Raw genomic sequence first — 115,343 nt, forward strand, 5'->3', positions numbered from 1 at the left:
CCAGCCGCCAGCAGTATGACCCCGTCCATGCGGCTCAGATTGTTATCGCGGAGTAAGAGGCCACATAAAACGGTGACCAGCAGCATCAGCGGAAATTCCCGGCGTAGCAATTCTGAATGAACCGTTAAAGGGCGAATCAGCGTTGCGCTGCCGAGAATCAACAGAATATTCGCAATATTGGAGCCGAGTACGTTGCCGACGGCCATATCGACCTGATGGTTCAGTGCGGCGGTGACAGAGACGATCAGTTCGGGTAATGAAGTACCGAAGCCAACAATGGTGAGACCAATGATGAAGGGGGGTAAACCCAGCGCCCGCGCCAGGATCGCGGCACCATACACCAAACGATCGGCACCATATACCAGCAGCGCCAAGCCAACGATCAACAGTACGGTCGCAAAAAGCATGCAGCGTCCTTTATTAAGGTATAATCACAGGTTTATGGGGAGATAAACCCGTATTTCTGGACGAATTTCGCACAAAAAATGTTTTCTATATACTAAGGCTAATTCTGACTGGGTAAGGCGGAAAAGTAAAACCTATGGCGGTTTTGTTCAGCCATTTTGGACAAGAACTTACGGTAAGTTTTTGTAAAACTCGGGCTTTGCCTGATATCAACCATTAGGATTTAGGCATGAAGGCCTATTATCGTGATTGGCTTAACCTTGGCTGTTGTAGGTAACATGCTGAACGGTAAGGAATATGAGATAATGAGTCATAAGGATACTAATCTGGTTGAGATCCGTGGCCTGAGTTTTCAGCGCGGAGAGCGGCAGATTTTTACAGATATCACGTTGAATGTTCCCAAGGGGAAAGTTACCGCCATCATGGGGCCATCCGGCATTGGTAAAACGACATTGTTACGCCTGATTGGTGGGCAACTTCAGCCTAATAGCGGGGAGATCTGGTTTGATGGCGATAATGTCCCCGCGTTGTCACGTAGCGCGTTGTACAGCGCTCGCAAGAAGATGAGCATGTTGTTTCAGTCCGGCGCGTTATTTACCGACCTCAATGTGTTTGATAATGTCGCCTGGCCGTTACGTGAGCACAGCCGATTGCCGGAAGCGCTGTTGCGCAGCACGGTGATGATGAAGCTGGAAGCGGTTGGATTACGTGGGGCTGCTGACCTGATGCCAGCCGAACTTTCAGGTGGAATGGCGCGGCGTGCGGCGCTGGCGCGGGCGATCGCGCTCGATCCACAACTGATCATGTTTGATGAACCGTTTGTCGGACAGGATCCGATAACGTTGGGGACGTTGGTCAAGCTGATTGATGAATTGAATCATGCATTAGGCGTGACCTGTATTGTCGTGTCGCACGATGTCCCGGAAGTCATGAGCATTGCGGACTACGCCTATATCATTGCCGATCGACAGATTATTGCAGATGGAACGCCGGAGCAGTTGAAAATGAATGATGATCCTCGCGTGCGTCAGTTTTTGGATGGTATTGCCGATGGGCCTGTTCCGTTCCGTTTTCCGGCAGAGGATTATAAAACTGCGCTGTTAGGTTCAGGGGGTTAACGCACTCATGTTATTACGGGCGTTGGCGTCGTTAGGACGTCAGGGAATTGCCACCTGTGCCTCGTTTGGCCGTGCCGGACTGATGCTGTTTAATGCGTTGGTGGGCAAGCCTGAATTTAGGAAACAGTGGCCGCTGCTGGTCAAACAGCTTTATAGCGTCGGTGTGCAGTCGCTATTAATCATCATGGTTTCCGGTCTGTTCATCGGCATGGTATTGGGCCTGCAAGGCTATCTTGTGCTCACCACCTATAGTGCAGAAGCCAGCCTGGGCATGATGGTGGCGCTTTCGCTGCTGCGTGAGCTTGGGCCGGTGGTCACGGCATTGTTATTTGCCGGGCGTGCCGGATCGGCGCTTACCGCAGAAATTGGTCTGATGAAGGCGACGGAGCAGTTGTCTAGCATGGAAATGATGGCGGTTGATCCTCTACGTCGCGTTGTTGCCCCCCGCTTTTGGGCCGGACTGATCAGTATGCCGCTTCTGGCAGTGATTTTTGTCTCGGTAGGTATTTGGGGAGGATCGCTGGTTGGCGTGGACTGGAAAGGTATCGATAGCGGTTTCTTCTGGTCAGCCATGCAAGGCGCGGTCGAATGGCGGCAGGACATACTAAACTGTGTGATTAAAAGTATCGTCTTCGCGATTACCGTGACCTGGATTGCTCTGTTTAACGGCTATGATGCGATTCCGACTTCAGAAGGGATCAGTCGGGCGACGACCCGTACCGTTGTGCATTCGTCACTTGCGGTATTGGGATTGGATTTTGTGCTGACAGCACTGATGTTTGGGAACTGATTCAATGCAAACGAAGAAAAATGAAATTTGGGTTGGCGCGTTCATGCTGATTGCGCTGTGTGCCATCCTTTTTTTGTCCCTGAAAGTCGCCGATCTCAAATCAATCGGTAGCGAACCTTCCTACCGTTTATTTGCCACGTTTGACAATATTGGCGGGCTGAAAGCTCGCTCACCCGTTCGGGTTGGTGGTGTTGTGATTGGGCGTGTCGCGGATATTTCTCTGGATGAGAAAACGTATTTACCACGTGTCGCAATGGATATTGAGCAGCGTTATAACCATATTCCAGATACCAGTTCTTTGGCTATTCGTACTTCCGGTCTGCTGGGGGAACAATATCTGTCGCTGAATATTGGTTTCGAAGATGAAGAAATGGGAACGTCAATACTGAAAGATGGCGGTGTGATTCAGGATACCAAGTCAGCCATGGTATTAGAGGATCTCATCGGGCAATTCCTATATAAGAGCGGTGGCGATAGCGGGGATAATGCCGGTCAGACAGGCTCAGGGCCAGCCAATGACACGGCGGCAACGCCAGAACCTCAGAACCAGCCTGATACTCCACATCCATAAGAGGATAGCTGCATGTTTAAACGTTTACTGATGGTAGCTTTACTGGTGGTGGCACCATTAGCCAACGCTGCGGATCAAACGAATCCTTATCGCTTGATGAATGAAGCGGCAGAAAAAACTTTTAGTCGATTGAAAGCCGAGCAGCCTCAGATCAAACAAAATCCGGATTATTTGCGCAACATTGTGCGTGAAGAATTGCTGCCTTATGTGCAAATTCGTTATGCCGGTGCGCTCGTGTTGGGTCGGTACTACAAAGAAGCAACGCCCGATCAGAGAAGTGCTTACTTTAAGGCGTTTGAAAATTATCTGGCGCAGGCATATGGGCAAGCGCTGGCTCTGTATCATGGTCAGACCTACCAGATTGGGCCAGAACAACCGCTGGGGAATGCGGATATTATCTCTATTCGCGTTTCCATCATTGATAATGGCGGACGCCCACCGGTACGGCTGGACTTTCAATGGCGCAAGAATAGCCAAACGGGTAACTGGCAAGCTTATGACATGATCGCCGAAGGCGTTAGCATGATTACGACCAAACAAAATGAATGGGCTGCTACACTGCGTCAGAAAGGCGTGGATGGCTTAACCCAGCAGTTGGAAGCGGCGGCGAGGCAGCCGATTACGCTGGATAAGCAACGTTAATCCAGGCGGAAAAATGGCAAACGCATTGAACTGGGTGTCACAAGAATCGACACTGATATTAGTGGGCGATCTGGATCGTGAAACGCTTTTGCCGCTCTGGGAGCAGCGTGAGACATTGCTGGCGGGTAAAACAGCGTTAGATGTTTCCGGATTAAAGCGTGTTGATTCTGCGGGGCTCGCTTTACTGATGCATTTTTATCATCAGCAATCCCAGCAGGCACGAAGCTTAAAAATTATTGGGGTTAGCGATCGGTTAAATACGCTGATTGCATTGTATAACCTGAATGAAATCATCCCTGTATCTCAGGCGTCTTAGTTTGTCTCGGTGTGTGTGATAGAAATCCCCTTTTTGGCATGATGCATAAGGGGATTTCTTTGTTTAAGATAGCGCCGTATTCATCTAAGATACCACCCTGTTTATCATCCCCCCTGACATAGAAATCGAGAGCGATGGAAAATAATGAAATTAAAGAAGTGCTGATGACATCATTGGCACTCGAGGAAGCCCATGTTTCCGGTGATGGTAGCCACTTTCAGGTTATCGTTGTCGGTGAGCTTTTCGCTGGCATGAGCCGGGTGAAAAAACAGCAAACGGTCTATGCTCCGCTGATGGAGTACATCGCGGATAACCGTATTCATGCGGTGTCGATCAAGGCGTATACGCCGGAAGAGTGGCAGCGCGATCGCAAGCTTAACGGGTTCTAAAAAGCTGAGTCGCTTTTAAGCTTGTGATCAAGTAACACATTGTTGAATTAACACGTTGAGAAACAGTGACTATGGATAAATTTCGTGTGCAGGGGCCAACCCGGCTAACGGGTGACGTAACCATTTCCGGTGCCAAGAATGCCGCATTGCCTATTCTGTTTGCTGCCTTGCTTGCTGAAGAACCGGTAGAAATCCAGAATGTGCCGAAATTGCGGGACATTGATACCACAATGAAGTTGTTAACCCAGTTGGGTGCCCGTGTTGAACGCAATGGTTCAGTACATGTTGATGCCAGCGATGTGAATGTTTTTTGTGCGCCTTACGATCTGGTGAAAACCATGCGCGCCTCTATTTGGGCATTAGGACCGCTGGTGGCTCGTTTTGGGCAAGGTCAGGTCTCACTGCCTGGTGGCTGTGCTATTGGAGCCCGTCCGGTGGATTTGCACATCAATGGCCTTGAGCAGTTGGGTGCGGAAATTACACTGGAAGAAGGCTACGTCAAGGCATCCGTCAATGGTCGCCTGAAAGGTGCTCATATCGTGATGGATAAAGTCAGCGTGGGTGCCACTGTAACCATCATGAGTGCAGCCACGCTCGCCGAAGGCACGACCACGATTGAGAATGCCGCGCGGGAACCGGAAATTGTTGATACAGCCAATTTCCTGAATACGTTGGGTGCCAAAATCAGCGGCGCAGGTAGTGATAGAATCACTATCGAAGGTGTTGCTCGTTTGGGCGGCGGCGTTTACCGCGTTCTGCCAGACCGCATTGAAACCGGTACTTTCCTGGTTGCTGCGGCTATTTCTGGTGGCAAAGTGGTTTGTCACCAAACCCGCCCTGATACGCTGGATGCGGTGTTGGCTAAATTGCGCGAAGCTGGCGCCGATATCGAAGTTGGTGAGGACTGGATCAGCTTGGATATGCATGGCAAACGGCCCAAAGCGGTCACCGTTCGTACCGCGCCACATCCGGGATTTCCTACCGATATGCAGGCTCAGTTCAGCTTACTGAATCTGGTGGCAGAAGGGACGGGCATCATTACTGAAACCATTTTCGAAAATCGCTTTATGCATGTGCCCGAGCTTATTCGTATGGGCGCGCAGGCTGAGATTGAAAGTAATACCGTGATTTGTCACGGTGTAGAAAAACTGTCTGGCGCGCAGGTTATGGCAACGGATTTACGTGCTTCCGCGAGTCTGGTGTTGGCGGGATGTGTTGCTGAAGGCGTAACAATCGTTGACCGTATTTATCATATCGATCGCGGTTATGATCGTATTGAAGACAAACTACGTGCGTTAGGGGCGAACATCGAGCGTGTAAAAGAACACGATTAAGCGAGAAGGGGAACTGCCGGAATCAGGTGCGAAGGCAGTTCCCCCAACGAGAAGGTTCAGTTGATCGGAAATTCCTGAATCGTCATGTCTAATTTGATTTCTTGATTACCGCGTTTGATCACGACAGGGACGACTGTGCCTGGCCGTATTTCGGCGATTTGATCCATGGTTTCGATGACCGAGCGTGTCGGCTTATTATTCACGCTGACCAGGATGTCTTTCACCTGAATTCCTGCTTTATCTGCTGGTCCTCCGGCGTCGATCGTGCTGACCAGAATGCCATTCGGGCGTCCTTGGCGGCTACCGTTTTCGATACTTTCTATATCTTCTATCTGTATGCCATTAATGCCGATATAACCGCGAATAACGCGACCATCGCGGATCAGTTTTCCCATGACTTTGGTTGCCAATGCGACGGGAATGGCAAATCCAATCCCTTCCGGCACCTCGCCATCGGCGCCTTTGTCAAAGGAGAGCGTATTGATGCCAACCAGTTCTCCTAGCGTATTGACCAACGCGCCACCGGAGTTGCCATGGTTGATGGAAGCGTCCGTTTGCAAAAGATTTTGCCGACCGTTTTGTCTGTTATCCTGACCGACGGCGCTCAGCCCGACGCGCCCTGTCGCACTGATGATCCCCTGAGTAATCGTTTGTCCCAAATTGTAAGGGTTACCGATAGCCATCACGACATCACCGATATGAGCGGTACGATGGGTATTAATCGGTATCACGGGCAAATTGACCCCATTGATTTGCAGCACAGCCAGATCGGTCAGGCTATCCGAGCCAACGACCATGGCTTCATAGAGCCTGCCGTCCTGAAGTGCGACCAGAATTTGCTGTGTGTTGTTGATAACGTGCTTGTTGGTGAGGATATAGCCTTTGTCGCTCATAATCACGCCGGAACCCAGCGTGCGAATATTGAGTTCTGCGGTTTGCTCTGGATTTGGTGCTCTATCATAGACATTCACCACAGCCGGTGCCGCGCGACGAACACCATCGTAATAGCTGACGGGTGTATCGGTAACGGGATTATCATCGACTTTCTGCCATGAGGCGGGGCGCAGCGTAGGAACAGCGGCGAGCAGGATGCCTGCGGCGATCAGACCAAGCAGAGTGGAGCGCAATAACTTAGCAAGCATAACTGTGTTTTACTGTGTGAAAAGAAGATAGTGCCGAGGATAGCATGAGATAATCAGACACAGCAGCGTGCTGTGTCTGATTTTTCAGGCGGAATAGGGAATTGGCGTTCATCAACAAAAGGTGATGATGATGCCATCGCCCGCCGTCATTAGCGCAGAAGCAAATAAATCGTTTCGTCGCCACGCACGATATTGAGTGCCAGTACTGGTGGTTTAGCTTCCAGTAATTTACGCAATTGAGTGATGTTTTCCACTCGCTCACGGTTAACACCCATGATGATATCGCCTTTTTGTAAACCGACCTGAGCGGCTGGTGTATCTTTGGCAACATTATCAATCTGTACGCCTTTGCTGCCGTCCTTCAGTTGACCGTTGGTCAGCGATGCTCCCTGTAGCGCTGGAGATAGGGTTTCGGCGCTGGTGGTTGAGGTTGCGCTATTGTCCAGTACGACGGAAACCTCTTGCTGTTTTCCATCACGCAGTAAACCCACCTTCACCGTTTTACCTGGCGCGGTGGTGCCGATTTTAGCGCGAAGCTCAGCAAAACTGCCGATGGGTTTACCATCAAGCGTCGTCAGCACGTCACCAGCTTTGATGCCAGCTTTAGCCGCGGCCGATTTTGGCAACACTTCACTGACGAACGCGCCGCGTTGTGCATCAACCTTGAAGGCTTTGGCCATTTCGGACGTCATTTCGCTGCCTTTGATACCCAGAACGCCGCGTTTGACCTCACCAAATTCAACCAGTTGTTGGGATAAGTTCTGCGCCATGTTGCTAGGAATGGCAAATCCGATACCAATGTTTCCGCCGCCAGGTGCGAGGATGGCGGTGTTAATACCAATCAATTCGCCATTAAGGTTAACTAGTGCGCCACCGGAGTTGCCGCGGTTAATGGACGCATCGGTCTGAATAAAGTTCTCCAGACCTTCGAGATTTAACCCGCTACGACCCAGCGCGGAGATGATGCCGGACGTCGCCGTTTGTCCAAGTCCGAACGGATTCCCTACTGCCACGGCAAAATCACCCACGCGGAGTTGGTCAGAATCGGCCATTTTGACGGCAACCAGATTTTTGGCGTCCACCAACTGAAGCAGAGCAATATCGGTTTGTTCGTCACGGCCTATCAGTTTGGCTTCATACTCACGTCCATCATTTAACTGTACGCGAATCTTATCGGCATTATTGATGACGTGATTATTCGTCAGCACATAACTTTTGGCCGCATCGATAATCACACCTGAACCCAGCCCTTCAAAAGGGCGCGAACTTTGTTTATCGGTTGGGAAATTAGGGCCAAAGAAGAATTTAAATTCTTCTGGTACACGCTGACGTTGTACCTGTGTGCCTTCTACATGCACACTGACGACCGCCGGCAAAACTTTTTCAAGCATTGGTGCCAGACTTGGCGTCTGTTGTCCTTGAACCACGGCCGGTAACGCAGCGTTCGCTACGGGGATCGTGGACAGGGTTAGACCTACGCTCATTGCCAGTGCACTAAATAATAAAGATTTTTTCTTCATTGTTGATTAACTCTCTCACGACCAGCGGATGAATAAAATGATGATATATAAACTTAAACATGTGGTGAAGAGTCTGACTGACGTTTGGTGTGTAAAGTTCACTGATGTTTCGTCAGTAGATTGTAACTATAGTCTACGACCGAGATTTAATCGGGGGATGACGGCAAAAGGAATGCGTGAAGTTTGGGGAAACTTCACGCGATATCGCTGCTGTTGTGGCTATTTGCGGACGGGGCGTTCGCCTCGCAATAACCCTGATGCGCCATCTGAATAGTCACGTGGTGGCATATCCACCGGAACCTGATCGTTATCGGCTTCTGCTTCCGTCAGACGGTATTTGAACGGATTATCCTGACCGGGAATATCGGGCAGCAGACTGTTGGAACTCTTAGCCATATGCTGGTAAAGCTGACGATAATCATGCGCCATGTTATCCAGCAACTCTGCACTGCGGGCAAAATGCCCCACCAACTCCTGGCGGTATTCTTCCAGCTCGGTTTTACTTTTCTCTAGTTCGTTCTGCAATACCTGTTGTTGCCGCAGCTTACGGTTGCCAAAACGCATGGCCACAGCACCAATAATGACACCGGCAACTAAACCAATCAGCGCATACTCCCAGGTCATAATGACTCCTATTTTGATGTCGTTGTCCACGTAGGGTTTTTCACTTAATAATAGCCACTATAACCGCTAATCTTGTCTGAGTGGAATCCTGAAGCACAATGACTTAGGGTTATGTTGATGAGTCTCCGGCATCAAGGTGGTTAACTGCGACGATTGCGGCACAAATCGACGGTAACTCGCGACAAAATACAACTAACTTTTTTCTCAGGGATAGTGGCCATTATGCAGCAAACAACCCCTTTAGCATTGTATCAGCAGGCACTGTCTGCTGGAGAATACCAGCCTGATGAGGTACAGCACCAGACGGTCATACGGTTGGATGACATGTATCGGGCGCTATGTGAGCAGGGCGCTCATCGTGGAACGGAAGCATCCAGCAACGTGGGGAAATGGCGTAGCTGGTTAGGGTTGCATGATAAACAAGCGACTGAGCCGGTTAAAGGGCTGTATATGTGGGGCGGGGTTGGGCGAGGTAAAACCTGGCTAATGGACTTGTTTTTTCACAGTTTGCCGATGAAACGCAAGATGCGCCTGCATTTTCATCGCTTTATGTTGCGAGTGCATGAGGAACTGAATCAACTTCAGGGGCAGGAAAACCCGCTGGAGAAAGTGGCCGACGGCTTCAAAGCGGAAACGGATGTATTATGTTTCGATGAGTTTTTCGTTTCTGATATTACCGATGCCATGTTATTGGCTGAGTTGTTGCGAGCCCTGTTTGCACGAGGCATCGCCTTGGTGGCAACGTCGAACATTCCACCTGACGACCTCTATCGGAATGGGTTACAACGCGCTCGTTTTCTTCCCGCCATTGAACTGATTAAGCGGTATTGCGATGTACGTAATGTTGATGCGGGTATTGATTACCGCTTGAGAACGTTAACACAGGCTCATCTTTATCTGACACCGCTTGACGCTCAGACCGAAGAAACCATGCAGCGGATGTTTACTCGTTTATCTGGCAAAACGTGGTTAAGCCCCGGGCCAACGCTGGATATCAATCATCATCCTATGGCGACGCTGGGTGAAAGCGATGGGGTACTGGCTATCGATTTTGATACGCTGTGCATTCATGCCCGCAGTCAGAATGACTACATTGCGCTTTCGCGCCTTTATCATACGGTGCTGCTGCACAACGTGACGATTATGGGAAAAAATGAGGAAAATACGGCGCGTCGCTTTCTGGCGTTAGTAGATGAGTTTTATGAGCGGAGAATCAAACTCATCATTTCCGCCCAGGTTTCCATGTTTGAAATTTATCAGGGAGAACATCTGAAATTTGAGTATCAACGGTGTTTATCTCGGTTACAGGAAATGCAAAGCGAAGCGTATCTGCGTCAGCCGCATTTGTCGTAGTTGAGCGGTGGTTTTTCGCGATTAACCCACGAAAAAGGTCGATCTTTGAATGCGACTTCTCTATAATCCTGCGACCCCACGTTACAACAAAGTTTTTTTCCCAAAAACTTTATAGTGCCGGCAATGGCTATTCGAAGGGGTAGGTTTGCTGGACTTGATGGTCGTGTGAGCCTCAACTGTTTTCGAGCGTTTAGGTGAACACCTGCGTGTAACTAATTATTGGGTAAGCTTTTAATGAAAACTTTCACAGCTAAACCAGAGACCGTAAAACGCGACTGGTACGTTGTTGATGCAGACGGAAAAACGTTAGGCCGTCTTGCTACTGAACTGGCTCGTCGTCTGCGCGGCAAGCATAAAGCGGAATACACCCCGCACGTTGATACCGGTGATTACATCATCGTTCTGAACGCAGATAAAGTTGCTGTAACTGGCAACAAGCGTTCTGACAAGATTTATTACCATCACTCCGGTCACATCGGTGGTATCAAACAAGCGACCTTTGAAGAGATGATTGCCCGCCGTCCTGAGCGTGTGATTGAAATCGCGGTTAAAGGCATGCTGCCGAAGGGCCCGCTGGGTCGTGCTATGTTCCGTAAACTGAAAGTTTACGCGGGCACCGAGCACAATCACGCGGCACAGCAACCGCAAGTTCTGGACATTTAATCGGGATTATAGGCAATGGCTGAAAATCAATACTACGGCACTGGTCGCCGCAAAAGCTCCGCCGCTCGCGTGTTCATCAAACCGGGCAACGGTAACATCGTTATCAACCAGCGTAGTCTGGAACAGTACTTCGGTCGCGAAACTGCCCGCATGGTAGTTCGCCAACCGCTGGAACTGGTCGACATGGTTGAGAAACTGGATCTGTACATCACCGTTAAAGGTGGTGGTATCTCTGGTCAGGCTGGTGCGATCCGTCACGGTATCACCCGCGCTCTGATGGAGTATGATGAGTCTCTGCGTAGCGAACTGCGTAAAGCTGGCTTCGTTACTCGTGATGCTCGTCAGGTTGAACGTAAGAAAGTCGGTCTGCGTAAAGCACGTCGTCGTCCTCAGTTCTCCAAGCGTTAATTTCTTGCTGCTTTGCAGCGAAATCAATGCGAAAAACCCGGTGCTGGTCACCGGGTTTTTTATGATGGTTGTCCTGCTCGTCACATCGTGACATTGAAAATCGTTGCCGATGATTATTCATGGTTGACCGTTTGTTTGCCATCCTTCGGATAGTAACAACGTGAATTCATAAAAAAATGGCTTTGATTTTTAGTCTCTTAACGATGGGATTGCGCTTATATCCCCACAGAACGAACAAAATCTGATAAACTATTCGCCGATTTTATGCCTGTTTACCCGCCAGACTTTTTTTGGAAAAGTTGATTTTGCCCGGTGTTTTTTTCAACGCTAAGTGGCAGGGTGATAGCAGATCGGTTATTCGTCGCATTTTCTCGATAAACTTGGAGGTTTTCATGGCTGTCGCTGCCAACAAACGTTCGGTAATGACGCTGTTTTCTGGCTCGTCCGACATTTTTAGCCATCAGGTTCGCATTGTATTGGCCGAAAAAGGTGTGAGTGTCGAGATTGAGCAGGTAGACATGGATAATCTGCCGCAGGATCTGATTGACCTCAATCCTTATGGATCAGTACCGACGCTGGTTGATCGGGAACTGACGCTCTATGAGTCACGTATTATCATGGAATACCTGGATGAACGTTTTCCTCATCCACCACTGATGCCTGTGTACCCGGTTGCGCGTGGTAACAGCCGCCTGATGATGCATCGCATAGAGAATGATTGGTATTCCTTACTGAAAAAAATCACACAAGGCAGCGCACAGGAAGCCGATGCCGCGCGTAAACAGCTTCGTGAAGAGCTGCTGGCTGTCGCCCCCGTTTTCAATGAAGCGCCTTATTTCATGAGTGAAGAATTCAGTCTGGTTGACTGTTATTTGGCTCCGTTGTTATGGCGTTTACCTCAGTTAGGCATTGAATTGAGTGGATCTGGTGCGAAAGAATTGAAAGGCTACATGACTCGCGTATTTGAACGTGATGCCTTCCTTGCTTCTCTGACGGAAGCAGAACGTGAAATGCGTTTGCAGACCAGAGGCTAAATGAATGGCGTTGTCTCAACTGTCTCCGCGTCGTCCGTATTTGCTACGGGCTTTTTACGACTGGTTATTAGATAACCAGTTGACGCCTCATCTGGTTGTCGATGTCAATCTTCCTGATGTGATGGTGCCGATGGAGTTTGCTCGTGATGGGCAAATCGTGCTGAATATTGCGCCTCGTGCCGTTGGTGGCCTGGAGTTGGCGGATGACAGCGTTCGTTTTAACGCGCGTTTTGGCGGTGTGCCTCGTCAGGTTTATGTGCCGATGGCTGCTGTGTTGGCTATTTATGCCCGTGAAAATGGGGCTGGTACGATGTTTGAACCCGAGCCGGCTTATGAAGCAACAAGTGGGTTTGATGATTCTCAGGATGAAACGGCCAGTTCCGGTAACGTGATGTCGATTGTGGATAACAAGCCTGATGTCGATATAACGGATGGTGATGATCGCCCTGATGATGAACCACCACAGCCTCCAAAAGGCGGACGACCCTCTCTGAGGGTGGTTAAATAATTCATTTCCTCCGGGGCATCGTGATGATGCCCTTTTATACCCGTCATACTTCAAGTTGCCTGTGCGTTGGCTACGTTCAGTCACCCGAATCACTTACTCAAGTAAGCTCATCGGGATTCCTTCTCTTGCCGCCTTCCTGAAACTTGAATTATTTAGGGTATAGTTTGCCGCGTAAAACCGAGCCACGTAAAAACACATTCTATGTGCAAACGGCAGCCTTATGGCTGTCGGTAGCATGATGATACAAGAGTACCGGATGCATCAGGAGCCCGTGAAGCGAGAGGAGGCCATCACAAGGGCAGATCCATCGCCCTTGTGATAGTCGGTAAAGCATCTAAACGTTTAAGAAATTTAGAATACCGTCAGCAGCTTTGCGTCCTTCAGCAATGGCGGTCACGACCAGATCGGAACCGCGCACGGCATCGCCACCCGCAAAGATTTTTGGATTGCTGGTCTGGAAAGCATTTTGATTGCCTTCTGGCGCAATAATACGTCCCTGTGTATCCAGCTCAACGCTGTGCTCTGCTAACCACTCCATTTTGTGAGGGCGGAAACCAAATGCCATGATGACGGCATCCGCTTCCAGTACGTGCTCCGACCCTTCGACTATTTCAGGTCGGCGACGGCCATTGGCATCCGGTGCGCCTAATTCCGTACGGGCCATTCTGACACCACAGACTTTACCCGCGCCATTAATTTCAACGCTCAGTGGTTGCAGATTAAATTTGAATTCCACGCCTTCTTCGCGTGAATTTTTCACTTCACGCTTGGAGCCGGGCATATTCTCTTCATCACGGCGATAAGCGCAGGTGACATGCGCCGCGCCCTGGCGAATTGAGGTTCGTACGCAATCCATCGCGGTATCGCCGCCGCCCAGAACGACCACGCGTTTGCCTTGCATGGTGATGTAAGGTTCTTCTGCTGAAGCTTCAAAACCCATTAACTGTTTGGTGTTGGCAATCAGGAATGGCAACGCATCGTAAACGCCGTGTGCATCCTCATTTTCTAACCCACCGCGCATAGATTGGTAGGTTCCTACACCAAGGAACACCGAATCAAAGTCGTCCAGCAACGCTTTCATCTGGATATCTTTACCTACCTCGGTGTTTAGCCGGAATTCGATACCCATGCCGCTGAAAATTTCCCTACGTTTAACCATGACGTCTTTTTCAAGCTTGAACGCGGGGATACCAAAGGTCAGCAGACCGCCGATCTCCGGATGGCGATCAAATACCACTGCCTGTACGCCATTGCGTGCCAGCACGTCGGCACAGGCGAGGCCAGCAGGGCCTGCACCGATGATGGCGACGCGTTTGCCGGTTGGCTGTACGTGAGAGACATCAGGCTTCCAGCCCATTTCAATCGCTTTATCATTGATATAGCGCTCGATATTACCGATGGTGACGGCACCAAATTCATCATTCAGCGTACAAGATCCTTCACACAGACGATCCTGTGGACAAACGCGGCCACACACTTCTGGCAGGCTGTTAGTCTGGTGTGATAACTCAGCCGCTTCGATAATTCGGCCTTCGTTAGCCAGCTTCAGCCAGTTAGGAATGTAGTTATGAACCGGGCACTTCCATTCGCAATAAGGGTTACCACAAGACAGGCAGCGATCTGCCTGCGCTTTGGACTGACTTTCTGAGAACGGCTCGTAAATTTCAACAAATTCAATTTTACGAATCTTTAGCGGCTTTTTGGGCGGATCAACGCGCTGTAAGTCGATAAATTGGTAAACATTCTGACTCATGATAAACCTCTTACTGCGCCTGAACCCGCAGCTCAGCTGCGGAACGACTACGGTGGCCCAACAATGCCTTCACATCACTCGACTTCGGTTTCACCAAGGCAAATTTCGGTGCCCATGTTGGCCAATTTGCGAGGATCTCTTCGCCACGTTGTGAACCGGTGTGTTGAACATGCTCAGTAATCAGGCCGCGCAAATGCTCTTCATGGATGGCCAACTGTTCTACGTCCAGCACTTCCACCAGCTCTGGGTTGACGCGTTTACGGAATTCGCCGTCTTCGTCTAAGACGTAAGCGAAACCACCGGTCATGCCTGCGCCAAAGTTCACGCCGGTACGACCCAATACGCAGACGATACCACCGGTCATGTATTCACAACCGTTATCGCCGATGCCTTCAACAACGGTGATGGTGCCGGAGTTGCGCACGGCAAAACGTTCGCCCGCACGACCTGCTGCAAATAACTTACCGCCTGTCGCACCGTAGAGGCAGGTATTACCGATGATGCTGGCTTCGTGACTACGGAAGGCAGAACCAACCGGTGGACGTACAGAAATGCTGCCGCCAGCCATCCCTTTACCGACGTAGTCATTGGCGTCGCCAGTGAGTGTGAGTTCCACACCGCCCGCATTCCAGACACCGAAGCTTTGTCCGGCAGTACCAGAGAAGTAGGCTTTAATCGGATCGCTTGCCTGACCCTGATCGCCATGCTGCGCAGCGATCACGCCGGAGAGCGTTGCACCCACGGAGCGGTCGGTATTGCGAATATCAAAGTAAAGCGATTTACTCTGTTTCGCTTCCACATAGGGTTGAGCCTGTGCCAGAAGTTCTTTATTCAGTAGACCCTTGTCGAATGATGGATTGCTTTCCGTACAATACAGCGCTTTGCCCGGCTGCGGTTGCGCGGTATACAGCAACGGAGACAGATCCAGTTTGTTCTGTTTCGCAGTAAAACCGTCGAGCTCAACCAGCAGGTCGGTACGGCCAATCAAATCAACCAGTCGACTAACGCCCAGTTCGGCCATCAGCAGGCGAGTTTCGTGCGCGATGAATTGAAAGTAATTCGTTACGCGATCGGGCAGGCCATGGTAATGATCGCGGCGAAGTTTCTCATCTTGTGTCGCCACACCGGTCGCGCAGTTATTCAGGTGACAAATACGCAGATATTTACACCCTAACGCGACCATAGGGCCGGTGCCGAAACCGAAACTTTCCGCCCCAAGAATCGCCGCTTTCACGATATCCAGACCGGTTTTCAGACCACCGTCCACCTGTAGGCGGATTTTATGGCGCAGACCGTTGGCAACCAATGCCTGCTGTGTTTCAACCAGCCCCAATTCCCACGGACAACCTGCATATTTTACGGAGGTTAGCGGGCTGGCGCCTGTCCCACCGTCATAGCCAGCAATGGTGATCAAATCGGCATAGGCTTTGGCAACCCCTGTTGCAATCGTGCCAACGCCCGGTTCAGAAACCAGTTTTACCGAAATCATGGCTTTCGGATTGACTTGCTTCAGATCGAAAATCAACTGTGCCAGATCTTCGATAGAGTAAATATCGTGGTGTGGCGGCGGCGAAATGAGGGTGACACCGGGGACTGAATAACGCAAACGGGCAATGTACGGCGTGACTTTATCTCCCGGTAACTGGCCGCCTTCTCCCGGTTTAGCGCCCTGAGCGACTTTAATCTGGATCACATCAGCGTTCACTAAATAGGCGGGCGTGACGCCAAAGCGACCAGAAGCCACCTGTTTGATACGGGAAACTTTGTTGGTGCCGTAACGCGTTGGGTCTTCGCCGCCTTCACCGGAGTTAGAGAAACCGCCGAGTCCGTTCATCGCCTCTGCCAATGATTCATGCGCTTCAGGACTGAGCGCGCCAATCGACATCGCTGCGGTATCAAAGCGTTTGAACATCTCCGTTGCGGGTTCAACCTCATCAATGGCTATAGCTGTGCCTTGCTGTGGTTTCAGCGCCAGCAAATCACGCAGGGTGGCGGCCGGTCGTTCATTCACCAGCTTCGCATACCGTTCGTAATCGCTGTATTCGCCGCTTTTAACGGCAGTTTGTAGCGTGGTAACGACATCCGGGTTGTAGGCATGGTATTCGCCGCCGTGTACAAACTTCAGCAGGCCGCCTTGTTCCAGCGTCTTGCGTTTTAGCCAGGCACGTTTAGAGAGATTCAGCAGGTCCTGTTCGAAATCGCCGAAGTTGGCCCCGCCAATACGGCTGACGACACCCTGAAAACATTGGGTAGACACGTCGTTGTGTAATCCCACGGCTTCAAACAATTTGGAACAGCGATAAGAGGCCACGGTAGAAATGCCCATCTTGGACATGATCTTGTACAGCCCTTTATTGATGCCGTTACGATAGTTCAACATCACGACGCGATATTGTTTGTCGATCGTATGGCTATCCACCATCCGAGCCAGGGTTTCATAGGCGAGGTAAGGATAAATAGCGGTAGCGCCAAAGCCCAATAATACGGCGAAGTGGTGTGGATCGCGGGCACTAGCGGTTTCGACAATAATGTTAGCGTCACAGCGCAGGCTTTTCTCGACCAAACGGCGCTGAATCGCACCTACCGCCATTGGCGCAGGTACGGGAAGGCGTTGTGCCGAAATCCCACGGTCAGACAGAACCAGCAAGACGGCACCATCGCGGACGTGGTTCTCGGCTGCGTCACACAGTTTCTCGATCGTCTCTTGCAGCGTCTGTTTTTCTGGTTCGAACGTCAGATCCAACACATCGGCGCGATAATGCTGTTGATCTTGTGAGAGCAACTGTTTGAAGTCGGAATAAAGCAGGATGGGTGACTTAAAGCTCAAGCGGTGGGCTTGCCCTTCTGCTTCACAAAACACATTCATTTCACGGCCAATGCAGGTTGCCAATGACATGACATGCGCTTCACGCAGTGGATCGATCGGCGGGTTCGTCACCTGAGCAAACTGTTGGCGGAAATAGTCATAGATAATGCGTGGGCGGCTGGACAGCACGGCAAATGGCGTGTCATCTCCCATAGAGCCGGTGGCTTCCTGACCATTTTCCCCCAGTACGCGAATGACTTGATCCAACTCTTCACTGCTGTAGCCAAACTGTTTCTGATAGGTTTCCAGTAGGGCATCATCAAATTCACGGCTACCGACCTGATCGTCTGGCAAATCTTCAAATGGAACCAGACGCTTAACGTTTTTCTCCATCCACTCTTTATACGGATGACGGCTTTTTAGATCGTCATCGGTTTCGGCAGAATGCAGAATACGCCCGATACGGGTATCGATCACCATGAGCTCACCAGGCCCGACCCGTCCTTTTTCAATGACTTCGTCCGGTTGGTAATCCCATATACCGACTTCAGACGCACAGGTGATCAGTTTGTCTTTGGTGATGACATAACGTGCCGGGCGCAGACCATTACGATCCAGGTTACAAGCCGCATAGCGGCCATCGGACATGACAATCCCCGCTGGGCCATCCCAGGGTTCCATATGCATGGAGTTGAAATCGAAGAACGCACGTAGTTCAGGGTCCATATCCGGGTTGTTCTGCCAGGCTGGCGGAACCAGCAGGCGCATAGCACGGATGATATCCATCCCGCCGCTGAGAAACAGTTCCAGCATGTTATCCAGCGAACTGGAGTCGGAGCCGGTTTCGTTAACGAAAGGGGCGGCATCCCGTAGGTCAGGGATAAGCGGGGTTTTGAATTTGTAAGCACGTGCCCGAGCCCATTGACGGTTCCCGGCAATGGTATTGATTTCACCGTTATGCGCCAGATAGCGGAATGGTTGCGCTAATGGCCAACGTGGCACGGTGTTGGTAGAGAAACGTTGGTGGAACAGACAAATGGACGATTCAAGACGTAGATCGGCCAGATCGAGATAGAATTTTGGTAGATCCGCCGGCATACAGAGGCCTTTATAGATCGTGACCAGATTGGAAAAGCTACAAACGTAAAACTCTTTGTCTTCGATACGTTTTTCGATTCGCCGACGCGCCATGAACAAACGTCGTTCCATATCGCTCTGTAACCAGCCAGCCGGGGCATTAACAAATATTTGCTCAATGCGCGGCATTGACGACAGTGCAATCTCGCCCAATACATCAGGATTGGTTGGCACTTCGCGCCAGCCAAGTACCGAAAGCGTTTCATTTTGCAATTCTTCTTCTACAATCCGACGGGTGGCGCGCGCCTGATCTTCGTCCTGATTGAGAAACATCATACCAACGGCATAATTTTTGGCTAAACGCCAGCCGCGCTCTTCTGCGACCAGACGAAAGAAACGATCGGGTTTTTGAAGTAATAAGCCACAGCCGTCGCCGGTCTTGCCGTCAGCAAGGATCGCGCCACGGTGTTGCATTCTGGCCAGTGCGTGGATGGCCGTACGCACGACCTTGTGACTCGGCTCACCTTCTATATGGGCGATTAATCCGAAACCACAGTTATCTCTCTCTTGGGATGCATCGTACAACATAATTAGTGAACCTCCCCAGGCTCTGTGTGACTCTCACAACCTACTGCGAGAAAGCACCTTGGCGTCGAGCGACTATTAACCCTGCCGCTCTCTTCTTCGGCCTCTCGTGACGGTCTCACAAGTGGTAAATGACTTGTTTTTAGAGGGAGTCTTCATTTACTGCATAAATATGACGAGTCGTGAACCCGTCAGGAAAGCTTCCAGCGGATTTCCAAATTAGCGAGAAAGCCCGTTCAGGTCAAATACCAATGCAAAATGTGCCAGTAAGGGATAATTTTTATTTATGGTTATGAAAATAAATGATTTTTATCGAAAAAATGCGTTTATTAGGCCGAACAACACCCGATCGAAGTGTGAGCTGTATCACTATGCTAAAGCATGCGTAACCCTTGTCCGTGCTGCATTATCTCTACGTATTAGCATATTGTGCTGTATATGAATACTTTTAGATTTAATGAAACTCTTTTTAAGAGTTACTTAATCTTCTTGTCAGATGAGCATACAGAATCAGAAAGATCACTGTGCTTTAAGGTGAGTTTATTTTCACTGGAAATGAATAAAAATTCATTTTATTGGGGTGTGCGTGATTGATCGCGGTCATCGCGAGCGGGACGAGATAAGGATAGTCTGCATTTCCTCAAGGGAGCAGTTTAGAATATGCAATTGCAAAAATTAATCAATATGTTTGGTGTAAATCTTCAGCGCCGCTATGGCGAGAAGATCCATAAGTTGACTTTACACGGTGGTTTTAATTGCCCGAACCGGGACGGTACGCTGGGGCGAGGGGGCTGTACATTTTGTCATGTTGCCTCTTTTGCCGATGAAGGCATGCAACAGCGCAGTATCGCCGCGCAATTGGAGGTACAGGCGGAGAGGGTTAATCGAGCGAAACGCTATCTGGCTTATTTTCAGGCCTACACCAGTACTTATGCTGAAGTGCAGGTGCTGGAGAGGATGTATCAGGAAGCATTAAAGCAAGCCGAAATGGTTGGACTGTGTGTAGGAACCCGCCCTGATTGTGTACCGGATGCGGTGCTGGATTTGTTGTCTGGTTACCATCAACAGGGCTATGAGGTCTGGTTGGAACTGGGATTGCAGAGTGCCAGTGATAAAACATTGCATCGCATTAATCGCGGCCATGATTTTGCGTGTTATCAACAGACGGTACGGCGTGCTCATGAGCGAGGGCTCAATGTTTGCTGTCACTTGATTGTGGGCCTTCCGGGGGAAGATGCCGCGCGTTGTCTATTGACGCTGGAACAGGTTATTGAGACTGGCGTTGAAGGGATTAAGTTACACCCTTTGCATATTGTGGAAGGCAGCATTATGGCCAAAGCCTGGCGGGCAGGGCGGTTACCCGTGCTGGAGTTGGCGCAATATGTCGAGATAGCCGGAGAGATGATTCGTCATACCCCGCCAGACATTATCTATCATCGTATTTCGGCCAGCGCCCGGCGTCCGACGTTACTCGCGCCGCTTTGGTGTGAAAATCACTGGACTGGCATGGTCGAACTGGATCGCTATCTGCAAGTCCATGGAGTTCAAGGCTCGGCATTAGGTCGCCCCTATCGGTACATTGATGTATCGCGGAAAACAACGAGTTGAATCTTCGGCGTATCGCCAATTTACGATATGATTTGATGGTCGTCACTAAGGGAAAACGCTATGAAGCAAATCCGCCTGTTGGCTCAGTACTATGTTGATTTGATGGTAAAACTGGGGCTTGTCCGCTTTTCTCTGCTGTTGGCCTCGGTATTGGTACTGCTGGCCATGGTGGTGCAGATGGCTGTTACGCTATTGCTCAGTGGGGCGGTGGAAAGCATTGACGTTGTCCGCTCGGTTTTTTTTGGGCTGCTGATTACGCCATGGGCGGTTTACTTTCTTTCTGTGGTGGTGGAGCAGTTGGAGGAATCGCGTCAGCGGTTGTCAAAGCTGGTGGCCAAGTTGGAAGAGATGCGTCACCGGGATTTAGAGCTGAATGCACAATTGCAGGACAATATTGTGCAGCTCAATCAGGAAATTGCCGATCGTATCAAGGCTGAAGAGGCGCGTTTGCTGGTCGTGAGTCGCCTGAAAGAGGAAATGGCGCGTCGTGAACAGGCGCAGATTGAGCTGGAACAGCAATCGGCTCTGTTGCGATCTTTTCTGGATGCTTCACCAGACCTGGTTTATTACCGTAATGAAGATAAAGAGTTCTCTGGCTGCAACCGCGCCATGGAGCTATTGGTCGGGAAAAGCCAGAAACAGTTAGTTGGGTTAACGCCGCAGGATGTTTACTCTCCCGATATTGCCGAGAAGGTGATGGAAACGGACGAAAAAGTGTTCCGTCACAACGTTTCCCTGACGTATGAACAATGGCTGGTGTATCCCGATGGCCGTAAAGCCTGTTTTGAGCTGCGCAAAGTCCCTTTTTACGATCGTATGGGGAAACGTCACGGGCTAATGGGGTTCGGACGAGACATAACGGAGCGTAAGCGCTATCAGGACGCGTTAGAAAATGCCAGTAGGGAGAAGACAACGTTTATCTCTACGATCAGCCATGAGCTCCGTACGCCGCTAAATGGCATCGTCGGATTAAGCCGCATCCTGTTGGATACCCAGCTTGATCCAGAGCAGCAGAAATACCTGAAAACCATTCATGTCAGCGCGATTACGCTAGGCAACATTTTTAACGATGTGATTGAGATGGATAAACAGGAACGGCGCAAAGTTCAGTTGGATAATCAACCAATAGATTTCACGGGTTTCCTGGTCGATCTGGAAAATTTGGGGGGATTACTTGCCCAGCCTAAAGGACTGAAGCTGAGAATGGATCTGCATTTGCCGCTGCCGCCGAAAGTGATTACTGACGGTACGCGTTTGCGGCAGATCCTCTGGAATCTGCTCAGTAATGCGGTGAAATTTACACCGCAGGGTGAAATTGTTGTGCGGGTATGGCATGAACAAGGTAATCGTCTGCGTTTTGATGTTGAAGATTCCGGCATGGGTATCCCGGCAGATGAATTGGAAAAAATCTTTGCCATGTACTATCAGGTAAAAGACCAGCATGGTGGTAAACCCGCGACGGGGACGGGAATTGGCTTATCCGTTTCCAAACGGTTAGCCCAGAATATGGGCGGTGATATCCAGGTGACGAGTACACAAGGCCAGGGCTCTTGCTTCACGCTGACCGTGATCGCTCCGCGTGTCGATGAAAATGGCAATAAAGCAGACGATGATGATATGCCGTTACCGGCACTGAATGTTTTACTGGTTGAAGACATTGAATTAAATGTGGTGGTGGCGCGTTCAGTACTGGAAAAATTGGGTAATAGCGTGGAAGTTGCCATGACCGGGCAAGAAGCGCTGGATATGTTTGATCCCGATGAGTTTGATCTTGTGTTACTGGACATTCAGCTGCCCGATATGACGGGGCTTGATGTTGCTCGCCAGCTACGTCAGCACTATGTTGATCGAAGCCTGCCGCCATTAGTCGCGTTAACGGCCAACGTGCTGAAGGATAAAAAAGAGTATCTGGATGCTGGAATGGATGATGTGCTGAGTAAGCCTTTGTCAGTTCCTGCATTGACCGCCGTCATTAAGCAATATTGGGACTATCAGACAACACCGTCTGATGAATCCGTTGCTCAGGAGGAGGAGGGCCGCATGGTGAATGAAGATTTGTTGGATATTGCGATGCTGGAGCAGTATCTCGATTTGGTGGGGCCGAAATTGATTCACCAAAGCCTGGATATGTTTGAACAAATGATGCCTGGTTATCTGGCAATCCTTGATTCCAATATGACAGCCCGTGACCAGAAAGGTATTACGGAAGAAGGTCACAAAATTAAAGGTGCCGCAGGTTCCGTCGGGCTGCGTCATCTTCAGCAGATTGCGCAACAAATTCAAACGCCAACGCTGCCAGCATGGTGGGATAACGTGCAGGAATGGATCGAGGAACTTAAACACGACTGGCGTCATGATGTTCAGGTTTTGCGTGATTGGGTGGCTAAGGTTGAAAAGGATACCAAGGACGTTTCTTAATACCGCTAGTGGTCGCTTGAAAGGGGTCGTTCGGTGATATACCGCGTAAAAAAAATGACCCCGACCGAGGCCGGGGTGCGCGAATTATGCGCCAACACCAGGGAAACCATGCACCTGCATTTTAGATGTCAGGGGACGTGAGCTCGCAAGTGCGGATATTACTGCTTTAGCTAAGCGCTATAGCCCTAACTAAAGTACATCTTCATCAAGCAACAAAATAGCAAATGTGGAAATCTTTGTTACATGAATCATTAAAATGTGTGATGTAGATTAGTGTTTGTCAATTAAAAAATCAATTAGTTGATGTAATGAAATGAGGGAAAAGATGATGAAACGAGTCGGCATCGTCCTGAGTGGATGTGGTGTTTTTGATGGTTCTGAGATTCACGAAGCGGTACTGACGCTACTGGCGGTGGATCGTGCTGGTGCAGAAGCCGTTTGCTTTGCGCCAGATAAACCACAGTTTCATGTGGTTAATCATCTTACTGGTGACGTAACCAATGAGAATCGCAACGTTTTAACCGAATCGGCACGTATTGTCAGAGGGAAAATACAGCCCCTTTCAACGGCTGATGCGCAGCAACTTGACGCATTGATCGTGCCTGGAGGTTTCGGCGCGGCTAAAAACCTGAGTGACTTTGCTACGCAAGGAGCAGCCTGTCAGGTTGATGAATCTTTAAAATTACTCACCCAGGAAATTTATAAGCAAAATAAACCAATTGGTTTTATTTGCATCGCGCCAGCCCTGCTCCCCGTGTTGTTGGGCGAACCTGTTCGTCTCACAATTGGTAACGATATTGATACGGCGGAAATGATAGAAGAAATGGGCGGAGAGCACATAGTTTGCCCGGTGGATGACATCGTGGTTGATGCTGAGCACAAAATAGTGACCACCCCTGCTTATATGCTCGCCAATTCCATCAGCGAAGCGGCGAAAGGCATCGATAAACTGGTATCTCGCGTGTTGGGCTTTACCGAATGACAGGTAAACGACGCAAGAAGGGATTCTTGACGCGTCTTGGTTATTGGTTTTTTCGTGGGCTTTTGGTCATCTCTGGAATATGGATGGCCGGTATTTTACTGTTTTCATTTTTACCGGTTCCATTTTCGGCAGTCATGGTCGATCGCCAACTCAGTGCATGGTTTGGTGGCGATTTTCGTTACGTTGCCCATTCAGACTGGGTCTCCATGGATGAAATTGCGCCAGTGATGGCATTGGCTGTGATTGCCGCGGAAGATCAAAAGTTCCCACAGCACTGGGGGTTTGATTTGGATGCCATTAACTCCGCGTTAAAACATAATGAGAGGAATACTCGTCGGATTCGCGGGGCATCGACGCTCTCGCAACAAATGGTGAAAAACTTGTTCCTATGGGATGGTCGCAGCTGGTTACGTAAAGGTCTTGAGGCTGGGCTCACCGTCGGTGTGGAGCTGGTTTGGACTAAACAGCGGATTTTAACGGTCTATCTGAATATCGCTGAGTTTGGACCTGGCCTCTTTGGCGTGGAAGCAGCCGCGAAGCACTATTTTAATAAGTCAGCCAGTCGATTAACGGCACATGAGGCCGCATTGCTCGCCGCGGTATTGCCGAATCCGATTCGTTTTCGGGTGAACGCGCCCTCCGGTTATGTGATTCAGCGGCAGCAATGGATCCTGCGGCAAATGCGCCAAATCGGCGGGGAGCCATTTTTACGTGCGAATGCGTTGCTAAATTAGGATTGTTTAATACCCATCATTTCACTCAACACCTATTGGGTCTGGTTTTATGCGTGTTGTCTCCATCTGTCTGTAACGTGATAGGCCTTCTGGCGAAGAGGATGCTATGCGGTTGAGTCATTTATTATTTTTTGTCGTGTTGCTATGGGGAAACACTCCCGCCGTTAATGCGGTAACTGAAGCCCCCCATTTCTATGCCTTTCTGCCATCTTCCCCGCTTTCTTCCACTAAACAACAGTTGCAGACGCGTGTGGAGAAACCTCAGACTCGTCTGGCTTATCGCCAATTGTTGTCTCGAGCCGATCGCGTATTGAATATCCCTAATCCGACAGTGATCGAAAAGAAATCAATGCCGCCAAGTGGTTCCCGGCATGATTATTTGAGCCTCAGCGCTTACTGGTGGCCCGATCCCAGTAAAGCTGATGGTTTGCCTTGGGTTCGACGTGATGGCGATGTTAACCCGGCTAGTAAGGATGAGCAGAGTGATGGTATCCGGTTGGCAACGTTTACCTCTCAAGTTCAAGTATTGGTGCTGGCATGGTATTTTTCAGATAATCAGGCCTATGCCGATAAGGCGATTTCAATGGTCCGTACCTGGTTTCTCGATCCTGCCACTCGAATGAACCCTAATCTGAATTATGCGCAAGGTGTGCCTGGCATTGCGTCAGGAAGAGGGGCTGGCGTGCTGGATGGCCGCTATTTTGCTACCCGCCTTGTTGATTCACTGATTATGTTGCGTAGCGCATCGGGTTGGACTCAACGCGATGAACAGCGTATGCAGCTATGGATGACTGATTATCTGCATTGGTTGCAATTTAGTGAGTTAGGGAAAAAAGAGGCGGCGGCGAAAAACAACCATGGTAGTTGGTATACGGTACAAGTTGCGGGTGTTGCCTGGTATCTGGGTAAAAACGATGTAGTGAAGTCTATGTCTGAATTACTGAAGCAAAAATTGGATCATCAATTGATGCCTGATGGTTCACAACCGGAAGAGCTGGCGAGGACTCGCTCCTTTCACTATAGCTACTTTAATCTTCAGGCGGTCACCTATATGGCCATATTGGCTTCTCGGGTAGATGAGAATCTTTGGCAATATCGAACAGCACGAGGTAGTAGCCTGCTGAAAGCGTTAGATTTCATGGCCCCTTACCTGGATGAGAATAAACCTTGGCCGCATAAGACGATGGATCGACAGAGTAGCCGTTTGATACCACTGCTGTTGCAGATGGAACGTGAGTTGAAAACGACACGATACCTTGCCCAAATGAAGCAGGCCGGATTTGGTGCGTTGTTGTCGGGAGAGAATGATGGCAGTCAGGAAAATGAAAGGGGGATTATCAGCGCGGAAACGCGTCGCGCTATCTGGTTATTGTCGTCGGCTGGATAATGAATTCTCAATGAGGTACGCGTCCCTGTCTATTATGACAGGGACGGCACAAGGTCATGTGTAAAAAAGGTTATTGCAGGTAGGTGAAAGCGGTTGTGACGTGTTTCACCCCGCTGATTTTGCTGGCAGTCTCTGCGGCTGATCTCCCTTCACGCTGCGTCACGAGACCCAGCAGAAAGACTTCGCCGTTCTCGGTGGTGACTTTCACATTGGACGATTTAACGGTATCGCTTGCCAGAAGTTGGGAACGAACCTTGGTTGTGATCCAGGTATCCATCGATGCCGTTCCCATCGAAACTGGCGTACCTTGACGAATCTCGTTATAGACTTCGGTCGCACCATCTACGCCAAGCGCAATTTGCTTAGCTCGATTAGCTAGCTCTGTATTGGGCGCTTGTCCTGTCAGCAGCACTTTCCCCTGATAAGCAGTTGCAATAATACGCGCATCCTTTTTCAACTGTTCATCTTTGCCGATTGCATTCGCTACGCGAACTTCCAATGTACCATCGTCAACCTGAGTGCCGACGGTTCGCGGATCGGTTACCGTTTTTGTCGCGACGGCACTACCGACCGCAACAACCCCGATACAGCCTTGTAGCAACAGGGCGATAGACAGCACGGCAAATGCAAAACTTATCCTCATGTAGTGCTCCTTAATCAATCGTTCTGGTGTGGAAAAAGCGTGTTATCAATCAAATCGCACAGACAGTTAACGGTCAACATGTGCATTTCCTGAATGCGGGCGCTGCGGTGAGAAGGAATGCGTATTTCCACATCCTGCGGGCCAAGTAACCCCGCGAGCTCCCCGCCATCGTAACCGGTGAGTGCGATAATCGTCATGTCTCTGGTTACCGCCGCTTCTACGGCTTTGACGATGTCTCGGCTATTCCCTCGAGTCGATATTGCCAGTAATACATCGCCAGTTTGTCCTAGCGCTCGAACTTGTTTAGCGTAGACCTCCTCATGTAGCCGATCGTTAGCTATTGCAGTTAAGACCACATTATCTGCGTTAAGTGCAATGGCCGGTAAACTGGGGCGCTCGGCTTCAAAGCGGTTGATCATGCTGGCAGCAAAATGCTGTGAATTAGCGGCTGATGTCCCGTTACCGCAGCACAGGATTTTGTTGCCATTCAGCAGGCATTGCACCAGTGCGGTAGCGCCACGAGAAATAGCATCTGGCAAGGCTTCTGCCGCAGCAATCTGAGTTTGAATGCTCTCGGTAAAACAAACTTTTATTCTATCCAGCACGTTGAATTAACCTACTCTAATTAAAATCCATGAATGAAGAATCCATACCACTCTTGTTCATCGTTTACGGATACCTGGTTGAGCAAAGTGTCGATACCCATTTTTGTATCACCTTCGATCTTTGCTTCAATGCTCGTCATTGATGAAAGGTTTTGCGCGGCTTACCCTTGCGCGTTAAAAGCGTTAGGGAGCCAGACAAATTGATCGCCAGTCATTGCCAGCACATCAAAACGACAGTCTACCGTATCAAAACTGGCATTCTGTCGAGCGAGCCAGACCGAAGCGGCATGGAGCAACCGTTGCTGTTTACGGCGAGTGACACTGGCTGCGGCGCCCCCAAAGTCGGCATTGCATCGGTATCGCACTTCCACAAACACCCAGGTTTGCTGGTCGCGCATGATTAAATCGATTTCACCGCCGCGAAACGTAGCATTTGCTGCGATGAAGTGTAAACCGGCGCGTTCAAGATAGCGCCGGGCCAGTTGTTCATAGTGGGCACCTGCCGCTCTGCGGTTCAGGATGCTGGCACCAGTTGTCCCTGACGATATTGCAGCCAGGTCAGTTGACGATTAATCGCGCAATCCTGAGTTGAGCTTAGCAACCCGGTGGCCCCGGCAATCTGATGCCCTGGGATCTGGCGCATTTCACCAAAGTGGCTGGCAAGGGTCCAGGCATCCATTCCCATGGCGTAGAGACGAACGAGCGAGTAGTCATTTCTAAACTGGCTGCTAACCTGCTGCATGAGTGCGGGATTGGCTCCGGTCAACAGTGGGATATCGCTGAACTGTAGCCCTTCCATTTCAAGCCGGAAATCGGGGCCGCTACCAGCCTGAAAACTACGGGAACTGGCATATAACGCTGGTCGTGAACGAGATGTTGTGCGCATGTCGATCATGGGCTTGATGAGTGAAAGCTCATCGGGTGTCGCGATGATATAGACCGCATCAATATTGCCGCTGATGGATGAGCTCACCGTTGGTTGTACTTGTGCCGGAATGGTTAAACCCGCAACGGTTGTACTCGGTTGTGCCTGCGTTGGCATTGCATTGACCGGTTGACCGCTGAGACTTAACCCTGCTCCGCTATTTATCGCCTGCTTGAGTTCAGACGTGCTACCAAAACGTTGCTGCAACAGGCCACCGCCACCTTGTTGTGTCCATGCCTGGGCAAACGCATTGACGATACGATCGCCTAGATTACCGCGTGGCACCAAGAGCAACGGCTGTTGTTTACCCTGTTGATGAATGAATTTCGCTGCGTCTCGAGCCTCATCTTCAGGCGATAATGCGAAATAGCAAATGTTCGGGCTATTTTGTACTTGTTCTGGCTGGTTAAGCGCCAGAATATTGATTGAAGACTGGCTATTAGATAGTTGATCTACTTCATTTTTCAGTAGCGGTCCAATGATGAGTGAAGCGCCATCCTGCTGCGCCTGAGTCAGGATATTTGCTAAAGGCTGTGAAGAAGTGTCATAGACTTTTACCGGTAGCGTGCTCGCCAGATTAGTCGGTGTCATCGGTTCGACCGATGCTGGGTTGGCGGCTGATGCGATGTCTGAACTGTACTCTGGTTGTGAGGATGCCGCTGGACTATCCGTCGTTGTGGCGTCCTGACTAACGGTTCCTGCCTGAGCCTCAGTAGAAGGTTGGACGGCGGATGCTGAGGTGGTCAGCGTTGCTTGCCCACTTTTAGCGGCATTGAAGCCTTGTTGAATGGCGTTGGCAAACACCTGGGCCTGACCGTTCAACGGCAGGAGCAGCGCAATGCTATTAACCGCGGTTTGCTGGAAATTCAGAACCTGATTTAACTGTGCTGGTAATGTTTTCGTGGCAGGATGATGCGGATAGCGAGTTTGCCAATCTTGAATCGCGGCTTTGAGCTGGTCAGGTGACTGACGGCTATTTTGATAGGTATTCAGTAATTCCACCCAGCCTGCCAGCGTATTTTCATTGGCATTAATCAGTAATGCACCCGATTCTTGCTGATTTATTTGCGTCAGTGCCAGCCAGGTTTGATCGAGATTTGACTGGTGTTCCTGACCTTGCAGTAACGGTTCCTGAGCGATATAAGCACGTAGCAATGTGATGGATGGGCGAGCCTGATTAGCATTGATTTGCGCCTGATAATAGCGTTGCTTCTGTTGTTCACTAAGCGCGTTAATATCCAACTGACCTAATGCCGTATTGGTTGCATCGACATGATTCTGGGCGGCAGACAGTTCGGCACTGAGTAGTTGCCGTTCTTGTGTTTGGGCATCGCTCAATTTTTCAGGTAACGAGCTAAACTGCTGGCTAGCCTGTGGCACTTTGCCTTCCTGCATCAAAGAACGAATCGCAAGTAATTGCCAGTCAGCCTTGTTATTATCGCTGCTCTGCTGCATCTGTTGCAGGTAATAATCAGATGACGCATCAGCCTTGCCCTGAACTTCGGATGACGGACTTTGCGGAGCCTGACTTGGACAGCCTGCGAGAAACAGTGCCGCTAACAAAACAGGGATAATACGCCCTGTCTGGGTACGGACGAAATGAAAGGGAAGCATACTGTATCCAGTGATTTTTTTTAAAGATGCTCAATATTAAATCGGCAACTCGGATGAAACAATGAATCAAGACCAACAAGCAGACATTTCTGCATCGACCCTCTACATTGTCCCTACGCCGATCGGTAATCTGGGTGATATTACTCAGCGTGCGCTAGCAGTGCTACAACGTGTTGATTTGATTGCCGCTGAGGATACTCGACATACCGGACTGCTGTTACAACATTTTGCCATTAATGCGCGACTGTTCGCATTACACGATCACAATGAACAACAGAAAGCAGACACATTGCTTACTAAATTGCAGTCTGGACAAAGTATCGCGTTGGTTTCTGATGCGGGTACGCCACTGATTAACGATCCTGGCTACCATCTGGTAAGGCGTTGCCGCGAAGCGGGAATACGTGTGGTGCCGCTACCGGGAGCCTGTGCAGCCATTACGGCATTGTCAGCGGCGGGGCTTCCTTCAGATCGTTTTTGCTATGAGGGTTTTCTGCCCGCAAAGACTAAAGCGCGAAAAGATGTGTTACGCGAGCTGATGGAAGAGTCTAGAACCCTGATTTTCTACGAATCTACACATCGGTTGATTGATAGCTTACAGGATATGGTCGACGTGATGGGACCAGAACGCTACGTGGTATTGGCACGTGAAATCACGAAAACCTGGGAGTCTATCCAAGGTGCCCCCGTAGGCGAGTTGCTGGCTTGGGTAAAGGAAGATGACAATCGTCGTAAGGGCGAAATGGTGCTGATTGTCGAGGGGTATCACGCAGATGAGAATGCCTTACCGGCTGCCGCATTACATACGCTATCTTTGCTGCAAACCGAGTTGCCATTGAAAAAGGCGGCGGCGTTGGCGGCGGAGATTCACGGAGTGAAAAAAAATGCGCTTTATCGCTATGCGCTAGAACAAGACAGCATTGGTGATGAATCTGAGGATGACAAGTAGGGCAAATTGCCCTATTATCCGCGCCGGAGTTGACCAGACAGTCGCCGCTTCACTGCCGTCCCTTTCGGGGGAGACAGGTGGAGGGGAGGAAAGTCCGGGCTCCATAGGGCAGGGTGCCAGGTAACGCCTGGGAGGCGCAAGCCTACGACTAGTGCAACAGAGAGCAAACCGCCGATGGCCCACGTAAGTGGGATCAGGTAAGGGTGAAAGGGTGCGGTAAGAGCGCACCGCGCGGCTGGCAACAGTTCGTGGCACGGTAAACTCCACCCGGAGCAAGGCCAAATAGGGGTTCACATGGTACGGCCCGTACTGAACCCGGGTAGGCTGCTTGAGCCAGTGAGCGATTGCTGGCCTAGATGAATGACTGTCCACGACAGAACCCGGCTTAACGGTCAACTCCCTTTATTATGAAACCCCGCTTAGGCGGGGTTTTTGCGTATCATTACCCCTTCAAATTTATTGAATCTCTTCATCACAGATCTCTGACTTTTTCTACGACACAAAACGAGTAAAGTAGCGCTATAACGTGCTACGGCATAATGCCAACTTTTCTTTGAGGATATTCTTATGAACAACACTTCCCGGATGCCCGCACTGTTCCTCGGCCATGGTAGCCCGATGAACGTGTTGGAGAACAACCCTTATACACAAGCATGGCAAACGTTGGGTGAGTCTTTGCCACGACCCAAAGCTATTGTTGCCGTGTCAGCGCATTGGTACACCCGTGGTACTGCGGTGACAGCCATGGAAAAACCGCGAACTATCCATGATTTCGGCGGTTTCCCACAGGCGTTGTTTGATACCGAGTATCCGGCCCCTGGTTCACCCGCGCTTGCCGAGAAAATTCAGCAGGTGCTGGCGCCTTACCCTGTTACTGCCGATCACGACCAATGGGGGTTGGATCATGGCTCCTGGGGGGTGCTGATAAAGATGTATCCCAGCGCGGATATTCCGGTGGTTCAACTCAGTGTGGATGGAACCCAGCCTGCGGCATACCACTACGAGCTTGGACGTAAATTGGCGGTGTTGCGGGATGAAGGGATGATGATTGTTGCCAGTGGTAATGTGGTACATAACCTACGTATGGTGAAATGGGATGGCAACGCTGAGCCTTATCCGTGGGCGACCTCATTCAATCAATTTGTACGTGATAATCTGGCGTTCCACGGGGACGATCATCCTCTGGTGAATTTTATGCAGCATCCTGGGGCGGCATTATCGAACCCGACGCCGGACCATTATTTGCCACTGTTGTATATTCTGGGCAGTTGGGATGGTGAAGAGGCGATTAGCATTCCGGTTGATGGTATCGAAATGGGCTCATTGAGCATGTTGTCGGTGCAGGTGGGATAAAATTGACCCTGAGAGGGGATCTAGCAAGGTCCCCTTTCAGACAAATGGCAGCGTAGCGGTTCGTCATAGCGAACCTAAGCCTATCACGCTTGCGAAGGTAATAATCTTTCCTATATCAATATGTTACCTGAATAAAAATGCCTGCCTACGCGGAAATGACGGTGATAGTGGGAAAGTTTGCCATCAAATACGTGCGTTTACTTTTTCTTTTGCTCATCTTTGATGAAGACCAGCATTTTGTTTGCACCGCTTTTTAATTTTTCATTCGCCTGAGGATTATCCAGCACTTTTTTCGCCCATTCTGCGGATTGTGCATAATCTCTTGGAAGTTCGGTATGTTTCGCAAGAACAACGGATAGCAGGAGTTGTGCGGGTGCGAAGCCCGATTTTGCCGATTTTGTCAGATAAGTTAAACCGGATTCAGGAGCGTAATTGTCGCCATTGCGTTGATTTAAATAGGCTTTGGCAAGTAAGAATTGGGCGGAAGCATCGTTAGCGTCGGCCTCGACTTTTAACCGTTCAATCCCTTCAGAGCGATAAAGTGGCCAGCTGCTACGAAGAAGTTTTCGCGTAAGCTGTTTCTGTGCTTCTGCATCACCCTGTTCAGCTTTGGCTCTTAGCGTTTTTAACTCGGCTTCTTCATCCGTGATTTCTTGCGTCAGAGAGGTTTTGGGGGATTTATCTGATACCGGTTCTGCTGCATATAAATGGGTAGCGGAACAAAAAAGTAGTGCTGTTAACAATGCTTTTTTCATCATGTCCTTTTACTCGTCCTTCCAATTTAAAATAAGCCGACTCTTTTATCGGGAGCTAATTTTATTAGCGCGTTAGATAAAGGCAATTGATTTTTATATGAAAGGATGTACAGGAGAATCCGCAGGTAGCACCGAATACTGCCCGCGGATTGCGTTTAATCAAGAATAATATGGGGATAGAAACGCGAGAGATCCTGAGTGATCAGGGCGCGATCTTCTCGCAGGCCGATACCGCAAGGCTGATCGTTAACCAACCAGCTACCAATCAGCGTATAGCTGTCACCAAATTTCGGTAGGGGATGATACTGCTGGATGATCATGCCTTCTTCACCATACGGGCCGTCGGCTGATGCAATCTCTTTGCCGTTCTCGATGATTTGGATGTTTGCCCCTTCACGTGAAAACAGCGGCTTGATGACGTAGTTTTCCATTGCAGGGTGGTTGTCTTCGGCAAAATAGGCAGGAAGCAGGTTAGGGTGATTGGGGAACATTTCCCACAACATAGGCAGTAACGCTTTATTGGAGATAATGCTCTTCCAGGCAGGTTCTAACCAGCGGACACCGGCATCTTCCAACTTAGTGGAAAAGATTTCACGCAGCATGAATTCCCATGGGTACAGCTTGAACAGGTTACTGATAACCTGATTTTCCAGGTCGGTGAATTGACCTTTTTCCCCAAGGCCAATCTCTTCCATGTATAGAAATTCACTGGGTAGTCCGGCTTCCAGCGCACAATCCTGGAGGTATTGCACCGTACCGCGATCTTCTTCCGTATCCTGACAGCAGGCAAAATGTACCAAGCCAAAGCCATGGTTCAGTTTCAGATCTTCGAAACGTTCGATCAGCTTTTCCTGAATGCTGTTGTACTGATCGGCTGTTTGCGGCAATAACCTTGATTTAATTTGATCTTCCAGCCACAGCCATTGGAAAAACGCGGATTCATACAGCGATGTCGGCGTATCAGCATTATTTTCCAGAAGCTTGGCGGGTGTCTGACCGTCGTAAGCGAGATCGAGACGAGAATAAAGTGATGGTTGATTCGTGCGCCATGATGTCCTGACAAAATCCCATGTGTGCTTGGGGATGCGAAATTTAGTCAGCAACGACTCACTGTTGACTACTTTATCCACGACCTGCAAGCTCATCTGATGCAATTCGGCAGTTGTATCTTCCAGTTCTTCGATTTGGGCGAGTGTGAACTGGTAATACGCTTCTTCACTCCAGTAGGGCTCGCCGTACATGGTATGGAAGCGAAAACCGAACTCAGTCGCCTTTTCTCGCCAGTCAGGACGTTCTTGAATAGCTATCCGTTTCATCAAATACGTCCTCAGCCACCCATGCTACGGGAAGAGCTGGAACTTGAACTGGCGCTGCTGCGTTGCATGCTGGTCTGTTTAGCGACGGTTTCGCCGAACCCACCGCGTGTCACGGTTGACGTCGTGGCTGGTTTCGGCGCCAATGCGGTTCTCGGAACATTGATAGAACGCCCTGTGGTTGCATTACCGTAGTTCTTACCGGTAGCGTCCACAAATTTGCCGTTTGCCGGGCTGGTCGGTGATTTTGAGGTAAACAGCGGTTGCTGAGCAAAACCTGCACCGCCGCTCATCATGCGGCCCATCATATAGCCAGCCATCAGTGGCATCCAGGAACTACCGCTCTGTTGTGGTTCTGCGGCCATCCCAGCCTGTGCTGGTGCCTGGCTCTGTATGCACTGTGCTTCGCCAAATTCTGCTACGCAATCTTCTTTTGTCGCGTATTTTGGTGCTGTCTTTTCTGCTTCTTTCAACGCATTGTTGTAGGCGGTGGTGCACTGTGCGCTCATCGATGGGTTGGCGGCTGAACAATCGTCCGCATTCTGGTAGAGAGAGACGGTTTCATCCGTTTGTTCACAACCAGCCAATACAAAGACGGCGCTGACGGCTAATGCAACGGGTGCCAGGCGATAGGTTCTCCATCCCTTACGGAAAGTTTCCTGATTAATATCTTTGGTACGTTTCATCGTGTTAATCCCAGATAAAAAGGCATCATGCCTAATCGCTAACGAGTGGGCTAAGAATAGGGGAAGGTTGATGGAATTTAAAGCGCCAATAAGGCTAACTTAACGGCTCTTTACGTTGCTATACATTCAGTTGTGCTGTGTTTCGCTTTATTGGCTTTACGATAAAGGGGAACGCGATGTTCCCCTATTCTTTCAGCCAGAACGACGTATTAACGCTGAGCCGCTGCCGCCGTATTGGCGAGTGGCGCACCGCTCTCGTTGTCTGATACCAACGGGGTTGTGGACACCATTTGACCCAACGCGGCATTCAATGTTTGCAGATCGCTTTCATTGAGTGTACCCAGTGCCGATTTAATGTTTAGCTGATTGATCAAATAATCATAACGTGCGCTGGAAAGTTGCTGTTTGGCATTGTACAACGTGGTCGTCGCATCCAATACGTCAACGATGGTACGGGTTCCTACCTGATAGCCAGCTTCCATGGCATCTAATGAACTTTGCGCAGAGACTTCGGCCTGTTTGTAGGCGTTGATGCTGCTAATCGAGGCAGAAATGTTATTAAACGATGAGCGTACGGTCTGAATCACGGCGCGGTGCGCACTCTCCAGCAATTCACTGGCACTGACAAAACTGTGTTGAGCCTGTTTTACCTGAGAATTAGTCGCCCCACCGCTATAAAGCGGTAAAGTGAAATTGATACCAACTTTGTTTTGGCCTGCGTCACTGTCTCTGAGCTGGCTGTTGTTGTGTGTTTGAGAACCTGAATAGCGGGTATCGCTCACGCCTGTTGATGCAGTCAGATCCAATGTAGGCATGTAACCAGTTTGTGCTGAACGGATTTGCTCGCGAGCCAGATCCTGACTCAAACGTGCGGATAACAAGCTAAGATTACGGTTCTCTGCTTCTTTCAGCAGATTGTTAACCACTTCCGGCTTTTGAGTCGAAAAGCGCGTAATGTTCAGTCCGGCTAACTGTGGGTAGAAATTTCCGGTTACCTGACGCAGTGATTCCAGCGCATTATCTAACGTATTTCGTGCCAAAACTTCATTCGCCAGCACGCTGTCGTATTGTGCTCGAGCGTTTTGTACGTCAGTAATGGCGACCAGGCCGACGTTGAAACGTTGTGTGGTTTGATCTAACTGGCGGTAGATCGCCTGTTTCTGCGCATTAATGTATGACAGCGAGTCAATGGCGCGCAGAACGTTAAAATAAGCGGTCGCCGTGTTCAGAATCAGATTTTGCTGAGCGGTTTGATAGGTGACATCCTCAATGCCCGCTTGTTTTTCCTGCAAGGTCAATGCACGCCATTTAGACATATCAAATAGCGTTTGGGTCAACTGTAGCGAAGCGCTTTTAACATCGCTGTTGACGCCTTTGTTGTCACGATAACCATTGTTATACGTATAATCAGCACCTAATCCCAATTGTGGCAATAGCGGACTACGCGCTTCATTGATTTTTTCAAAGGCAGCATCACGAACGGCTGCGGCACTACGTAAATCTGGATTGGTGTTTTTGGCTTGCTGATAAACCTGTAACAGATTTTCTGCCTGGCCCATGACACTAAAGCCGCCCAGGCTCAGACCGATAAGAAGAGGGAGCAATTTCTTCATTTGCATTCCTTGTTGTGCAGCAATGTCACTATGGTAGCGCTACATATAGACCAATAATTGTCGATTCTATCAGAATCTGCCAATAGGATAAGGTAGCTGAACGTGCCATCTTTATGATGGTCGTTGTCCGAACCGGCTGATGTGATTGGTGCTTTGAGCCAGAGCGGTACGGAATTTGTCTGTTTTACAGGATAATGCGGCCGATCTGGTTCGCCGTTATCATCAGCCTTGGTGGAAATAAAGGCTGAGTGTACATAAATCTACCATAAACGGGTCTGTCAAAAACAACGATGAGTATAATGATAGGAGTTTGCGCCATACAATACCGGATTCCATCGATATTCGTTACAGGAGTTTAGCTATGGGGTCTTCCGTATCAGGACCAGTGACTTTCACGAAAGATGATGTAGAAATTATTACACGTGAAAAATTATATGACGGCTTTTTTTCATTGGAGCGCTATCGTTTTCGTCACCGCCTGTTTAATGGCGAGATGAGCGGTGAAATCAGCCGTGAAATATTTGAACGAGGTCATGCCGTTGTCCTGTTACCCTATGATCCTGTGCGGGATGAAGTGGTTTTGATTGAACAGATTCGTATCGCCGCCTACGACACTAGCGCGTCTCCTTGGCTGTTTGAGCTGGTAGCAGGCATGATCGAACCGGGCGAAAGTCTGGAAGAGGTCGCCCGGCGTGAAGCACTTGAGGAAGCGGGATTAACGGTGGGGCATTGCCAGCCGATAATCAGCTATTTGGCGAGCCCTGGTGGGACAAGTGAACGCTTGGCTGTGATGGTCGGCGAAGTAGATACCCGGACGGCAAAGGGTATTCATGGTCTGGCAGAAGAGAACGAAGATATTCGCGTACATGTCGTGAGTCGCGAGCAAAGCTATCAGTGGGTAGAAGATGGGATTATTGATAACGCGGCGTCTGTCATTGCCCTGCAATGGTTAGCGTTGCACTATGAGAAACTGAGAGACGCATGGGTAGGTTGAGTTTATGAAGCGTTATACTCCGGATTTCCCGGCAATGATGAGGCTGTGCGAAACGAATTTCATGCAATTGCGGCGTTTGCTGCCTCGTGTTGACGAAGTCGGTGAAATGGCGGTTTATCACGTAAATCATGCGGTTTATCGTTTAACCATCCTTGAATCTACCCGCTACACCTCATTGGTTGAGATCAAGCAAACCGCACCTGCGGTAAGCTATTGGAGTCTGCCAATGATGACGGTCAGGCTATATCATGATGCTCTGGTTGCGGAAGTGTGTGCCAGTCAGCAGATCTTCCGTTTCAAAGCGCGTTATGATTATCCGAATAATAAGTTACATCAACGTGACGAAAAGCATCAGATTAATCAGTTTCTTGCTGATTGGCTAAAATATTGTTTGGCGTATGGTTCGATGTCGATTCCGGTTTGTTAGACAGAATTAAGTAACCAAGGACACCATTTGGAAAGCCTGTTGACACTTCCTGTGGCGAATGGCGCCAGAATCAGGATTTTACAAATAACGGATACCCACCTTTTTGCCGGCGAGCATGAAACGTTGCTAGGTGTTAACACCTATCGTAGTTATCACGCGGTGTTGAATGCAATACAGGCTCAGCAAAAAGCGTTTGATTTGATCGTTGCGACCGGTGATTTGGCTCAGGATCATTCTCTGACGGCCTATCATCATTTCTCGCGTGGTATCCGGCAATTATCTGCACCTTGCGTATGGTTGCCGGGCAACCATGATTTCCAGCCTGCGATGGTCGATGCGTTGGCTGAAGCGGGCATTGCGCCTTCCAAACATGTGTTGGTGGGTGATACGTGGCAAATCATCCTGCTGGATAGTCAGGTTTTTGGTGTGCCGCATGGCGAATTAAGCGATTATCAACTTGAGTGGCTTGAACGCTGCCTGAAAAGCCAACCTCATCGTTTTACGTTGCTTTTATTGCATCATCATCCGTCACCGTCTGGCTGTACCTGGCTTGATCAGCATAGCCTGCGTAATGCGCACAACCTGGCGGCGGTGTTGAACCGTTATCCTCAGGTGAATACGGTGTTGTGCGGGCATATCCATCAGGAAATGGATTTTGACTGGCATGGTCGCCGTCTGCTGGCAACGCCGTCAACCTGCGTACAATTTAAACCGCACTGTACTAATTTCACCATTGATGATGTTGCGCCAGGCTGGCGTTATCTGGACTTATTGCCTGACGGTCGCCTTGAAACCGAAGTGTGCCGCTTGTCGGGGAGTGAATTCCTGCCGGATATGGATTCGGATGGTTATTAATGCCAACCTTACTTTATCTCCATGGCTTCAATAGTACTCCTCATTCGGCAAAAGCAACCGCGCTGAAGCATTGGCTGGCAGCGCAGCATCCTGAAATTGATATGCTGATCCCTCAACTGCCGCCTTATCCGGCACAAGCCGCTGAAATGATGGAAGCGATTGTGATGGCTCGGGCAGGGCGTCCGCTCGGTATTGTTGGTTCTTCTCTCGGTGGTTATTATGCGACCTGGCTATCTCAATGTTTTACCATACCTGCCGTCGTGGTGAATCCGGCGGTCAGGCCGTTTGAGTTGTTGCTCGACCATCTGGGGGAATATCAGAATCCCTACACGGGCGAACAATATGTGCTAGAGTCACGCCACGTTTACGATTTGAAAGTGATGCAAATTGAGCCGCTGGAATCGCCTGATTTGCTCTGGCTGCTGCTCCAGACGGGAGATGAGGTGTTGGACTATCGTCAGGCCGTTACCTATTACACAGCCTGTCGTCAAACGGTGGAATCGGGTGGCAACCACGCTTTTGTCGGATTTGAGCATTTTTTTGCACCTATAGTCAGTTTTCTGGGCCTCACGACAGACTGAACGCCGCTTATTTCATTGAAAACAATCCCTTTAAAATAAAGAACGCATTCGAAACATGACTCAATCAAGCTATAACGCTGATGCGATTGAAGTACTCAGCGGACTGGAACCGGTGCGCCGTCGTCCGGGAATGTATACCGATACCACGCGCCCTAATCATTTGGGGCAAGAGGTCATCGATAACAGTGTCGATGAGGCATTGGCGGGACATGCACGCCGTATCGATGTGATTTTACACGATGATCAATCATTGGAAGTGATTGATGATGGTCGTGGTATGCCCGTGGATATCCACCCTGAAGAAGGTGTGCCGGCCGTTGAGTTAATTCTATGCCGGCTACATGCTGGCGGTAAGTTCTCCAACAAAAACTATCAGTTCTCTGGCGGCTTGCATGGCGTGGGGATCTCTGTGGTTAACGCCTTATCTTCTCGCGTCGAAGTGACGGTTCGCCGTGACGGACAAGTCTACGATATGGCGTTTGAAAACGGAGACAAGGTACAGGAATTGACGGTCACGGGAACCTGTGGTCGTCGGAATACCGGTACGCGGGTGCATTTTTGGCCGGACGCGACATTTTTTGATAGCCCGCGCTTTTCCGTTACCCGGTTAACTCATCTACTCAAAGCCAAAGCCGTCTTGTGTCCTGGTGTAGAGATCGTGTTCAAGGACAAGGTTAACGGTACGGAACAGCGCTGGTGCTATCTGGATGGCCTGAATGACTATCTGTGTGAAGCGGTAAATGGTCTGACGACGCTGCCGGAAAAACCGTTTCTTGGTGCGATCTCTGGCGAGACAGAAGCTGTGGACTGGGCGCTGTTGTGGCTACCGGAAGGGGGAGAATTACTGACGGAAAGCTACGTTAACCTGATTCCAACGCCGATGGGCGGGACGCACGTTAATGGGCTACGTCAGGGGTTGCTCGATGCCATGCGTGAATTTTGTGAATTCCGCAATATTTTGCCGCGTGGTGTGAAACTGAGCGCCGACGATATCTGGGAGCGCTGCGCTTACGTGTTATCGGTAAAAATGCAGGATCCGCAGTTCGCCGGTCAAACGAAGGAACGCCTCTCCTCGCGACAATGTGCGGCGTTTGTGTCTGGCGTCGTGAAAGATGCATTCAGCCTGTGGCTGAATCAGAACGTACAAGCCGCAGAGCAACTCGCCGAGCTGGCCATTGCCAGCGCTCAGCGTCGTATGCGCGCCGCCAAGAAAGTCGTGCGCAAAAAGCTGACTAGCGGCCCGGCGTTGCCTGGCAAATTGGCGGATTGCACTTCGCAAGATTTAAATCGTACAGAATTATTCCTGGTGGAAGGGGATTCAGCAGGGGGATCGGCGAAACAAGCGCGGGAGCGTGAGTTTCAGGCGATCATGCCGCTTAAGGGTAAGATCCTGAATACCTGGGAAGTCTCTTCAGACGAAGTGCTGGCGTCGCAGGAGGTTCATGATATCTCCGTGGCGATCGGTATCGATCCTGACAGCGACGATCTCAGCCAACTGCGCTACGGTAAGATCTGCATTCTGGCGGATGCGGATTCTGATGGTTTACATATCGCGACATTGCTGTGTGCATTGTTTGTCCGTCATTTCCGTGCGGTAGTGAAAGGCGGACATGTCTATGTGGCGATGCCGCCACTGTACCGTATTGATCTGGGTAAAGAAGTTTATTACGCGCTGGATGAAGAAGAAAAAGCGGGTGTGCTGGAGCAACTTAAGCGCAAGAAAGGCAAACCTAATGTACAGCGTTTTAAAGGGTTGGGTGAGATGAACCCATTACAGCTACGCGAAACCACGCTGGATCCGAATACACGTCGCTTGGTGCAGTTGACGATTAATGATGATGATATCGATCAGACGATGGCAATGATGGATATGTTGTTAGCGAAAAAACGCTCGGAAGATCGTCGTAACTGGTTACAAGAAAAGGGCGACAGAGCGGAAATTGAAGTCTAACCCGAGTGACTGAGTATAAAAACGGCCGCGATGTCATATGATGCGGCCGTTTTTATTGTGCTATTAGCAGGCGTTTACACGTGGTGGATCAGAGCACTATCTTTCGTAACGCCCTGTTCTCTGTGACATCGTATCGTCAGATAAGGTACTATTCTCGCCGAATATACCGCCGTATAACGTGTCGGGAAGCGTAGTTATCGCGCCGCGATGTGAGGAAAATGAGATAAATGAGTGAGATGACTCATGACGGTGCAGAGAGCCTTGCGCTGCATACCTTTACTGAAAATGCGTATTTAAATTATTCCATGTACGTCATCATGGACAGGGCATTGCCGTTTATCGGCGATGGTCTGAAACCCGTACAGCGCCGTATCGTGTACGCCATGTCGGAACTGGGCCTGAACGCCAGTGCTAAGTTTAAAAAATCCGCCCGTACCGTGGGTGACGTACTGGGGAAATACCATCCGCACGGCGACAGCGCCTGCTATGAAGCGATGGTGTTAATGGCTCAGCCATTTTCATATCGTTATCCGCTGGTGGATGGTCAAGGAAACTGGGGTGCGCCGGACGATCCGAAATCGTTCGCGGCCATGCGTTATACTGAATCGCGTCTCTCCAAATACGCTGAAGTGCTGCTTGGGGAATTGGGGCAGGGAACGGTTGACTATGTGCCGAATTTTGACGGCACAATGCAAGAGCCGAAAATGTTGCCTGCTCGCCTGCCAAATATTTTGCTGAATGGGACGACCGGGATCGCTGTCGGTATGGCGACCGATATTCCGCCGCATAATATCCGTGAAGTCGCCGCCGCTGCGGTGGCGCTGATTGATAAACCGAGCGCCTCTCTGGACGATCTGTTAGCGCATGTTCAGGGACCGGATTTTCCAACGGAAGCCGAGATCATTACGCCGCGTGATGAATTGCGCAAAATTTATCAGAATGGACGCGGTTCGGTGCGGATGCGTGCTATCTGGAAAAAAGAAGACGGTGAGGTGGTGATTACGGCACTGCCTCATCAGGTTTCCGGGGCCAAAGTGCTGGAACAGATAGCCAGCCAGATGCGTGCCAAGAAACTGCCAATGGTTGAAGACTTGCGTGATGAGTCCGATCACGAGAACCCAACCCGTCTGGTGCTGGTTCCTCGCTCAAATCGTATCGATCTTGAACAGGTCATGAATCACCTGTTCGCGACCACCGATCTGGAAAAAAGCTATCGTATCAATATGAATATGATCGGTCTGGATGGGCGTCCTGGTGTGAAAGGGCTGGTCGATATCCTGAGTGAGTGGCTGGTATTCCGCCGTGACACGGTTCGCCGCCGCCTGAACTATCGTCTGGAAAAAGTGCTCAAGCGCCTGCATATTCTCGAGGGCTTGCTGGTCGCGTTTCTGAATATTGATGAAGTGATCCATATTATCCGTACCGAGGATGAACCGAAACCGGTACTGATGCGGCAGTTCAGCCTGAGTGAAACGCAGGCCGAAGCCATTTTGGAGCTGAAATTACGTCATTTAGCCAAACTGGAGGAGATGAAAATCCGGGGCGAGCAGGATGATTTGGCGAAAGAGCGCGATCAGCTCCAGGCGCTGTTGGCGTCAGAACGCAAACTCAGTAACCTGTTGAAAAAAGAAATTCAGGCTGATGCTCAGGCGTATGGCGACGATCGTCGTTCACCATTGCATGAGCGCAGCGAAGCGAAGGCCATGAGCGAACACGATTTTGTGCCTTCCGAACCGGTTACGATTGTTCTGTCGGAAATGGGATGGGTGCGTAGCGCCAAAGGGCATGATATTGATCCTGCCGGATTGAGTTATAAAGCGGGCGATAGCTTCAGGGCAGCGGCCAAAGGGAAAACGAACCAGCCGGTTGTCTTTATCGATTCAACCGGACGTAGCTATGCGTTGGATCCTCTTACCCTCCCGTCTGCGCGTGGTCAGGGCGAACCGTTAACGGGTAAATTGACGCCGCCGCCGGGCGCGACGATTGAGCAGGTGCTGATGGCGGCCGACGAGCAGCCGCTGTTGATGGCATCGGATGCTGGATACGGGTTTGTTTGTACGTTTAACGATTTGGTCGCGCGTAACCGCGCGGGTAAAGCAATTATCACTCTACCTGATAATGCAAAAGCCTTGACGCCAATCGAAATAACCGACAATGACAGCATGCTGATGGCGATTACGGCCGCTGGCAGAATGCTGTTATTCCCTGTCTCTGATTTACCACAATTGTCGAAAGGCAAAGGTAATAAGATCGTATCCATTTCGTCTGCTGATTTTTCCAGTGGTAAAGATCGTCTGTCCTGGCTGTTGTTGTTGCCGCCTCAGGCATCGGTAACGTTGTTCTTTGGTAAGCGCAAGTTGGTCCTTCGTCCCAATGAACTACAGAAATACCAGTCTGAGCGAGGCCGCAAGGGGACTCTGCTGCGTGGTTTGCAGCGTATCGATCGTATTGATGTGGATGCGCCGAAGTCGGTGAGCCGTGGTGATAGCGAAGAATAAGTCATCAATGTCGGGACGGAATCATGCGCTGCGCATCTTCGTCCCGGCCAGTTTGATCCTTCCAGACATGATCTGATTACCAGAGTGCCACTCTGTTGTAAAAGGAATCACCGTGTTTTTTATAGCGAAATCGCTATACTAGCGGCGGCTGTTGGCTAATGAGGTTGTTATGTTATTCATTCTTCGTTTCATTATTGTGATCGTCTTTTCGATCCTGATTTGCATCTTTGGCTCTATCTACTGCCTGTTCAGCCCGAAAAATCCAAGTCATGTGTCGACGTTTGGCCGTGCTTTTGGCCGGCTGTCAGTGGTATTTGGTTTAAAAGTTGAGCTACGTATACCGCAAGAGGCCGCGCATTACGGCAACTGTATCTATATCGCTAATCATCAAAACAATTACGATATGGTGACCGCATCGAATGCGGTTCAGCCACGCACGGTAACGGTCGGGAAAAAAAGCCTGTTGTGGATCCCGTTTTTCGGTCCGCTTTACTGGTTGACCGGTAACTTGCTGATCGACAGAGAAAACCGGGCTAAAGCGCATGGCACTATCGCTCAGGTTGTGAAGCATATTAAAGAACGCAATATTTCTATCTGGATGTTTCCGGAAGGCACACGTAGCCGTGGGCGTGGTTTATTGCCGTTTAAAACCGGCGCGTTCCATGCTGCGATTAGTGCGGAAGTTCCGATCGTGCCGATTTGTGTTTCAACCACCAGCAACAAGGTGAAATTGAACCGCTGGAACAACGGCCACGTTATTGTGGAAATGCTGCCGCCTGTTGATACACGTGCTTATAACAAAGAACAGGTCCGTGAACTGGCGGCGCATTGTCATGAACTCATGGCTGCCAAACTGGCGCAGTTGGATGCGGAAGTTGCGGCTCGTGAAGCTACAGAGAAAAAATAATCTTTATACCCAAAATATTCGAGTTGTGTGATGAAACGTGGCGTTTTGAACAAGTCTATGCGTTGACGCTTTAGGGCAAGGTCCATGATGAGCCGGGTAGCCAACACACAAGCGATTTGAATATGACGGGTATATTCGAATTAACGTGAATTAAAACTCAGTCGTTATTGCTTCCGTACGTTGATACGGAAGCTAAACTTTGCAAACGGTTAACAGATTTACGGGGTAATTATGTCACTCAGCCGACGTCAGTTTATTCAGGCATCGGGTCTTGCGTTGTGTGCGGGTATGACGCCAGCGATGGCGAAAGTGAAGGAAACCCCCGGCGCATTACCTATTCCGCCGTTACTGGAGTCGCGTCGGGGGCAGCCTCTGTTTCTGACGATGCAACGAACACACTGGGCCTTTGCTGGCGATCGTAAAACCTCAGTCTGGGGAATTAATGGTCGGTATCTGGGGCCAACCGTGCGCGTATTTGACGGGGATGACGTCAAGCTGATTTATAGTAATCGGCTGAATGAACCTGTGGCGATGACAATTGGCGGTTTACAAGTGCCCGGTTCTCTAATGGGGGGCGCTGCACGCATTATTTCGCCGGGGATGGATTGGTCACCCGTCCTGCCGATTCGACAACCCTCTGCTACTTGCTGGTATCACGCTAATACGCCTAATCGCATGGCGCCCCATATCTATAATGGATTGGTGGGGCTGTGGCTGGTTGAAGACAGTATCAACAAATCGCTTCCGCTTCCTAATCATTATGGCGTTGATGACTTTCCGCTGATTATTCAGGACAAGCGTCTGGATAATTTTGGTGTGCCGATCTATAGCCCTCCGGCAAACGGCGGATTTGTGGGAGACACGCTGTTAGTGAATGGCGTTCAGAATCCCTTTGTGGAAGTTTCGCGTGGCTGGGTGCGTTTGAGATTATTGAACGCATCGAATGCCCGTCGTTATGTGATCCGCCTGAGTGATGGACGCCCGATGCATGTTATCGCCAGCGATCAAGGGCTTTTACCTGCGCCGATGGCCATTAATCAGATCTCGCTTGCGCCAGGTGAGCGTCGGGAGATTTTGGTTAATATGTCGGAAGGGGGAGAAGTGACACTGACGGCGGGTGAATCAGCGGGGATCATGGATCGTCTTCGCGGTCTGTTTGAACCCTCCAGTATTCTGATTTCGACGCAGATTTTAACGCTAAAACCAACCGGGCTATTACCATTGGTCACGGATAATCTGCCGATGCGATTACTGGCCGATAACATTATTGAAGGCAGCATTAGTCGTACACGTGAATTTCGTCTAGGTGACAGCTTACCGGGCATTAATGGCGCGATGTGGGATATGACCCGGATGGATGTGCAAACGCAGTTTGGTCGTTGTGAGCGCTGGGTAATTCATGCCGACACGCCACAGTCGTTCCATATTCAGGGTGTGAAATTCCTGGTGCGTAGCATGAATGGTGGTGCGGTTCCTGTCGAGGATAGTGGCTGGAAGGATACGGTCTGGGTTGATAACGACGTTGAGCTGCTGGTTTATTTCATGCAACCCTCATCATCGGCCTTCCCATTTTTGTATTACAGCCAGACGTTGGAAATGGCCGATCGTGGCTCGGCCGGGCAGCTTATCGTACAGCCATCGATTTGATAGTCCACCCGTTTTAACTTCAGTGATCTATACATAGGCTGCGTTCTTATGCAGCCCTCTCCCTTTTTCTTTTGTATTCGTACATCTTCATCGCGTTACGAGCTGACAATCGGCGTCGCCAAAATAACGCGTTGGGATCGTTTATTTGATCCCCGATCCTGGTGTTGGCACAACTGAATGTATTGTACGAAAATCAAACGAATGAGGCAAGTCCAATTTAACTCCTTTATGATACCAATCTAAGTCCTGGCGATTATTGTTCTACACGCTCATTTGTGCCAACACTTGTGGTTAACAATTGCGTATGCTGAAAGTGGTATAGAAACAATAAAAGGCTGCACGATGCAGAAACTACTTCTTTGGCTACGGGATAAGTTGGGAGAACCCTCATCAACACCCCGTTATATGCAGCTTGCTTTACTTCTTGAAACGGGCATTGCGTGACGTAAGGCGCTGTCCGGGCAGTTTTTACCAGCTGAAAGATTGATTGCACAACAGCTTGGTTTATCTCGCGTGACGATTTCGCGTTCGATGTCATTGCTGGAAAAAAAAGGGCTGATTGTTCGTCAGCAAGGCGTCGGTACTCGAATCAGCCAGCACTTGGATGATTGGTCAGATCCCGATGAAGCAGGGTTTATCCCATTGATCCTGCGGCAGGAGGAAACAACAGGCGAACGTTGGCTGGAACGAGAGCGAAAGAAATTGCCTGAATCAATCGCCACTGAGATGTCTTTGCCGAAAGACACGCTTGTCACCCGGTTGCGGCGTGTGCACTTAATGAACGGGGACCCGGTATCGTTTGAAATAGAATGGATCCCGCTGACCTTACTGCCGGAGCCAGAGCAACTGGATCACTCACTCTATCAATACTGGGCAACCCGGAATATCTATCCGGAAAAAAAACGCTATCGTTTAAAAGCGTTGGCTTGTCCGGCAGAGGTTGCCGAACATTTGCACATTCCACCAGATACGCCTGTTTTGTTAACTCGTCAGCATACTTATGACTTACATGGCGATCTGTTGGAGTACGGTGAAATGTATTGCCGCAGTGATGTCTATGAGTTTCAAGTGACAGAACGATTAGCGTCTGTGGAGTAAACTGGCAAACGGGGTCGTTTGCCAGTGAGACAGGAAAATTAATCGTTTCTGGGGAGGTCCGGATCGGGGCCAAGACGTTTACCGCTATCGAGCGTCGCGATCTCTCCCAGTTCATCCTTATCCAATCTAAAATCGAAGACGTCAAAGTTTTCCCGGATGCGTGAAGGCGTCACGGATTTTGGAATGACGACTAGCCCATTGTCCAGGTGCCAGCGGATAACAATTTGCGCGGGCGTTTTATCGTACTTGGTTGCCAATTTACGAATAATGGGTTGATCGAAGATGCCCTCACCGCCTTGCGCCAGCGGGCTCCAGGATTCGGTTTGAATATGGTGGTTAACGTTCCAGACATGGAGTTGACGCTGTTGTAACAAGGGGTGTAATTCAACCTGGTTAATGACAGGAAGAACACCAGTCTCATCTTTCAGGCGCTGTAAATGATGCGGATGGAAGTTACTGACGCCAATACTTTTAACCAGCCCTTGTTCCTGTAGCTTGATTAATCCGCGCCAGGCGTCCACATAGGTGTCCTGGTGTGGTAGCGGCCAGTGGATTAGATACAAATCCACGTAATCCAATTGCAGTTTGCGCAGGCTCTCTTCCAGCGCTTTCTGCGGGTCTTTTTGATCGCTATTCCAGAGTTTAGTCGTAATGAACAATGCATCACGCGGAAGATCTGCATCTTGCAATGCTTGACCGACGCCTTCTTCGTTCTTGTAAATTGCGGCGGTATCAATGGCGCGATAACCGGTGTTTAAGGCTTCAGTAACGGCCGCGACGGTTTCTTCATTGCTTGCCCGCCATACACCGAGGCCCAACTGGGGCATGATATTACCATCAGCCAGTTTAATCTTGGGTTGCGTCATGTCATTCTCCTTTTTCAACCGTTAATCAGTATAATATTTGGGGTTTAACGGGAGTTGGCGGCCCGTTGCTGCGACCATCAAAATCCGATGCGGTATCGTCTTCTCGCAACAATTGTCTTTTTACGGCAATTGTCTGCTTGCAACGATGTCCTCCCGCAACAATCATCTTCTCGCAACAACAGGCATGTCGTTTCATTCTAGTCGAAAAATTCGCCAAAGGTTCTACACTGTTTTTGAAAGTGCATTAGCGTGCCGCTTCGTAAATCCTCTGGCTATCACTCAAGGTAATATCCTGATGTTCTCCCAAAGCGGTCATGCCATGTTCCTTCAACTTGGCAACCATGGCTGGGATTGTGCTACCGTCCAATTGGTAGTCGGACATATGGGTAGGCACTCCCATTTTTTCGAAGAAATCACGCGTCGCGGCGATGGCATGATCAATGCGCTGATCGTCGCTACCATCCCGTAAATTCCAGATGCGTTCTGCATACTGCAATAATTTCGCGCGTTTTTGTGATTTTTTCGCCGTCAGCATGGCAGGCAGGACAATCGCCAGCGTTTGAGCATGGTCGAGACCGTGCATCGCGGTCAGTTCATGGCCTAGCATATGCGTTGCCCAATCCTGCGGCACGCCTGCGCCAATCAGGCCATTCAGCGCCATCGTCGCACTCCACATGACATTCGCTCGAACGTTATAGTTTTGTGGTTCGGATAATGCACGCGGGCCTTCTTCAATCAGCGTCAGTAATAAACCTTCAGCAAAGCGATCCTGTACTTTGGCGTCGACTGGATAAGTCAGGTATTGCTCAATGGTATGAACGAAAGCGTCCACGACGCCATTGGCGATTTGTCGTGCCGGTAGCGTATAGGTGACCACGGGGTCGAGTACTGCAAACAGAGGTTGAACATGCGGAGAGAAGAAGTGCTGCTTGTCGCCAGTGCTGTGGCGTGTAATCACGGCACCGCTATTGGATTCGGAACCTGTCGCTGGCAGCGTTAATACGGCACCCATCGCAATGCCGTTATCGATGTGGGCCCCTGTGGTTTCCAGAATATGCCACGGATCTTGCGCCGCTTTATAGCCAGCAGCGGCGGCGATAAATTTGGTGCCATCGACGACCGAACCTCCTCCTACCGCCAGCAGAAAATCAATGTTTTCCGCACGAACCATATCAACGGCTTTCATAAGGGTTTCGTACGTCGGGTTCGGTTCAATACCCGAAAATTCAAGAACCTGCCGCCCGTTCAGAGCCTGATAGACCTGATCCAGTACGCCGTTGCGTTTTACGCTACCACCGCCGTACGTGATGAGAATGCGTGCATCAGCTGGAATTTCTTTACTTAATTCAGCGATTTGACCTTCACCGAATAAAATTTTCGTTGGGGTATGAAGTGTAAAATTTAGCATGGGTTATTTATCCTGTGTAACACCTTGATGAGAGGGCAAAACGTTAGTGCAATATGCTTTGTAAAGGTTATCAATTCGTCGCCGATGCGCAATGCTCATTCCTGTTTGGTTATTGCCTATTTCTACAGGAATCAATAGAAAATGATGATAAAAGTCGCTTTCTATGTCATTTTATCTTTAGTCTTTAGAAGAGGTGAGAGTATGTCTGTTAGTGGCCCGCATGCGCGGATGGTGAAACAAGCGATGCGCTATTCATCGGGAAATTGGGTGACGCAATCACCGATTCCGCACGTTAAAATTCTTTATGCGGGTGAGCCCCATCCACGTTCGCCGGTGATGTATGACCCAATGATTGTGATTATTCTTCAGGGACAAAAAATCGGTTATTTGGGGGGGAAAACATTTCAGTACAACCCGGAAAACTACCTGTTAATGACAGTCCCCCTGCCTTTTGAATGTGAAACGATTGCGAGTGCTGAACAGCCCTTGATTGGCCTTTCTATTCGTATTGATATGCAGATGCTGCAAGATTTGCTCATCGATATCGGGGATGATGACAGTGTGCTGAGGCCTTGCTCTGATTCCAGTGGCGTGAACAGTGTGTCGTTAACGGATGATGTGCTGTGCGCCGTCGAACGTCTCCTGGATGCAATGGCGAACCCTCGTGATGCACGAGTGCTTGGGCCGCATATCGTCAGAGAGATCCTTTATCATATGCTATGTGGTGAGCGTGGTGCGGCGTTACAGGCACTGGTGAATCGGCATACGCATTTTAGTCAAATTGCAAAGTCGCTACGTCGAATAGAAAACCAATATGCGGATAACCTGAATGTTGAGTTGCTGGCGACGGAGGTCAATATGAGCGTATCTGCGTTCCACCATAATTTTAAAGCGGTAACCAATACATCACCGTTGCAGTATCTAAAATCCTATCGATTACATAAAGCGCGCTTAATGATGTTGAATGATGGCCTGAAGGCGGGAACGGCTGCCATTCGTGTCGGGTACGAAAGTACATCCCAATTCAGTCGTGAATTTAAACGCTATTTTGGCGCGACACCTGGAGATGAAGTCGCGCGGTTGAAATCCAGCAACCGCGTGGTTGAAGGTAGCTAACTATTGTTGGCGGTAAGTTAAGCCGCCATTCGCTTCTTACGCCAGACCATGATGACCATGCCGACTAACCCACATAACAACAGAATCATCGGGAGAATGATCAGCGCGGTCATTACCTGATCTTCATAACGTTTCACCAGCGGAATATGGCTTAGGGCGTAGCCTAGCGTCACGATGCCGCCAACCCAAAGGAAACCGCTGAGCCAGTTAAATATCTGGAAGCGAGTGCTATTTAGCCCGGAAATGCCTGCCATGGTCGGCAATAGCGTACGAACAAACGCCAGAAAGCGACCGATCAATAAAGCGACCAACCCATGACGATGGAAAAGATGGTGAGCCCGTTGATGATAGTGGGCGGGTAATTGTAATAGCCAGCCTTTGACCAGACGGGTATCCCCCAGCCAGCGCCCTTGCAGATAGCTGAACCAACAGCCGAGGCTGGCCGCCACCGTCAGTAGGATCATTGTCGGGAAAAAGCTCATGACGCCTTTAGCGATCATGGCTCCAGTCAGTAATAGCAGGCTGTCACCGGGCAGAAAGGAGGCGGGCAATAAACCATTTTCAAGAAATAACGTGGTGAATAAAATGCCGTAGATTACCCAGATAACGTTGGGGTCGGCCAGCGCACTGAAATCTTGTTGCCATAGTGCCTGAATAATTTCATGAACCATATTCTTTCCTGCCTGGTGTCTAAAGTCCTAAAAAAACAGAAACAGGACACGTGCCCGAACCCGATGGCAAGGATTCTACTGATACCAACAGAGGGCAAAATGCTACGTTCTGGGTAAAATAACGCGGCTTTTTAATAGGAATTGCCGCGCTTTCTATCATACACGTTTTACCTTTCCCCATGCTGGAAATCAGGATATCGAAGGGCTGATAACCGTCACACTTCCTGAATTCTGTTAAAGCCAGCCGCTAGATCCTCAATCAGATCCTCACAATCTTCAAGTCCAATATGTAAGCGAATTAACGTACCGGTAAAATCAACGCCAGCGACCGGTCGGATAGATGCCAACTCATCAGGCTGATTGGCCAGAATCAACGACTCAAACCCGCCCCATGAATAGGCCATACTGAAATGTTCGAAATGATCCAGATAATTTGCTAACTGGTCTTTATTCAATCGTGTTTTCAGGACAAAGGAAAAAAGCCCATTGCATCCTGAAAAATCTCGAACATAGAATTCATGGCCTTTACAACCAGGCAGCGCCGGGTGATTAACCGTCGCCACTTCGGGGCGTTCTGATAGCCAGTTAGCGATGCGAATACTGCTTTCCTGATGTTGTTTTAAACGGACGCCCAGCGTACGTAAGCCTCGACTGGCGACGTAGGCCGTATCTGCATCGACCATCTGCCCCATGAGATAAGAATGTTCGCGCAGTTGTTCCAGACAACGTTCGTTGGCAACGGCGGTACCTAGCATGGCATCGGAGTGACCGACAATATATTTCGTGCCAGACTGCACGGAGATATCAATGCCAAATTCCAGAGCCTTGAACAGAATGCCAGCCGCCCAGGTATTATCCATAATGATAACGATATCCGGGTTAGCATGGCGTACCGCTTTCACGATGGCAGGGACATCGTGCACTTCCATCGTGATGGAACCGGGAGACTCCAGAAAAACAACCTTGGTGTTTTTCTGAATGAGGTGGCTAATGTCCGCCCCCACTAAGGGATCGAAATAGGTGGTATCAATATTCATCTTGCGAAGCACGGTGTTACAGAAATCCTGGGTGGGTTCATAAGCGGAACCTGTCACCAGAACATGATCCCCTGTCGAAACAAACGAAAGGATGGAATTGGCGATAGCCGCAGCACCACAAGGATAGAGCACGCAACCTGCACCGTTTTCCAACTCTGTCATCGCGTCCTGAAAGGCGAAATGAGTCAACGTACCACGACGACCGTAAAAGAGTGCGCCTTTTGTCCGGTTGATTGCAGCGTGTTTTTTATCCTGAACGGTATCAAACACCAGTGACGATGCGCGCTGAATAATAGGGTTGACCGCACCCTGAGTGAATTTTTTGCTGCGTCCTGCGGCGACTAATGCGGTTGCCGTTTTTTTGCTTGTCATAACCAATATCACCTTTTCTGTTCAGGTCGCGCCGGGTTATTCAAACGCCTGTATGACCGGATATTAACGAGAGTTTCTGTGCTATCTGATACTTTCTACGTTACCACGCCTTAAACGGCACGTGGATACGCTTTTCCCGATGAAGAGAAAAACGGTCAGAGTTGCTGTTATTACGTTTTGAAAAGGGGCTTCCTGCTAGATGAAGATGAAAGTTCTTCAAGGAAAGGTAGGATGAGCATCATTGCTTGAGTAAAAGCCCGCAGTCAATGCGGGCTTGAGGTGGTGTATTTTGTCGGATATTAGCCGGTATGTACGCCAAAGAGTTTGGGTAGCCAGAGAGAAATCGCCGGAACATAAGTGACCAGCATCAGTATAAAAAAGAGTCCAGCGTAGAAAGGCAACATCGCTTTCACTACCTGCTCTATTTTCTGTTTACTGACCGCACTAGCAACGAAAAGTACTGAACCCACGGGTGGCGTGATCAGGCCGATTCCAAGATTGACGAGCATAATCATACCGAAATGTACCGGATCGATGCCAAGTGAAACAGCGACGGGCAGCAGAACTGGTGTGAGGATCAAGATGATTGGTGCCATATCCATCAACGTGCCAATCAATAGCAGCATGATGTTAATCCACATCAGAATGACGTACTTATTATCCGAAATGGAGGTAAAAAATTCGGTGATACGGCTTGGCAACTGCATATAGGTCATGATCGCCCCAAATGCGGCGGCAAAACCAATTAGGATCATCACAATCGTCACGGTTTTCACTGTGCGATACATCAGTTTGGGCAGTTCAGACCATTTGTAATCTTTATAGATAAACATCGTGACGAAAAACGACCACAGGCAGGCGATGGCGGCAGACTCGGTTGCGGTAAAAATACCAGAAAGAATCCCCCCCATAATGATGACGACAGTCATCAATCCCCAAAGCGTGTCTACGAAGATTTTCAGCGCCTGACGGAAAGGCACTCGCTCACCTTTAGGATAACCACGTTTGTGTGCAAACCCGACGCACATCACCATCATCGTTAAACTGAGCAACAGACCCGGCATGATCCCGGCAATAAAGAGTGACGCGATTGAGACCGTGCCCCCGGTTGCCAGAGAATAAATGACGGAGTTGTGGCTTGGCGGTGTCAGGATGGCCTGAACCGAACCGCTGGCGGTAACGGCGGCGGCAAAGTCGCGAGGATACCCTTTTTTCTCCATTTCAGGGATCATGACTGAACCGATCGACGCGGTGTCGGCAACGGAAGAACCGGAGATGGCACCGAAAAAAGTAGACGCGACAATATTGACCAGCGATAACCCGCCTCGAATAAAGCCAACAAAGATATAGGCAAAGTTAACTAAACGACGGGCTATGCCGCCCTCAGCCATAATGGCCCCAGCCAGAATAAAGAAGGGGATTGCCAGCAGTGAAAACTTGTTTACCCCATTGGTGATCTGGATCATGACGGCTTCGAGTGGTAAATCGATCCAAATCGCGCCGACAATGGCGCTCAACCCGACGGCGTAAGCCACGGGGACACCAACCGCTAGTAGGATGGCTAGCGAACCAACTAAAATAAATGCGTCCATGGTATTGGCTCCAAATTAAGCATTGCCAAGCATCACCACAGGGCGTTGATCCTGCGGGCCAAAACATATTCTTTCGATGATAAACAGCAACGTGAGCAGCGATCCAATCGGTAGCGGTAAATAACTCTCACCTGCGGTCAATAAAGGAAATTCAGCGACGGGTTGTTCCCATAGCTCTATGCAAAGCGTGACGCTGTAATACAGAATGAAGACACTGATGGTCATCATCAGAATATTCGTCAGATGTGAGCATACCTTCTTTCCTATATCAGGGAGGCGGTCGGTAAGCATGCTAACGGCAATATGTGAACATGAACGATAACTGACTGCTGCACCGACAAAAGTAAATGTCACCATGCAGATAATCGAGATAGGTTCTGGCCAGGATAATGCGGAATTTAATGCATAGCGTGCGAATATGCCAATAGGAATAATAAGCGTCATGATTAATAACGCTAGTCCTGATACCCACATGGCGACTTTATATAATACATCCATGGCTGAAATATATGCATTGGCCATTATTATTTTACCTGATGAAGATGAAGTGCGGACAGATTTAATAAACGTTGTCCGCACTTAGGCTGGTTATTTTACGTCAGCGACGGCTTTGATCAGATCTTGATATTTAGCCCCAAATTGATCGCGTACGGATTGGGTTGCTTTGAAATAATAATCATTATCTACTTCATGGAACTGAACACCGCCCGCTTTCATTTTATCTAATGATTGCTGATTGTATTCATTCCACAATGCGCGTTGTTCCAGCTGTGCTTCTTTAGCAAGTTTCAGGATAGTGTCTTGATCTTCTTTAGACAGTTTGTCCCATTTAACTTTGGAATAAAGGAACAGTTCAGGAATGATAAAGTGGCGACTCCAGGTAAAGTTCTTGGCGACAGGCATATAGTTATGAGCGACATAAGTTGGTGGATTATTTTCCGTGCCGTCAATAACGCCAGTTTGCATACCGCTGAAGACTTCGCTGGTGCCCATCGCAATTGAGTTCGCTCCCATGGCTTTCAGTGTAGCGAGCGCTACCTGGCTTGTCTGGACGCGGATCTTCATGCCTTGCAGATCTTCCGGTTTGGTAATCGGCGCTTTCGTGATCAGGTTGCGTGTGCCTGCATCCATCCAGCCGAGAAAGACCAGTTTAGATTTGCTGTTGTTCGTAATTTTGTCGCCAATTTCTTGCCCAATCTTTCCATCAAGTACTTTATGTAAATGGTCTTCATCGCGGAAAATATAGGGGAGAGTAAAGACTTCGATTTCTGGCAATATTGCCGCAACGGGTGTCATGGAAACGCGAATGATATCAATTGCACCTAATTGTGCTTGTTCAATCATTTGTTTCTCATCACCGAGCACACCGCCGGGGAATGTTTTTATTTCCAGTCGGCCATTTGTGGCAGTTTTAAGTTTTTCTCCCATTTTTTGCACGGCAACGACGTTTGGATAGCCTTCAGGGTGAACATCGGAGGCTTTAATTTGTTGTGCTTGAACAGCTTGTGTCATAAATAATGCAGCAGAACTCAGGCAAAGACTTACCAATGTTTTCGACAGCTTCATTGAGTTATCTCCAGAAATAATGATAGGGTAAAAAACTTATTTAAATGATTGTTCTAATAAAAAGAGGCTCCCGTTAGCAGACCAGGGGCTGTTATGAGAATGGGACGATGTCTATACCCGTCATACTTCAAGTTGCATGTGCGTTGGCTGCGTTCAGTCACCCGAATCACTTACTTGAGTAAGCTCATCGGGACTCCTTCGCTTGCCGCCTTCCTGAAACTTGAATTATTTAGGGTATATAAATTTGTCTTGCGACGGTCTTGGTGCACACCCTCTGAATTCTCGGGAATAACCTAACCTATTATACAACTTTGAATAATGACACTTATCACAAAAGCTATAGGTGATATGAAATGCTGTTTTATATGAAATTTTCGAAAAATATCAGAAATGAAATGACGTAACCTTATGTTTTATTTAATTTTAGTATTGTGTTGTGTTTCTGTCCTTGTCGGATAGCTTCTGATCTCATCGTAGAAAATGGTGTGATAACTTAATGTTGATCACATAATAGAAAGCGGTTCTGAAAACGCTCAGGTACTTATTCGTCAGATACTATTTACCTGCAAGTCTACGCTGTTATTCCTTAATGTCGAAGTTCATAACATTTTTTATACCTTATTGTTTTATTTCAATACCGTGATGTAACACTTCTGCGAAACATCGCGATGAAAATGCATTGTTTGGTGTAAATAATAATGAGAACGACTATCAATTAACGCTGGGTCTGATATTATTTCAGGCTGGTTTCTAGCGTCAACAGTGATGAATTAATGGTGGAGGCACAGCGTGAATACGGCTGTCAGTAACATTACTCAACAGGTGTCATCAGCCTGGCAATCAAAACGTAGTGCGTTCAGCGCATTTTCCCGTAGCATACTGATTACTCTGCTCTTTAGCGCAGGACTAAGTGGAAATGCGTTTGCGGCCCCTGCAACAGCCCCAATTTCTGGCGACTCTTCAGGTGCGACAACGGTTCAAGCTGCACCAGCAATGGTGCTTGGCGCGGATGCTGGAAATGCTCCCGTTGAGAATGCGTCTGTTGCCGCATCGCCATTGTCTCTGCCTGACCGTGCTTCTCCTGGTATCAACAATTTGATGAGAACGGATCTGTCTGTCTGGGGTATGTATCAGCACGCTGATATTGTTGTGAAAACGGTAATGATTGGCCTTCTGCTAGCCTCCGTGATCACTTGGGCGATTTTCTTTAGTAAAACGGTTGAGTTAATGGGCGCCAAACGCCGTCTGCGTCGTGAGTATCAGGCATTAGCACAGGCCAGAACCTTGGATGATGCAGCGGGAACAGCCGATGCTTTCAAGGCGGGCAGTGTTGCTCAGCAACTGTTAGTTGATGCACAGAATGAAATGGAATTGTCCGCACGTTCGGATGACAACAACGGCATTAAAGAGCGCACCGCGTTTCGTCTGGAACGTCGCGTCGCGGCTACTGGGCGTCACATGGGCCGTGGAAATGGCTACCTGGCAACCGTGGGGGCTGTCGCGCCGTTTGTCGGGTTGTTTGGCACGGTGTGGGGCATCATGAACAGCTTCATCGGTATCGCACAAACGCAAACCACCAATCTGGCTGTTGTCGCACCAGGGATCGCGGAAGCCTTGTTGGCGACGGCAATTGGTCTGGTTGCCGCTATTCCTGCCGTGGTTATCTATAACGTCTTTGCTCGTTGGATCGCTGGTTATAAAGCGCTGGTGGGCGATGTCGCGGCTCAGGTGCTGTTGCTGTTGAGTCGAGATTTGGATGTGGCTGCTAGCAATGACAATCGGGTGGCGTCCTCTGCGCATAAACTGCGGGTGGGTTAAGTCATGGCAATGCATTTAAACGATGATGTAGGTGATGATGGCGAGATGCATGATATCAACGTGACACCGTTTATAGATGTCATGCTGGTCTTGCTAATCATCTTCATGGTGGCCGCCCCGTTAGCAACGGTGGATATTCGCGTCGATTTGCCAGCCTCTTCCGCTGTCCCTCAACCGCGACCGGAAAAACCAGTTTACCTGACGGTAAAAGCAGATAAGCAAATGTTTCTGGGAGACGATGTAGTCAACGAGCAGTCTCTGGCTCAGGTACTGGATGCGAGAACCAGCGCTAACAAAGAAACGACTATCTTTTTTCAGGCGGATAAAAGCGTGGATTATGAAACCATCATGAGCGTGATGGATTCACTGCGTAAAGCGGGCTACCTCAAAGTGGGGCTGGTCGGTGCGGAAACCGCTGCTAAGTAACGATTACGAGTGATGTTTTAAGAAGGAATGCGGGATGAAAATTCAAACCGCATTCTTTTTTTATTCAATATGACTTCAGTGCTGTATTCCGTTGGGAAGGCTAACGGTGTGAATCAGCGCATGCGGTTACTGCTTTCCACCAGAGAGTTGTAGTTTCTGATGAGCTTTTCGGCGCTGCCATCCACCATCCAGCCGGAACTGCTAGATAGCATCATGCGCTCACTTTGGCTGTAAGGGGTCTTATCGCGCACCCGGCGCAGGCGTTCTTTGGCGGATATGCGATAGCTTTCTAATGGCGAACTCATCAGCAACCATGTCGAGGGTTTCGCGGTTTCGGGCTTTTTGGCCAGCTCGATTAGCGCATCGGCGTTGTCTTCATAAGCCTTGAGCCGCGATGTCGCCGTGTCGACGTTGAAATCATCTTGCGTCAGTAAATTTACCAACTGCTTGGCGCTGAGCATGGTAGCCATATACCAGTAATTGAATTGGCGGCCTTCACTCTTCTCGATTTCCGCCAATTGAATCAGTTGGCGCTCGTCGTTGGCTTCTTCCAGAGCCTGATTGAACTGGCGGTTGGCCGTGCTGAATGCCGCATAGTGTTTGACGATGTCGCCATGCATCGCTTTGCCGCGTGCCATCGCGTCATCTTTATAGTTCTCGCGACTGTAGTAAGTATCGGCTTCCTGTAATGTCTGGCCCCAGGTGGTCACTGTTGCGGAGTAGTCCTTGGCAGCCGTATCTAGCGCGGGCATGACAGGCTCGCTTTGGGCTGCCTTGATAAGGGGTTCCCCGCAGTCTTTCAAGCTGGATTCTGACATTGAGTAGACGCCGTAAATGACTCGCTCTTTACCTGTAGGGCCCACCTTCATGTCTTTAACCCAGGATGCGTATCGTTCCATTGCTTTATGGGCGCGTTCATGGGTGGCATTGAAGCATTGAATGTAGAGATTAAGCTTCTGGTTAGCATCGACCTGGGGTTTTGCTTCAGGTGCAGGTGCAGGTGCAGGTGCAGGTGCCGTGCTGGCAGCGGCAGGCGTCGACTGGGTTGGCTCGGTGGTGACGTCTGGCTTGTCTTCACAGGCTGTTAAGCCTATGGCTGCGGCAACGAGTGCGGCCAGCCCGACAGGTGTTTTGATATTGCGAACGTTCATGTGAAATTTCCTTTTCTTTGGTTGTGGTGCAGGTGGTTATGTGGCCACGTCAGAGTTGTCGTTAAATGCCTTATTCAAGCTGAGGTCGGGTGATACGCTACAGCAATGAGAGGACTGTAGCGAATAGCCGTTTTGGTTTATGCCCGTGAGTCGGGATGACGCCAATGAATACGCGTCGGGATATAGCGCCGATCTTCTTCAAGCGGCTGCTGTGCAATCAGGCTGGTTACCATTTCGAAGCTGCTACGTGCCAGCGTTTCACAATCCTGTGCCACGGTATCGATCTTTAGCGGTAAACAATCAAACAGATAGTGATCGTCAAAACTACACAGGCGGATATCACTTTCCATCAGGTTATGCTGATTCAGATAACGCAAAACCCCTTCCAGCAACCCACAGGCGGCAACGAACAGCGCTTTCGGTGGGCGCCCCAAGGTTGCACACAGTTGGGCAAACATTTCATAACCAGAGCTAGGATGGTAACTACCATGAATGATCCACTCTGGGCGGCATTCCAGACCAGCACGCTGCAAACCCAGTTGAAAACCTGCCAGACGATCGCGGGTCGGTGAAATGCGTGATTGACCACCGATAAAATAGAATTCTTCCTGATGCTGGAGGGCGATACGTTCGACCATTTCTGCTGTGGATTCTACCGCTTCGGAAATCACCATCGGCAGCGTGGAATCACCAATCACCCGGTCAAACTGTATGACGGGCAGTTGCTGATTAATTTTCTGATACTCGGTATCGCTCAACAGGCTGGAGGCGACAATCAGACCATCGACCTGACGCTGCACCAGACTGTTAACGGCCATCATCTCCTGACTGGCATTTTCGTCGGTGCAGGCAATCAGCAGCTGTAGCCCTGCTTCACGGCACAGCATTTCCAGCTCGCGGGAAATGACGGCAAACCCGTAGTTGGTCATTTCCGGCACCACCAGCCCCAGCGTGTTGCTGCGTGAGGAACGCAGCGAACGTGCGTGAATACTGGGCTGATAACGTTGCTCATGTGCGACGGCTAAAATACGATCGCGGGTTTCATCAGAAACGCGAAACTCTTTACTGCGTCCGTTAAGTACCAGACTGGCGGTGGATTTTGATACACCGGCCAGCGCGGCGATGTCACTGATTGTTATGCGTTTAGTCGGTTTCACCGCGAGGTCTGCTATCAGAAAAAAGGGAGGTTATTCTATCACGCATGACGCTAACAGCCAGTGTTGTAGCGTTAATCGTCCAGAACCGCTGAACGTCATGATTGCCTCGTTTTCCGGAAAATAGCGTGCAGACATCACGGCTTCGCCGTCGTTGATGAAAATTTCAATGCTGGATCGATCGCACAATATCTGCAATTGGCTTAGGTCACCGCGCCAGTAGCGATGTACGGGTTCACCGGTGCGACGATTGCGGCGGCTGAGTGTCACACGCTCCCCATCCCAGCAGAGAACCAGTTGTGAGGCGAGGCTGAACTGAAATTCCCCTTGCACAGTGATGAGAATTTCCGCGCTGCTGGCATGCAGTGGAGACGCGTAGTCTGCGGTTCCTTGCCAGGCGTAATGTTGCCTGCGTAACTGTTGTAGTTCACGTGCAGGGCGTTGATAAACACGATCGCCATGTAGCGTGAGTTCACGCGGACAGGTCATAGTGTGGATCCAACCGTATTCGATCGTCGGCTCAAAGAATTCATTATCGTCGGGAATCGACATCCAGCCGAACAGCAGGCGTCGCCCGTCTTCGCTCAGCGTGGTTTGCGGGGCGTAAAACTCGAAGCCGAGATCCAGTTCGTGGAAGCCCTGATGCGGATAGGTGCCGTTGTCGTAATTGAGTGATCCAATGAAATAGCCTGCCTGAAAGGTATTCAGGTAGCGTTCTGCTTCGGCGGGAATACCTTGCGGACAACAAATCAGGACGTCTTGGCCATCCAACGGAAACAGATCCGGGCATTCCCACATGTAGCCAAAATCACCCAGTCCGCCCAAACGAGAACCAGCGATCTCGCCGATCTTTTCCCACGCCAGCAGATCGTCAGAACGGTAGAGCAGCACTTTCCCTTGCAGTTCGAGATCTTGTGCGCCGAGCACCATGTACCAGCGGTCATCATGACGCCAGACTTTCGGATCGCGAACGTGTCCGGTGTAGCCCTCAGGGAGCGTCAGTACTGCGCCCAGTTTGTCATATTCACCGTTAGGATTCTCACGGGCGAGGCATTGAAACGCGGTACGTGAGCCGTCGCCGTATTTCACATTACCCGTATACACCAGCATGATCGCGCCCTGATCGACCACGGCAGAGCCAGAGTAGCAGCCGTGGCTTTCATAGCTTTCACTTGGCACCAGTGCGACCGGTTCATGCGTCCAGTTCACCAGATCGGCGGAGCTCCAGTGCCCCCAGAATTTTGCTCCATGGGCACAGGAGAGAGGATTCCACTGATAAAACAGATGGTAACGCCCATTATGATGAATAAATCCGTTTGGATCGTTGAGCAGACCCACGCACGGGGACAGGTGCCATTCCGGGCGATACGGGTCTTCCTGTTTCCGAGAGTGACCTGACATCAGGGCGTGCGCCATGCGCTTTAGTAAGTGGACTTCCTTCATTATTCGCTATCCGTTTTGTATTTCAGCAGTAAGGAAATGACAAAGGCGGCACCGAACGCAATCAACATCCCAATCAGGTAGTTAAGCATCGATCCACCTTGCACAATGGCCAGACCTGGAAAACCCGTCAGCCCAACGGCCGTCATATTAACGTGATTGAATACGACCCACGCGCCACCCAGCGCACCGCCCGCCAATGCCGCCAGGAACGGTTTAATGAAGCGCAGGTTGATACCAAATATCGCCGCTTCTGTGATGCCCAGTAGACAAGAGAGTCCCGCAGGAACGGCAATCGCTCGGGTTTTGGCATCACGCGTTTTAAAGTATACCGCCAGACACGCGCCGCCCTGTGCCACGTTCGCCATCGCCCAAATTGGCAGCAGGAAGTTGACGCCGATATTTGGGTTGCCAAGCAGCCCGGCTTCAATGGCATGGAAGCTGTGATGTACGCCGGTGATCACGATGACAGAGTAGAGGCCGCCAAATAGCAAACCGGCCAGCCAGCCCGCGTGAGCAATCAAGGTGCTGAGTAAGAAAGAAATGCCATCGCCTAACGCACGACCCGCTGGGCCAATAAGCAGCATCGCGACGAAACCGGAAATGATGACCGTAAGGAACGGGGTAACGATGATGTCCAACGCATCAGGTACGATCTTGCGTAGACGCTTTTCCACAATGCTCATGAACCAGACGGCCAGCAGTACCGGAAACACGGTGCCTTGATAGCCGATCATGGCGATGTCCATGCCGAAAAAGTGCATGGTCTGGAAGCCGCCCGCGACGCCCCAGGCGTTGGTCAGCGCCGGATGGGTCAGGATGCCGCCCAGCGTCGCACCGAGATAGGGGTTACCGCCGAATTCCCGCGCGGCGGTAAAACCGATCAGGATTGGCAGGATAATAAAGGCAGCGGAGCTGAATATATCCAGCATCACGAAAATTGCGCTACTGGCATCGACCCAGCCATAGGTTTTGATCATGCCGAGCAGCCCCATCAACAGACCGGATGCGATAATCGCCGGCATGATAGGAACGAAGATGTTCGATAGCAGACGTGCAAGGCGTTGCAATGGGTTCAGTTTTTTCGCGGCGACAGAGGCCGCTTCGGATTTGCTCGATTCACTGATGCCAGCCGCTTTGATGAACTCGGCATATACCTTGTTGACCAGACCTGTGCCGAAAATGATCTGCATTTGTCCCGCGTTCTGGAAACAGCCTTTAACGCCATCAACGTTCTCGATGGCTTTCTTGTCAGCTAAATTGTCGTCATTCAGTACCAGACGCAGGCGAGTCGCGCAGTGGGCAGCACTGGCGATATTCTCTTTCCCGCCGAGAAGGGGAATGAGCGCGGCGGCAGTTTTGTTGATATCCATATTATTCCTCTTTTCAATCGGATATGCAGTTTCTTTGGCGTCGATTAGCGCGTAATCGACGCCAGAGCCGGGCAAAGGTTAGAACCAGGTTTCCATCTGGATACCGAAGTTCCATTCGCCGCCTGCTTTAAAGCCGGTGGAGCCAAACGTATCTTCACTGGAGTAGTGATCCAGTCGCTTATCCCAGTCCATGTAGCTGGCAAACACGCGCAGTTCAGGACGGCTAAAGAAGTTGCCGATATCGCCGACCTTGAATGTCGGGGCGAAGGTCAGCTTGTAGAAACCGCCGCTCACCTGATTCAGGCTGCGATAACCGCGCGGATCGAGGTCCATGTATTGATAGCTGCCTTCATAAGCCAGTGCAAAGTTTTCGGTGATTTCCTGAATCAGGCGCGCATTAAACGTCACCCATTCGTAGCTATCGCCGTTGACGTAACGGTCTTTGCTGGTTTGCGCCAGAATGGACGGCGCGAAGTTCCAGGTCTTGTTCAGCGCCGTTGTACCGTAGGTTGCAAAACGCCAGGTGTTGGCATCGTCGGTCAGGTTGCCATCGGCACCGATGTTTTTCACTTCGCCGCCCAGTCCGTGACCGTAGAGGATCGCGGTTTTCGATGTCCCGTCGCGCAAGCCGTAGAAGCTGTCACCGTGGTAAGCCACCATCGCGTGATAACCTTTATCGCCCGCATGGGTATTGGTGACGACGGTGTTATCACGGCTTGTACCGGTGTTTGCTTTTACATCGTTATTCTTGGCCGTTAATCCGCTCAGCATGAACTGGAAGGGTCCAACGTAGTTGTTGGCGGTAAAGACGTAGTTTTTGATGTCGTTATCCAGCGAGGTAATTTCGCCGAGGCTGCGGCCATACAGCGAGAAGTTACTCTTGGCACTCTCCGCCCATTTCACGTCGTAGATCCCGCCGCCAGTGCCCGCGAGGAAGATCACGTCGCTGTCCAGCCAGTGAATGTCGAAGTTATCGCGATCGAAGCGTTTACCTGCCCACAGCGTGGTGTCCTTAAAGGCACCAGTGAAGGTCGGTAATGAACCCAGTTCGACGAAGGCTTCGCGGATGTTCAGGTCGCTGGTGGCCGCCGTCCAGTCGTTATAGCTGCGCTGGCCGTCCGCCATCATCACCTTGAAGCGGGTGGTGGCACCGTTATCCAGCTTCTGTTTGTGCTCCAGTTTGAGCTCGACGTAGGTGTCGTCTTCATTGCCTAAGCGACCGATATGTCCGCCAGTCTGGCCGGCAGGGGACATACCCGGTCCGATATCGGTTTTGGAACTGGTGGCGGAGTTATTGATCGACAGGCCGGAACGCGCGTAGCCGTGGAATTCAAATCCATCTGCAAATGATTTTTGCTTAGCCAGCGCCGTTGTGCGCTGTTCTACCTGCTGGGTTTTTTGTTCGGTTTGCGTGGTGCGGGTGGCGAGCTGTTGGGTTTGCTTTTCTGCGGCGTCAGCTCTGGCTTCGGCGGCTTGGGCACGGGCTTCAGCCTGTTGTAAGCGCTGCTCCATGGCGTTCAGGCGGGCTTCAATACTATCTGTGTTGGCAGCGGAAACATAAAACGGGGAGGAGAGTAATAATCCTATCGTCACAGCAAGGTGGCTTGGTTTCATTTTTTCGTTCTCGTCGTGAAGGAGATTTATTGTTTTTGGATTTCTCATGTTTAGCTAAATTGCTAAACCGGTTTTTCATGAGAAAAATAAAAGCCAGCAGGAGGGTTAGCAAGAAATTTCACTCGCCCGATTCTGTAACTGTGATCCTGACGACAAAACCGGGCGGTAACCGTATTAAACGGAGGGATTAGGGTTGGCTAAGGGAGTGCGTGCAATTGCTGAGCGTAGGGGAGTGCGGTCATTGCGCCTTTTGCTGTGGTGGCGAGTGCGCCACACCGCTGCGCCTGCGCGATAATCGGATCCCAGCTAAGTGGCTGTGACAGATCGTCATATTGCGCCAGGCCGTGCAGTAAACCCGCGACGAAGGCATCCCCAGCACCCGTGGTGTCGATTGGTGTCACTAACGGCGCAGCAAAGTGCTGTCGCTGGCGGCGATCGTGCAGCCAAACGCCTTCACTGCCCAGCGTCACCAGCAGCAGTTGGGTGGGGTAGCGTTGTATGAACTGCTGAATTCCTGCTTCAACGTCCGATGTTGAACATAGAAAGGCCAGTTCTTCACGTGATAGCTTCACGACATCAGCCAGCATCAGCGCTTGTGTCAGACAGTCGCGCAGTTCCTGCTCGCTTTGCCAGAGATCGTCACGGATATTCGGGTCGAAGCTGACCCAGCCTCGCGCGGCTTTCACCTGCCGCATTGCTTCAAATGCGGTGCTGCGCGAAGGTTCTTGAGAAAGCGCAATGGAGCAAAGGTGCAGCCATTCTTTCTGATTGAACGTAGGCAGATCTTCCGGTTGCAAAAACAGGTCAGCACTCGGGCGTACCATAAACGTGAACGTGCGTTCCCCCGCCGCATCAAGGCTCACGACCACGGTTGAGGTCCTATGGTGCTTATCATGCGCCATGTGATGCGTATCGACGCTTTCCTGTTCCAGCACCGTTTTTAAAAAATGGCCAAAAACATCGTCGCCGACGCGCCCCACAAAGGCGCTGTTTCCCCCCAGTCTGGCAATGCCGACAGCGACATTGGCCGGTGCGCCGCCGGGGCATTTCAGATAGCGTTCCGTATCTTCCGGGATGAGATCGACAACCGCGTCGCCCATAACCCAAACTCTGTTTGCCATAACGTTACTCTTATCAATGATAATTGGACCGTTTGCTAAAATAGAAGAATCGGTTTAGCTAAGCAATATCTTCATGGGACGATAGTCTTGATAACGGATAGAGAATAAGTGATAGATCGGATAGAACACGTCTGTTATCTGAATGCGTTAAGTGTATGGATAAAAAGATTTTTTTGACATGGCACCGTTGAGTAAGGAAAGTAGATGAGGTCGAAGTTTTGGACATGACTGACTAAATAAAATGTGTTTTTGCCCGATACCAACTATGTCGTTGAATGATGCAGCGTGACAGCCGCAAGGAAGATACCAAGAAGGAGAGATGAGATGACTCATAAAATCTTGGATAGTATGTTGGATGAATTAAAAGCTGTGGTTAAGCAGCATGTTGGTGACCGTGCTGATGTTCAGATCGACATACGCTACCTGGATGGGGGGCGTAAAACACTTCGTATTACTATTCCTGATATTTCCACTCTGGAAATTGAATTCAATCGGCGTCCTGATCGTGCGTAATTATAACCTACTATGGGGCCTGTGGGCGGTATGGGCATTGCTGGTGGTTATCTGGTTGATTGATATCTGCCTGGATGTGCCTGTTCAGAATAATGGACCAATGTTAGCCTCGATTCTGGGAACGGTCGGGCTGGCATTGGGCGTATTTTTTTATCACTTTAAAAGGAATAGTCCTGTGTTTTCATTTGATAAAAGTAAAAAAGCGGCACCATCCGTGCAAGAGAATAGTGAAATAAGCAATTTGCCTGAAGTGGTCAATTCAATCAGCCCTGTACGTGTCAAAAAAGACACGTTTATTTCTTTGGGCGCTCAATTAACAGGTCGGCTGACGGTTGATGGCAATATTACCGTTGAGGGTCAGGTTGACGGAGATATTCAATGTGACGATACCATCAAAGTGGAACATTCCGGTCAGGTAAAAGGCGAAATGAAATCCCAGCAAATTACCATTAACGGCCATGTCGAGGGGCGTATTGTCGCGAGTGCTGTCGCAATTTTGGCTCAGGGAAAAGTGATCGGTGATATTTTCTCGGATGAACTTTCCATTGAGAAAGGGGGGCTCTTCACGGGTCAATCAAACCCGTTAAATCCACAGGCTCCGGATCAGAAAAAATTGGTTCATGTGGAAAAGAAAAAAGACAAAATCGTCCCCGCGACCGTTGAACAAGAAAAAAGTACGCCGTCCTTAACCGAGAGTTAGTCAGCGGTGTGATATTGAGGATAATGCCTCTGTTGCGTAATGACCGTTTGGATGCGGTAGCCTGAGATTGTGGCCTTGTCGGGTTACCCCATAAACGCCAGATAAAACTTGATCCTTCGCATATCTGAGACACTCTTATCAGCAGCGTTAGTGTTGTCCACGTATAATCTTCGCCCTTTGTTTCCTGATTAATCAATTATCAAATATTAATCAGGCGCATGAACCCCATTTTTGATAACGAAGAATGCTATGCCGACCAGCTTGATTCAGCCTGAACGTACCCTGTTCTCTTACCCACGTTATTGGGCCGAGTGCTATGGCACCGCGCCGTTCTTTCCGATGTCACGGGAAGAGATGGAGCAATTGGGCTGGGACAGTTGCGATGTCATCGTGGTCACGGGGGATGCGTATGTTGATCACCCCAGTTTTGGTATGGCGATTATCGGTAGGATGCTGGAAGCTCAGGGGTTTCGGGTCGGAATCATCTCACAGCCTGACTGGACGTCGAAAAACGATTTTATGCGTCTTGGCAAACCTAACCTATTTTTTGGCATCACTGCCGGAAATATGGATTCGATGATTAACCGTTACACGGCAGATCGGAAATTACGCCATGATGATGCTTATACTCCCGGCAATGTCGGTGGGAAAAGGCCGGATCGGGCGACGCTAGTGTATAGCCAACGCTGTAAAGAGGCGTTTAGCGATGTGCCGGTTATTTTGGGCGGAATAGAGGCCAGTCTGCGCCGCATCGCGCATTATGATTACTGGTCTGATACCGTACGGCGTTCCGTATTGGTGGACGCCAAAGCGGATATGCTGGTGTACGGTAATGGGGAACGCCCGCTGGTTGAAGTCGCTCATCGTTTGGCCGCGGGTGAACCGATCGACCATATCCTTGATGTGCGTAATACGGCGGTGATGCGTAAAACGGCATTGGTTGGCTGGACCGGTGTGGATTCAACCCGGCTCGATAAACCGGGTCGTATTGAACCCATTATGAACCCCTATGGTGAGGATTTACCTTGTTCGGAAGGTGAACTGCCTGCACCCGATGCGCCCCAACCGATTACGGTACGCGCTCCCAGGCCTAAGCCGTGGGAAAAAACCTACGTGCTGCTGCCATCGTTTGAAAAAGTGAAGGGCGATAAGGTGATGTATGCCCATACATCACGAATATTGCACCATGAAACGAACCCAGGTTGTGCCCGGGCGCTGATGCAAAAGCATGGCGATCGTTATGTCTGGATTAATCCCCCGGCGATCCCCCTGTCAACCGAAGAAATGGACGCGGTGTTTGCCCTTCCGTTTCAGCGTGTTCCTCACCCTTCCTACGGTAAAGCCGTGATCCCGGCTTATGACATGATCCGCTTTTCCGTCAATATAATGCGCGGGTGCTATGGCGGTTGTTCGTTTTGTTCGATCACTGAACATGAAGGGCGGATCATCCAGAGCCGTTCTGAAGCGTCGATTGTCAAAGAGATCGAAGAGATCCGCGATAGTGTGCCGGGGTTTACCGGTGTTATCTCCGACTTGGGTGGCCCGACGGCGAATATGTATATGTTGCGTTGCCAGTCGCCGCGTGCGGAGCAAAGTTGTCGACGAGCTTCCTGTGTCTATCCTGAGATCTGTGCTCACATGGATACCAACCATGAGCCCACGATCCAATTGTATCGGCGTGCTCGCAGCCTGAAAGGGATTAAGAAAATCCTCATCGCTTCCGGCGTTCGCTATGATTTAGCCGTTGAAGATCCTCGTTATATCAAAGAATTGGCCGAACACCATGTGGGCGGGTATTTAAAAATCGCCCCTGAGCATACGGAGGCGGGGCCGTTGTCGAAAATGATGAAGCCAGGGATGGGCAGTTATCATCGTTTTAAACAACTTTTTGATACCTATTCAAAGCAGGCGGGAAAGCAGCAATATCTCATACCCTATTTTATTTCGGCGCATCCCGGAACTCGGGACGAAGACATGGTTAATTTGGCGCTGTGGCTGAAAGCGAACCGTTTCCGACTGGATCAGGTGCAAAATTTTTATCCTTCCCCTTTGGCGAATGCCACGACAATGTATTACACCGGTAAGAACCCGCTGGGGAAGGTGGATTACAAAAGCGAAGATGTCGTGGTACCGCGGGGTGAACGCCAGCGTCGGTTGCATAAAGCGTTGCTTCGTTATCATGATCCGGCGAACTGGCCGTTGATTCGTGATGCATTGTCCGCGATGGGGATGAAACGGTTGATTGGAAATCGACCGGATTGTCTGATACCAGCAGAGGTGCCAGGGGAACGGAACGATGCTCGCGGTGCAAGTAGCAAAGGTAAAGGCCGCGCGGTTCGCCCGGCAATGACGAGATTCACTGCATCCGCCGTTAGCAGTCAACCCTCTGGGAAAAAAGACGTTTCAGACCGTTCTCCGGCGAGCAAAAAGGGGGCGTCGACGAAAAAGACCCGTCGAGCAAAGCCGTGATATGCGTCGATAACGTGAATAAGCGCAGGTAAGACGCTTCTTTTTGTATGGATTTATTGAACGTATTGAGGTGTCAGGAGAACCGATGGGAACTGATAATGCGCTTGATGCCATCTCCCGTTATCTGAAGAAGCTACACGTACTGACCGTATGCGTAGCGGATAATTCGGATTTATGGTGTGCGAGTTGCTTCTATACTTATGACGAACAACAGGTGGCCTTTTACCTGATGACTGAATCACATACGCGTCATGGTGAGTTGATGCTGCGCCAATCTCAGGTTGCCGGAACCGTCAGCGGCCAGCCGAAAAGCGTCGTTTTGATTAAAGGGGTGCAATTTCGGGCGCAGGCCGAACTGTTGCAGGGGGAAGAAGAACAGCGGGCGAGAGCGTGTTATCACGCTCGTTTTCCAGTCGCTCGTGCGGTTAATGCCCCCGTTTGGCGTTTACGCCTGACCGAACTGAAAATGACCGACAACACCCTGGGTTTTGGAACGAAACGCCATTGGCAACGCACTGAATCAGCGTTGTGACGTTAAAAGAGAGATAATCAGAGGAGTGAGTATGAGCCGGGTATTGCTATTAGGTGCAACGGGGTTGGTGGGAAATGAGCTGTTACAGCTATTGAAAGCTAATCACCGGGTTGAAACGATTTACGCACCTACTCGTAAGCCATTGCCTCCCTCTGAAAAGTTGGTGAACCCACATCATGCCGATCTTTCAGTGGCGATTTCCCAGTTGATCTCTCCAGTTGATATCGCTTTTTGCTGTCTGGGATCGACGCTTAAAACGGCGGGAAGTAAAAAAGCGTTTCGTTACGTGGATTACACGCTCGTGGTGGAAGCTTCGAAAGCGGCGCTCGCGTTGGGGGCGAAACATCTGTTAGCGGTCAGCGCTCTGAGTGCAAATACCGCTTCGCCTTTCTTTTATTCCCGCGTGAAAGGAGAAGCAGAAAAATCTCTGCGTCAGCAGGGGTGGCAACACCTTACGTTGGCACAACCGTCAATGTTATTAGGCGAAAGGACAGAGCGTCGACCTTTGGAAAGTCTGTCCGCGCCACTTTTTCGCTTATTTCCCGCAAGGTGGCGGGCAATTGAAGGGAAAACCGTGGCCCAGGCGTTACTCAATCAGGCATTTTCACCTGAGCCGAAAGCCAGCGTCACGGTGTTGGAGTCTGATCAACTGCGGACACTGGGGAAACAACCGTCTCTGGTGTAAAAAGGCTTAACGTAAATAGTGGATAACCTGGTTGCTACTGCCTCGCCAGATCAGTGAGGGATCTTTAAGATCCTGAACAAATTTACCGTCAACTAATACGTTGATCAGATCGACGACCTGTTGTTGCTCTGCTGTCAGCTCATCCAGTTTATAGCCGGTCCACACCCAAATATCTTTGCCGGGACATTCGGTGCGTATCCGTGTCACCAGTTGCAAAATGTCAGGAACGTTTTGCGGATGGAGCGGATCACCGCCGGATAGCGAAATCCCCTGCCTGGGGATCACGGTATCCTGGAGATCGGTAATGATCCGCTCCTGTATTTCCTGCGTAAACGGCTGCCCAGAATTAAGCCGCCAGGTACTTTTGTTATAACACCCCACGCACTGATGTACGCATCCGGCAACAAACAGGGTACAACGTGTTCCGGGACCGTTAACGACATCAACGGGGTAATATTGGTGATAATTCATGCAGATAGAGCCATGTGAAGGAATTGAAGCCGACTTCAGTCTGTTAAAAATCGTTGCTTAGTGCCGCGCTATATTCGTCATTTCTGTGAAGGCTGGCGTTTTTGCGATAATCATGTGTTATCTATCGATCCCCGCCTTGGCGGGGATGACGTCCAATTCAGAATGATGACGGTGTTTTCCGGTCGATCAACCTAATTGCCCATTGCCTAAATGTTTGATGCGGCGTTTAACTTCTTCCTGTTTGCCTGCGTTAAATGGACGAGCGTCTGGGCTACCGAGATACCCGCAAACGCGGCGAATGACGGACACGCGCGTAGAATCATGATTACCGCATTTAGGGCAGGTGAAACCCTTGCTGGTACACTCAAACTCACCGGTGAAGCCGCATTCGTAGCATTCATCTATCGGTGTGTTGGTACCATAGTAGGGAACGCGGGTATAACTATAATCCCAGACATCTTCCAGCGCTTTCAGGTTATGTTGCAGGTTCGGGTATTCGCCGTAGCAAATGAATCCACCGTTTGCCAGAGGTGGATAAGGCGCTTCAAAATCAACCTTCTCGTAAGGGTTAACCTTCTTCTCGACATCCAAATGGAAACTGTTGGTGTAGTAGCCTTTGTCGGTCACACCTGGTACAACGCCGAATTCAGCAGTATCCAGACGACAGAAACGATCGCACAAGTTTTCACTCGGCGTACTGTACAGGCTGAAGCCGTAGCCCGTTTCTTCTTTCCACTGTTCGGTCGCTGTTTTCATACGCGCTACGATAGCCACCGCTTTTGCTCGTAGTGTTTCATTGTCGAAAACGTGCTCTTTCGTACCAAATAGCGCATTGATGGTTTCGTGAATGCCGATGTAGCCCAGAGAGATAGACGCTCGGCCATTTTTGAAGATGTCGGCGACGTTATCGTCTGCGTTAAGACGGACTCCGCATGCCCCTTCCATGTAAAGGATTGGCGCGACGCGGGCTTTTACATTTTCAAGCCGTGCGATACGCGTCATCAGCGCTTTTTTCGCCAGAGCCAGACGTTGGTCGAATAGCGTCCAGAAACGGACCTCATCACCGTTCGCTTCCAGTGCGATGCGTGGCAGGTTGAGGCTGATGACGCCTAAATTGTTGCGGCCATCGTGGATTTGTTTGCCATTCTCTTCATACACACCGAGGAAACTACGGCAGCCCATAGGGGTTTTAAATGAACCGGTAACTTCAACCACCTGATCGTAATTCAGGATATCGGGATACATGCGTTTACTGGCACATTCCAATGCCAGTTGTTTAATGTCGTAATTGGGATCGCCAGCTTTATGGTTCAGGCCGTCACGAATAGCAAAAACCAGCTTGGGGAAAACGGCTGTTTTGTGGTTTTTCCCGAGCCCTGCGATACGATTACGCAGAATGGATTCCTGAATCAGGCGTGATTCCCAACTTGTGCCCAACCCGAAACCAAAGGTGACAAATGGCGTTTGGCCGTTGGCTGTGTGTAACGTGTTGACTTCATACTCCAGCGACTGGAAGGCGTCGTAGCACTCTTTTTCCGTACGGGTGAGGGCATAGTTGTCAGCGTCAGGAATGTTCCACTCTTTCGCCACTGATATGTGTTTGGCGTGGCTGGCGGCAACGAATGGTGCCAGTATTTCATCGATACGGTTAATCGTAGTACCACCATAAATATGGCTGGCAACCTGAGCGATGATTTGAGCGGTGACGGCTGTGGCCGTTGAAATCGATTTTGGCGGTTCGATTTCCGCATTCCCCATCTTGAACCCATTAGTCAACATGCCATCCAGATCGATCAGCATGCAGTTGAACATCGGGAAGAAAGGAGAGTAGTCCAAATCGTGATAGTGGATCTCGCCGCGTTCATGAGCCAACACGACATCGCGTGGCAGAATGTACTGTTTGGCATAGTGCTTTGCGACAATACCGGCCAACAAATCACGTTGGGTAGGGATCACTTTGCTGTCTTTGTTCGCGTTTTCGTTCAGCAGCGCCACATTGCTTTGCTCGACCAGACCACGAATTTCCTGATTCAACCGCCCCTGACGTTCGCGAGCGACGTCACGATCGTGACGATATTCAATGTAGGTCCGCGCTAATTGCTTATAGTTGCCGGACATGAGCAGGTTTTCGACAGAATCCTGGATTTCACGGATATCCACTCGTGATTTGCCCTGCATTTGTTGAGCGACCGCACAGGCCACAGTTGCGCAGTAATCTGCATCATTGACACCGGCTGCATGCGCCGCGCGTTCGACTGCCTCTTTGATACGCACTTCATCAAAAGGCACCTGGCAACCGTCCCGTTTAATCACTACTGGTTTCACGTTTCATTCCTCTGTCAACGTTATCCACAGGCGAAAACCACAGCTCACAAGGGCTGCGTGTCCTGTGGATGATATTGTGGATAAACACTACATGTGGGTCATGTTTATAGGATAGACACTATATATTGAAACTGCATAGAAGGGGATGCGGTTTTATCACCGTAAAATTGATATAGAGCAAAGAAATTTTGGCGTCGTAGATAAATCGTGCTTGTATAAAAAACAACCACAAAAAGTGTGGCATTGGCAAAGACTTGCCACGCGTGGCGTCGGCGTTTTTTGGCGTATTTTTATCGTCCCCAAATAGGGGAAAGGCAGAAATATCTGAAATGTATGGCTGCGTTTTTTTATGGTGATGACCGTGAATGTGTGGTCATCGTGCCAAATCGGCATAAAGAAAAGGCGCTCTCAATAGAGTGCGCCCTGTTATGAACAGCGTTAAGCATTAGCGGCGAACGGCAATCGCTTCAATCTCGATTTTAACGTCTTTCGGCAAGCGTGCGACCTCAACGCAAGAGCGTGCAGGGAACGGCGCTTCGTGCTCGTTGAAGAAGGCTTCATAGGCGGTGTTGACGAGCGTGAAATCGTGCAGATCTTTCACGAAAACCGTGGTTTTGACGATATCGGCAACTTTCAGGCCTGCGGCTTCCACAATGGCTTGAACGTTTTCCAGAGACTGACGTGTTTGTGCCGTAATATTATCGGCAACTAAACCACTTTTCGGGTTTACCGGGATCTGACCGGATGTGATGATCATGCTACCGAGATCGACGCCTTGTACATAGGGGCCAATGGCAGCAGGAGCGTGTTCTGTACTGATAATACGTGACATGGTATCTCCTGATGAAGCGGTAAAAGGGACCTAACGCAGTCATTATTCAAAAAAGCCCTGCGTCAAGCAATGTTCTTGAGCAGGGGAATGTTTTTATAATGGTAATGTTATAAATGTAACCGGTGTGCTTAGCGATCTTGTAGTACGGCCTTGCGCTCGAATTCTTTCTCGCAGTATTTACATTTGAGGTGAACTTCTCCTTCGCGTTGTTTCACGCTGAACGAGGAGGACACAGGCTCGCTCCGGCTGATGCAATTGCTGTTGGGGCAGGTGAGTACGCCATCAATGCGTTCCGGCAGAGTTGGCACCAGTTTGCGTACCACATCATAGTTTTCAATCTGGTTGACGGTAGCTTGTGGTGCGTACATGGCCAGTTGGTTTGCCTGTTGCTCAGTTAGAAAGACGTTTTCTATTTTTATCAAATCTTTTCGCCCAAGATGGTTTGAGGGCAAATTAAGGCCAATCGTGATACGTTGGTCGGTGGCGGTGAGTTTGAACAGTGTCAACAGTTTAAAACCAACCTGAGCGGGAATGTGGTCGATTACGGTGCCACACTTGATGGCTTCTACTTGTAATTTATTATCATGCGTCATGGCTATTCCTCTCTCTTCTTTCCTCACCGGATCTCACAGAACCAGTTCGCTATTCAGTACCAGCGCCAGCAGTGCCTGACGTGCGTAAATCCCATTGCCTGCCTGTTGGAAGTAATAAGCGTAAGGCGTTGCATCGACATCTGTGGTGATTTCGTCTACTCGAGGCAGAGGATGCAGGACTTTCAGGTTATCACACGCATTTTGTAAGTCGCTCGCCCGCAGAATAAATTGTGACTTGATATTGATGTATTCTGATGGGTCCAAACGTTCTTTTTGCACCCGTGTCATATAAAGGATATCCAGATCCGCAACGACGTCATCAATGCTGGTATGCAGGCTGTACGTGATGTTTTTTTCTTCCAGCATGCTCAGGATGTAATCCGGCATGGCCAGCGCGTCCGGGGCGATAAAGTAGAAACGGTTGCCATCGAATTTCGCCAACGCCTGTGTCAGAGAATGTACCGTCCTGCCGTATTTCAAGTCACCCACCATGGCGATGTTGATGTTGTTCAGACGGCCCTGCGTTTCCTGGATGGTGAAGAGGTCAAGCAGTGTTTGCGTTGGGTGCTGATTAGCACCATCGCCTGCATTCAGGACCGGAATTCCGCCAGAGAATTCGGTTGCCAGTCGTGATGCGCCTTCTTGTGGATGACGCATCACGATGGCATCAACATATTGGCTAATGACGGAGATCGTATCTGCTAATGTCTCGCCTTTTTTTCCCAGCGATGTGTTGTTACTGTCGGCAAAGCCGACCACGGAAGCCCCCAACCGATGCATCGCGGTCTCGAAGGATAAACGTGTTCGCGTTGAGGCTTCAAAAAAACAGCTGGCAATGACTTTGTGTTTTAACAGTTCAGGCTGAGGTTTGGCTTTCAGGCTTGCGGCAACCCGCAAGGCTAACGCTAAATCCTCCCGGCTGAGGTCGTTAATCGAAATGATGTGTTTTTGATAAAGCGGATTGACCATTTTTGTTTTTCTCCTCACGGTTGGCCCGGCAAACACGGAACGATTCGGTATAACAGGCAAAAAAAAGCCCCTCAACAGAGGGGCTTTTTAAATAATCGGTTAAGTAACGGAAAGGAAAACGCTGGCTCCCTGCCGGATGGCAGTTGTGGTTGAGTACCAACATCAGCAGCGATTTTATTAATGCAATAGCGCATAACCCCTCCGGCAAATTGTCGGCGATTATACGCGCCGATGACGCTAATTCAAGCAGAAAACGTGATTTTTTGCGTATCGCAATCGGTTGCGATATGAATATCACGCTCTTAAAAATAATGCTTTGGAAGAGAATAATGTGGTGCGGGACATGGAGTGTTCATCCATACCCGATAGACTGAAATATCCAGATCAGACATCTGGTTGAATCATTCTCATTAAGGCCATCGACGTGCATAATCGATACGATTAATGACGCCGAATGCCGAATAGTGAAATTCAGCTCACCTTTTCAGGATAACGCGCTGGCGAGGGCGATATTTGGAGAGTATAAAGTTTGCCATGATGCGGTTTTTATAAAACATGGTTTCATTTTAAAACGGAGACATAGTTATGATCACAGGCAATATCCATCATCTTGAGCTGGTTCCTTATCTGCCTGCCAAGCTGCGCGATGCTATCGAATACGTTAAGAAAAATATCACGGCAGATACGCCGTTGGGTAAGCATGATATCGACGGCAACAATGAATTTGTGCTGGTTTCTAACGATAGCACTGACCTGCTGGAAAAACGGCGTGCTGAGTATCATGCCAAATATCTGGATATCCAGATTGTGCTGTCTGGTGTCGAAGGTATGACGTTTAGCAACCTGCCTGCGGGTAAGCCGGATACGGATTGGCTGGCAGATAAAGATATTGCGTTTCTGCCATCGGGTGAACAGGAAAAGCAGTTTGTGATGCAAGCAGGGGACTTCGTGGTTTTCTTCCCAGGTGAAGTTCACAAACCATTGTGTGCCGTTGGTGAGCCAGCGCATGTACGCAAAGCCGTGGTGAAGATTGACGCTTCATTGGTACGGTAATGACGATTTCCCTCCCCGTTATAGGGGGAGGGCTAATCGCTGTGGCGCGTTAATCCTGGCTTAATGTCGCGACCATAACGGCTTTTATCGTGTGCATACGGTTTTCAGCCTGATCGAACACGATGCTATGTGTTGATTCGAATACCTCATCCGTCACTTCTATTCCACCGTACAGCCCGTATTGTTCCGCCATTTGTTTGCCAAGCGTCGTTTGATCGTCATGAAAGGCTGGCAGGCAGTGCAGGAATTTCACCTGTGAGTTACCTGTTGCGGCAATCATTGCCATATTCACCTGATAAGGTTTTAGCAGTGCAATACGTTCCTGCCAAACCTCTTTCGGTTCTCCCATAGAAACCCATACGTCGGTATAGATAAAGTCAACGCCAGCAACGCCCGTGGCAACATCTTCCGTTAATGTGATGCTTCCGCCCATTTGTTTGGCTGCGGCCTGACATTCTGCAACCAGACCAGCTTCTGGCCAACAGGCTGTCGGTGCAACCAGACGCAAATCTAATCCGGTTAGTGCAGCCGCTTCCAGCATGGTATTGCCCATGTTGTTACGCGCATCGCCGACATAGGCCAGTTTCATGGATGACAGTGGTTTTCCCGGTAAATGTTCCTGCATAGTTAACAAATCTGCCAACAGTTGGGTCGGGTGGAATTCATCCGTTAACCCGTTCCAGACGGGGACGCCAGCATACTGTGCCAGCGTTTCGACAATTTGCTGACCATAGCCACGGTATTGAATACCATCGTACATTTTTCCCAGTACCCGGGCCGTGTCTTTAATGGACTCTTTATGACCGATTTGGCTACCGCTTGAACCTAAATAGGTTGCTCGCGCGCCCTGATCATACGCAGCAACTTCGAAAGAGCAGCGAGTTCGGGTCGAATCTTTTTCGAAGATGAGTGCGATGTTTTTGCCTTGCAGATGATGAGTTTCGTTGCCGCTTTTTTTATCGGCTTTTAGTTTGGCTGACAGGGCTAAAAGGTTGGCGATTTCTTCGGGGGTAAAATCCATTAACCTTAAAAAATGACGTTTATATATCGATTTCATAACAGACATCTCCGTGTGGCTCAACGCTATCGGTTGAATATAAATTCACTTTATATGTGTAATTATTCAATTTCAAGTGTTGATGTCAAACTTTATGGTGGAGACCTCTGCAACGCTGTGGGACAATAACGAAATATTACGTCGATTAATGAGGACTGAGGCATGGCAAACCGCGAACTGCTGGAAGAACAGCGTGAAGAGACACGCCTGATCATCGAAGAACTGCTGGAGGATGGCAGCGATCCCGATGCGCTTTATACTATTGAGCATCATTTTTCAGCGGAGAAATTTGACGTACTGGAAAAGGTTGCTGTAGAAGCATTCAAACTCGGCTACGAAGTGACGGATGCAGAGGAACTCGAAGTTGAGGACGGTGTTTTGCTGATGTGTTGTGATGCGATTAGCGAAGTGGCGTTGAATGCTGAGTTAATCGATGCGCAGGTAGAGCAACTCCTGACACTGGCTGAACGTCATGGTGTGAACTATGACGGCTGGGGAACCTATTTCGAGGATCCTGATGGCGAAGACGGTGAGGAAGGAGAAGACGAAGACTTTTATGATGAAGATGATGACGGAAAACGTCATTAAGTATGCCCGCGTGCCGTTAAAATAATTTGGGTGAAGTTGACCAATTTCACCCAAATTACCGCATGTATTTTCCCCCGCTATTAAATTTATTATGTTGGTTGGCTTATTTTTAATGGAATAAATGATGTCAATAATAGGTGTTTTACATAAAAGCTATAGTGTTAAATCGGGTGTTCGTTACCCATATGTTTGCTCAGCTATTATAATAATAAATATAGCTGTTTATATTTTTCAAGAGGTGTTAAATGACTATCCACCTACATTCTCAGTATACTCACTTTATAAGATGGGTGGAAATGTTGGTGCATTAACATTAAGCGGCGATATATGGAGAATGTTCACGTCTTTATTCTTACATGGCAACTTAAAACACCTTGCAATGAATATGTTTGCGTTGTTAGTTTTTGGTAGCTTAGCGGAGAAACGATGGGGGCACTTTACCTTCTTTGTCGTGTATTTTGTTTGTGGATTGGCCGCCTCATTTTGTAGTGCTATTTGGAATTATTATAATGAAGCGGTAACAGTTTTTGATCAACACGTCTTTACTGTTATTGTTTCTGTTGGTGCATCCGGGGCGATAGCCGGTATTTTGGGGGCTTGTATTGAACTTGCTTTTTCTGAAGAAGAAGACGGTGAAAGTGCACTCACATTTAGCGAATATTTTTTATTGGTTTTTTTCTTCTTTTCTTACGGTTTTTTTACCTCTAACGTTGATAATGTTGCTCACATCGGTGGTTTTATTATCGGAATCGCATTGTGCCTACCGTTAATGCTCTATCGTATCGAATGGTGCGAAAAGCGCACCATGTATATCTTCTATCTGATCTTTGTAGCATCGTTTGGTTTTCTTTTTTCATGGATGCTCCGCGATGAGTATGCGAAGCATGCGCCTGATGAATTAAGAGAGAAGGTGCAGAATATTTATACGAAGATGGAATATGATCGTCAACGAGCTATTTATTTGAAGGACATGGAGAAAATAGATGCTGACGCCGCCCGTAATGAATGGAAAAAACACGCTGCGACGCTTGAAAAGTTAGATACTAATACAGTGCAGTTAATCGATGAATCCCAATCAGCGGGGGTGTTATTACCTGGTTTTAATGGTCGTAAAGCTATTGCGGCCTTAGACGGCTCATTTTTCTTGTTAGCAGGGTCACATCAGGCTGATAATAAATATTATGAAACCGTCTATCGTTATTCGCTTCAGAAGCCGAATTTTTTGGATAAAGTGATTGATGCTGCTCGTGCTGAATTTGATGTGAATGAATTAATAACTAAACAATATATTTCCAGATTGGATGATGATAAACGAGCAGCGTTCACTCGTTTTAGTGAAGAGAAAAAAGAGGAAACTATTCGCCAGTATGCTAAATATTCCATTGAGGTTCCACTGATTGAGTTGTTTGGCCGAGGTATTGCGGATATGGCAGTGAGTGAGGATGGTCAATACGGTTATTTTGCCTCACTGGAAAAAAGTTCTGTTAGTGTGGTCGATTTATCAGATAAACGTATTATTAACACTGCCAAGATCGGTAATGCTCCAAAGTCATTGGTGGTTCATGAAAACAGAATTTACGTTCTTGACCCCTCAATGTTCACTTTATTTATTCTCGATCGTGAATCTTTGTCTATCATCGATACCTTAAGTTGGGCCGATGAGGGAAGTGATTACGCCGACTATATGTCATGGATGAAGAAAACTAAAATGGTAATAGATGGGGATGGGAACCATCTCTACTTTATTGATTATCGTAGTTTGTACTCAGTGTCCCTTTCAAAGAAAACGATCACGCGTATTGATCGACTTAGTCATTCCCGAACGTTGTCTTTTAGTGACGGCGCATTGGATATTCGTACAGATAAGCAAGGAAGAGTATGGGCGCTGTTTGAGGATGGTATTTATTTACCCGATATGGAAGAGGATTTGTATTTTGAATGTCATCCCCAGTCCTTCTCAAGGGAAATGTCAAATAATGCTGTTTTGGTTGTGATGAAAGATGGTTCTATGTTAATTGCGGAACCCAGACTGGATAAACAGCGTATTTATGGCTATTCCGCCAGAACGGGCCTGTTGCTGCGAGTATGGGGGATGGGACATTATAGTCGTGATGAATTTAGTTTGATGGACATGCATGATGGTGAACATATGTTCAGCTGGGCGGATAGAGAAGCACGCCTGCTGAAATTGAATCAAAGTACGATTATCTCTCCCGAATTACGTGAAACGGATTCGCTCTCGCGTTATCGGTGCCTTACTCAGGAATAACCACCGGGCGCCACCGCTTTGCGTTGTAAGTGCGGTGGCATTCTTTTTTACTTACGTACAACCGGCGCTGTGGGTTGGTTGTACGTTAGAAGATAGATGAAATATCACAGCTTTTTCAGCATGGCCACTTCGCAGTCGGTATGTCCGGTATTTCCCATCGAATGAGGGATATGTTCAAAACCGAGTGACTGGTAGAGCCGAATTGCGCTGGTTAAATGGGCGGTTGTTTCCAGGTAGCAACGGCGAAAACCGTGCTGCCGAGCAAATTCCAGCGCCTGTAACGCGAGTTGTCTTGCCAGTCCTTTTCCGCGCACTACGGGTAAAAAATACATTTTTTGCAATTCACACACGTCATCATCACCCGCGATTAACGGTGCGATGCCACCGCCGCCAACGACTTTACCTTCGTGTTCGACGACCCAATAGGCGCTGTTTGGCTGGTTGTATAGCGTAAACAGGTTATCCAGATTGGGATCGGATACGGTATAGCCCTTATCGGCCGTCAAACCAAATTCAGCCGATACGCAACGGATAACGTAGGCGATGGCTGCGTCGTCTTGTACTGTAATCGGGCGCACCCGAAGGCTGACAGGAATTGCGGTTGTCATGATGTTTGCTCTTGTATTCTTGTTGTCTCTGACGTGATTTTATACCTAATGCCGCTGTGATGTCGTGGTTGTGCGAATGGGGAATTGCAACGCGCATCCACGAGTTTCCACCTTCATATGCTTTGAGCACGATAAGGCCAGCTTTTAGTGTAATAGCATCTAACCCTATTTCGATGCAATAGCTGATTTTGTTGTTGTGTTTTTGTTCACCATGGTGGTGGTTAATGATGATTATTTTTTGTGATGATTGTTTTGCGATGATTGTTGTAAGCGGCCCGACATGATTTAATAAGCCGCTTTTTTACATGTTAAATGACCCTTAACGAATAAGGGGTCAATGAACGATTTCTTTTAGGATGAAAGGTTTCATGGATATCAATACGTCGGAAAATAAAATGCGTCATCAGGTGAAATTTCACGGTAGCGGTGGTGAATATTTCTCTATCTGGTTAGTCAATGCATTATTAACTGCGGTGACTTTGGGGATATATTCAGCTTGGGCGACAGTTCGCCGCCGCCGTTATTTTTATGGAAATACAGAAATTAATGGCGACCGTTTTGACTATCATGCACAGCCTATGCAGATTCTAAAAGGCCGTCTCTTGGTGATCGGCGGCATTATTCTGTTTTATGCGCTGATGGCGCTGTCTCCTACTCTGGGAACACTGATATTAATCGCCCTGATGGGGCTGGCACCATGGCTTATTATTCGCAGTTGGCGTTATAACGCGCTTATGTCAAGCTACCGCGGTGTACGTTTTAATTATCATTGCAAAACAGGTAGAGCCTATTGGGTTTTGCTGTTTTGTCCAATATTACTGGTATTAGGTGCTTATCTTGGCTTGTTGATTGCGGCGATCATTGCTGCGATGACGCATAGCCCTGTATTTATTACCCTATTGATACTCGCGATTGTTACTCCCGTCCTTGTCGCGGTAAAAGGCATTATTGCGATGATGCAAAACGATCTGTACGTCAATAATATGTTCTTTGGCGAGTCTTCGTTTCGTGCTGAATTGGCTAAAGGGCCTTTTATTAAATTCTTTTTGATTAGTTTGCTGATCTTTATTCCTTTTCCGATTGCAGGGATTTCATTGATCAGTCCATTCCTTTTCTCCTTACTTCGGATGGATGTGATGGGGTGGGTTCCCGAGAACGTAGCGGGTATGATGTTGATGAACAACGCCTTTAATCTGATTATGGTGTTGGCTGTGACAGCCCTCGGCGTACTGGTTTCCAGTAGCTATCTGGCGGTGGCACAGCGCAACTATCTGTTTAATCAGACGCAAATAAATGGTGATATTAAGCTACGTTCTACCATGCAAACGATGTCATACATGTGGTTACTGATAACGAATAGTTTGATTACCGTTTTTTCGTTGGGATGGGCCACGCCAGTTGCCGAGGTTCGTCATGCTCGTTATCTGGCCAATGCGACGGTGATTGAAGGCGATCTGTCTCTGTTGAATGTGCACGCGCATCAAGACAGCGCAAATACGGCGGTGGCAGAAGAAGCTGTTAACGCATTCGATCTGAATGTTGGCATTTAAGGTCGTATTATGATCGTTGCAGGATATTACCAATATCCAGGACAGGCAGCCCGTGAGGCTGCCTCTCTCGATTTGAGCGATAACGGTTCGTTGTTAGTGCTGAAAACCTCGCAGATGACCATTACCCACCCATTAGAGCAAGTTTCGGTATCTGATGCGTTGGGTTCCATTCCTCTGACGCTGTCATTCTCAGATGGCGGTCGCTTTGTACCTGATAACGATTTGGCTTTTCGCTCATGGTATGAAAAGCGTCGTCCGGTAGGGCTGGTTCATCGGCTGGAACGTTATAAGCGCGGAGTGGTATTGACCCTGCTGGTTACGATTCTAATGGGGTTCAGCTATGTTTATGTTGTGCTGCCTTGGGTCAGTGCAACGATTGCATTACATATTCCCACTGCTGTTGAACAGCAGCTTGGTAAGCATACGCAGACGTTACTCAAACACGGTGATTTCAAAGCTTCTACGTTATCGTCGGCCCGACAGCAGGAAATACAGCAACTTTTTCAGCAAGTTATCCCGCCTGAGATGCGTAATGAAAGAACACCACTGCGTCTGGAGTTGATGTCCGCTCCAATTGGGCCGAATGCGTTTATGTTGGCAGATGGCACATTGATTATCACTGACGACCTGGTCAATCTGGCAAAAGATGACAATGGATTGGCTGCCGTGATGCTGCATGAAATGGGACACCATACGTATCGGCATTCGATGCGAATGCTAGTGCGCTCTTCGCTGGTGTCATTGACCTTTATGTGGATGACGGGGGATGTCAGCGGGGTGGGGGATACGTTGCTGCAATCGGCTGCATTTGTGAATGAGCTACAGTTTTCAAGAGGCATGGAGCGCGAAGCCGATAGCTGGGCTATGGATGAAATGCAACGTCAAGGGCGACCGCTTCAGGCGATGCAGGGGATATATCAGGCGTTGATGAACCACGATCGCAGTGATGAGCATGAATCATTGGAGATTCCCGGCTGGTTAAGTACTCACCCAGATATGCAGGAAAGGCTCGACACCATCAAGGCGAGAAAAGATCAATTAAATTAGCGGGGTTGGTTCCGTCTGTTATCACTGAGGGGGGCGCGTTTCCTTCGAGAAAGCACAATATAGCGCTATCCCTGATGTTTCAGTTTACTTGTGTCGCTCAGAAAGTTGCATAACAGTTTCCAAAAATAATGAGCAGCAGGGGTAAAACGGTGGTCGGAACTCCGAAGCACATGCCACTGACTTTCTTGTGCAATATGGTGATCAATGGGGATGGCCACCAGTTCTCCCTGGTGCAAATTCGTCTTTACCGTTTGTTCAGTCATAAAAGCGATGCCCAGCCCGGCACGACTTAAAGCAATCGCACTGGCGAACAAATTACAGCAGTAGGATGGCCTGAAAATCAGCCCTTCATTGCGGAACATTGATGTGAGGTACCGCTGTAGCCCGAAGTTATCGCCCATGGCGATCAGCCGGTGTTCGGCGAGTTCCTGGACCGTAACCGTCTTGTAACTGGCAATCGGATGGTCATGTTTAACAACGGCGCATATTGGCCCCCTGTTGTAACTGTATCGTTTTAATGCTGGTTGCCCGACGGGGCCGAATCCCACGGCCATATCGACTTCTCCTTTTGCAATTAATTCGATCGATGTTTCCATGTTACCGGACGTAATATCCAGAAAAACATTGGGATATATCCGTGAAAATTCACTGACCACATGAACGATGATTTCCTCAACCAAACCTTGCCCGACACGCACGGTGACCGATCCTCCGCGCATGTGGCGCATATCATTTAGCTGCCTTTCCAGTTGATTCCTTCGTTGCTGGGTTATGGCGTAATCTCCGGCAAGTAACCTGCCTGCTTCGGTTAACACGACATTTCGACCACGTCGTTCCAGCAATGGCATTTGCAAGGTTCTTTCCAGAAGGGATAGCTGTCGGCTAACAACGGATGGATTCAATCCAAGTACATCAGCCGCCCGACGAATGCCGCCATGCAACCCGACCTCATAGAGATATCTGATGGATTTTTCCGGATAGGTGGTCAATGTCATATTTTTCACCTTATTGTTGCCTTGAAGGCAACAATAATAGCATATGCGCCTGATTCATTTTCTTTTCGATTTCATCACATACTAATCGTCGATAACCCTACGGAGAGTCATGAGATGAAAAGTGTGGTGAATTATCTAGAGCAACATTTTGATTTAATTAAAGAAGATATTCAGAAACTGGTTTTGGCAGAATCCCCTTCGACAGATAAAGGCGCGGTCGATCAATGTGGCGACGTTCTGAAACAGATTTTTCAGGAACGCCTTGGCATTCAGGCTGAGACAGAGATCCAAGAGACATACGGCAATCAGCTTAAATTTACGCTGGGAGAGGATGGTCCACAGACCACGATTCTAAGCCATTTCGATACCGTCTGGGACAAGGGGACGCTCTCTCTTCGTGAAGAAGGCGACAAGCTATATGGCCCCGGCATCCTTGATATGAAGGCGGGCCTGATTCAGGCCATCTGGGCTGTTCGTGCGCTAAAAGTGTCTGGATTACTGTCCGGAAAGCGCATTGTTTTCCTTTGTAATAGTGATGAAGAATTGGGTAGCCCAAGCTCCAGAGATTGGCTTTCTCGTCACTCAATGGGCTCGGCTCAGGTTCTGGTGGTTGAGCCAGCAACGAGCAATGGTGAGTTGAAGGTCGCTCGCAAGGGCACGGGACGTTATCACATCACGATTACTGGGTTGGCAGCCCATGCTGGCAATAATCCCGGAGATGGCATCAGTGCGATCGAAGAAATGGCATTTCAGATTCTGTTCCTGCGCGATCTCAATGCTCCAGAGAATGGGACAACCGTCAACGTTGGACTCGTGCGTGGTGGCGGTCGATTGAACGTCGTTGCGGATAATGCCGAACTGGGCATCGATACCCGCGTCACGAATGAAAAAGAAGCGCAACGTATCCACGATGCTATCAGTAATCTCTCCCCTCATATCCCAGGTATTCAACTGAAAATAGAAGGGGGACAAACGCGTCCACCGATGGAACAGACACCTCAATCGCAGTTAATGCTTAAACGTGCGCAGAACGTTGCCGCAACGCTAGGGTTTTCTGTCGCTGGAAAAGCTGTCGGTGGGGGGAGCGATGGTAATTTCACGGCGGCCCTTGGTATTCCCACGTTGGATGGGTTGGGTGCCACAGGAAGCGGTATCCATGCACTTCATGAACATATCCTGCCTGCCGACATTGTACCGCGCGCCGCGTTGGTTGCCGGAATGTTGCTTGATGAGAACGACGCAAAATGATCGCGTTAATGACAGATAAAACATCCAGGGCAATGCGTTTCCAGCTTATAAATAGAAGGGCGTTTTTATGACCGCATTTATTATCGCGATTGTTATTACCATCATCGCTGCTTGGTTAATTATCAAAAACTATCAGCCTCAGGCGATCTTATTGCTGGCAGGTTTGGCATTACTGACGATCACCGCTGTTTTTTATCCCGAAAACAGTATTCTTTATGGCAAGGCGAAATCCACAGGATCAACCTGGATGGATATTTTCGCCTTTGTAAAAGGTTCACTTTCTACTCAGGTTGCCGGGATTGGCTTGATCATCATGGCGGCTGGTGGTTTTGCCAGTTATATGGATCATATCAAGGCCTCCAAAGCCATGGTTGATATTTGTATACGTCCTCTGGAAGTGCTCAAAGCGCCTTATCTGATTCTGGCTATTGGATATATCTTTGCCCAGTTGCTTCACGTTGCTATTTCAAGCGCCGCCGGGTTGGCGATGCTGCTTTTGGTGACGTTCTTCCCGGTTTTAATCCGATTGGGGGTGAGTAAAGCCGCGGCAGCCGCCATGATCGGCATGTGTGCTTTCATGGATCTTGGGCCTGCCGTCGGTACAGCAAATTTGGCGGCAAAGCATGCGGGCATCGAAACTGCGCTATATTTCGCACATTACCAAATGCCTGTTGCGATTGCGGTGATGATTGTGGTTTCCACTCTGATTTACTTCACTGCAAAATACTATGATAAGAAAGATGGCCATAAAGTTATTGTCCAGCAGGCCGCCGAGGGAGATAACGAACAGGACAATGTTCCTGCGCCCCGTTTATATGCGCTTCTGCCTATTTTCCCGGTAATTTTGGTTCTGGTATTTAGCCCATTGGTTATTGACACGGTAAAAGTGGATGTCGTGACGGCGATGGTGGCCGGAACATTGCTCGCGTTTGTATTCGAATTATGTATCAAACGTAATTTCAAAGAATGTTGTAAAGGTATGCAAGTATTCTTTAAAGGAATGGGCACCATGTTTTCAAGCATCGTATCGCTATTAGTTTGTGCTGAAATTTATGCGCAAGGTATGCAGACTATCGGTGCGGTGGATTATTTACTTGATGCTACTCATAAAGCCGGTTTCGGTTTTACCAGCATGACGATCGTTATGACACTTTTGGTTGGTGTTACGGCGGTTTTAACGGGTTCAGGCGTTGCCGCATTTTTCTCCTTCGCAGGTATGGCTCAATCAATCGCTGCCAAATTCGGGATGAATGCGGTTCATATGTTGCTCCCCATGCAACTGATGGCAGGAATGGGACGAGCTATTTCACCTGTCGCTGGCGTGATTATTGCCGTAAGTAAAGCCGGGGAATGTTCACCATTTATGATTGTTCGTCGAACGATGATCCCTGCGCTTGGCGGTATTATTACGATGTTAATAGCAAGCACTTTATTGTCGTAAATAACGATCTTTAAAATGTGAAAAATATGAATCCATGAATGATTTTTATATTCCTAGCCGGGGAGTAAATTATTAATGAATTAAAGATATGAGCTATTTTAATGAATCCGATACTGGATTTGTTAGCTTGAATATATTTTTTTTCATTATCCATCAGCGTTAATTAATCGCTCTGACTCTATATTGAATTAACATAGAGTCGGAGTTATCTCAAGGGAAATAGCCTGTGTTTTAGTGGATCACACCGTTTTGATGTAATCCAGAAAAGTCCGCAGCGGGCTTGGCATATATTGACGATTAGGATAATAGAGCTGCAAGCTAGGACGCTCGGGGAGCCACTCATCCAGTACTTGAACCAGCTTGCCGCTTATAAGATGCGTTTTCACTTGCTCGTAATAGAGATAACCTAGCCCCACACCGCATTGAACGGCTTCCAGCACTGAGTCCATATCATCCAACACGATATTACCGACAGGAGCCACTTCCAGTTTTCCCTCGGGACCTTCAAATTCCCAAAGATACGGGCGACCACTTTGGAAACGAAAAATAATGCTTTGGTGGTTAACCAACTCGCAAGGATGTACCGGAGCGGGATGCTGATTTAAATAATCAGGTGTCGCTACCACAACCAATTTGATTTTGGGCCCAATAGGCACGGCAATCATATCTTTTTCAACCGTGGTATTGAGTCGGATCCCTGCGTCGAATTCTTGCTGGACGATATCGACAAGTTTGTCATCCGTGGTTATCTCCACATTGATATCTGGGTATTGGCGGCTGAATCCGGCGATAAGCGGGATCAGTACCAAACGTGAAGCGAGTCGCGAAGCGTTGATTTTCAGGGTGCCCATTGGCGTATCACGAAAGCAATTTACCTCGTCTAGCATGGTATTAATTTCATCGAACGCAGGACGGAGTCGTTCAAACAGATTAAACCCCGCTTCGGTAAGCGATACGCTACGGGTAGTACGATTAAACAGCCTGATTTTTAGCCGTTGTTCCAGTTGTTTTATGGCGTGGCTAATGGCCGAGGGAGAAAGCCCCAACTCATCACCAGCGGCTCGGAAACTTTTGTGGCGTGCGACGGCGATAAACGAAGCGAAGTCGGAAAAGTTCAGGCGCATTAGTGAAAATCCTTCATTAACCCATTTCAAATACTACGTTTTACGGAATTATCCTCCCGTCGTAAAGTAAAAGTCACTCCTTAATGAATCTAGGTAACATCATGAAATCAAATAATATGTACATTATATGGACACATCCGCGCAGTGACTCTTTAACCGCCCAGGTGGTAAAGGAAATACAGAGTGAAGCCATATATCATGGCATCAATGTTTCCTCTCTTGATCTCTATCGCAGCGGCTTTGATCCAGTATTAAGAGTAGAAGATGAACCAGATTGGAATAATCCGCAGAAATGCTATTCACCAGAAGTCCATCGATTATTCAATGAATTGGATGACAAAGACAGCCTGGTATTCGTCTTTCCGGTGTGGTGGTACGGTTTCCCGGCAATGCTTAAAGGCTATTTAGAGCGAGTTTGGAACTATGGTTTAGCCTATGGTGAAGGTTGTAAGCTGAAGGACAAAAAAATCCGCTGGCTCGCGCTGGTGGGAGGATCGCAAGCCGGATTTATTAAATACGGCTGGGAAAAGAACATGACCGATTACATTCATGGTGGGATGAACTATCTGGGTGTTAAAGATACAAAAATTGATTTTCTCTATAACACCATCGGCGTAGAGGAGGGGATTAGCGATCGTGAAAGCCATTATCAGACGTTGTTTAATCAGGCGCGTGGTATTGTGAGCGCCTTGACTGAGTAAGTCTCTTTGCAAACGCAGCATCGACAATGCTGCGTTTAATATCGGCATCCTTATGGAGTGTCCCTTATCCACCAGTACCGCTTTCGGACGTGATTTCAGGTGTCCGCTTTTTCGGATAATCCCGACATGGTTGAGCAACGTTTCCGCATACCGGTTTTCGTGGGCTTGCCCATCGCTCACGCACAACCAACGGTGAAGGATGCACCCGCTCATTAGTACGGGATGATATGCGGGCAATGGGCTTTGATGTAAGCAAGAAGTTTAGCCGCTGGCTGGACAAGCTGGAAAAGGATGGCCTGATCGCCTTTGAAGGGGAACGGAATAAGGTGGGGGATGTTTATGATCGCTTTCCCTAGTCACTCACCGTTCTATGGCTACCCCTGCCTGAAAGGTGAATTATCTTCAAGACGTTCTTCAATATCCTATTTACGGTGCAATTCTTGTAACCGACCACACTGTTGTCGCATACCGTCAAAAACACATTCCGCAAGCTCTGGTGGGAATGACTCAGGCAGCAACGCAGATACACGTTCAATAACCTCAGGTGTTCTGGAGATAATATCATCCATCATGGCTTCAACCTGTCGTCTGCCCAGACCGGTTAACTCACCTTGCTTGATCCAATGCCGCCGTTGAATTCTGTACAGATGGTAATAATTACTGCTACCCCGAACAGCCATTGCCAGCTTGCACTTCTGCCAGGAAATCTGGTTATTACGCGAACCAATGACCGGCCATGCCGATAAAACATCATAAAGCGGCGTAAGGTGATAACGACCTTGTGGCTCAATAGCGATACTGAAATTTTTGGCGTGCCCATCAGTAGCCGCTATCAGCCAGAAAATAATTTGCGCCCTGAAAAACTGCGCTTTGTCCTGCTCAGCTTGCTCTGAATGACTCAGTATTTCCATAATATCGGAAATCCCCGGCCCACCATCAGACTGGTATTTTCGTAGCGGGGAAACACCCAGAGCCTGACACATATCCTCTTGTGGCAAGCGAATGATCCATTGCTGATCGCTTGACCATCTTCTGTCAAAACGCTCAACAACCAATACTTTCTGATCTTCAAACTGCGCAATCTGTGTTTTTGCGATAAGAATCCCATATTCCTTAAGGATCAAAGAACATAGCCATTCATTTTCAACCGACGTATTCATATCCGCTTGCATATTACCCACCAGCCCGAGTGGTAACTTGAAAATATGCGTCGTAGGGGTACTACCTTCTGGCAAACACCATTGTCCTTCATGCCAGAGTAAAGCCGTTTTTTCCTGCGCACCGGCAATCGATAAACGTAAATCGTCAGTATCATCCTGCCGGCCTGGCAACAATGCCGCTGTTGTATTACGCAATATAGCGGCAATCTCTGCGTCACCAAGCGGACGATACTTTACGGAAAAGAGATCTGTAGGCTCCTCATTACCATTCAGCAACTGTATCGCACCAACACAGTCTCTCCCCAGCTCAGCCAACAGATCAAAAGGCTCAAGGCTATCAGCGTGGTAACGCGTTGCTAAACGCCTGCGTATACCTTCGCTGTCAGGCAATAAATTATCAAAATAGTCGCGTACCACATTGCCACGCCAAAGCTGATTACCGGGGGTGAAAAGCAAAGAAAGCGATAAAGGTCTTCCCTGTTCATCAGCGATCCATTCGGGAAGATATTGCAACCTATCTTCGCCTCGGCTCTTTTCCCAGAATCCCACTTGAATTCCATTCATCCATATTGCTAAACGCTGTTGTGTTCGAGGCATAGTGTCACCATTTTTCCCGTCTGGCGGGTGAGTCTATTGGCTTTTCTGGCTCTTCCATTGTTGAGGACGACATCGAGAAATGTACTCTTGGTCCAGAAGACAGCACCACCTCAACTCCCAGAACAGTAAGCACTTTAAACAAGCGCTCAATACTGGCACTTCCAGGATTTGCTTCCAGACGGGCATAGGTTTGCTGTGTTACACCTAACCTTTCAGACACGTCTTTTTGCGTCATTCCCTTAGCTTTGCGAAAGCCAATCAGCAATGGGCGTAACTGATTCAAGGTTTTCAACGGATAAACAGTATTCATAAGGCACTTACCCTTATTTTAGATGCTTATACATACTATAGGCTGTTTTTACATAATACATCCTATAAGCTGTAAAAACAAAATACATCAAATAGGCTGTAAAATGACAAAACAGCTTATATGCTGTAAAAAGGTAAACTTATAATGGTGGAAGACGATCTGGCGGAAATGATACTTGGGTATTGTGAACAGCAGGAAAAATCATCTACATAAGAACAATGAGCGCCAGCCCCTCCCAAAAAAGGGGCTGGTGCGGAGCTTAATGCATAGGCTTTAGATACAGGATACGTCCCGTATTTCTATCGATTATGCTTTCTTCAGTCTGGTGATGAATGCCTGCATATCAGAGTGATTCACAACACGCCCTGCATCAACATCAGCAAGTCCCTGTAAAACTCTCTGATGACGCTGTTTTGCCTCTTCAATCAAAAAAGTAAGCGCCACCATTGGTTTTTCCGTTTTTTTCATCGCTAACTCATTAATGAATCAGATATTTTTAAACTCATACGGCACCACATACTCATCCCGATTCGCATCCAGATAATCCGCCCACCATTGCAGCATTAGCCTACGCTCATCCAGATGTTCCGCTTTGTGGATATAGGCAGCACGAACACCATTGCGTTCCTGATGACTCATTTGCCGTTCCACCGCATCCCGCGACCACTGGCCGGACTCAACCAGTGCGCTACAGGCCATGGTGCGGAAACCGTGTCCGCACACTTCGGTAGTGGTGTCATAGCCCATGGTTCGTAATGCGTTGTTGACGGTGTTTTCACTCATCGGTTTAGTTGGTCGACGATCGCCGGGGAAAATCAGTTCATGAGCACCGCTGATGGCCTTAATCTCTTCCAGCAGCGCTAAAGCCTGTCGGGATAACGGCACCAGATGTTCAGAGCGCATCTTTGCGCCGCGCTGCGAATGCTTCACGCCGGGAATGGCTTCACGTTCAGCCGGTATCGTCCACATGGCACGTTTAAAATCGATTTCCGGCCAGCGGGCAAAACGTAGCTCACTGGAGCGGATAAAAACGCACAGCGTGAGTTTTAACGCCAGTCTGGTTAACGCCCGCCCTTTGTGGCGTTCTATCCGTGCCAGAAAATCAGGCAGTTTATTCAGCTTCAGGGCTGGCCGATGGGTGGCTTTTGGCGCGGCTATCGCCCCGGAGAGGTCTTGCGCGGGGTTGCGCTCTATCAGATCGTTTTGCACCGCGAAGCGCATGATATCGGTGACACGCTGGCGCAGCCGTGACGCCAAATCAAGATGACCGTTCTGTTCGACGACTTTCAGCGGCTCCAGCAGGCCTTTAGTTTTCAGGTCGGCAATATGGCGATGCCGATAGCAGGCAGTAAATTTCGTTCCATATCGCGCCATACCCGTCCGGCGTGCGTTTCTGACCACCGGTTTTGGCTAATGTTTCGATGCCAGTCCTGCGCGACCTTTGCAAAAGTATTCAACGCTTCTTGTGCCTGCTCTTTTTCTTCTTCGCGCTTTTCCGTTGGGTGGATGCCCTCCAACAACAGCAATCGTATCTCATCACGTTTCTCTCTGGCCTTTGCCAGCGAGACTAGCGGATAGGCACCGAACGCAATCCGACTTTCCTTACCTTCAAAGCGGTATTTGAGATACCAGCGCTTAGAGCCGTTAGGACTCACCAAAAGATACAGGCCATGCGCGTCCGCGAGCTTATAGGCTTTCTCGCGAGGCTTGGCGGTACGGGCAACAACGTCGGTCAGTGCCATAATTTGGGGGTCAACTCATAATCGAAGTGAATTGACCCTCATCTTGACCCCCAAATCATCTGGATGTCAATGGACGAAAAAAGACCACTGTGGATAAAACAGACAAAATCGCAGAGATGAGAAGTAAATTAAAATCGTTATTTTACAATGTTATATGGACGTTACTGGACGATTACGGACATAAAAAAAGCCACCCTAAGGTGACTTGATTTTCATACGATGGTGCCGAAGGCCGGACTCGAACCGGCACACCTTGCGGCGGTTGATTTTGAATCAACTGCGTCTACCGATTTCGCCACTTCGGCACAGAAGTAGTATGCGGAAAACGGGTGCATTATACCGTTTGATGACACACGCGCAACTCTAATCCTGCTTGTATTAGGTTAAGTGCTGAAAAAATCATCTCTGGCAAGGTGTTAACGCCATTTAGCGAGGGAAAATGCCGTTTCTTGCCGTCTCGGAAAGGGGGATCAGATACAAAAAAAGCGCTGTATCATTTCCCACAGCGCTTTTTCATACATTCTTTAGTGATGTTAGCGGCGTTTCAACAATAAGACGACGCTAATAATCAGGAACACTGAACTGGGCAAGATGGCACCCAGTATCGGCGATAGGCCATAGACCTGACTTAGCTGACCAAAAACTTTATCCAGCACGTAGAAGGAGAAACCGAAGCTGATACCTATTACGATACGTGTTCCTGCTGACACGCTACGCAACGGTCCAAAGATGAAAGATACCGCCATGAGCATCATCACCGCCACAGAGAATGGTGCAAAGATTTTGCTCCACATGTTGAATAGGTAGCGATTTGATTCCTGCCCGCTTTGTTTTAGGTATTTGGCGTAGTCATACAGCCCACGGATCGATAGTGCGTCGGGGTCCAGCGCGACGACGCCCAGTTTATCTGGCGTGAGGTTGGTCTTCCATTCACCGCTGAGCGTTTGGCTGCCACTAATCTGTTTGCCGTCGCTTAAATCTGATTCATCAACCTGCGACAGTCTCCATACATTTCGTTCTTTCTCAAACTCGGCAGAGGCAGCGTAGCGAACGGACAACAGTTTGTTTTGGTTATCGAAATGGTAGATGTTGACGCCGGAAAGTTCCTTATCATCAACCACCCGTTCGATATAGATGAAATCATTGCCATCTTTCGCCCACAGTCCTCCCTGCGTGGAAATCATCGATCCCCCTGAAATCATCTGGGAGCGATAATTCCTCGCCATCTGTTCCCCCTGGGGAGAAATCCATTCTCCGATCGCCATCGTAAGCAAAACCAAGGGGATGGCGGTTTTCATGACGGCGGCGGCAATTTGCAGACGCGTGAAGCCCGCTGCTTGCATAACAACGAGTTCGCTGCGGGTTGCCAGCGTTCCCAGACCCAGTAAAGCACCGAGTAGGGCGGCCATTGGAAAGAAAGTCTCAATTTCTTTTGGGATGCTGAGTAATGTATACAGTCCGGCACCTAAGGCTGAATAATCGCCTTGTCCAACCTTACGCAACTGATCGACAAACTTGATAATGCCGGAGAGCGATACCAGCATAAACAACGTCGTTATGATGGTATTGAAAATGGTTTTTCCGATATAACGGTCTAATACACCAAACATCAGGCCGCCCCTTGTTCTTTAAAAGAACGTGTCTTCAAACGAGCCCGCACTCTGCGCATTGGAACGCTGTCCCAAAGGTTGAGCATGACGGCGATACCAAAATAAACCAGGTTAGTCAGCCAGATCCAAAGCATCGGGTCGATTTTTCCTTTGCTGGCATTGGAGCGCAGTGAGCTTTGTAGCAGGAAGAAAATCAGGTAGAGCAACATGGCGGGTAACATGCTCAGTACGCGTCCCTGACGTGGGTTAACCGCGCTGAGCGGCACAACCATAAACGCCATAATGAGCACCGAGACAATGAGCGTCAAACGCCAGTGAAATTCAGCGCGAGCATCATTCGCGTCAGAGGCCCACAGCGTTCGCATATCCATCTGTTGTACGTCGCTGTTTTTTAACGTCACCGTTTGATGACCTACCACAGCCTGATAATTGGTGAAGTCGGTAATACGAAAATCACGCAGCAGCGCGGTCCCTTCATAGCGAGAGCCGTTATCTAACGTTACCACCTGAGTGCCTTCGCTATTTTGCGTGACGTGGCCGCGATCGGCGACGACGACAGAAGGCCGGGCATTACCATTGGGTCGTAGCTGTGCCAGGAAAACGTGCTCAAACTCTTTACCCTTTACATTACCGACGAACAGTACGGCATTGCCGCCTTGGGCCGATTGAAACTGCCCTTCAACAAGCGTCGCCATGCCGGGGTTGGCTTTCGCTTCTGCCAACACGATGTCCTGGTGTCGAGAGGACCAGGGGCTGAGCCACAGTACATTGATGGTCGCCATCATTGCTGTCAGTACAGCCAGTACCAGCGCCGCTTTCAGCAGGACGCTTTTCCCCAGCCCGCAGGCATGCATGACGGTGATCTCACTTTCGGCATAGAGTCGGCCAAACGTCATTAATAATCCGAGAAACAGACTTAATGGCAGAATAAGCTGCACCATTTCTGGCACACCTAATCCCAGCAGGGAGATAACCAAATTTGTCGGGATGTCACCATCAACGGCCGCGCCCAGTATTCTCACGAGTTTCTGACAAAAGAAAATCAGTAACAGAATGAAAAGGATGGCCAGTTGGCTCTTAAAGGTTTCCCGTACCAGATATCGAATGATGATCACGCTTAATTACGCCTGTGAAAACTTGTCTTTTTGCAGGAAAGTCGATAGTTTCTTCGCTAACTCGCCATTTATACTCATTTGTGGCAACCTTCGTAGCTAAAGCGGTATTACAACATACTGCGTTCGAGCAGTTGTATCAGAACCTGCTTATTAGTCACCAAAACAGATTCGCTACGTCGTTAAGATTAACACAGGTTAGGTTAACGCAACGGCGGGAAAGTATTACGGAGTGTCACATTCTAGCCGTTGATCCCGCTTTTGTCTTTAAGATTCAGGAGAGTACATGGAGTTCAGCGTAAAAAGCGGTAGCCCGGAAAAACAACGCAGTGCCTGCATTGTCGTCGGTGTATTTGAACCGCGTCGCCTGTCGCCGATTGCCGAGCAGCTCGATAAAATCAGCGACGGCTATATCAGCGCGTTGCTGCGCCGCGGCGAATTAGAAGGCAAGGTGGGGCAATCATTGCTATTGCACCATGTACCTAACATTCTTTCCGAGCGTATTTTGCTCATTGGTTGCGGTAAAGAACGTGAGCTTGATGAGCGGCAGTACAAGCAGGTCATTCAGAAAACGATCAATGCACTGAATGAAACCGGCTCGATGGAAGCCGTCTGTTTTTTGACTGAACTACACGTTAAAGGTCGTAATACCTATTGGAAAGTGCGTCAGGCGGTTGAAACGGCCAAAGAGTCGCTTTATACCTTCGATCAACTGAAGAGTAATAAAGTCGAGCTGCGTCGCCCATTGCGTAAGATGGTGTTTAATGTGCCGACGCGCCGTGAGTTAACGAGTGGCGAGCGAGCCATTCAGCACGGTCTGGCGATTGCGGCTGGCATCAAAGCGGCAAAAGATCTCGGCAATATGCCGCCCAACATCTGTAATGCCGCCTATCTGGCGTCACAGGCTCGCCAGTTAGCCGATACCTATAGTCAGAACATCACAACTCGCGTGATTGGCGAACAGCAGATGAAAGAGTTGGGCATGAATGCCTATCTGGCCGTTGGTCAAGGGTCGCAGAATGAATCGTTGATGTCTGTGATCGAATATAAAGGCGATCCGAATCCAGAAACCCGTCCGATTGTGCTGGTAGGTAAAGGGCTGACGTTCGACTCCGGCGGCATCTCTATTAAACCTGCCGATAGCATGGACGAAATGAAATACGACATGTGTGGTGCGGCCACGGTTTATGGTGTGATGCGTATGGCGGCCGAACTGGCGCTACCGTTGAATATCATCGGTGTGCTGGCGGGCTGTGAGAATATGGTTGATGGGCGTGCTTATCGTCCTGGTGACGTGTTAACGACCATGTCGGGGCAGACGGTCGAGGTGCTGAACACTGATGCGGAAGGTCGCCTGGTATTGTGTGACGCATTGACCTACGTTGAACGTTATGAGCCAGATGTGGTGGTTGATATCGCTACGCTGACGGGAGCCTGTATAATTGCCCTTGGTCACCACATTACCGGGCTGATGGCTAACCACAATCCGCTGGCTCATGAGTTACTGAGTGCATCGGAGCAATCCGGCGATCGTGCATGGCGTCTGCCATTAACCGATGAGTTCCAGGAACAGTTGGAATCTAATTTTGCCGATATGGCAAATATTGGCGGGCGTCCTGGTGGTGCCATTACCGCCGGTTGTTTCCTGTCGCGTTTCACGCGTAAATACAGCTGGGCGCATCTGGATATCGCAGGTACGGCATGGCGTTCAGGTAAAGCTAAAGGTGCAACGGGTCGCCCGGTGGCGCTGTTATCACAGTTCCTGCTTAACCGAGCGGGTCTGAACGACGTAGAATAATGGTGCTTGTTGGATCGCATTGACGGGGTCTGACTGCGTCAGCAATATTGGGCCGGGTTTTCCGGCCTTTATCCATAGTGTAGATAATGAAAAACGCAACGTTCTATCTTCTTGAACACGACAATAAAAGTGGTGAGCTAAGCGCTTTTGAGGCGCTGGCATGTACACTGGCAGCGGAACGTTGGCGAGCGGGAAAGCGAGTACTGATTGCTTGCGAAAATGAACAGCAGGCGATGCGATTGGATGAAGCGTTGTGGCAACGTGATCCACATAGCTTTGTTCCACATAACCTGGCAGGGGAAGGTCCACGTCAGGGAGCACCGGTGGAGCTTGCCTGGCCGGAGCGGCGAGGTAATGCTCCTCGTGATTTACTTATCAGCCTGCTGCCGTACTTCGCAGATTTTGCCACCGCTTTCCATGAAGTGATAGACTTTGTCCCTTACGAAGAATCTCTGAAACAGTTGGCGCGCGACCGCTATAAAGCCTATCGCAGCGTCGGCTTCCAATTGACGACGGCTCAGCCGCCAACCCACTGAATTTTGAGCATAATGGAAACGAAATATAACCCGCAAGATATCGAGCAGCCGCTCTACGAGCGCTGGGAAGAACAAGGCTATTTCAAGCCAAACGGCGATACCAGTAAAGAAAGTTTCAGCATCATGATCCCGCCGCCCAACGTCACTGGCAGCTTGCATATGGGCCATGCTTTCCAGCAAACCATTATGGACACGCTGATCCGCTATCAGCGTATGCAGGGTAAAAATACCCTGTGGCAAGCGGGTACCGACCACGCGGGTATCGCCACGCAAATGGTCGTTGAGCGTAAGATCGCCGCAGAAGAAGGCAAGACTCGCCACGATTACGGCCGTGAAGCATTCATCGACAAAATCTGGCAGTGGAAAGGCGAATCCGGCGGCAACATTACCCGCCAAATGCGTCGTTTGGGCAACTCCGTTGACTGGGAGCGCGAGCGCTTCACCATGGATGAAGGCCTGTCCAACGCAGTGAAAGAAGTTTTTGTCCGCCTGTATAAAGAAGACCTGATTTACCGCGGCAAGCGTCTGGTGAACTGGGATCCTAAACTGCGTACCGCGATTTCCGATCTGGAAGTTGAAAACCGCGAAGTGAAAGGATCGATGTGGCACCTGCGTTACCCGCTGGCCGATGGTGTGAAAACTGCCGAAGGGAAAGATTATCTGGTCGTCGCCACCACTCGCCCGGAAACCATGCTGGGTGATACTGGCGTCGCCGTTAACCCAGAAGATCCGCGCTATAAAGATCTGATCGGCAAAGAAGTGATCCTGCCGCTGATTGGCCGTCGCATTCTGATCGTCGGCGATGAACATGCCGATATGGAAAAAGGCACCGGCTGCGTGAAGATCACGCCAGCGCACGACTTCAACGACTACGAAGTCGGTAAACGCCACCAGTTGCCGATGGTCAACATCCTGACGTTCGACGGCGATATCCGTCAGAGCGCTGAAATTTTTGATACCAACGGCGAATCCAGCACTGTTTATAGCAGCGAGATTCCAGAAGCCTTCCAGGGCATGGAACGTTTTGCCGCACGTAAAGCGATCGTCGCCGCATTCGATGAACTTGGCCTGCTGGAAGAGATCAAAGCGCACGATCTAACCGTGCCTTACGGCGACCGTGGTGGCGTGGTGATTGAACCGATGCTGACCGACCAGTGGTACGTGCGCGCTGCCGTGCTGGCTAAACCGGCGGTAGAAGCCGTGGAAGATGGCCGCATTCAGTTCGTGCCGAAACAGTACGAAAACATGTACTTCAGTTGGATGCGCGATATTCAGGACTGGTGTATCTCCCGTCAACTGTGGTGGGGGCACCGTATCCCAGCCTGGTACGATGCGAACGGCAACGTCTATGTTGGTCGTAACGAAGCGGAAGTCCGTAGCGAAAACCACCTCGCGGATGATGTCGTTCTGAATCAGGACGAAGATGTACTGGATACCTGGTTCTCATCCGGGCTGTGGACGTTCTCTACGCTGGGCTGGCCGGAGCAAACGCCGGATCTGAAAGCCTTCCATCCCAGCAGCGTGATGGTCAGCGGCTTCGACATCATTTTCTTCTGGATTGCCCGCATGATCATGCTGACCATGCACTTCATCAAAGATGAAGACGGCAAACCGCAGGTGCCATTCCACACCGTCTACATGACTGGCCTGATCCGTGATGAGGAAGGCCAGAAGATGTCTAAATCCAAAGGGAACGTCATCGACCCGCTGGATATGGTGGACGGCATTTCGCTGGAAGCATTGCTGGAAAAACGTACTGGCAACATGATGCAGCCGCAGCTGGCGGAAAAAATCCGCAAGCGCACCGAGAAGCAATTCCCGAATGGTATCGAACCTCACGGTACGGATGCCCTGCGCTTCACGCTGGCGGCGCTGGCTTCTACCGGTCGCGACATCAACTGGGATATGAAGCGTCTGGAAGGTTACCGCAACTTCTGTAACAAGCTGTGGAACGCCAGCCGTTTTGTGCTGATGAACACCGAAGATCAGGATTGTGGTTTTGGCGCAGGCGAGAAAGTGCTGTCGCTGGCTGACCGCTGGATTCTGGCAGAATTCAACCGTACGGTGAAAGCCTACCGCGAAGCGCTGGACGGCTATCGCTTTGATATTGCGGCCAACATTCTGTACGAATTTACCTGGAACCAGTTCTGTGACTGGTATCTGGAACTGACGAAGCCGGTGATGAATGGCGGCTCAGAAGCGGAACTGCGCGGTACGCGCCATACGCTGGTTACTGTACTGGAAGCTCTGCTGCGTCTGGCGCATCCGATTATTCCGTTCATTACCGAAACCATCTGGCTACGCGTTAAAGCACTGAAAGGTATTAGTGCCGACACCATCATGCTGCAACCGTTCCCAGAGTTCGATGCTGCGCAGGAAGATACGCTGGCGCTGAACGATCTGGAGTGGATCAAGCAGGCGATTATCGCGGTACGTAATATTCGTGCAGAAATGAATATCGCGCCGGGTAAACCGTTAGAAGTTTTACTGCGTGACGCCACAGCTGAAGCACAGCGTCGTGTGGAAGAAAACCGTAGCTTTATTCAAACGCTGGCGCGTTTGGAAAGCATTACGCTACTGCCTGCAGGAGAGAAAGGTCCGGTTTCCGTCACTAAGCTAATTGATGGCGCCGAGCTGCTAATTCCGATGGCGGGTCTGATCGACAAAGCAGCAGAGCTGGATCGTCTGGCGAAGGAAGTGGCGAAAATCGAAGCTGAGATTGGCCGAATCGAAAGCAAGCTGTCCAACGAAGGCTTTGTGGCGCGAGCACCGGAAGCGGTCGTTGCCAAAGAACGTGAGAAACTGGACGGCTACGCCGTAGCAAAAGCCAAACTGCTGGAACAGCAAGCGGTTATCGCTGCGCTGTAAGCGCTAACCGATTTCCAGCGGTAGTAGGGTAAGTACCCAGGCCTCGTTGCAAAACGGGGCTTTTTTTCATTCAGGGATGTGCCCCAATACAATTCTGCTACGCATCACTCGGTTTATACGCCACACCATCCACCATGCACAGACAACGTTCATTGACGAAATCAGTAAACACGGTCGTTCTGGCTGGAAATTCCTGTTCGGAAAAATACTCACGAAAGATATCCCTGGTTTGACTAAAGTTGGCGCGATGCCTCAAATAAAGATTTAGTTGAACGAGATCCACCAGATCAGCATTCACTGACTGTAGCGTTTTGCGTAATGCATTCAAAGAAGCTCGGATCTGAAACTCGACGTCATCTTTTTCATGTCCTCCTGAGTGGTGAGCAAGAAAGATAAAACCGCCTGCTACGACACAGGATGGACACGTGTCGTCTTTACATTGTGTTTTCATTCGAGTAATCACAGTACTATCTCCACTTTTTTATATGGATTAAATGTACTGGTTATTTATACAGATTAAAATGACAAAATGAGTACATCGACATGATGTATTCATGATTGTTTATCGTCAGGAGAAAACAGACGCTATAGGTATTTAACGCTTAGCGGGCATTGGTCAGGGCAAGTTCTGGCGTAAGCTATGGTTGTTGCTGTGCTGTAAGCGTTAACCGACTTCTCCAACGCAAGTGAGTCGGGTAAGCACAAAAGCCTCGTGGTAACATGGGGCTTTATAATTTGAGTTACTGACAACGCGTTATCGTTTTTAACGACGTGCCGGCACTATAGCGTAAAATCCAAAAGAGGCGGGTAATGAGCGTAGCCGATGAAAATGGTACAGTTGATTTTTAGTATAGGGATTCAAAGAAAAAGGAATGAGGAATAAATGAGTAAATCACGTGTTGTTGTAACTTTTTTAATGCCCACATTGGTTTTGTGCTTTATGGCATTTTTGTATACCTTTTTTGAAGGTGTGGATGGGGAAAGAAAAAGTTTTTTAAACAGTTGGGATTTTGTAGCATTAGTTATCATCTCTGGTCACTTTTTTATATGTTTCTTCGCTTCTATTCTGTTGTATTCAGTGATGAAAAAATACTTTTTAGTTATAATGGCAGTGATAATATATCTCTTTACCATTACGACGATAGATTTTGATTACGTCGATTCGTTTTTATTTTCAGCTATTCAATTTACTATTCCAGCATCTGGAGTATTCATCTTGAAAAGATTCAATAAATCCTGCATGGAATTAAAAAATAATGAGAATTAGCGGTGAAGATTCATATCAAAAATAAGTTGCATCGCAGGGTAGTACGTTAATTTTTTGACGATATACCGCGTTGGTTATTTCTGATACTGGCCGGTACGTCATTCGTACATTTTTTCCGAATTGTGCAGTTTAATAACATGAAGAAACCCGTATTTTCTGGTTTCTTCATGGTTTTTAGATAGGGCTAAACGATGATTAATCGTCGACCTGTTTGCGGTACGTACTACAACAGAATGTTGCCAAGGATAAACCCGAATATGACTGACAAGGCAATGGTTAGTACACCGGGGATCAGGAATGAGTGGTTAAACACATATTTCCCAATGCGGGTTGAACCGGTATCGTCCATTTCAACGGCAGCCAGTAACGTGGGGTAGGTTGGCAAAACGAACAGTGCAGACACCGCCGCAAATGATGCGACAGCTGTTACAGGAGAGACACCCAGCATTAATGCCGCTGGCATAAGTGCTTTGGCGGTCGCCGCCTGAGAGTAGAGCAACATGGCAGCAAAAAACATCACGACAGCCAGCATCCACGGATAGCTTTGCAGGAGCGTTCCCGCAGTTTCCTGAATGTCGGTAATGTGTGCTTTAACAAAAGTATCGCCTAACCATGCGACACCCATGACGCAAACACACGCACTCATGCCCGATTTAAACGTACCGGCCGCGAGTATTTTTCCGCTGTCAATTTTACACGTGATGCTGATGAGCGTTGCGATTGTCAGCATAAACACAACGATGGCTTCATTACGCGGCAACACTGGATCGGTAATCAGTTTGACCGTATCGCTGATGGCAGTGGCATAGAATACAACGGCAATGATACCGAGTAAGAACAACAGGACGGAAAGCTTCGCACCCGGTTTGATTTCCTGTGTTTTCGCACTACGTAAAGCAACTTCGCCTTTTTTCAAACGTTCCTGATAAATCTCGTCGTCTTTCAGCTCTTTTCCTAAGAAATTGGTGACGATCGCGGTGAGTAAAACGGCAGCCAGCGTTGTTGGAATGCAGATCCCCAGCAGCAGCAAATAACTGATGCCATAGGGCTCTAGAATTCCCGCAACAAATACCACGGCGGCAGAAATGGGTGACGCGGTGATGGCAACCTGAGAGGCAACTACGGCGATTGACAGCGGACGTGACGGCCTGATGCCTTGTTCTTTGGCGACTTCTGCGATTACCGGTAGGGTTGAGAAGGCGGTATGCCCCGTACCAGCCAATAACGTCATAAAATAAGTGACAATTGGCGCGAGAAAAGTGACGTACTTAGGCTGACGTCGGAGGAGTTTTTCAGCCAGACTGACGAGATAGTCCATGCCTCCAGCCACCTGCATTGCCGCGATGGCGGCGATAACTGCCATGATGATTTCGATGACGTCGAAAGGAATAGCGCCTGGTTTTATATGGAAGCCCAGGGTGAGAATTAATACACCCAGGCCACCCGCAAAGCCAATGCCTATGCCTCCTAGCCGTGCCCCAATATAGATGGCGAACAGCACAATAATGAGTTCTGGAACCAGCATACAATGCTCCTTAAAACAATTTGCTTTATCCGCTATCTTTCATGTCGCTGAGATATTGAACGGTTGATTTCTCTTCCTCCAACCTCTTCCCCTTAGGGAGCGTCATGGCATCCTGAAAATAGCGAACAGAGTATTATTTTGATTTTTATGGTTTTGTTATTATTCCGAAAATAGGCACATGGCGTTAGCCCTGTGCCTCATCGTTAATGGTGAGAAAGGTGATTAAACAGATTCTTTTTCGTCGGTGTAGCGTTTGGCTTTATAAGCCGGATGCATCAGGTTTTGAATAGAGAAGATGTCATCCAGTTGTTCTTCGGTGAGTAACCCACGTTCCAGAACGACTTCACGCACGTTTTTACCTGTTTCAGCACAGATTTTCCCAACAATGTCGCCATTGTGGTGGCCGATGAACGGGTTCAGGTAGGTCACGATGCCGATAGAATTGAAGACATACGTTTCGCATACGTCTTTGTTGGCAGTGATGCCATTAACGCATTTTTCCAATAGGTTACGACAAGCGTTAGACAGAATCTGGATGGATTCGAACATGGCCTGACCAATAACGGGTTCCATCACGTTGAGTTGGAGTTGTCCGGCTTCTGCTGCCATGGTGACGCAGGTATCATTGCCGATGACCTTGAAGCAAACCTGATTAACCACTTCTGGCACGACCGGGTTAACTTTCGCCGGCATAATGGACGATCCTGCTTGCAACTCTGGCAGGTTGATTTCGTTCAGACCGGTACGTGGGCCGGAAGAAAGCAAACGCAGATCGTTACAGATCTTCGACAGTTTGACTGCTACACGTTTAAGCGCGCTATGTACCATTACATAGGCACCGCAATCTGATGTGGCTTCAATCAGATCCTCGGCAGGAACACAGGGTAATCCGCTGACTTTTGCCAGATATTGAACGGCCAAATGCTGGTATTCATCCGGCGTATTCAAACGGGTACCGATTGCCGTTGCACCTAAATTCACTTCCAGCAGCAATTCTGCGGTACGCAGCAGGTTGCGATTTTCTTCTTTCAACAGGATATTGAATGCATGAAATTCCTGACCCAGCGTCATTGGTACGGCATCTTGTAACTGAGTCCGGCCCATTTTCAGAATATTTTCAAATTCTTTCGCTTTCCGTTCAAAGCCTTCACCCAACAGCGTGATTGAATCCACCAATTTCAGGATAGAGCTATAAACGGCCAGACGGAATCCGGTTGGATAAGCATCGTTGGTCGATTGGCATTTGTTCAGATGGTCATTTGGATTAAGGTATTGATATTCGCCTTTTTGGTGCCCCATCAGTTCCAGACCAATATTTGCCAACACTTCGTTGGTATTCATATTGACAGAGGTGCCAGCGCCACCCTGGTAGACGTCAACAGGGAATTGATCCAGGCATTTGCCATTATTCAGCACTTCATCACAAGCCTGAATAATGGTATCAGCAATTTTACGCGGGATGGTTTGTAGTTCCCGGTTTGCTAATGCGGCGGATTTTTTTACCATAACCATCGCACGTACAAATTCGGGAATATCACTGATGGTATTTTCACTGATATAAAAGTTTTCGATAGCCCGCAGGGTGTGAACGCCATAGTACGCATCAGCGGGAACTTCACGTGTACCTAATAGGTCTTCTTCTATACGAATGTTATTTGACATAACTATTATTCCTTTATCTTGCTCGATTGCATTTGATGGTATTTATACCCGTCATACTTCAAGCTGCTTGCGGCGTTAAAAATGCTAACGTTTTACCACGCAATTTGAATTATTTTTGGTATAGCCAATTTGTTAATAAGGTAATACCTGACCCTCACGATTTTATTAAATCGTGATCGAATAATTATTTTATTAGGACGACCAATGACATATACATTTGTCGTCTCATTTAATTTTAAGTTCTATCTACATCGATCACGCGGCCCTAATGATCGAAAAATAAAGCCTTACTGTTCGGTGTTATCTGAATTAATAGAAACCAGCTTTTCTATTCCTCGATTAAGGTTCTCCAGTTTTGGAATAAATACGGTCTTAATAATTTCATGTGTTACATCACAGGCTTCGTCAAAGAATGCGCTGTATTCATCGCGATGTCCGACAATATAAAGTGAACGTTTAATGTTTAACTGATCAGGCATATGTGTCAAAACCTGACGAGAGTAAGTTTCCGACTGTAGAAAACTGATGGGGCTGGTGACAGCCCAGCCGATGCCAGCCGCAACCATGGACGTCAATGTGTCCGCATTATCGAACTCAAGCATATTGGGTACGCGAATATCGATTCTGCGCAAGTAACGTTCAATCTGCATACCGATCTGTGAGTTACGATTAAACCTTACCAGCGGTAGTGCGGCAGACAACTCGCGAATATCTTCGATGGTTTTTATACGTTTGCGATATTCGGGTGGCGTAATAATGAAGTAGCCTTCTGAAAATAGGCGGTAACGCACAACGCCATCGGTGTCGATTAGCGGATCGCTGGTGACGATAAGGTCAAGTTCACGTCGCATCAGCGCTTCACCCTGCTGAGAGCTCAGCCCGGTGCGAATCAACAGCTGTGATGAATTGTTCATCAGGCGCTTAGTGAATATGGGGCCACACGTGATGGCAAAAGAGTCAACCAAACCGATCCGCAAGTCGGGCTTGATGCCTTTCCCGGCTTCCAGAACCTGTGCTTTCAGGTTCGCAATTTCTTCGGTAAGCACTTCTCCCCGATTTTTCAACGCGATACCATAGGGGGTGAGGACAAAAGGGCGTCTCGCCCGATTGACCAACATCACGCCGAATTCCTCTTCCAGTAATCTGATCGTTTGCGAAACGGCAGAGGGGGTCAGACCCAGTCGCGTAGCGGCTGCTGTCATACTCCCTGCCTCAGCCATCGTCACAAAGACGTGGACTGCATACATATCGATCGATTTATTGGCGGACATTATTCGTTTAACCATGTGTTATTGCCTGCGGTATAAGGGAGCTTGCTCAATGAAGCAACGAGATAAACGGTAGTTTACCTCATATTATCCCGCCAGCAGACGCGGTAACTGATGCCAGCTTAGTGAGCAAAATTCGGGAAAAATATAGTCTGTGTCACTGATTAATTTTTTCTTATAACCAGATGTAGTTAATCTGAAAGTAGCAGAAACGTGAAGTATTACCGCGAATGATATAAGTGTTAACAATAGATTAACCTAATGATTATTAATACTATTTCTCTACGGTTTGCTTTCCATTGGTTTTGAAGTAATTTTTTTCTGCAATGCGATGTTGCTTGTTGTTATACCCTTTGCTCGATGTGGTGCCCGGATATGTTGTGTAAGTGTGAGCGAAAAATAAGAGCGCAATGTATCAAATTTTTTGTATTGATCGATAGCCTCTGCCTGAATGATGGGCATACCATCATGTGCATCGCGATGACGCCAGAGGACATTCAATCTGCTTCATCGACAGGCTGAATGCTTCGATGCCACCTTTCATTTCATCCCTTTAGTTTTAACGCTTCCCAACTTAGCCCAAAACGTGCCAGATACTTACGTAGTCGGTCAGCGTCGTTAGGCTTTTGTTTTTGCTGGCGCGAGACGGCGAACAGGCGGCGACCCGCTTCGGAGAGCGAATTAGATGTGCGACAGACATCGAGTACGGTTTCAAGTTGGCGTTGCTCAAAGAGGTCGATGTTAGCAAGTTCTGGCGGCAGTTCGGGGGATAGCGCAACTGCTGGCGTATCGATCTGCCAACTGGTTTGCAGACGGGCAATTTCTTCTTCTACCAGTGCAGCGGTGATGCGACCTTGTTCCGCTAGCGTCGCCATACGGGCGATAGAAGAACCGAGTTCGCGAAAGTTGCCGCGCCAAGCGGCCTGTGGCGAGCAGGTAAAGGTCAGGTAGCGCTGGCGTGCGTCTTTATCGAAACGGATCTGCGTTTGGTGGTCACGCGCAAAGCGTTGCAGCTCGTAGTCAATGTTGGGTTCGATGTCTTCCCGGCGCTCAGCCAGTCCCGGCAGAGGGAACGTCCACATATTGATACGCGCATAGAGATCTTCACGAAATTTACCCTGTGCGATCCACTCGTGCAGATTACGGTGCGTGCCAGCAATCAACTGGAAATCGCTACTGACCTCCTTATCCGAGCCAAACGGTAAAAATCTTTTTTCTTCAATGGCCTTGAGCAACATCGCCTGTTCATCCAGCCCCAGTTCGGCAATTTCATCCAGAAACAGCATGCCGCCATCCGCTTCACGTAACAGCCCCGTTCTTGCCTGTAACGCACCGGTAAATGCCCCCTTTACGTGGCCGAACAACGTTGACATCGCGTTATCGCCGCGCAGCGTGGCACAGTTGACGGCGATGAAGCGACCGCTCACCAAATGGCGCGACTGGCGTAGCTGATAGATGCGCTGTGCCAGAAAGGATTTCCCCGCGCCCGTCGGGCCGGTCAGGAGCATCGGCGCGGTGGAGCGTAGCGCGACACGTTCAATCTGGTCGATCAGCGCGTTAAACGTCGCGTTACGCGTCTCAATGCCAGATTTCAGGAACGAGACGGAACGCTGCTGCTCGTGTTGAAAGCGGCTGGTAAGTGTGGCGTAGCGGCTAAGATCCAGATCGATAATGGAATAGATACCTTGCGGTGCCGGGCGATCCGCTTGTTCTCCCGGCGCGGTTTGCAGCAGTTTGGCGGGTAGGTAGCGGGCTTCCGTCAGTAGGAACCAGCAGATCTGTACGACGTGGGTGCCAGTGGTGATGTGAACAAAATACTCTTCGTTCTCGGTATCGAAGGTATAGCGGCTTGCGAAATCCAGAAAAGCGCTATAGACCTCTTCCAGATTCCACGGATCGCGCAGTTCAACGGTCTGAAGCGTCACCTGCGTCGCGGGTGACACCGAGGCGATATCCTCCGCCACCTGTTGTGCCATTCCCCCGTTACGTGACTGATGCAGCAGTTCCAGTCTATCGACCGGAAAATCGGGTTGCTGGCACAGGCCGACGGTAGGTCGCCACTTTGTCCAGCGATTCTCCCGTTTCCCTCGTTTGTCCAACTTGGTACCGAGTACACCAATAACAACACGACGCTTCATGCTATACCTGATTATAAATTATTATCCTATGGGATAATTTACCTGTTCTGTTTTTCTGGCGCTAGTTTCGGTGTTAAGTTTTTTATTATTTATTTATCAAATGATTATGTTTTATTTTCGTCTTTTTTAGAAAAATGGCACGCCTTTCGCTATGTCTATGGCAAACGACGACAAACAAAGGGAATAAAAATGGAAGAGATGAACACGCAGGATTACGACATGATGTCGCCAGTGAATAGCGCGTCCGTAAAAATGTGGACGCAGGGCGTACCTGTGGAGCCGGAAGCTCGTGACCAACTGCTGAATACGGCCAAAATGCCGTTCATTTTTAAACACCTGGCGGTAATGCCGGATGTGCATCTGGGAAAAGGTTCGACGATTGGTAGTGTGATCCCGACGCGTGGCGCGATTATTCCTGCCGCAGTGGGAGTGGATATCGGATGTGGGATGATTGCCGTGCGTACGTCACTGGTTGCCAGTGACCTGCCTGATAACCTTCTGGGACTGCGTAGCGCGATTGAGCAGGCAGTGCCGCACGGACGTAGTAGCGCAACACGTTCCAAACGTGACGTCGGTTCCTGGCATACCCCGCCGCAGACGGTGGATGTTCACTGGTCATTGCTGGAACCACGTTTTAAACGTTTGACGGATAAATATCCTCAGTTGCTGAAAACCAACAACTATCAGCATCTGGGAACGTTAGGAACCGGTAACCACTTTATTGAGATCTGTCTGGACGAAGCAGATCGCGTGTGGGTGATGTTGCACAGCGGGTCACGTGGCGTCGGTAATGCGATTGGATCGTTGTTCATCAAGCTGGCGCAAGAAGATATGCAGCAGCACATTGCGAATCTGCCGGACCGTAATCTGGCCTATTTCGAGGAAGGTAGCCTGCATTTTGACGATTACATCGAAGCGGTGGAATGGGCACAGGATTTTGCTCGTCATAACCGTGAAGTGATGATGTCGCATACGTTGGCGGCGCTGTCCCGTATTGTGACGAAGCCGTTTACTACTCAGCAGGAAGCCGTGAATTGCCACCATAACTACGTGCAGCGCGAAACGCACTTTGGTGAATCGGTGCTGATCACCCGTAAAGGGGCGGTGTCGGCGCAGAAAGGCCAAATGGGGATTATTCCGGGGTCGATGGGCGCGAAGAGCTTCATCGTGCGTGGATTAGGGAACGAAGAGAGCTTCTGTTCCTGTAGCCACGGTGCGGGGAGAACGATGAGCCGTACTGCGGCGAAAAAACGCTTCACCGTAGCCGATCAGATTCGTGCAACCGCGCACGTTGAATGCAGAAAAGACAGCGACGTGATCGATGAAATTCCGATGGCGTACAAAGATATCGATAAGGTGATGGCGGCACAGTCGTCGCTGGTGGAAATAGTACATACGCTGCGCCAGGTGGTGTGTGTTAAAGGATGAGATCATGATGGAAACGGATTATTGCGTCGATGCTGCCATGCGGACGCGGATAAAATTAGTCTTACAGGATGTAGAAGAACGTTATCAGGTAAAAGTGCTTTATGCCTGTGAATCGGGCAGCCGTGGCTGGGGATTTGCCTCCCCGGACAGCGACTACGACGTGCGATTTCTCTACGTGCATCGTCCTGAGTGGTATTTGCGCGTTGAAGCGCAGCGCGATGTGATAGAGCTACCCATCGACGATGAGCTGGATGTCTGCGGTTGGGAATGGCGTAAAGCGCTCGGTTTACTCAAGCGAGCTAACCCGACGTTGATAGAGTGGCTGGATTCTCCCGTTGTCTATCAGGAAGAACGGGAGGCCATGTCCGCGCTTCGGGCGGCGGTGCCGACGTGGTTCTCGCCGTCCAAGGCGCGCTGGCACTATCTGTCGATGGCGCGTAAAAACTTTCGCGGTTACCTGCAAGGCGACATGGTTCGCCTAAAAAAGTATTTCTACGTTTTGCGTCCGTTGCTGGCAGTACGCTGGATAGAAGCTGGAAAAGGTATGCCGCCCATGCGTTTTTCGCAGTTGCTTGCAGGAACGGTGGACGATCCACGTCTGCTGGCTGAAGTTCATCAACTGCTGGCGATCAAACAGCGCTCGGGGGAGGCGGAATACGGTCCGCGTCGGGATGTTATCCACGCGTTCATCATGCAGATGCTGAACGATGCCGATAGTCCGGCAATGTTGCCAGACAGTAAGGCTGTTGATGATTCGGTGCTGGATGCACTCCTGTATCGGGCTGTGATGGCGTAAGGCCCCTGTGGGACAATGGAAAAAGAAGAGGGCAGGGAATATGGAATCATGTGACTCACTCCTACATCAGTTGGACAAGCTGCTGGCATCGTCAGATAACGACTATCAGCCTGCGCAGTCAGGCTCGCTAGGTGAGGCATCGCGCCTCATCGGGCTCACTCGCCACTATAACGGTCATATCCGGCAGTGTGCGGTGCGGTGTCTGGGCCTCATGGATGAGGTCTCTGCATTACCGGCGATGATTGAACGAGTGAACGACTGGGCAGAACCAGTACGTCGATCGGCCAGACAGAGTGTGAGACGGCTATTAACGTCGTATAACGCAGCACATTTTGTTGAAAACTTGCCTGCGATTTTCTGGCTGTTGCAGTGCCAGCGGGAAAATCATCAGCCGTTGGTCGATGATATCGTGAGTTTTCTGGCCGAGGAGGCGCACGCGCCGTCGCTACTCGTGGGGTTGTGCTCGGAAGATAAAACGGTTGCCAGGTTAGCGCTGGATATTCTGGTTGAATGTGAGCTGTTTCCGCTGAGGCAGATCTTCACTCAGGCGATGTTGCATCACGACCCTTTGGTCAGAGTGAATGCGATGCAATATCTGCTCAGGTCGGGTCGGGATGTCGATCATGACGTGATAACGATCCTGTTAAAAGACACATTCGCACCAATCAAACAGGTCGCGTTGCAATATGTGATGGAACAAGCTTTTCCCGTATCCACGGCTCTGCTGATTACCTTATTGTTTGATAAGAATGCCTTGGTACGTCAGCGTGCCTCAGCGTTACTGCGTGAACGAAACGACGATCCGGTCATGCACTATCTTGCCGCGCGGGATCGGGCAACGACAGTGACGGTACAAAAAATCACGCTGTGGGGACTGGATGAACATCGTTATGACGGCATTGTGGCGCTGGCGGAGCGCAGTCTGGATGAGCGATACCCCAGCCTTTATTACAGCGCCTTGCGTATTCTTCTTCAGCATACGGGTGACGATGCGCGTGAACCGTTGTTGGCTTCTCTGCGCCATCCTTCAATTGCTATTGCGAAGGTTGCACGGAAGCTGTTTTACCAACAGAAAATCTATCTGTCGCTGCCCGAACTTCAGCGCTGTATGGAAAGCCCGTCTTCCCGAGAACATGTTGAGATCTACTACTTTTTAGCGCACAAGCTGAACAAGTGGGATTGGCTGGTGTTCCTGCTGGATAACGTTAAACTAGAGAATCTGGCGCTAACGCAGGCTGGCGTGGCGAACTGGATAGAGAGGTTCAACCGTTCGGGCATACTGCCGAATACCCGACAGCAGGCGCGTTTGCGGACGCTGCTTGATGAACATCCTCACGTTATCTCACGTGAAAGCTCGTATATCGCCCTGTTTTTGTATAGCTAATGTTCGTATGAAAAAAGAACAGGAAAAAATGGAGATGATCGCGTAAAGTGACAACACAATTGACACCACGGAGGCGGAAATGAGTACTATCCATTTCAGAATCGATGAAGAAACCAAGCAACTAGCGATGCAGGCAGCGGATCGTCATCAGGTGAGCCTGACGGAGTTGATGCGACAACGTGCAGAGGAATTGGCAGAAGAAGAGCGTCAGTATCAGCGTAACGCCGGTGATGAATGGCTCGAAGCGCAGATTCAGGAAGCGTTTTCTCGTTATGATGCGGGTGAAGGTGAGTTCGTCAGTAATGAGGACGTCAGCCAGAGAATGGATGCATTGAAAGCGCGGGCGGCACGGGGTGAACTGTGACATTTAAGGTCCGATGGGAAAAACAGTCGCTGACAGATCGTGAAGGGATATACCGCTATTTATATAAAGAGGCGGAACTGAATGTGGCGAATGCGGCGGATGAAAAGTTTATCTCATCGGTATCTTTGCTCGAAGTCACACCAGAAGCTGGCATTGATATCGGAAAATCAGGGGAGAGGCGAAAACTGGTCCTGACGCGATTTCCCTTCATCATTATTTATGCATTCAAGAGAAAGTTAAACGAAGTGCATATCCTGCGTATATTGCATACTTCCCGCAAGCTATCGGCGTCTTACCGATAACGTATTTCCCCTACCCCAGAAAAATATGCTCGCGATGGTACGCCATCTGTGACAGGTCCGGTGGGTAGGCGTCTGGCAGATGGATTTGCTTACCTTCGTACTGGGCGAAATTGACGTCGCTGATGGCGCTTTTCAGCTTTTTGATGCGCGGAGAAAGCAGCATTTCTAGCGAATCATTGAAGCTGATGAGTCCCATATCAAAGGCTTTGTCGTGCAGGTTGGACAAGCAAAGGCCGTTGCTGGGATTGAGGCGGTGCTCCGCTGCCGTTTTCCACGGGCGAATGTGGCTGGCGACCAACAGCGCGGGCTCTTCCAGTCCGGTCACGCAGCAACGTTCGCCGTAGTTGCTGAGTACGCGTTTGCGAAATAATTGCTGACCGATGCGGGTTTTTACCTGCGCGAGGCGCTCACCGCCGTGATAGTCGTGAATCTCTTCTTCAGTATGTCTGGCTGGCGGTGTTGTTACTGCCTCGGCTTCAAGGGCGGTCATAGCCTGTTGGCACTGCTGTTCAAATAACTCAGGATTGTTGTCCATTTCCTGCCACAGTGCACGGTCGGCGTTGGAAGCACCGCGCAATCCAGTGCGGCCTGAGTCGATAATAAACGGGTCGAGGCTGGCAAGGTTAACCAGCTTCATTGCCAGTGCCGAAGGTGTGCGGTTAATCAACGCGGCGTAGCGAATAATGTCGGGATTACGCGAATGCAGCCTGCCAAATGGCAACTGACTGTACAGCGTGAAGGCGATCAGTAACTGATCCCGCGTCCAATGGTTAGTGGCAGCCATACGTGTGTCGTCCGTTCGTTAGTGCATTCGATTAGTGATAGCGCTAACTATGCCAGGTCAGTACGTAAAATGCATGTGCTGACTCCGGCTGGATAATTGGCGCAGGCTGCGCTAACGTTCTGGCAGCCTTTCCACCATGATGCCGAGAGATTATGCCCCGTTCCTCTATTTCCTTGCTTCGTCCCTTGTGTGCTCTGGCTCTGCTGGTGCTGGCCGGTTGTGCCAGTGAGACGGCGACGACGCCAGAATCGCGGCCTGGGGATGTTCGTGCTCAGTTACTCAAGCTATTGCCTGACAACGTGAAAGATCGTCAGGGCTGGGCGACGGATATCGCCACTGCATTTGCCACACAGGGGCTTGATCCCAGTAATGAAAATCTGTGTTCGGTGCTCGCGGTGACTGAACAGGAATCGACGTTTAATGCCGATCCACCGGTACCGAATCTGTCGAAAATCGCCTGGCAGGAGATCGACCGCCGTGCGGAGAAAGTTCATGTTCCGGCGTTTCTGGTGCGCACCGCGCTACTCATCAAATCCCCTAACGGAAAAAGTTACAATGAGCGGCTCGATAAGGTACGCACGGAAAAAGAGCTCAGTGCGATCTTTGATGATTTTAT

Annotated in this window: 101 protein-coding genes, 1 tRNA gene, 1 other RNA gene and 3 pseudogenes (2 of these 106 cut by a window edge); 56 read left to right on the forward strand and 50 right to left on the reverse strand. The window is 49.3% G+C overall.

Annotated features, from left to right (window positions below; all coding sequences use genetic code 11):
- On the reverse strand, positions 1 to 407 hold the beginning of the coding sequence (locus ACKPVM_RS11010; RefSeq protein ID WP_409309088.1) for a calcium/sodium antiporter. The gene continues 556 nt to the left of window position 1, outside the view; the window shows 407 of its 963 coding nt (coding positions 1-407); its start codon is at positions 405 to 407; its stop codon lies beyond the left edge, outside the window.
- 303 nt (positions 408 to 710) lie between these two features.
- On the opposite strand from ACKPVM_RS11010, the gene mlaF reads away from it, so the two are divergent.
- From mlaF to murA, 7 genes are all read left to right on the forward strand, one after another.
- Positions 711 to 1,523 (forward strand): phospholipid ABC transporter ATP-binding protein MlaF, encoded by an 813-nt coding sequence (gene mlaF / locus ACKPVM_RS11015; protein ID WP_409309089.1) that lies wholly within the window; start codon positions 711 to 713, stop codon positions 1,521 to 1,523.
- 7 nt (positions 1,524 to 1,530) lie between these two features.
- On the forward strand, positions 1,531 to 2,313 hold the full coding sequence (mlaE, locus tag ACKPVM_RS11020) for a lipid asymmetry maintenance ABC transporter permease subunit MlaE (RefSeq protein ID WP_409309090.1): 783 nt from the start codon (positions 1,531 to 1,533) through the stop codon (positions 2,311 to 2,313).
- A 4-nt stretch (positions 2,314 to 2,317) separates the two neighbouring features.
- The gene (gene mlaD, locus ACKPVM_RS11025; RefSeq protein WP_409309091.1) at positions 2,318 to 2,884 is read left to right on the forward strand and encodes an outer membrane lipid asymmetry maintenance protein MlaD; all 567 of its coding nucleotides are present in this window, start codon (positions 2,318 to 2,320) and stop codon (positions 2,882 to 2,884) included.
- 12 nt (positions 2,885 to 2,896) lie between these two features.
- A complete protein-coding gene (mlaC, locus tag ACKPVM_RS11030; protein ID WP_409309092.1) occupies positions 2,897 to 3,526 on the forward strand; it encodes a phospholipid-binding protein MlaC in 630 nt (209 codons plus the stop codon).
- Between the two features lie 13 nt (positions 3,527 to 3,539).
- Entirely contained in the window at positions 3,540 to 3,842 is a 303-nt protein-coding gene (gene mlaB / locus ACKPVM_RS11035; RefSeq protein ID WP_409309093.1) for a lipid asymmetry maintenance protein MlaB, read from the forward strand.
- Positions 3,843 to 3,976: 134 nt separating this feature from the next.
- Complete coding sequence (gene ibaG / locus ACKPVM_RS11040; RefSeq protein ID WP_409309094.1) at positions 3,977 to 4,231, forward strand: BolA family iron metabolism protein IbaG; 255 nt, start codon at positions 3,977 to 3,979, stop codon at positions 4,229 to 4,231.
- Positions 4,232 to 4,302: 71 nt separating this feature from the next.
- Positions 4,303 to 5,565 carry a UDP-N-acetylglucosamine 1-carboxyvinyltransferase gene (murA, locus tag ACKPVM_RS11045; RefSeq protein WP_409309095.1) on the forward strand — a complete coding sequence of 421 codons (1,263 nt, stop codon included), beginning with the start codon at positions 4,303 to 4,305 and terminating at the stop codon, positions 5,563 to 5,565.
- Between the two features lie 56 nt (positions 5,566 to 5,621).
- Here murA and degS read toward each other — a convergent pair whose 3' ends face one another.
- The 3 genes from degS to zapG all read right to left on the reverse strand — a co-directional run bounded on the left by degS (position 5,622) and on the right by zapG (position 8,851).
- Positions 5,622 to 6,707 carry an outer membrane-stress sensor serine endopeptidase DegS gene (gene degS, locus ACKPVM_RS11050; protein ID WP_409309096.1) on the reverse strand — a complete coding sequence of 362 codons (1,086 nt, stop codon included), beginning with the start codon at positions 6,705 to 6,707 and terminating at the stop codon, positions 5,622 to 5,624.
- Between the two features lie 149 nt (positions 6,708 to 6,856).
- Positions 6,857 to 8,227 (reverse strand): serine endoprotease DegQ, encoded by a 1,371-nt coding sequence (degQ, locus tag ACKPVM_RS11055; RefSeq protein ID WP_409309097.1) that lies wholly within the window; start codon positions 8,225 to 8,227, stop codon positions 6,857 to 6,859.
- Positions 8,228 to 8,446: 219 nt separating this feature from the next.
- Entirely contained in the window at positions 8,447 to 8,851 is a 405-nt protein-coding gene (gene zapG / locus ACKPVM_RS11060; RefSeq protein WP_409309098.1) for a Z-ring associated protein ZapG, read from the reverse strand.
- A 222-nt stretch (positions 8,852 to 9,073) separates the two neighbouring features.
- On the opposite strand from zapG, the gene zapE reads away from it, so the two are divergent.
- The 5 genes from zapE to sspB all read left to right on the forward strand — a co-directional run bounded on the left by zapE (position 9,074) and on the right by sspB (position 12,817).
- Positions 9,074 to 10,204 carry a cell division protein ZapE gene (zapE, locus tag ACKPVM_RS11065; RefSeq protein WP_409309099.1) on the forward strand — a complete coding sequence of 377 codons (1,131 nt, stop codon included), beginning with the start codon at positions 9,074 to 9,076 and terminating at the stop codon, positions 10,202 to 10,204.
- Positions 10,205 to 10,438: 234 nt separating this feature from the next.
- Positions 10,439 to 10,867, forward strand: a complete 429-nt coding sequence (gene rplM / locus ACKPVM_RS11070) for a 50S ribosomal protein L13 (protein WP_409309100.1) — start codon at positions 10,439 to 10,441, stop codon at positions 10,865 to 10,867.
- Between the two features lie 15 nt (positions 10,868 to 10,882).
- Complete coding sequence (gene rpsI / locus ACKPVM_RS11075; protein ID WP_039346610.1) at positions 10,883 to 11,275, forward strand: 30S ribosomal protein S9; 393 nt, start codon at positions 10,883 to 10,885, stop codon at positions 11,273 to 11,275.
- 392 nt (positions 11,276 to 11,667) lie between these two features.
- Positions 11,668 to 12,309: a stringent starvation protein SspA gene (gene sspA, locus ACKPVM_RS11080; protein WP_409309101.1), complete on the forward strand. Its 642-nt coding sequence runs from the start codon at positions 11,668 to 11,670 to the stop codon at positions 12,307 to 12,309.
- 4 nt (positions 12,310 to 12,313) lie between these two features.
- Positions 12,314 to 12,817 carry a ClpXP protease specificity-enhancing factor gene (sspB, locus tag ACKPVM_RS11085; protein ID WP_409309102.1) on the forward strand — a complete coding sequence of 168 codons (504 nt, stop codon included), beginning with the start codon at positions 12,314 to 12,316 and terminating at the stop codon, positions 12,815 to 12,817.
- 334 nt (positions 12,818 to 13,151) lie between these two features.
- Here sspB and ACKPVM_RS11090 read toward each other — a convergent pair whose 3' ends face one another.
- Together ACKPVM_RS11090 and gltB are read right to left on the reverse strand one after the other, a co-directional pair.
- Positions 13,152 to 14,570 carry a glutamate synthase small subunit gene (locus ACKPVM_RS11090; protein ID WP_409309103.1) on the reverse strand — a complete coding sequence of 473 codons (1,419 nt, stop codon included), beginning with the start codon at positions 14,568 to 14,570 and terminating at the stop codon, positions 13,152 to 13,154.
- Between the two features lie 10 nt (positions 14,571 to 14,580).
- Entirely contained in the window at positions 14,581 to 19,041 is a 4,461-nt protein-coding gene (gene gltB, locus ACKPVM_RS11095) for a glutamate synthase large subunit (RefSeq protein ID WP_409309104.1), read from the reverse strand.
- Between the two features lie 657 nt (positions 19,042 to 19,698).
- On the opposite strand from gltB, the gene mnmL reads away from it, so the two are divergent.
- From mnmL to ACKPVM_RS11120, 5 genes are all read left to right on the forward strand, one after another.
- A complete protein-coding gene (gene mnmL / locus ACKPVM_RS11100; protein ID WP_409309105.1) occupies positions 19,699 to 20,646 on the forward strand; it encodes a tRNA modification radical SAM protein MnmL/YtqA in 948 nt (315 codons plus the stop codon).
- Positions 20,647 to 20,706: 60 nt separating this feature from the next.
- Positions 20,707 to 23,064: an aerobic respiration two-component sensor histidine kinase ArcB gene (arcB, locus tag ACKPVM_RS11105; RefSeq protein WP_409309106.1), complete on the forward strand. Its 2,358-nt coding sequence runs from the start codon at positions 20,707 to 20,709 to the stop codon at positions 23,062 to 23,064.
- Between the two features lie 328 nt (positions 23,065 to 23,392).
- Positions 23,393 to 24,046 carry an isoprenoid biosynthesis glyoxalase ElbB gene (gene elbB / locus ACKPVM_RS11110; RefSeq protein ID WP_409309206.1) on the forward strand — a complete coding sequence of 218 codons (654 nt, stop codon included), beginning with the start codon at positions 23,393 to 23,395 and terminating at the stop codon, positions 24,044 to 24,046.
- Positions 24,043 to 24,780 (forward strand): monofunctional biosynthetic peptidoglycan transglycosylase, encoded by a 738-nt coding sequence (gene mtgA, locus ACKPVM_RS11115; protein ID WP_409309107.1) that lies wholly within the window; start codon positions 24,043 to 24,045, stop codon positions 24,778 to 24,780. The genes elbB and mtgA overlap by 4 nt, the downstream gene beginning before the upstream one ends.
- Before the next feature lie 106 nt (positions 24,781 to 24,886).
- The gene (locus tag ACKPVM_RS11120; protein ID WP_409309108.1) at positions 24,887 to 26,167 is read left to right on the forward strand and encodes an alginate lyase family protein; all 1,281 of its coding nucleotides are present in this window, start codon (positions 24,887 to 24,889) and stop codon (positions 26,165 to 26,167) included.
- Positions 26,168 to 26,237: 70 nt separating this feature from the next.
- Here ACKPVM_RS11120 and dolP read toward each other — a convergent pair whose 3' ends face one another.
- From dolP to ACKPVM_RS11140, 4 genes are all read right to left on the reverse strand, one after another.
- Positions 26,238 to 26,810: a division/outer membrane stress-associated lipid-binding lipoprotein gene (gene dolP, locus ACKPVM_RS11125; RefSeq protein ID WP_409309109.1), complete on the reverse strand. Its 573-nt coding sequence runs from the start codon at positions 26,808 to 26,810 to the stop codon at positions 26,238 to 26,240.
- A gap of 14 nt (positions 26,811 to 26,824) precedes the next feature.
- The gene (gene diaA / locus ACKPVM_RS11130) at positions 26,825 to 27,415 is read right to left on the reverse strand and encodes a DnaA initiator-associating protein DiaA (RefSeq protein WP_409309110.1); all 591 of its coding nucleotides are present in this window, start codon (positions 27,413 to 27,415) and stop codon (positions 26,825 to 26,827) included.
- Positions 27,416 to 27,576: 161 nt separating this feature from the next.
- Positions 27,577 to 27,933, reverse strand: coding sequence for a YraN family protein (locus ACKPVM_RS11135; RefSeq protein WP_409309207.1), 357 nt, complete (start codon positions 27,931 to 27,933; stop codon positions 27,577 to 27,579).
- Positions 27,930 to 29,954, reverse strand: coding sequence for a penicillin-binding protein activator (locus ACKPVM_RS11140; RefSeq protein WP_409309111.1), 2,025 nt, complete (start codon positions 29,952 to 29,954; stop codon positions 27,930 to 27,932). The genes ACKPVM_RS11135 and ACKPVM_RS11140 overlap by 4 nt, the downstream gene beginning before the upstream one ends.
- Before the next feature lie 61 nt (positions 29,955 to 30,015).
- On the opposite strand from ACKPVM_RS11140, the gene rsmI reads away from it, so the two are divergent.
- From rsmI to ygiD, 3 genes are all read left to right on the forward strand, one after another.
- Entirely contained in the window at positions 30,016 to 30,903 is an 888-nt protein-coding gene (rsmI, locus tag ACKPVM_RS11145; RefSeq protein ID WP_409309112.1) for a 16S rRNA (cytidine(1402)-2'-O)-methyltransferase, read from the forward strand.
- A gap of 25 nt (positions 30,904 to 30,928) precedes the next feature.
- Positions 30,929 to 31,307: RNase P RNA component class A (gene rnpB, locus ACKPVM_RS11150), an RNA gene on the forward strand.
- A 163-nt stretch (positions 31,308 to 31,470) separates the two neighbouring features.
- Positions 31,471 to 32,256, forward strand: coding sequence for a 4,5-DOPA-extradiol-dioxygenase (ygiD, locus tag ACKPVM_RS11155; protein ID WP_409309113.1), 786 nt, complete (start codon positions 31,471 to 31,473; stop codon positions 32,254 to 32,256).
- Positions 32,257 to 32,453: 197 nt separating this feature from the next.
- On the opposite strand, the gene ACKPVM_RS11160 is transcribed toward ygiD, so the two are convergent.
- The 4 genes from ACKPVM_RS11160 to tolC all read right to left on the reverse strand — a co-directional run bounded on the left by ACKPVM_RS11160 (position 32,454) and on the right by tolC (position 36,623).
- On the reverse strand, positions 32,454 to 33,014 hold the full coding sequence (locus tag ACKPVM_RS11160) for an SEL1-like repeat protein (RefSeq protein ID WP_409309114.1): 561 nt from the start codon (positions 33,012 to 33,014) through the stop codon (positions 32,454 to 32,456).
- 152 nt (positions 33,015 to 33,166) lie between these two features.
- The gene (locus ACKPVM_RS11165) at positions 33,167 to 34,327 is read right to left on the reverse strand and encodes a glutathionylspermidine synthase family protein (RefSeq protein WP_409309115.1); all 1,161 of its coding nucleotides are present in this window, start codon (positions 34,325 to 34,327) and stop codon (positions 33,167 to 33,169) included.
- An 11-nt stretch (positions 34,328 to 34,338) separates the two neighbouring features.
- Positions 34,339 to 35,010 (reverse strand): DUF1190 family protein, encoded by a 672-nt coding sequence (locus tag ACKPVM_RS11170; RefSeq protein ID WP_409309116.1) that lies wholly within the window; start codon positions 35,008 to 35,010, stop codon positions 34,339 to 34,341.
- 209 nt (positions 35,011 to 35,219) lie between these two features.
- The gene (gene tolC / locus ACKPVM_RS11175) at positions 35,220 to 36,623 is read right to left on the reverse strand and encodes an outer membrane channel protein TolC (RefSeq protein ID WP_409309117.1); all 1,404 of its coding nucleotides are present in this window, start codon (positions 36,621 to 36,623) and stop codon (positions 35,220 to 35,222) included.
- 361 nt (positions 36,624 to 36,984) lie between these two features.
- Between tolC and nudF the strand changes: the two genes are divergently transcribed.
- From nudF to ACKPVM_RS11220, 9 genes are all read left to right on the forward strand, one after another.
- Positions 36,985 to 37,617, forward strand: coding sequence for an ADP-ribose diphosphatase (gene nudF, locus ACKPVM_RS11180; protein WP_409309118.1), 633 nt, complete (start codon positions 36,985 to 36,987; stop codon positions 37,615 to 37,617).
- Positions 37,618 to 37,621: 4 nt separating this feature from the next.
- Entirely contained in the window at positions 37,622 to 38,044 is a 423-nt protein-coding gene (locus ACKPVM_RS11185) for a DUF1249 family protein (RefSeq protein ID WP_409309119.1), read from the forward strand.
- A gap of 27 nt (positions 38,045 to 38,071) precedes the next feature.
- Positions 38,072 to 38,899, forward strand: a complete 828-nt coding sequence (cpdA, locus tag ACKPVM_RS11190; RefSeq protein ID WP_409309120.1) for a 3',5'-cyclic-AMP phosphodiesterase — start codon at positions 38,072 to 38,074, stop codon at positions 38,897 to 38,899.
- The gene (gene yqiA, locus ACKPVM_RS11195; protein ID WP_409309121.1) at positions 38,899 to 39,480 is read left to right on the forward strand and encodes an esterase YqiA; all 582 of its coding nucleotides are present in this window, start codon (positions 38,899 to 38,901) and stop codon (positions 39,478 to 39,480) included. The genes cpdA and yqiA overlap by 1 nt, the downstream gene beginning before the upstream one ends.
- Positions 39,481 to 39,535: 55 nt before the next feature.
- Positions 39,536 to 41,431, forward strand: a complete 1,896-nt coding sequence (gene parE / locus ACKPVM_RS11200; RefSeq protein ID WP_409309122.1) for a DNA topoisomerase IV subunit B — start codon at positions 39,536 to 39,538, stop codon at positions 41,429 to 41,431.
- Between the two features lie 227 nt (positions 41,432 to 41,658).
- Complete coding sequence (gene parC, locus ACKPVM_RS11205; protein WP_409309123.1) at positions 41,659 to 43,929, forward strand: DNA topoisomerase IV subunit A; 2,271 nt, start codon at positions 41,659 to 41,661, stop codon at positions 43,927 to 43,929.
- 169 nt (positions 43,930 to 44,098) lie between these two features.
- Positions 44,099 to 44,836: a 1-acylglycerol-3-phosphate O-acyltransferase gene (locus ACKPVM_RS11210; protein ID WP_409309124.1), complete on the forward strand. Its 738-nt coding sequence runs from the start codon at positions 44,099 to 44,101 to the stop codon at positions 44,834 to 44,836.
- A gap of 231 nt (positions 44,837 to 45,067) precedes the next feature.
- Complete coding sequence (gene ftsP, locus ACKPVM_RS11215; protein WP_409309125.1) at positions 45,068 to 46,483, forward strand: cell division protein FtsP; 1,416 nt, start codon at positions 45,068 to 45,070, stop codon at positions 46,481 to 46,483.
- A 453-nt stretch (positions 46,484 to 46,936) separates the two neighbouring features.
- Positions 46,937 to 47,581: a GntR family transcriptional regulator gene (locus tag ACKPVM_RS11220; protein ID WP_409309208.1), complete on the forward strand. Its 645-nt coding sequence runs from the start codon at positions 46,937 to 46,939 to the stop codon at positions 47,579 to 47,581.
- Between the two features lie 38 nt (positions 47,582 to 47,619).
- On the opposite strand, the gene dkgA is transcribed toward ACKPVM_RS11220, so the two are convergent.
- Positions 47,620 to 48,447, reverse strand: a complete 828-nt coding sequence (dkgA, locus tag ACKPVM_RS11225; protein ID WP_409309126.1) for a 2,5-didehydrogluconate reductase DkgA — start codon at positions 48,445 to 48,447, stop codon at positions 47,620 to 47,622.
- A 244-nt stretch (positions 48,448 to 48,691) separates the two neighbouring features.
- Positions 48,692 to 49,855, reverse strand: a complete 1,164-nt coding sequence (gene yqhD, locus ACKPVM_RS11230; RefSeq protein WP_409309127.1) for an alcohol dehydrogenase — start codon at positions 49,853 to 49,855, stop codon at positions 48,692 to 48,694.
- Between the two features lie 201 nt (positions 49,856 to 50,056).
- On the opposite strand from yqhD, the gene ACKPVM_RS11235 reads away from it, so the two are divergent.
- Entirely contained in the window at positions 50,057 to 50,971 is a 915-nt protein-coding gene (locus ACKPVM_RS11235; protein ID WP_409309128.1) for an AraC family transcriptional regulator, read from the forward strand.
- A gap of 17 nt (positions 50,972 to 50,988) precedes the next feature.
- Here the strand turns inward: ACKPVM_RS11235 and ACKPVM_RS11240 are convergent, their stop codons facing one another.
- From ACKPVM_RS11240 to ACKPVM_RS11260, 5 genes are all read right to left on the reverse strand, one after another.
- Positions 50,989 to 51,642, reverse strand: coding sequence for a DedA family protein (locus ACKPVM_RS11240; RefSeq protein WP_409309129.1), 654 nt, complete (start codon positions 51,640 to 51,642; stop codon positions 50,989 to 50,991).
- 215 nt (positions 51,643 to 51,857) lie between these two features.
- Positions 51,858 to 53,051 (reverse strand): cystathionine beta-lyase, encoded by a 1,194-nt coding sequence (metC, locus tag ACKPVM_RS11245; protein WP_409309130.1) that lies wholly within the window; start codon positions 53,049 to 53,051, stop codon positions 51,858 to 51,860.
- A 299-nt stretch (positions 53,052 to 53,350) separates the two neighbouring features.
- Entirely contained in the window at positions 53,351 to 54,643 is a 1,293-nt protein-coding gene (locus tag ACKPVM_RS11250; RefSeq protein WP_409309131.1) for a TRAP transporter large permease, read from the reverse strand.
- Positions 54,644 to 54,658: 15 nt separating this feature from the next.
- Entirely contained in the window at positions 54,659 to 55,165 is a 507-nt protein-coding gene (locus ACKPVM_RS11255) for a TRAP transporter small permease (RefSeq protein ID WP_409309132.1), read from the reverse strand.
- A gap of 66 nt (positions 55,166 to 55,231) precedes the next feature.
- A complete protein-coding gene (locus ACKPVM_RS11260) occupies positions 55,232 to 56,209 on the reverse strand; it encodes a TRAP transporter substrate-binding protein (protein ID WP_409309133.1) in 978 nt (325 codons plus the stop codon).
- A 789-nt stretch (positions 56,210 to 56,998) separates the two neighbouring features.
- Here ACKPVM_RS11260 and exbB point away from each other — a divergent pair.
- Both exbB and exbD read left to right on the forward strand, forming a co-directional pair.
- Positions 56,999 to 58,027, forward strand: coding sequence for a tol-pal system-associated acyl-CoA thioesterase (exbB, locus tag ACKPVM_RS11265; RefSeq protein WP_409309134.1), 1,029 nt, complete (start codon positions 56,999 to 57,001; stop codon positions 58,025 to 58,027).
- A gap of 3 nt (positions 58,028 to 58,030) precedes the next feature.
- Positions 58,031 to 58,453: a TonB system transport protein ExbD gene (gene exbD / locus ACKPVM_RS11270; RefSeq protein ID WP_409309135.1), complete on the forward strand. Its 423-nt coding sequence runs from the start codon at positions 58,031 to 58,033 to the stop codon at positions 58,451 to 58,453.
- Between the two features lie 113 nt (positions 58,454 to 58,566).
- Here exbD and ACKPVM_RS11275 read toward each other — a convergent pair whose 3' ends face one another.
- The 6 genes from ACKPVM_RS11275 to cscK form a co-directional block, all read right to left on the reverse strand.
- The gene (locus ACKPVM_RS11275; RefSeq protein WP_409309136.1) at positions 58,567 to 59,604 is read right to left on the reverse strand and encodes a YiiG family protein; all 1,038 of its coding nucleotides are present in this window, start codon (positions 59,602 to 59,604) and stop codon (positions 58,567 to 58,569) included.
- A gap of 137 nt (positions 59,605 to 59,741) precedes the next feature.
- The gene (locus ACKPVM_RS11280) at positions 59,742 to 60,761 is read right to left on the reverse strand and encodes a substrate-binding domain-containing protein (protein ID WP_409309137.1); all 1,020 of its coding nucleotides are present in this window, start codon (positions 60,759 to 60,761) and stop codon (positions 59,742 to 59,744) included.
- Between the two features lie 30 nt (positions 60,762 to 60,791).
- On the reverse strand, positions 60,792 to 62,201 hold the full coding sequence (locus tag ACKPVM_RS11285) for a glycoside hydrolase family 32 protein (RefSeq protein WP_409309138.1): 1,410 nt from the start codon (positions 62,199 to 62,201) through the stop codon (positions 60,792 to 60,794).
- Entirely contained in the window at positions 62,201 to 63,571 is a 1,371-nt protein-coding gene (locus ACKPVM_RS11290) for a sucrose-specific PTS transporter subunit IIBC (RefSeq protein ID WP_409309139.1), read from the reverse strand. Before ACKPVM_RS11290 ends, ACKPVM_RS11285 begins: the two co-directional genes overlap by 1 nt.
- Positions 63,572 to 63,649: 78 nt before the next feature.
- Positions 63,650 to 65,185, reverse strand: a complete 1,536-nt coding sequence (locus ACKPVM_RS11295) for a carbohydrate porin (protein ID WP_409309209.1) — start codon at positions 65,183 to 65,185, stop codon at positions 63,650 to 63,652.
- A gap of 197 nt (positions 65,186 to 65,382) precedes the next feature.
- Positions 65,383 to 66,306 carry a fructokinase gene (cscK, locus tag ACKPVM_RS11300; RefSeq protein ID WP_409309140.1) on the reverse strand — a complete coding sequence of 308 codons (924 nt, stop codon included), beginning with the start codon at positions 66,304 to 66,306 and terminating at the stop codon, positions 65,383 to 65,385.
- 324 nt (positions 66,307 to 66,630) lie between these two features.
- On the opposite strand from cscK, the gene ACKPVM_RS11305 reads away from it, so the two are divergent.
- The 5 genes from ACKPVM_RS11305 to ACKPVM_RS11325 all read left to right on the forward strand — a co-directional run bounded on the left by ACKPVM_RS11305 (position 66,631) and on the right by ACKPVM_RS11325 (position 71,205).
- The gene (locus tag ACKPVM_RS11305; RefSeq protein WP_409309141.1) at positions 66,631 to 66,819 is read left to right on the forward strand and encodes a hypothetical protein; all 189 of its coding nucleotides are present in this window, start codon (positions 66,631 to 66,633) and stop codon (positions 66,817 to 66,819) included.
- On the forward strand, positions 66,812 to 67,519 hold the full coding sequence (locus ACKPVM_RS11310) for a bactofilin family protein (protein WP_409309142.1): 708 nt from the start codon (positions 66,812 to 66,814) through the stop codon (positions 67,517 to 67,519). The genes ACKPVM_RS11305 and ACKPVM_RS11310 overlap by 8 nt, the downstream gene beginning before the upstream one ends.
- 249 nt (positions 67,520 to 67,768) lie before the next feature.
- A complete protein-coding gene (locus ACKPVM_RS11315) occupies positions 67,769 to 69,988 on the forward strand; it encodes a YgiQ family radical SAM protein (protein WP_409309143.1) in 2,220 nt (739 codons plus the stop codon).
- 85 nt (positions 69,989 to 70,073) lie between these two features.
- Positions 70,074 to 70,520, forward strand: coding sequence for a YhbP family protein (locus tag ACKPVM_RS11320; RefSeq protein WP_409309144.1), 447 nt, complete (start codon positions 70,074 to 70,076; stop codon positions 70,518 to 70,520).
- A gap of 31 nt (positions 70,521 to 70,551) precedes the next feature.
- Positions 70,552 to 71,205 (forward strand): NAD(P)H-binding protein, encoded by a 654-nt coding sequence (locus ACKPVM_RS11325; protein ID WP_409309145.1) that lies wholly within the window; start codon positions 70,552 to 70,554, stop codon positions 71,203 to 71,205.
- A 6-nt stretch (positions 71,206 to 71,211) separates the two neighbouring features.
- On the opposite strand, the gene nrdG is transcribed toward ACKPVM_RS11325, so the two are convergent.
- The 5 genes from nrdG to pyrB all read right to left on the reverse strand — a co-directional run bounded on the left by nrdG (position 71,212) and on the right by pyrB (position 76,395).
- Complete coding sequence (gene nrdG / locus ACKPVM_RS11330) at positions 71,212 to 71,676, reverse strand: anaerobic ribonucleoside-triphosphate reductase-activating protein (RefSeq protein WP_409309146.1); 465 nt, start codon at positions 71,674 to 71,676, stop codon at positions 71,212 to 71,214.
- Positions 71,677 to 71,862: 186 nt separating this feature from the next.
- Positions 71,863 to 74,001 (reverse strand): anaerobic ribonucleoside-triphosphate reductase, encoded by a 2,139-nt coding sequence (gene nrdD, locus ACKPVM_RS11335; protein WP_409309147.1) that lies wholly within the window; start codon positions 73,999 to 74,001, stop codon positions 71,863 to 71,865.
- A 445-nt stretch (positions 74,002 to 74,446) separates the two neighbouring features.
- The gene (ridA, locus tag ACKPVM_RS11340; protein WP_409309148.1) at positions 74,447 to 74,833 is read right to left on the reverse strand and encodes a 2-iminobutanoate/2-iminopropanoate deaminase; all 387 of its coding nucleotides are present in this window, start codon (positions 74,831 to 74,833) and stop codon (positions 74,447 to 74,449) included.
- 128 nt (positions 74,834 to 74,961) lie between these two features.
- Complete coding sequence (gene pyrI, locus ACKPVM_RS11345) at positions 74,962 to 75,426, reverse strand: aspartate carbamoyltransferase regulatory subunit (protein ID WP_409309149.1); 465 nt, start codon at positions 75,424 to 75,426, stop codon at positions 74,962 to 74,964.
- Between the two features lie 33 nt (positions 75,427 to 75,459).
- Positions 75,460 to 76,395, reverse strand: coding sequence for an aspartate carbamoyltransferase (gene pyrB / locus ACKPVM_RS11350; RefSeq protein ID WP_409309150.1), 936 nt, complete (start codon positions 76,393 to 76,395; stop codon positions 75,460 to 75,462).
- A gap of 585 nt (positions 76,396 to 76,980) precedes the next feature.
- On the opposite strand from pyrB, the gene ACKPVM_RS11355 reads away from it, so the two are divergent.
- On the forward strand, positions 76,981 to 77,448 hold the full coding sequence (locus ACKPVM_RS11355; RefSeq protein WP_409309151.1) for a NanQ anomerase/TabA/YiaL family protein: 468 nt from the start codon (positions 76,981 to 76,983) through the stop codon (positions 77,446 to 77,448).
- 49 nt (positions 77,449 to 77,497) lie between these two features.
- Here ACKPVM_RS11355 and argF read toward each other — a convergent pair whose 3' ends face one another.
- Positions 77,498 to 78,505 (reverse strand): ornithine carbamoyltransferase, encoded by a 1,008-nt coding sequence (argF, locus tag ACKPVM_RS11360; protein ID WP_409309152.1) that lies wholly within the window; start codon positions 78,503 to 78,505, stop codon positions 77,498 to 77,500.
- A gap of 162 nt (positions 78,506 to 78,667) precedes the next feature.
- Here argF and rraB point away from each other — a divergent pair, with 162 nt between their 5' ends.
- Both rraB and ACKPVM_RS11370 read left to right on the forward strand, forming a co-directional pair.
- Positions 78,668 to 79,093, forward strand: coding sequence for a ribonuclease E inhibitor RraB (rraB, locus tag ACKPVM_RS11365; RefSeq protein WP_409309153.1), 426 nt, complete (start codon positions 78,668 to 78,670; stop codon positions 79,091 to 79,093).
- Between the two features lie 121 nt (positions 79,094 to 79,214).
- Positions 79,215 to 81,362, forward strand: coding sequence for a rhomboid family intramembrane serine protease (locus tag ACKPVM_RS11370; protein WP_409309154.1), 2,148 nt, complete (start codon positions 79,215 to 79,217; stop codon positions 81,360 to 81,362).
- A gap of 104 nt (positions 81,363 to 81,466) precedes the next feature.
- Here ACKPVM_RS11370 and ACKPVM_RS11375 read toward each other — a convergent pair whose 3' ends face one another.
- Entirely contained in the window at positions 81,467 to 81,970 is a 504-nt protein-coding gene (locus ACKPVM_RS11375; protein WP_409309155.1) for a GNAT family N-acetyltransferase, read from the reverse strand.
- Positions 81,971 to 82,338: 368 nt separating this feature from the next.
- Here ACKPVM_RS11375 and ACKPVM_RS11380 point away from each other — a divergent pair, with 368 nt between their 5' ends.
- Together ACKPVM_RS11380 and ACKPVM_RS11385 are read left to right on the forward strand one after the other, a co-directional pair.
- Positions 82,339 to 83,520: a YjgN family protein gene (locus tag ACKPVM_RS11380; RefSeq protein ID WP_409309156.1), complete on the forward strand. Its 1,182-nt coding sequence runs from the start codon at positions 82,339 to 82,341 to the stop codon at positions 83,518 to 83,520.
- Positions 83,521 to 83,529: 9 nt separating this feature from the next.
- Positions 83,530 to 84,567 carry a M48 family metallopeptidase gene (locus ACKPVM_RS11385; RefSeq protein WP_409309157.1) on the forward strand — a complete coding sequence of 346 codons (1,038 nt, stop codon included), beginning with the start codon at positions 83,530 to 83,532 and terminating at the stop codon, positions 84,565 to 84,567.
- A 65-nt stretch (positions 84,568 to 84,632) separates the two neighbouring features.
- On the opposite strand, the gene ACKPVM_RS11390 is transcribed toward ACKPVM_RS11385, so the two are convergent.
- Positions 84,633 to 85,562, reverse strand: coding sequence for a LysR family transcriptional regulator (locus ACKPVM_RS11390; RefSeq protein ID WP_409309158.1), 930 nt, complete (start codon positions 85,560 to 85,562; stop codon positions 84,633 to 84,635).
- 114 nt (positions 85,563 to 85,676) lie between these two features.
- Here ACKPVM_RS11390 and ACKPVM_RS11395 point away from each other — a divergent pair, with 114 nt between their 5' ends.
- Positions 85,677 to 86,810, forward strand: a complete 1,134-nt coding sequence (locus ACKPVM_RS11395) for a M20 family metallopeptidase (RefSeq protein ID WP_409309159.1) — start codon at positions 85,677 to 85,679, stop codon at positions 86,808 to 86,810.
- 67 nt (positions 86,811 to 86,877) lie between these two features.
- Entirely contained in the window at positions 86,878 to 88,251 is a 1,374-nt protein-coding gene (gene dcuC / locus ACKPVM_RS11400; protein WP_409309160.1) for a C4-dicarboxylate transporter DcuC, read from the forward strand.
- 239 nt (positions 88,252 to 88,490) lie between these two features.
- Here dcuC and ACKPVM_RS11405 read toward each other — a convergent pair whose 3' ends face one another.
- A complete protein-coding gene (locus ACKPVM_RS11405; RefSeq protein WP_409309161.1) occupies positions 88,491 to 89,375 on the reverse strand; it encodes a LysR family transcriptional regulator in 885 nt (294 codons plus the stop codon).
- Between the two features lie 101 nt (positions 89,376 to 89,476).
- On the opposite strand from ACKPVM_RS11405, the gene ACKPVM_RS11410 reads away from it, so the two are divergent.
- Positions 89,477 to 90,076, forward strand: a complete 600-nt coding sequence (locus ACKPVM_RS11410) for an NAD(P)H oxidoreductase (protein ID WP_409309162.1) — start codon at positions 89,477 to 89,479, stop codon at positions 90,074 to 90,076.
- Between the two features lie 54 nt (positions 90,077 to 90,130).
- Here the strand turns inward: ACKPVM_RS11410 and ACKPVM_RS20600 are convergent.
- Positions 90,131 to 90,259 (reverse strand): annotated as a pseudogene (locus ACKPVM_RS20600) (IS5 family transposase); the annotation flags it as partial.
- Between ACKPVM_RS20600 and ACKPVM_RS11415 the strand changes: the two are divergent.
- A pseudogene (locus ACKPVM_RS11415) lies at positions 90,250 to 90,432 on the forward strand (hypothetical protein); the annotation flags it as partial. The pseudogenes ACKPVM_RS20600 and ACKPVM_RS11415 sit on opposite strands and share 10 nt — an antisense overlap.
- 66 nt (positions 90,433 to 90,498) lie before the next feature.
- Here the strand turns inward: ACKPVM_RS11415 and ACKPVM_RS11420 are convergent.
- From ACKPVM_RS11420 to lptF, 7 genes and pseudogenes are all read right to left on the reverse strand, one after another.
- Positions 90,499 to 91,833, reverse strand: a complete 1,335-nt coding sequence (locus tag ACKPVM_RS11420; RefSeq protein ID WP_409309163.1) for a type II toxin-antitoxin system HipA family toxin — start codon at positions 91,831 to 91,833, stop codon at positions 90,499 to 90,501.
- A 4-nt stretch (positions 91,834 to 91,837) separates the two neighbouring features.
- Positions 91,838 to 92,143, reverse strand: a complete 306-nt coding sequence (locus tag ACKPVM_RS11425) for a helix-turn-helix transcriptional regulator (RefSeq protein WP_121479599.1) — start codon at positions 92,141 to 92,143, stop codon at positions 91,838 to 91,840.
- A 306-nt stretch (positions 92,144 to 92,449) separates the two neighbouring features.
- On the reverse strand, positions 92,450 to 92,611 hold the full coding sequence (locus ACKPVM_RS11430; RefSeq protein ID WP_409309164.1) for a CopG family transcriptional regulator: 162 nt from the start codon (positions 92,609 to 92,611) through the stop codon (positions 92,450 to 92,452).
- A gap of 18 nt (positions 92,612 to 92,629) precedes the next feature.
- Positions 92,630 to 93,885: pseudogene (locus ACKPVM_RS11435) on the reverse strand (tyrosine-type recombinase/integrase).
- A 220-nt stretch (positions 93,886 to 94,105) separates the two neighbouring features.
- Positions 94,106 to 94,190, reverse strand: a tRNA-Leu gene (locus tag ACKPVM_RS11440).
- A gap of 228 nt (positions 94,191 to 94,418) precedes the next feature.
- Entirely contained in the window at positions 94,419 to 95,495 is a 1,077-nt protein-coding gene (gene lptG / locus ACKPVM_RS11445) for an LPS export ABC transporter permease LptG (RefSeq protein ID WP_409309165.1), read from the reverse strand.
- Positions 95,495 to 96,610, reverse strand: coding sequence for an LPS export ABC transporter permease LptF (gene lptF / locus ACKPVM_RS11450; RefSeq protein ID WP_409309166.1), 1,116 nt, complete (start codon positions 96,608 to 96,610; stop codon positions 95,495 to 95,497). Before lptF ends, lptG begins: the two co-directional genes overlap by 1 nt.
- Positions 96,611 to 96,893: 283 nt before the next feature.
- Between lptF and pepA the strand changes: the two genes are divergently transcribed.
- The 3 genes from pepA to ACKPVM_RS11465 all read left to right on the forward strand — a co-directional run bounded on the left by pepA (position 96,894) and on the right by ACKPVM_RS11465 (position 101,809).
- The gene (gene pepA, locus ACKPVM_RS11455; protein ID WP_409309167.1) at positions 96,894 to 98,405 is read left to right on the forward strand and encodes a leucyl aminopeptidase; all 1,512 of its coding nucleotides are present in this window, start codon (positions 96,894 to 96,896) and stop codon (positions 98,403 to 98,405) included.
- An 86-nt stretch (positions 98,406 to 98,491) separates the two neighbouring features.
- Positions 98,492 to 98,941 carry a DNA polymerase III subunit chi gene (locus ACKPVM_RS11460; protein WP_409309168.1) on the forward strand — a complete coding sequence of 150 codons (450 nt, stop codon included), beginning with the start codon at positions 98,492 to 98,494 and terminating at the stop codon, positions 98,939 to 98,941.
- A 12-nt stretch (positions 98,942 to 98,953) separates the two neighbouring features.
- Positions 98,954 to 101,809 (forward strand): valine--tRNA ligase, encoded by a 2,856-nt coding sequence (locus ACKPVM_RS11465; RefSeq protein WP_409309169.1) that lies wholly within the window; start codon positions 98,954 to 98,956, stop codon positions 101,807 to 101,809.
- Between the two features lie 97 nt (positions 101,810 to 101,906).
- On the opposite strand, the gene ACKPVM_RS11470 is transcribed toward ACKPVM_RS11465, so the two are convergent.
- Positions 101,907 to 102,272, reverse strand: coding sequence for a RidA family protein (locus ACKPVM_RS11470; RefSeq protein ID WP_409309170.1), 366 nt, complete (start codon positions 102,270 to 102,272; stop codon positions 101,907 to 101,909).
- Positions 102,273 to 102,692: 420 nt separating this feature from the next.
- Between ACKPVM_RS11470 and ACKPVM_RS11475 the strand changes: the two genes are divergently transcribed.
- A complete protein-coding gene (locus tag ACKPVM_RS11475; RefSeq protein WP_409309171.1) occupies positions 102,693 to 103,076 on the forward strand; it encodes a hypothetical protein in 384 nt (127 codons plus the stop codon).
- A 223-nt stretch (positions 103,077 to 103,299) separates the two neighbouring features.
- Here the strand turns inward: ACKPVM_RS11475 and ACKPVM_RS11480 are convergent, their stop codons facing one another.
- The 4 genes from ACKPVM_RS11480 to rtcR form a co-directional block, all read right to left on the reverse strand.
- Positions 103,300 to 104,601: an anaerobic C4-dicarboxylate transporter gene (locus ACKPVM_RS11480; protein WP_409309172.1), complete on the reverse strand. Its 1,302-nt coding sequence runs from the start codon at positions 104,599 to 104,601 to the stop codon at positions 103,300 to 103,302.
- Between the two features lie 222 nt (positions 104,602 to 104,823).
- Positions 104,824 to 106,263 (reverse strand): aspartate ammonia-lyase, encoded by a 1,440-nt coding sequence (gene aspA / locus ACKPVM_RS11485; protein ID WP_409309173.1) that lies wholly within the window; start codon positions 106,261 to 106,263, stop codon positions 104,824 to 104,826.
- Between the two features lie 287 nt (positions 106,264 to 106,550).
- On the reverse strand, positions 106,551 to 107,549 hold the full coding sequence (locus ACKPVM_RS11490; protein ID WP_409309174.1) for a LysR family transcriptional regulator: 999 nt from the start codon (positions 107,547 to 107,549) through the stop codon (positions 106,551 to 106,553).
- 527 nt (positions 107,550 to 108,076) lie between these two features.
- Positions 108,077 to 109,669 (reverse strand): RNA repair transcriptional activator RtcR, encoded by a 1,593-nt coding sequence (gene rtcR / locus ACKPVM_RS11495; RefSeq protein ID WP_409309175.1) that lies wholly within the window; start codon positions 109,667 to 109,669, stop codon positions 108,077 to 108,079.
- Positions 109,670 to 109,858: 189 nt separating this feature from the next.
- On the opposite strand from rtcR, the gene ACKPVM_RS11500 reads away from it, so the two are divergent.
- From ACKPVM_RS11500 to ACKPVM_RS11520, 5 genes are all read left to right on the forward strand, one after another.
- On the forward strand, positions 109,859 to 111,097 hold the full coding sequence (locus ACKPVM_RS11500) for an RtcB family protein (protein ID WP_409309176.1): 1,239 nt from the start codon (positions 109,859 to 109,861) through the stop codon (positions 111,095 to 111,097).
- A 4-nt stretch (positions 111,098 to 111,101) separates the two neighbouring features.
- Entirely contained in the window at positions 111,102 to 111,893 is a 792-nt protein-coding gene (locus tag ACKPVM_RS11505) for a nucleotidyltransferase domain-containing protein (RefSeq protein ID WP_409309177.1), read from the forward strand.
- 40 nt (positions 111,894 to 111,933) lie between these two features.
- Positions 111,934 to 113,277, forward strand: coding sequence for a HEAT repeat domain-containing protein (locus ACKPVM_RS11510; protein ID WP_409309178.1), 1,344 nt, complete (start codon positions 111,934 to 111,936; stop codon positions 113,275 to 113,277).
- A gap of 79 nt (positions 113,278 to 113,356) precedes the next feature.
- Positions 113,357 to 113,641: a damage-inducible protein J gene (locus ACKPVM_RS11515; RefSeq protein WP_039279271.1), complete on the forward strand. Its 285-nt coding sequence runs from the start codon at positions 113,357 to 113,359 to the stop codon at positions 113,639 to 113,641.
- Positions 113,638 to 113,943: a type II toxin-antitoxin system RelE/ParE family toxin gene (locus tag ACKPVM_RS11520; RefSeq protein WP_409309179.1), complete on the forward strand. Its 306-nt coding sequence runs from the start codon at positions 113,638 to 113,640 to the stop codon at positions 113,941 to 113,943. Before ACKPVM_RS11515 ends, ACKPVM_RS11520 begins: the two co-directional genes overlap by 4 nt.
- Positions 113,944 to 113,953: 10 nt before the next feature.
- On the opposite strand, the gene ACKPVM_RS11525 is transcribed toward ACKPVM_RS11520, so the two are convergent.
- Positions 113,954 to 114,727, reverse strand: a complete 774-nt coding sequence (locus ACKPVM_RS11525) for an HNH endonuclease (RefSeq protein ID WP_409309180.1) — start codon at positions 114,725 to 114,727, stop codon at positions 113,954 to 113,956.
- Positions 114,728 to 114,879: 152 nt separating this feature from the next.
- Between ACKPVM_RS11525 and ACKPVM_RS11530 the strand changes: the two genes are divergently transcribed.
- Positions 114,880 to 115,343 carry the 5' end (the start) of a DUF1615 domain-containing protein gene (locus tag ACKPVM_RS11530; protein ID WP_409309181.1) on the forward strand. 634 nt of this gene lie beyond the right edge of the window, so only the first 464 of its 1,098 coding nucleotides appear in the window; it begins with the start codon at positions 114,880 to 114,882; its stop codon lies beyond the right edge, outside the window.

Source organism: Pectobacterium hainanensis (assembly GCF_046237015.1).
GTDB lineage: Bacteria > Pseudomonadota > Gammaproteobacteria > Enterobacterales > Enterobacteriaceae > JBJYIN01.

Bases quoted from the DNA above. Each gene is read 5' to 3' on its own strand.
- mlaF (WP_409309089.1), top strand. From the start codon at position 711: ATGAGTCATAAGGATACTAATCTGGTTGAGATCCGTGGCCTGAGTTTT.
- mlaE (WP_409309090.1), top strand. From the start codon at position 1,531: ATGTTATTACGGGCGTTGGCGTCGTTAGGACGTCAGGGAATTGCCACC.
- mlaD (WP_409309091.1), top strand. From the start codon at position 2,318: ATGCAAACGAAGAAAAATGAAATTTGGGTTGGCGCGTTCATGCTGATT.
- mlaC (WP_409309092.1), top strand. From the start codon at position 2,897: ATGTTTAAACGTTTACTGATGGTAGCTTTACTGGTGGTGGCACCATTA.
- mlaB (WP_409309093.1), top strand. From the start codon at position 3,540: ATGGCAAACGCATTGAACTGGGTGTCACAAGAATCGACACTGATATTA.
- ibaG (WP_409309094.1), top strand. From the start codon at position 3,977: ATGGAAAATAATGAAATTAAAGAAGTGCTGATGACATCATTGGCACTC.
- murA (WP_409309095.1), top strand. From the start codon at position 4,303: ATGGATAAATTTCGTGTGCAGGGGCCAACCCGGCTAACGGGTGACGTA.
- degS (WP_409309096.1), bottom strand. From the start codon at position 6,707: ATGCTTGCTAAGTTATTGCGCTCCACTCTGCTTGGTCTGATCGCCGCA.
- degQ (WP_409309097.1), bottom strand. From the start codon at position 8,227: ATGAAGAAAAAATCTTTATTATTTAGTGCACTGGCAATGAGCGTAGGT.
- zapG (WP_409309098.1), bottom strand. From the start codon at position 8,851: ATGACCTGGGAGTATGCGCTGATTGGTTTAGTTGCCGGTGTCATTATT.
- zapE (WP_409309099.1), top strand. From the start codon at position 9,074: ATGCAGCAAACAACCCCTTTAGCATTGTATCAGCAGGCACTGTCTGCT.
- rplM (WP_409309100.1), top strand. From the start codon at position 10,439: ATGAAAACTTTCACAGCTAAACCAGAGACCGTAAAACGCGACTGGTAC.
- rpsI (WP_039346610.1), top strand. From the start codon at position 10,883: ATGGCTGAAAATCAATACTACGGCACTGGTCGCCGCAAAAGCTCCGCC.
- sspA (WP_409309101.1), top strand. From the start codon at position 11,668: ATGGCTGTCGCTGCCAACAAACGTTCGGTAATGACGCTGTTTTCTGGC.
- sspB (WP_409309102.1), top strand. From the start codon at position 12,314: ATGGCGTTGTCTCAACTGTCTCCGCGTCGTCCGTATTTGCTACGGGCT.
- ACKPVM_RS11090 (WP_409309103.1), bottom strand. From the start codon at position 14,570: ATGAGTCAGAATGTTTACCAATTTATCGACTTACAGCGCGTTGATCCG.
- gltB (WP_409309104.1), bottom strand. From the start codon at position 19,041: ATGTTGTACGATGCATCCCAAGAGAGAGATAACTGTGGTTTCGGATTA.
- mnmL (WP_409309105.1), top strand. From the start codon at position 19,699: ATGCAATTGCAAAAATTAATCAATATGTTTGGTGTAAATCTTCAGCGC.
- arcB (WP_409309106.1), top strand. From the start codon at position 20,707: ATGAAGCAAATCCGCCTGTTGGCTCAGTACTATGTTGATTTGATGGTA.
- elbB (WP_409309206.1), top strand. From the start codon at position 23,393: ATGAAACGAGTCGGCATCGTCCTGAGTGGATGTGGTGTTTTTGATGGT.
- mtgA (WP_409309107.1), top strand. From the start codon at position 24,043: ATGACAGGTAAACGACGCAAGAAGGGATTCTTGACGCGTCTTGGTTAT.
- ACKPVM_RS11120 (WP_409309108.1), top strand. From the start codon at position 24,887: ATGCGGTTGAGTCATTTATTATTTTTTGTCGTGTTGCTATGGGGAAAC.
- dolP (WP_409309109.1), bottom strand. From the start codon at position 26,810: ATGAGGATAAGTTTTGCATTTGCCGTGCTGTCTATCGCCCTGTTGCTA.
- ACKPVM_RS11140 (WP_409309111.1), bottom strand. From the start codon at position 29,954: ATGCTTCCCTTTCATTTCGTCCGTACCCAGACAGGGCGTATTATCCCT.
- rsmI (WP_409309112.1), top strand. From the start codon at position 30,016: ATGAATCAAGACCAACAAGCAGACATTTCTGCATCGACCCTCTACATT.
- ygiD (WP_409309113.1), top strand. From the start codon at position 31,471: ATGAACAACACTTCCCGGATGCCCGCACTGTTCCTCGGCCATGGTAGC.
- ACKPVM_RS11160 (WP_409309114.1), bottom strand. From the start codon at position 33,014: ATGATGAAAAAAGCATTGTTAACAGCACTACTTTTTTGTTCCGCTACC.
- ACKPVM_RS11165 (WP_409309115.1), bottom strand. From the start codon at position 34,327: ATGAAACGGATAGCTATTCAAGAACGTCCTGACTGGCGAGAAAAGGCG.
- ACKPVM_RS11170 (WP_409309116.1), bottom strand. From the start codon at position 35,010: ATGAAACGTACCAAAGATATTAATCAGGAAACTTTCCGTAAGGGATGG.
- tolC (WP_409309117.1), bottom strand. From the start codon at position 36,623: ATGAAGAAATTGCTCCCTCTTCTTATCGGTCTGAGCCTGGGCGGCTTT.
- nudF (WP_409309118.1), top strand. From the start codon at position 36,985: ATGGGGTCTTCCGTATCAGGACCAGTGACTTTCACGAAAGATGATGTA.
- ACKPVM_RS11185 (WP_409309119.1), top strand. From the start codon at position 37,622: ATGAAGCGTTATACTCCGGATTTCCCGGCAATGATGAGGCTGTGCGAA.
- yqiA (WP_409309121.1), top strand. From the start codon at position 38,899: ATGCCAACCTTACTTTATCTCCATGGCTTCAATAGTACTCCTCATTCG.
- parE (WP_409309122.1), top strand. From the start codon at position 39,536: ATGACTCAATCAAGCTATAACGCTGATGCGATTGAAGTACTCAGCGGA.
- parC (WP_409309123.1), top strand. From the start codon at position 41,659: ATGAGTGAGATGACTCATGACGGTGCAGAGAGCCTTGCGCTGCATACC.
- ACKPVM_RS11210 (WP_409309124.1), top strand. From the start codon at position 44,099: ATGTTATTCATTCTTCGTTTCATTATTGTGATCGTCTTTTCGATCCTG.
- ftsP (WP_409309125.1), top strand. From the start codon at position 45,068: ATGTCACTCAGCCGACGTCAGTTTATTCAGGCATCGGGTCTTGCGTTG.
- dkgA (WP_409309126.1), bottom strand. From the start codon at position 48,447: ATGACGCAACCCAAGATTAAACTGGCTGATGGTAATATCATGCCCCAG.
- yqhD (WP_409309127.1), bottom strand. From the start codon at position 49,855: ATGCTAAATTTTACACTTCATACCCCAACGAAAATTTTATTCGGTGAA.
- ACKPVM_RS11235 (WP_409309128.1), top strand. From the start codon at position 50,057: ATGTCTGTTAGTGGCCCGCATGCGCGGATGGTGAAACAAGCGATGCGC.
- ACKPVM_RS11240 (WP_409309129.1), bottom strand. From the start codon at position 51,642: ATGGTTCATGAAATTATTCAGGCACTATGGCAACAAGATTTCAGTGCG.
- metC (WP_409309130.1), bottom strand. From the start codon at position 53,051: ATGACAAGCAAAAAAACGGCAACCGCATTAGTCGCCGCAGGACGCAGC.
- ACKPVM_RS11250 (WP_409309131.1), bottom strand. From the start codon at position 54,643: ATGGACGCATTTATTTTAGTTGGTTCGCTAGCCATCCTACTAGCGGTT.
- ACKPVM_RS11255 (WP_409309132.1), bottom strand. From the start codon at position 55,165: ATGGCCAATGCATATATTTCAGCCATGGATGTATTATATAAAGTCGCC.
- ACKPVM_RS11260 (WP_409309133.1), bottom strand. From the start codon at position 56,209: ATGAAGCTGTCGAAAACATTGGTAAGTCTTTGCCTGAGTTCTGCTGCA.
- exbD (WP_409309135.1), top strand. From the start codon at position 58,031: ATGGCAATGCATTTAAACGATGATGTAGGTGATGATGGCGAGATGCAT.
- ACKPVM_RS11275 (WP_409309136.1), bottom strand. From the start codon at position 59,604: ATGAACGTTCGCAATATCAAAACACCTGTCGGGCTGGCCGCACTCGTT.
- ACKPVM_RS11285 (WP_409309138.1), bottom strand. From the start codon at position 62,201: ATGAAGGAAGTCCACTTACTAAAGCGCATGGCGCACGCCCTGATGTCA.
- ACKPVM_RS11290 (WP_409309139.1), bottom strand. From the start codon at position 63,571: ATGGATATCAACAAAACTGCCGCCGCGCTCATTCCCCTTCTCGGCGGG.
- ACKPVM_RS11295 (WP_409309209.1), bottom strand. From the start codon at position 65,185: ATGAAACCAAGCCACCTTGCTGTGACGATAGGATTATTACTCTCCTCC.
- cscK (WP_409309140.1), bottom strand. From the start codon at position 66,306: ATGGCAAACAGAGTTTGGGTTATGGGCGACGCGGTTGTCGATCTCATC.
- ACKPVM_RS11305 (WP_409309141.1), top strand. From the start codon at position 66,631: ATGACTCATAAAATCTTGGATAGTATGTTGGATGAATTAAAAGCTGTG.
- ACKPVM_RS11315 (WP_409309143.1), top strand. From the start codon at position 67,769: ATGCCGACCAGCTTGATTCAGCCTGAACGTACCCTGTTCTCTTACCCA.
- ACKPVM_RS11320 (WP_409309144.1), top strand. From the start codon at position 70,074: ATGGGAACTGATAATGCGCTTGATGCCATCTCCCGTTATCTGAAGAAG.
- ACKPVM_RS11325 (WP_409309145.1), top strand. From the start codon at position 70,552: ATGAGCCGGGTATTGCTATTAGGTGCAACGGGGTTGGTGGGAAATGAG.
- nrdG (WP_409309146.1), bottom strand. From the start codon at position 71,676: ATGAATTATCACCAATATTACCCCGTTGATGTCGTTAACGGTCCCGGA.
- ridA (WP_409309148.1), bottom strand. From the start codon at position 74,833: ATGTCACGTATTATCAGTACAGAACACGCTCCTGCTGCCATTGGCCCC.
- pyrI (WP_409309149.1), bottom strand. From the start codon at position 75,426: ATGACGCATGATAATAAATTACAAGTAGAAGCCATCAAGTGTGGCACC.
- pyrB (WP_409309150.1), bottom strand. From the start codon at position 76,395: ATGGTCAATCCGCTTTATCAAAAACACATCATTTCGATTAACGACCTC.
- ACKPVM_RS11355 (WP_409309151.1), top strand. From the start codon at position 76,981: ATGATCACAGGCAATATCCATCATCTTGAGCTGGTTCCTTATCTGCCT.
- argF (WP_409309152.1), bottom strand. From the start codon at position 78,505: ATGAAATCGATATATAAACGTCATTTTTTAAGGTTAATGGATTTTACC.
- rraB (WP_409309153.1), top strand. From the start codon at position 78,668: ATGGCAAACCGCGAACTGCTGGAAGAACAGCGTGAAGAGACACGCCTG.
- ACKPVM_RS11370 (WP_409309154.1), top strand. From the start codon at position 79,215: ATGATGTCAATAATAGGTGTTTTACATAAAAGCTATAGTGTTAAATCG.
- ACKPVM_RS11375 (WP_409309155.1), bottom strand. From the start codon at position 81,970: ATGACAACCGCAATTCCTGTCAGCCTTCGGGTGCGCCCGATTACAGTA.
- ACKPVM_RS11380 (WP_409309156.1), top strand. From the start codon at position 82,339: ATGGATATCAATACGTCGGAAAATAAAATGCGTCATCAGGTGAAATTT.
- ACKPVM_RS11385 (WP_409309157.1), top strand. From the start codon at position 83,530: ATGATCGTTGCAGGATATTACCAATATCCAGGACAGGCAGCCCGTGAG.
- ACKPVM_RS11390 (WP_409309158.1), bottom strand. From the start codon at position 85,562: ATGACATTGACCACCTATCCGGAAAAATCCATCAGATATCTCTATGAG.
- ACKPVM_RS11395 (WP_409309159.1), top strand. From the start codon at position 85,677: ATGAAAAGTGTGGTGAATTATCTAGAGCAACATTTTGATTTAATTAAA.
- dcuC (WP_409309160.1), top strand. From the start codon at position 86,878: ATGACCGCATTTATTATCGCGATTGTTATTACCATCATCGCTGCTTGG.
- ACKPVM_RS11405 (WP_409309161.1), bottom strand. From the start codon at position 89,375: ATGCGCCTGAACTTTTCCGACTTCGCTTCGTTTATCGCCGTCGCACGC.
- ACKPVM_RS11410 (WP_409309162.1), top strand. From the start codon at position 89,477: ATGAAATCAAATAATATGTACATTATATGGACACATCCGCGCAGTGAC.
- ACKPVM_RS11420 (WP_409309163.1), bottom strand. From the start codon at position 91,833: ATGCCTCGAACACAACAGCGTTTAGCAATATGGATGAATGGAATTCAA.
- ACKPVM_RS11425 (WP_121479599.1), bottom strand. From the start codon at position 92,143: ATGAATACTGTTTATCCGTTGAAAACCTTGAATCAGTTACGCCCATTG.
- ACKPVM_RS11430 (WP_409309164.1), bottom strand. From the start codon at position 92,611: ATGAAAAAAACGGAAAAACCAATGGTGGCGCTTACTTTTTTGATTGAA.
- lptG (WP_409309165.1), bottom strand. From the start codon at position 95,495: ATGTTTGGTGTATTAGACCGTTATATCGGAAAAACCATTTTCAATACC.
- pepA (WP_409309167.1), top strand. From the start codon at position 96,894: ATGGAGTTCAGCGTAAAAAGCGGTAGCCCGGAAAAACAACGCAGTGCC.
- ACKPVM_RS11460 (WP_409309168.1), top strand. From the start codon at position 98,492: ATGAAAAACGCAACGTTCTATCTTCTTGAACACGACAATAAAAGTGGT.
- ACKPVM_RS11465 (WP_409309169.1), top strand. From the start codon at position 98,954: ATGGAAACGAAATATAACCCGCAAGATATCGAGCAGCCGCTCTACGAG.
- ACKPVM_RS11475 (WP_409309171.1), top strand. From the start codon at position 102,693: ATGAGTAAATCACGTGTTGTTGTAACTTTTTTAATGCCCACATTGGTT.
- ACKPVM_RS11480 (WP_409309172.1), bottom strand. From the start codon at position 104,601: ATGCTGGTTCCAGAACTCATTATTGTGCTGTTCGCCATCTATATTGGG.
- aspA (WP_409309173.1), bottom strand. From the start codon at position 106,263: ATGTCAAATAACATTCGTATAGAAGAAGACCTATTAGGTACACGTGAA.
- ACKPVM_RS11490 (WP_409309174.1), bottom strand. From the start codon at position 107,549: ATGGTTAAACGAATAATGTCCGCCAATAAATCGATCGATATGTATGCA.
- rtcR (WP_409309175.1), bottom strand. From the start codon at position 109,669: ATGAAGCGTCGTGTTGTTATTGGTGTACTCGGTACCAAGTTGGACAAA.
- ACKPVM_RS11500 (WP_409309176.1), top strand. From the start codon at position 109,859: ATGGAAGAGATGAACACGCAGGATTACGACATGATGTCGCCAGTGAAT.
- ACKPVM_RS11505 (WP_409309177.1), top strand. From the start codon at position 111,102: ATGATGGAAACGGATTATTGCGTCGATGCTGCCATGCGGACGCGGATA.
- ACKPVM_RS11510 (WP_409309178.1), top strand. From the start codon at position 111,934: ATGGAATCATGTGACTCACTCCTACATCAGTTGGACAAGCTGCTGGCA.
- ACKPVM_RS11515 (WP_039279271.1), top strand. From the start codon at position 113,357: ATGAGTACTATCCATTTCAGAATCGATGAAGAAACCAAGCAACTAGCG.
- ACKPVM_RS11525 (WP_409309180.1), bottom strand. From the start codon at position 114,727: ATGGCTGCCACTAACCATTGGACGCGGGATCAGTTACTGATCGCCTTC.